Raw genomic sequence first — 95,000 nt, forward strand, 5'->3', positions numbered from 1 at the left:
TACTTATTATCAGAACGGATTTTCTAAAAAGCTAGAAAGTGGTCAGGTGATTACGATCGAACCTGGGCTTTATTTCGATCCTACCGATCTTGAAATTCCGGAAAAATTCCGAGGGATCGGAGTTCGAATCGAAGACGACGTTCTCGTACAAGGTTCTAATCCTTTAAACCTGACTTCGATGATTCCCAAGGAAATCGATGAGATAGAATCTAGAAAAAATTAACATCTCGCCGCTTTTCTTACGGATCGAATTTTTTTGTTATAAAACTATGGAAATCCAAATGTGCAATCGTATTCCGATCCCAAGTTAAATTCGATAGGTTATTTTATTATGCAATTCATATGTGCGGGAATATTCGCTTCTGAAATTATACCAAATCAATTCGTTTAACAATTAATAGACGAGGATTCCAAAGTCTCACAGGTATAACGAAAACAAGATGTTTAAGTTGTAGGAACTCCGACGAGAATTTAGCAACGAAAAATACTGTTTGAAAGCCCATAGGGATGTGATCTGCGGGTTTTATTTCTTCTTTCAAAAATAAATACACAAACTCTATTATAAATTTACAGACAGCCTGTAACCTACTCCTGGTTCGGTCAGCAATAGTTCCGGGTTGGAAGCATCCGTTTCTATTTTTTTTCTCAAACTAGCCACGTGAACTCTCAGAGGACCCGATTCGTTTTTTGCGAATGGTCCCCAGACGTGGCGTATGATCTGTTCCTGAGTCAAAACTTTTCCGGCGTGTCGGATTAAAAGGGACAGGAAAGAATATTCGATCGGAGTAAGATGCACCGTTTCTCCCGATACTTGCACGTTTCTACTCGATAGGTTCACGTATAAATTTCCTGAAATAAAAATCGGAGAACCGGGTTCCTGGGTTTTATTTCGAAGAGCCACTCGGATTCTCGCGAGTAACTCTCCCATACTAAACGGTTTTGTAATATAGTCGTCCGCCCCTCCGTCCAACAGGGAAATCTTTTCCGGGTCGGAAGATAAAACCGACAACACGATGACGGGCGTTTCACTCCAGGTTCTGATTTCTCTGAGCGCGGTAATTCCGTTTCCGTCGGGAAATTGCAGATCCAAAAGGATGACATCCGGAGATTCTTTCGCGGCTTTGAGTATGGTCTCTTGGATCGTCGCAGATTCGATCACATCATAATGAGAAGCGCTCAAACTGATTCTGATCATCTTACGGATCCGATCGTCGTCGTCCGCGATCAGAATTTTAGGATTCATGGTTCAACCCGGTTTTACCGGAATGTCGATACAAAACCTGGCCCCTCCTTCCTTGCGATTCTCCGCGATCAAAGTTCCTTTGTGGGTTTCCACGATGGACTTACTGATCGAAAGACCGAGTCCGCTTCCTATGTGACTTTGATTTTTACTTCGATAAAATTTCTCGAAGATTTTATCAAGTTCTTCTTCCGGAATTCCGGGGCCGCTGTCTTCCACAACGTATTTCATCTTATCCTTATCGGGAAGAAGTTCGATGACAACGGGAGATCCTTCCGGAGAAATCTGAACCGCGTTGAAAACTACGTTGAATAGAGCCTGCTCCATCAGAGTAAAATCCATCCAAGTGGGAATCGGATTTTCGGGAAGATGAATCACACAACTGCTGCTCTTAACGGTTTGTCTGAGTCTTCGTACTACTACGCGCACAAGATCGGAAGGGTCGTGCCAATCCATTCTCAATTTTAAAAAACCGGATTCGTAACGACTCATGTCCAGTAGATTGCCGAGAAGAAGATTCAGGATTATACTGCTTTCGTTGATTTCGTTTAACAATTCTATGCGCGCCGTCGATGATTTGTCTATTTCCGGTTCTAAAAGCGCCGTGACCGCGCCTCGTATCGCGGAGAGAGGAGTTTTCAGTTCGTGAGAAAGGGAATTGAAGATGATCGTATATAGACGTTCGGATTGATTTGCGAGATATCTGGTTCGTGTCTCTTCGGATAACAATTCTCGTTCCAAAGCGAGTGCGATTTGATTTCCCATCGTGAGCAGAAGATTTTCCTGATCAAGATTCAATTTTTCACTTAGAGCGATACCGATGACGCCGATGATTTTTCCGGGAGCGATCATCGGAAAATAAGTTCCCAAAGATAAGGAGAGCGTATCCGTAAATTTTCCCGCGGAGATTTTGTTCTTATATGTCCAGTTTGCGACCGCCGTTTCTTTCGCGTCCGGAAAAAAATTACCGGCCTTGGAAGAATTAGAATCTATGTTTCCCTGATTTTCGAAAAGAATCGCGACGTCCGTTTGAAAAATTTTTTTGAGATAGTCCGCGCCGATCTGCGCGATTTGACGGATATCTCTTGCGTGCCCCAGTTCTTTGGAAAGCTCGTATAACGTTGTCAGGCGTAACTCGCGATTGACCAACACTTTTTCCTTTTGTCTCAATCTGGAAGTTACGTTTCCGATGATGATCGAAATAAAAAGAAAGGAACCGAACATCAGAATGTCTTCCAGTTTTTCGATAAAGAAAGTGTATCGGGGAGGAATGAATAAAAAATCCCAAAAGATTCCGGACAACAGACCCGCCAAGATGGTTGGGCCTTTGGAGAAGACGGAGCCGATTCCCGATACGAAAAAAAGATATAAGAAGGAAATGCTCCAGTAACCCGTAAGAGGTTCCAAGAAAAGACTGATACACGTTGCCAACAAAATGAGCGCTAGGGAGGCGACGTATTGTTTTCCTCCCGACGAAGTTTTTAAGAATCTGCCCAGCGCGGATTCTTCTCCCGAAAAAGAAGTATGATCGTAAGGAACCAGACAGAGTTCGAAGTTCGACGTGATCCTTGCGAGTTTGGAAGAGGGGGAATTCCATTTCTTCCACCAAGACATCGGTGGTTTTCCCAATACGACGCGCGTTATGTTTTTTTGTTCGGCTATACGAAGGATTGCGTCCGCAGGATCTTCGTCGGCGGCGTATAGAATTTCGGAACCGAGTTCTCTCGCAAAGTTCAGATTCTTTTCAAGCTGACTGATATTCTCCTTGGAAAGATTTTCCCTTGTCTGATTGTAGATCGCGAACAATTCTCCATTTCTTTCGTAGGCGAGACGTTTCGCATAACGTAATAAGGAATAGGAGTTCGGACTCGCGCTGATCGCCACTAGAATTTTTTCCCTGAACTTCACGGAGTCGGGAGAAGTGGTTACGTGTCGTGCGGTGTAGTTGAGCGCGGTCTCTCGGAGAAAGGTAAGATTCTCCTGTTTAAAAAAATGATCCACCGCGATGTTCGCTTTTTCGGGAACGTAGACTTTTCCTTCCTGCAGACGTTTTCTGAGATCGTCCGGAGAAAGATCGATCAATAGGATTTCGTCCGCCACGTCCAGAACCGAATCCGGAATCGTTTCCCTGATTTTTACGGACGTGTTTTTTTCGACTGCCTCCACTTGACTTTCCAAATGTTGAACATTCAAAGTTGTGAATACGCTTATACTGTGATTTAAAATTTCGACGACGTCCTGATAACGCTTTACGTGTCTGCTTCCCGGTATGTTCGTATGCGCGAATTCGTCGATTAATACGACTTCGGGTTTTCGTTTGAGAATTGCGTCAATGTCCATCTCTTCGAATCGGATTCCTCTGTGTTCTATGTTTTTTCGAGGAAGAATTTCCAGTCCTTCCGACAATTCTTCCGTTTCCTTTCTTCCGTGGGTTTCGATGTAACCCACAACCACGTCCACTCCTTCTTTTTTAAGAGCGCGCGCTGCGTTTAACATCGCGTAGGTTTTGCCGACCCCGGCGACCATACCGAAAAAGATTTTCAATTTTCCCGAAATGGATTTCTTTTCTTCGGCTTGGATCTTGCGGAGAAGTTCGTCCGGATCCAATTTGGATTTTTCGCTCCAGTCGGTCATTCTTTGATTTTTCCGAATTCATCATCCAATTTCAAGTTCAATCGAAGTACGTTGACTCGTTTTTCTCCGATATAACCGAACGCCGGTCGTTCCGTCGATTGTTCTATGATTTTTTGAAATCGAAGGATCTGTTCCCGAGTCAATCTTCTCGCGGAGATGATTCGATTTGCCTGAAACTGAACGGATTCGGGACTGATATGGGGATCCAATCCGGAACCGGAGGCGAACAATAGATCGGGAGGAACGAACTTCTGATCCGGATGTTTTGTCAAAAGGAACTTTTTTCTTTCTTCGACTTTTGCCTTTAAGGATGCGTTAGTCGCACTTAAATTAGACGCGCTTGAAGCCACCGTCGCGTAATCTCCCGCAGAAGGTCTCGACCAGAAATATTCGTTTTTTGTAAACCGTTGACCGATCAATTCCGAGCCTACGATTTTGCCGTCGACTTGTATCAAACTTCCGTTTGCTAGGACAGGAAAAAAACGTTCTGAAAACCCTGTAATGACGATCGGATAAAAAATTCCGGTGATAAATGTAAGTGACAAAAGTGTTCTGATCGCTATCGATACTGTGTTTAACATGGAATTTTCCTCAATCGAATCCCAATAAGACTAAGATCATGTCGATACACTTGATTCCTATAAACGGGGTGATAATTCCGCCCAGACCGAAGATCAAAAGATTTCGCTTTAATATTTTGTTCGCTCCCAGAGGTTTATAAGCCACTCCTTTTAACGCTAATGGAATCAAAGCCGGTATGACCAACGCGTTAAAGATGATTGCACTTAACACCGCGCTCTTCTGAGAACTGAGGCGCGTTAGATTGAGAACGGACAACGGACCTTCGACCGCGTCCGCCGTCGCATAAAAAGCTCCGAACAACGCGGGAAGAATCGCGAAGTATTTTGCGACATCGTTTGCGATGCTGAATGTCGTCAGGGCTCCTCTCGTCATCAGAAGTTGTTTTCCGATTTCGACGATCTCTATGAGTTTGCTCGGATTGCTGTCTAGGTCGATCATGTTGCCCGCTTCTCTTGCGGTTTGAGTTCCGGTATTCATCGCAACGCCAACGTCGGATTGAGCGAGTGCGGGAGCGTCGTTGGTTCCGTCTCCTATCATCGCGACTAGATATCCCTTGCTTTGTTGTTCTCTTATTTTTTTCAGCTTGGTTGCCGGAGTCGCCTCGGCTAAAAAGTCGTCCACTCCCGCTTCCGCCGCGATCGCCGCCGCGGTGAGTTGATTGTCTCCCGTGATCATGACGGTTCTGATTCCCATCTTACGAAGACTCGCAAATCTTTCTTTCAATCCGCCTTTGACTATGTCCTTGAGTTCGATCACTCCCAGGAGTTTGTTGTCTTCCGCGACGAGAATCGGAGTACTTCCTTTTTGCGAAACTTTTAGGATGACTTCTTCCATTTCCGGAGAAATTTTTTGACTGAAGTTGTAAAGATAGGTTCTGATCGCGTCACCCGCGCCTTTGCGGATTCTTCGCGTCACCACTCCTTCTTTTTTCAGATCCAGTCCGCTCATTTTCGTGGAAGCGCTGAACGGAATGAATTCGGCTTCCATTTCGGCGAGATTTCTTTCCCTAATTCCGAATTTCTCTTTTGCTAATACGACAATGGATCTTCCTTCGGGGGTTTCGTCCGCAAGGGAGGAAAGTTGTGCGATATCCGCGAGATATTTTTCCCCCACTCCTTTTGCGGGAAAGAATGCCCTTGCCTCTCTGTTGCCTAACGTGATCGTTCCCGTTTTGTCCAAAAGAAGAATGTCTATATCTCCCGCGGCCTCGATGGCTTTTCCGCTTTTTGAGATCACGTTAAACCGAATCAGGCGTTCCATGCCGGAAATTCCGATCGCCGAAAGTAATCCCGCGATCGTAGTCGGGATAAGACAGACAAGAAGGGAGATCAAAACCGGAATCGAAAGATTCGCCTTTTGTCCTCCTTCTATTGCGACAAATTCCGCAAAGAAGGGAAGGCTGATGACCGCGATTAGAAATACGAAAGACAAACCCGATAGAAGCATCGTAAGAGCGATTTCGTTCGGAGTCTTTTGTCGTTTAGCGCCTTCCACAAGAGCGATCATCTTATCTAAGAAAGTATTTCCCTGTTCGGCGGTGATTTTGATCGTGATCTTGTCGCTTAACACTCTGGTCCCGCCCGTGACGGCGCTTCTATCGCCTCCGCTTTCTCTTACGACGGGAGCGGATTCTCCGGTGATCGCGGATTCGTCCACGCTCGCGATTCCTTCTATGATTTCTCCGTCTCCCGGAATCAGATCTCCCGGTTCGCATAACACGCCATCGCCGATCTTCAAGGAAGTTCCGGGAACGATAACGATCTTACCGCCTACTAGTTTTTTGGCGACGATATTGGATCTGGTTTTTTTGAGACTATCGGTTCTGGCCTTTCCTCTTCCTTCCGCGATCGCTTCCGCGAAATTGGCAAAAAGAACGGTAAACCACAACCACAAACCGATCTGAAGATTAAAGGCGGAATAAATTCCTTGATACAGATCCTTGGAGAAAATCCAGGTCGTGAAAATCGCCCCTAAAAGCACGATGAACATCACAGGGTTTTTAGCCTGAGAAATTGGATTCAATTTTTTGAATGTGTTTACGGTCGCTTCCTTAAAAACTCCCGATTCTAAAAAAGTTTTCGACTTACGGCTCATCCGATTCTCCTTAAAAAGTTCTGCCTTGCAGCATTAAAAAATGTTCAAGTATCGGGCCGATCGTCAAGACGGGAAAAAAAGTCAACGCGCCTACGATCACGATCATCGAAAGGAGCAAGACGTAGAACGTTCCTCCCTCCGTGGAAAAAGAACCTTCCGAAACGATCTCCGATCTTTTTTGAATCGCCGCACCTCCCGCGATCGCAAGGACGGGGAGAATGACTCCGAATCTTCCGATCAACATCGCGATTCCTATCATGGAATTGTAATATGGAGTGTTGACGTTCAAACCCGCAAATGCGCTTCCGTTGTTTCCGGCGCTGGACGAGAACGCGTAAAGAATTTCCGAAAGTCCGTGCGGACCTCGATTGGATGACGAGGATAACGCGGTCGGCAAACTCATCGAGATTGCGGTAAAAAGAAGAATGACGGTGGAGGGTAAAAGAATTCCCAAGATAGACATTTGGATTTCTCTCTTTTCTATTTTTTTACCGAGGTATTCGGGGCTACGACCCACCATGATGCCGCTCAAAAAAACGGTAAGAAGAATAAAAAGAACCATTCCGTACATCCCGGCTCCGACTCCGCCGAAGATCACTTCCCCCAATTGTATATTCAACATTCCTACTAAACCGCCGATCGGAGAAAAACTGTCGTGCATGGAGTTAACCGATCCGTTAGACGCTACCGTGGTTGCTACTTCCCATATCGCGCTGTTTAAAATTCCGAACCTGACTTCCTTTCCTTCCCAAAAACCATACGACCCGAAAATAGGATTGTAGGAAGACTCGGAGGACCAAACGACAATTACACCGAAGCAAAAAATCGTGAACATAACGCTGAAGATCACCCACGCGTGTCTGAGATTTCCGATCATTCTTCCGTATAAAAATACGCACGCTCCGGGAAGGATCAAAATGGAAAACATCTGAAGGAAATTGGAAAGAGGGGAGGGGTTTTCGAAAGGATGCGCGCTATTGACTCCGAAAAAACCTCCTCCGTTTGTTCCCAATTGTTTGATCGCGATCTGAGAAGCCGCGGGTCCCAACGGGATGATTTGTTGTGCGCCTTCCAAAGTGTTCGCGGATATATAACTCGAAAACGTCTGCACGACTCCGGTTGCGACTAACGCTAATGAGAGCGCGAATGCCAGAGGAAAAAGAACGTATAACGCTCCTCGAATCAAGTCCTTCCAAAAATTTCCGAGCGCGGATGCGTTTGAGTTTGCCGAAAGCCCTCTTGCGAGCGCGAGAAGAACACAAAGCCCGGTCGCCGCACTGAGGAAGTTTTGAACCGTCAATCCGACGGATTGTGAAAAATAACTCAAGGTCGATTCTCCGCTATAAGCCTGCCAGTTGGTGTTGGTCGTAAAACTCACTGCGGTGTTGAACGCGAGATGGATATCCAGTCCCGAAAAGTTGGAAGGATTGATAGGAAGACGATCTTGAAAAAATAAAATCAAAAATAGAAGAATGAAACCGAAAAGATTGAATATCAGAAGAGATATCGCGTATTCTTTCCAGTCCATGCTCCGTTTGTGATCGATCCCGCAAAGTTTGTATAAAAACAGTTCGAATTTTAATGTTTCCGACGAGGTGAATACCTTATAGAGCCAAAAACCGAATAGAGGGGAAAAGACCGCGATTGAAAAAAGAAAGATCGAAAGTTGAATCCATTCCGTAACCATAAAACCTCCTTAGAATTTCTCCGGTTTGAAAATAGAATACGCCAAATAGACAAGACAAAGCCCGCCCATGCCGAGGGCCAAGATTGTTTCCGGATTCATAATATATCGTTTCCTGAATGTGTCTGATGAGATGCGGGTTTAAGCGCGGGAGTTTGGAGATCGAAAATGAAAGTCAAATTCTTCATGTTATTTAGTAGACCACGAAGTCGTTTCCCGGTCAAGAGCGCTCGGGTTAAAGGGCGGAAAACGAAGTTAAGAAGTTGTTAGGATTCGGGGAAAACAGGCATGATTTGAAACCGGAAGCAAATTCGGTCTTAAACGGGGAAGTTCGCTCGGATGTATCGATAGAGCAACCGATCCAATTCAAGATAGAATATCAGATTTCCTTAAATCAATTATAAAATTCGGAGATTCCCGTTTTGTAAAGGAAGAGTATTTTTTAAAATCCATTTGAAAAAAACTTGATTTCTAAGGCGTTCTTAAAGATAAACATGTAAGCAATTGCTTACTATACAGAATGGGGAATGTTTCTTTCCCTGCCGGCTTATGATTCGAATCAAAAATAAAATTTCGTATCAAGATAAGATCGGTTTTATTTCAAGTAAGAACGGAGTATTGTTTGTTTTTTTTATTCAGGCAAAAATGGGATCATTTTTATTCTTTTGTTTCCGAGTCCGGATTCAGATTTTTTTTCATTTTTCTCGTTCCGTCTCTGATCCTATTTGCAGATCTCGGACTACGGTGGAAAGTTCTGAGTCAGATGGAGGTTTTACAGTGGTATTATTATCTCCTTTCTTTCTTTTATTCGGTTTTGATTTATTCTCTGTTGCTTTTTTCTCTCGCTTTTCTTTCGTCCGCGTCGAAGAGAAAAGCGTATTGGAGCATTCTGATATTTTCCGCCTTCGGTTATTCGAGTTGTATCATCGGTTCTTACGGATATTTTTTATATGCGGGAATCATGCCGAATTTCTTCGTTTTTTCTTATATTTTTCAAGAACCGTTTAATAGTTGGACCATCTTCAAGGGCGGACTTACGATTTCGAGTCTGATAGGTTTCTTACTTATTTTTATTTTGGTAATTGTTAGTTTGAGGATTGTGTCCGCGAATTTTAAACCGGTTCGATTTACGAGGAGTATCTATTCGGGTTTGTTTTTTGGGGTTCTTATTCTTACCGCTTTTTTTCACAACAATACGCGATTCAACGATCAGATTTACGTCTCGGATACGAATTCGATTTCGTTTATCAATCGGAACATTTACAATATTCTTACGGGAGATCGGCTCGGTTCCGCGGGACTGCAATCGAGAAATAAGCCGAAGTTGAACAAAAGTCCGAATCCGTTTCGAAAAAACGTCTTAATCATTCTTGGCGAGAGTCTTCGTAGAAAGAATATGGCTCTTTATGGTTACGGTAAGGACACCACTCCGTTTTTGAGTCGTTGGACTCAAAATGCTCAGAATGGATCCGTTGTGGTTTTTCAAAAGGTGTTTTCGAATGCAAGTTCTACTTTGATTTCGGTTCCGAGTTTGTTGTCGGGAGTGTCTCCGATTCAACCTGTTTCCATGACTCATAGTTTTCCTTTGTTTTGGGAATACGGAAAGGCTGCGGGACTTTCCACGTTTTACATTTCGAGTCATAGCTTCCGTTGGAATAATTTTTCAGGTTTTTTTAGAAACGCGGGAATCGATTTTTTATGGAATAAGGAAATCAGCGGACTCGGCGTTTTTAATGATATAGGGATCGATGATCGTAAAACGGTGACCGAATTTCAAAATCAGGTGAAACTTCTCAAAAGCAAAGGCCGCAACTTTGCCGGAGTTCTACATTTGAACACGAATCACTTTCCCTACATCGTTCCGGAAGAATTTGTTTATTTCCCGATCGGTAAGGATACTTTCGCACCCTACGATAATTCCGTCCGTTATTTGGATCATCTTTTGGAAAAAATATTCCATTTTTTGAATGAAGAAAAGCTGATGGAAAATACTCTTGTGATCTTCACTTCCGATCATGGAGAGGCGCTTTTCGAGCACAACTATATCGGTCATATAGAAAGCAATCATATCGAAACTTTGGCGGTTCCAATGGTATTTTTCCTGCCGAATTCCTTGGAAAAAAATCATTTTCGGGAGCGTTTAAAAAGGAATATTGATAAAAACGTTTCCAATACGGATTTAATACCGACTGTCGCGGAAATATTAGGCGTTTCTAATCAACCGGAGATAAAAAGTTATCTTTCGAAATTGGAAGGGGCTTCTCTGCTTTCGGATCTTCCGGAAGGTCGTCGTATTTTTATCGCGAATAATAACGAAACTTCTCTTTATAGAGTTGGAATGAGTTATATAAAAGGGAATTTACATTATATGCTTCGCCTCAATTCGTTTCCACCCGATGAAGAAGTTTATGATATTCAAACGGATCCGTATGAAAAAAAGAATCTCTGGCCCGGACTGAGTTTGGAAGAAAAACGAGAGATCCGTAGACAACTGGATGAATGCGGTTTATGCCATGATCTTTACGCCGTTTCCGGAATTAAACTTTGATCCTTACGGATAATTTTGTAATTTAACGTGAGTTCGGCGGTTGAAAGTGAGAAAGAATCTTCCTATATGTTGTTTACGGATTTGTTTTAGTAGAGATTACTTTTTGTAGTTCTGCTTCCGAAGGAAAAACGATATTTTGATTCAACAATTCGTAACTTAAGTTTAGATATGCCTTCGCCTTTTTGCTCATTTCGTCGCAGACTTTCGGATCCCGGTCGCAGAAATTGTTCTTTTCACGGGGCGGATTGATATTGTAGGAAAGATCCTCTTTCCCGTCGAAAAATCTCAAATAAAAAAGATCGTTTTCGATCCAGCCGAATAAATTTCCATAAGCAAAGTAGGCCGTTTGGGTCCTTCCCGGAGCTAAGAGATTTCTTCCCATAGAGGAAAAAAACGCCTTCTTACCGACAAGCCCCAAGATTGTCGGAATTACATCCAATTGGGAAGCAATGGTTTCGTCTAACGCAGGGGCGATTTTTCCCGGAGCATAGATCAGAAACGGAACGTTTCTATCCTCGTAATAATCCAGATATCTGTGATGCGTATGGTCGGCGACGAAAACGAAAATAGTGTTCTTGAAGTATTTCGATTTTTCGGCCTGAGTGATAAAATTATGAATCGCCCAATCTGCGTAATTGTAAACGTTCAAAAAATCGTAATCTCTTGTGGAAGGATTGAAAATTCTGAATTTTTCCGAAGGACTTCTGTAGGGGTAGTGGGTCGTCAGTGTCAGCGCAAGACCTAAAATCGGTTTTTTAGAAGCGGAAATACGTTCATGCAATAATTGTAATACGTCTGCGTCGTCGTACCCCCAGGCGCCTAGTTGAAATCTTCCTAACTTTGCGATTTCCTTTTCTCCTAGTACGGTATCAAAGCCCCAGTGAGGCATAAGAGTGCTTTTGTTGTCGAAACTTAAATCTCCGCCGGTCACGAAATAAGTATCGTAACCCATTCTTTTGAAAATATTACCGATACCCGAAAAGTTTCCGAGAACCTGATGTGTTCTCACTACGGTCAGACCCGGACGATCTGGAATTCCTGTGAGAATCGACATCATTCCATTTGTGGTTCTTCCGCCGGAGGCGATGAACCGATTGTAGAATCTACCTTTTTTTAAGAGTTGATTGAAATACGGTGTGACTTCCTTTCCTTCCACAAGCCCGTTTGAAATCGGTTTGATAAATTTTCCCGTCCAATTTTCAAGCATAATTAAGACTACGTTGGGAGGAGTTCCGGGATTGGTTTCCTGTTGAACGCGTAAGATCGGATATTTATCGCTGACAAATTCCGAGCCCGGATAGGAAATTTCTTTCCGTACGATCTTGATCGCTTCTTCCGTTTCCAATTTTAAGAATTTCGGGATGGATTGACTTTTTAAATCCATGATCGAAGTGAAAACTCCGTTGAGTGCGATATTGTTTACGAAGTTGTTTCCGGAAACGATCGCATTCGTAGCTCTTATGGGAGATTCTTGAATGCCTCCTCGGATTGCGATGGTCGTAACGATCAAAACGATCGGGATCTGAAGCAATGTGGATTTCCAGGATTCCTTCCGATATCGGTACGGATTGTATTTGAGAAATAACCATGTCGATAGTGGAAGAAAAAACAGTAGGAATGCGATTCCGATCAAAAACATAACCGTGTTTTGCTCCAACGCCGACTTAAGAATCACGCCTAAGTCTTTTCCGAGAAATACGAATCCTTCGTAACCGATATGTTTGTTTGCGTTTTCAAAATAAATGATGTCCGCGATCAGATGTGCGATCATCCAAATTCCCAAAAGGATCGGAGTATATCCCCAAAAAAAGCGATAGAGTTTGAATCGATTTAAATACGGCAATACGGAAAGAAGAGCGAACAATCCCAGGGTCATTCCGATCACGACGAGGTCGAAACGAAAACCTAAAAGAAACGCGAGTAAAACTTCTCCGAAAGGAACGCCTTGGAGTCGGTACCAATAGACCGAAAGAAACGCGATCTTGTATAGGAGGAGAATGAGAGCGAAGTAGAGAACATAACCTAAGACGAGTTTTAAGTGGGTGGGGATACGTTGAAACATTCTGACTCTTTTTGCGTATGAAATGGATTGAGAATTAAAAACCGGATTCTCAAAACGTATAGTTATAATAGGTTTGAGTGGAGGTAGGCGCTCAAGTCAAAAATATTTTTGCTCGAATACGATTCCTACTCATCTCTAGAATAAAGTGTCCAAAATTCTGCGTCTGAGCGCGGGATTTGTGCTCATATTCTATTTTATAAGATCGGTAAAAAATACATTTCTTGAGTTCTACCGCCACGAACGGATCAGAACGTTATTTCTATTGTCGTTACAAGTGTTTCTTTCCGGTGCAAAAATTGAGTTTCGAGTTTGTGAAATTAAAGTCGTGAAAAATCGGGAATTAAAAAGAATTTGAGCCTTGACAAATTTTATGTGTCTCAATAATAAGTGAGTAATCACTCACCATGAATTTGCAAGCACAAGCACAAGCACAAGAAGAAGAAGTGCAAAACAGTATCGAACTTGATCGGAATTGGCCGGAAGGACAAAAAAAAATCTTTTTGGCAGCGGTTGAGATATTTGCTCAAAAAGGTTTTTCTGCCGCAACTACGGGAGAGATCGCCAAAAAGGCCGGAGTCGCGGAAGGGTTGATCTTCAAATATTTTAAGAGTAAAAAGGAACTTCTTCTAAGTTTAGTATTGCCAATCCTGGAAGATTTTATTGCGCCGCTTTCGCTCAAAAGATTGCAGGCGATCTTTACTCAGGAGTTTTCGACTTTAGAAGAATTTCTTACGGCGATTTTCGAAGAAAGGGTAGCGTTCATCGTAAAAAATAGGCATTTATTTCGGATTATTTTTCAAGAAGCTTTTATCACGTTCGAGATTCAAGCCGTTTTGAAACAAGTTTTCAAAGAAAAATTGGCGCCTAAGCTTAAGGAATGTCTTAAAAACTTTCAAGAAAGAGGAATGATTGCGGAGCTGCCGATCGATTCCGTGTTTCGTTTTATTGCGTCCAATCTTGCCGGATACGTCTTATTTACGGAAATTCTCTACAGACCGGAGGCGGAAGAAGACTATCGGAGCGGGGAAGAGGAGTTGAAGAGAACAATCGAATTTATAGCAAGAGGACTTAGGCCTCAAACGAAAGAGGAACCGGCTTTGAAACCTCGAACCAAGAAGAAGTCATCTACTCCCGCGGCGACGAAAGTGAAGAAAAAAAAGAAGTCTTAGTGTTCTTATTAGGAATTTGTATGAATGTTTTAATCGATAAAATAAAATTTTGGTTTTCTGTATACCGATCCTTGCGTCTTCCGTTTCGAATTCTTTTGCCGCTTCTTCCCGTATTGTTTTTGTTTCTATTCTTAACTACGAAGGGAAAAAATAAGGCGGAAGACGTGGCCGTTCTCGGTCCGGTTGCGGAGAAGGTTTACGGGCTTGGGACCGTTCATTCTTTGAATACGTTTCGGTTCAGAGTCGGAGTTCCGACTCGAATTACGAAGGTTTTTGTTCTGGAAGGGGACGAAGTCGTACCCGGTCAAGCGTTGCTCCAACTCGAAGGAACGACCATTGTTCGTTCTCCGATTCGAGGGATCGTTTCCGATGTCGGTTATCACGAGGGGGAAGTGGCCTTTCAAAATCTTCTCGCGATCGAAGTTCTGGGAATGGAATCCAAATATCTTATCGTAGCGCTTGACGAACAGGTTCTACTTTCGGTTCGTAAGGGACAAAAGGCGTTGATTCGTTTTGAGGGAAAGCCGAACGAGGTCGCACAAGGACGTGTACAGGGAACATTTTCGCGAGCCGGTCAGTTCTTTGCAAGGATAGAAACGGCGTATTTTCCCGAAGGGGTTCTTCCCGGAATGAGTGCGGATGTCGCGATCGAAATCGGAAATAGGGAGAACGCGATTCTTGTTCCTAGAAAATACGAAAAGAAACGTAAAATTATAATATTCAGAAATGGTAAATCGAGAGAGATTCCTTTTACGCCTGGATTGAAATCGGAGCAGTTTATCGAAGTGAAAGAAGGGGATGTTCAAGCCGGAGATAAACTTTCAGAGGTACCGTAATGTTGTTTATCGCAATCAGGCAAATGCTCGTCAGAGGAAAACAAACCCTGACGACACTTTCGGGAATCGTTTTGGGCACGGCCGCTTTTATCATCATTTCCGGAGTTCTTCTCGGATTTAGAGGATATCTCGTCGATCAGCTGATCAACGCGGATTGTCATGTTCGAATAAGTCCTAGACAAGAAATCATTCAGGCGAATTCTATGGACGACTTGTTTCCCGGAGAAAACGTATTCTGGCTTTCCCCTCCTTCCGGAAAACGCGGTTCCACACATCTAAGCAAAGCGAGTCTCTGGTATGAAAGATTGGATCAGGATAAAGAGGTGCAGGCATATTCTCCGCAGGTAAGCGGGCGAGTGTTCCTTTTTTCCGGTTCCAACCAGGAAGCCGGAAAGATCATAGGAATCATTCCATCCAGACAGATTCAAGTCACACCTCTCGCCGATTATATTACGGAAGGAAGCGTGGAGTTCCTATCCGCGGGAAATAGAATCATCTTAGGAGACGGGCTTGCGAAACTTCTCGGACTCGGATTGAACAAAACGGTATGGATTTCTTCCGGTTATCAAGACAAAACTCCGTTTCGGATTGCCGGAATCTTTCGTTCCGGAAACAAGGCTCTCGATGATAGTATCGCCTATGGATTGTTATCCGAAGTTCAACTTTTGACGGCTCAGTCCGGAATGGTCACGGATATAGCCGTTCGTCTGAAGGACGTAAATCTTTCGCTTCAGAAAGCGGAAGAATGGAGAAATACGGGAGACGAAAAAGTTGTAAGCTGGCAGGAAGCGAATACGAGTTTTTTTGCCATCTTTAAACTTCAGGACGCGATTCGATATTCCATGACGGCCGCTATTTTAACGGTTGCCGGATTTGGAATATATAATATTCTGAATGTGATTATCAATCAGAAAAAAAGGGAAATTGCGATTCTCAGATCCATCGGTTACAGACCGAACGAGGTGTTGATGATTTTTCTGTTACAAGGACTGATTTTAGGACTTTCCGGAGGAATGATCGGACTGTTGATCGGATTTTTGGCTTGTGTCAGAATCGAAACGCTTCCGTTTACAAATCCGCTTTTTTCTGCAAAAGCTACAACGATGGTCGTTTCTTTTGCTCCCGCGATTTATCTGCAGGCGTTTGTACAATCGATGGTCGCCACTTTGATCGCGAGTTGGATTCCCGCAAGATCCGCCGGAAAACTATCACCGATCGAAATCATACGAGGAGAATAGGATGCAAACTGCAAGTCGCGCTGGAATCTCCGTAAATGATCTTAGAAAAACTTTCGGTAATTCGGAAATCATCAAAGGGGTCAGCTTGGATATAGAGGAAGGAGATTATGTTTCCCTAACGGGAAAGTCCGGTTCTGGAAAGAGCACGCTTTTGTATATGATTAGTTCCTTGGACCCTCCGAGTTCGGGAACGGTCGAGATCGATGGAAAGAATATCTATCGGATGGATGAGGAAGAAGTTCACGATTTTAGAAATAAAAGAATGGGTTTCATCTTTCAGTTTCATTACTTACTGCCCGAGTTCACCGCGATCGAAAACGTTTTGATGCCCGCAAGAAAAGCCGGACTTTTAAAGAAATGCCAAAGTTATGCGGAATATCTTTTGGAGGAATTCGATCTGAAGGATAGAATGGACTATCGAATCGGTCGTTTGTCCGGGGGGCAGGCGCAGAGAGTGGCGATCGCACGCGCGCTTGTGATGAATCCGAAATACATTTTTGCCGATGAACCTACTGGAGCCTTGGATTCGACGAACACAAAGACGGTTATGAACATACTCGAAAAGGTCAATCGGGAAACGAAAGCTACGATTCTTGTGGTCACTCACGATTCGGATTTTGCTTCGAAAACGAAAAGACAAATCCATCTTGTGGACGGTCAGGTCGTATCTCTGAAAGAATTCGAAACGCTCAAAAAAAACGGAAAAAAGGAACGTGCCTGAATACTTCTCAAGCGGGAAAAGTTTTCGGATAGGCATTCAAATCCCCATTTTTCATTCTGCGTTTTATGCGCTGGAAGTTTCCAAAGTTTAAATCGGGCCAGTTGAGAAGATGGGAGTATCTACTTCCGACCGGATCTTCCAAGGAAACCGAACGGATCGCGAAAAAGATCGTCTCGGATTCTTATCTTCCAAAAGCACAAACTCCGTTTTTAAAGATTTTGCCCGGAAAGATTTTGCTTGAGAATGCGAACTTTAGACAGGCGCTCGAATTATTAGTAAGAATTCCTTGGACAAGAGATTTTCGATTGAATTTGGGAATGGTTCCGTTCAAGCGGTCCTTTTCTTTTCTGGAATTCGAATCTTCATTAAGAAAATCTAAAGTTCTTCCGGAGAAATGGAATCTCAAATTTCGTCCCCAGGTTAAGGGACGGACCGAATGGACTCCTGAGGATTTGAGGATGCTTTGGGAAACCGGAGTTGCCGCAGATTCCGAAAATCATAGAACTACGGAACTCAGCGCGCTTCTGATGGAGGACGAAATCATTTTAAGCGTTAGTCTTTCCGGAGAACCTCTCAATCAAAGGGGAAATTTTCAATTTCTTTCCAAGTCCGCTCCGATTCGGGAAGATCTTGCGAGATATTTGGTCGAGAGAATGCACAAAATTTTTCCTAACCCGGACGCGGTTTTTGTTCCGTTTGCGGGAACGGGAACTTTTGTTCGAGAGGCTGTGGATTCTATTTTAGGAATTGGTTTTCCTCATTATGCAAGAAGTTATCTATTTCAGGATATGGAGGAGTTTCCGAAGGCAACTTGGGATTTTTTAAAAAAGAAGATTTTGAAAAATTCCTTCGAAAATCAAATTAATGTTTGGTGGAACGATTTGGAAAAAGAAACTTTTGAATATGCAAGAAATAGAATAAATCTATATCAAGATTTTTTAAACGACTTGGGATTTTCCGATTCTCTTAGTTTTATCCAGGATAAAGGCGATTTTTTTCATTTTTCTCCCGGAGAAATTTGGAACGCCTCCGGAAGGCGCAGACGAATCTGGATGTTACTCAATCCACCGTACGGACTTAGATTGGAAAGAGGTTCTTCGATCGGATTTTATAAAAAATTGGGGGAGAGACTCAAGCACTGGTGGGAACTTCCCTGCGAAATGAGCGGTTTGGTTCTTTGTCCGGATGAGAATTGTTGGTCTGTTCTGATTCGTAATATGGGAATTAAGACGGATACGATTCATGTAACTCATGGGGGTTTGGATCTTAGGGTCGTTTATTTTTGAAGGCCTTGATTTATTATAAAAAGAATTTCCAAGTAAATGAATAATATTCTTACTACTCATCTCTACATAATAGAGTGTCTAAAATTCTGCGTCTAAACATGGGATTTGTGCTCAAATTAAGGGTATTCTAGTAACGTAGACGATGCTATCAATTTATCCAAGAAAGTTAGAATATATTTTTGTAGTAAAAATTTTAAGAATCGGACGTATAAAAATAGCACTGAAAACTAACGGTTGATTTTACAAAGATGAGGAAGCCCTCAAAAATTGCGTCTAATTTTGATTGTTTCAAGTAGATTCCACGTTCTAACTTTTGAAACAAGATTGCTTGAAAGAAAATTAGAAACAATGAATATTCAAATTTATTGTAATTCTGCGGTTAGAAATATTTATCCTTCGAATATGCAGCGTTCGATGGGAACCGGAAGGAAGGGCTTATCAATTGTATTTGAGAGAACAGGCGAAATCAAAGGATGTAGTTGATATATTAGATATGACAATCTTTTGGAGTTTGTGACCTTGGATGAACAAGAAAAATTTTATAGAGATTGGATTTCTAGTTTAGCGTGAATTTATAAAAAATTAACGTTTTTTCGTTTTTGTACACAGAGATATTTCCGAAAATTTAAAATATCAAAGAAAAGATTCGGGTTAGAACTTTAAATTGTTGTGGAACCTTGATGCCTCTATTCAACATCTTAACGGATGGTCTGTTTAAATTTATATTTGAGAAAAGTGAAATATTTGAATATGGAGAATTGATTTTTTTGTGTGTAAATTAAAACAACGTTGGTTTTGGACGATTTAAATTGAGTTCATTTTGTGGCTACTCAGAATTACTACTCGGACGCATAAAAATAATACTAATGTTAAGCGACAGGAACCTCAAAAATAGATCTACCTTAACAAAATGCTTTAAATCCAGATTTTAAGGCATTTTAGAGAATTATTAAAATATTTCAATATTTTAAACAATCCGATTGAAGTATTCTACTCATGCGTCCGAGTACTTAGTCTAAACACGGAACTCTTACAAATCGCGAACTTGCAGTAAATCCGCTCATTATAAAATTTAAGCCTATTCCAAAACCTCAAAAGATATACGACTCGGACGTCTAAAAATGATACTCAAAAATAAGCGGTCGATTTGCAAAAGTGTGGCGGTTCTCAAAATCAAATCGGGAATCTCAGACTTTTAGAGGAAGATTAAAATATTATAATTTTAGAAATAAGTTTATCATAGTACTCTATTCGTGCGTTCGAGTAGTAGGTTCTTAATTTTATAGAAATGGGAAAAATCAATTCGAGTTGGAATATTCGGAAAAGATTGTGAATGGGGCCAGCTCCGATTCAAAAAAAATTCTGCTCAAAAAAGTAAAAAACAATCCGATCCCGAAATACAAACCCATAGGAATCGGGGCCTTGCGCAGACTTTTTCCTCTTTCTCGAAGAACGACCGTGAACAAAACTGCTGGAATGTAGGAGGCGTTTAAAAAGAACATCCACCAAGGATGACCTGCGATCAGTGCGTAAACGGGGGCGAACAAAACGTCCCCGAATCCGATTCCGCCCGGAAATAAAAAAAACAGAATCAAAAACACGATAAAAAAACCGCCCAAGACATAAAGTTCGTTTAAACCCGGCAATTTTCCGTTGAACAAAAAAACGGATGCGGTTCCGAAAAATAAAATCCAAGGAAGATTTTCGTAATCCAAGGAGAAGTGAAATGCGTCCGTAAGGCAGGAGATCAAAAGATGGCCGCAGAGAAACAAAAAGACAAAACTGAATGCAGGATTTTTGGTTAAGGAAAAGCAAAAAATAAAAACGCATACGAAGGAGAATTCTATCAAAGGAAAAAGAGGGCGAATTCTACCGTTGCAAAATTGACATTTGCCTTTTGAGATGAAAAAGCCAAAGATAGGCAACAATTTCGGATAACGTATCTTCGCTTTGCAGTGGTCGCAGGAACTTGGATGGGTAAAAATTCGTTTCCATTTTTCGAAAAACGAAAACGATTTTCTGTTTTTGCCGTAGTAATATTCTAAAATTCGAAAACTTAGGGTGACGTAAAAGCTTCCTAGGGAAGCCGCGCCGAAGCTTCCGAAACCTAAAACGATCCAAAAGTTCGAAGAATCAGGCAAGTTCGGCAAGTGCGGAGATTCCTCGCTTGAGATTTTCCCATTCGGAGGCGAAACTGATACGGATGTAATTTTTGGACTCGGTAAAGATATAACCCGGAACCAGGATCAATTCTTTCTCTTTCACAGCTCTAACGATAAAGTCGTCGTCTTTTTCTTTGATCTTAATGAAAAAATAAAACGCGCCTTCGCTCTTGTTAATTTCGTAGTGATCTTTTAAGGATTCGAATACGAAGTCTCTTTTTTCTTTGTAGTCCGCAATGTGAGAACTCATGTCGGTCTTTAGGGCTTCGAGACCCATCCACTGAGTTACGGAAGGGGCGCAGACTAAAGTGTATTGCTGCAAAGTAGTTAAGGTTTTTATAATGGGTTCCGGCGCGAGAATCGAAGACAATCGAAGACCCGTCATACTGTAGGTTTTGGAAAAACCGGAAAGTGTGATCGCCTTATCGTAAAAAGAACCGACGGAAATAAATTTTTTATCGTAGTCGAAAAGTTCGTAGATCTCGTCCGAGATTAGATAAGCCCCTGTTTTTTCCGCGAGATCGGCGAGAGCCTCCAGTTGTTTTCGCGAAAGAATTTTTCCCGTAGGATTGGACGGGGAAGAATAGATGATGATTTTCAGTTTCTTATTTGTAAATTCTTTCAGAGCTTCCGGTTCGAAGGATTCGTGGATCGAGTGCATTTTTCCCCCGTAGATTTTGATGTACGCGGGATACATCAAAAAGTGCGGAGTTACGACTAAACATTCGTCCACTTCGTTCAACAACGCGTTGAATAAAAGAAGAAACGCGGAGCTGATTCCGGAAGTGACGAGGATTCTTTCGGGGGTTGCGTAGGAAATTCCGTTTCCGTTTTTGTATTTTTCGGCCAGAGCGCTTCTAAGTTCTGGAATTCCTCCCGTAAGAGTATAAGCGGTTTTACCGTCTTTGAGAGCCTTACAGCCGGCGTCTATGATATTGGAAGGACAAGGGAAGTGAGGTTGACCGATGGAGAGATTGATTGGGTTTTTCAATGTACCCGCGAGTTCGAACGCTTTGCGGATGGCGGAAGTATCCAAACCTCGGATACGATTTGCTAAAACATATTCTAACGTACTCTGACTCATGCTAAATCCTTATCACAATTTCTATCTCGGAAAGCCACTGCAAAACTTCTTTCTAAAAAGAATCTTTTCGAAAACTTGATTGGTTCGTCAAACCATTCAAGTTACAGTTTGCCACAAAGCTTGATTTTCTTTTTGAAAATGATAGAAAGAAAAAAGAAGGTTATGCACTTTCAATCGATGTTCTTCTAAAATCGGGAATTGAGGTTGCCAGAGGATTCCAAAGGAGAAACTTTGAGTTATGGAAACTGTAAAAATCGCCGGTCTGAATGTTCCCGTTTCAAAATCCGGAATCAATCCAGGAAGTTTGGGGTCCGATCTTGTTGAGACGGATTCTACCGTTCGCAATCTATCCAATATTTTGTATCCTTTGCTCGAAGGAAAACCGGTGTTACTCGTCGGAGACGCAGGAGTCGGGAAGAATGCGCTTATCTATTACATCAATTATAAAAGAAAACATCCCACCGCAAGATTCAGTTTTAACGAGGACACTCTTCCAGAAGATCTAATCGGTTCGTATCGGATTTTGATGGACGGAAGAGGGTTTACTTGGTCGGACGGGCCTTTGACTTCTGCGATTCGTTCGGGTCATAGTTTTGTGGCGGACGAGATGAATCTTTGTCCTCCTCATATCATCAAACGATTTTCCACCGTATACGAGTCCGCCTATTTGGAGTTAATCGAAGGGGACAGTTCCAGAATTTATTGCGGAGAAGGTTTTAATTTTATCGGAACGCAGAACCCGGCGGAAGGTTTTGAAGGAAGGAAACCTCTTCCTTTCGACATCACCCGTTTTTTCTCCGTTGTTTTTATCGATCCTCATACTCCGGACGAGATCTTATATATTTTGAAAAAACTTTATCCCGCGTTAAGCGAATCTTTGCTTCAATCTTGTATTCGAATTTCTCTCGAAACGGAGAACCGGGTAGTGGTCGGCAAACTTGGAAAAGGGGATCTGGAAAAATACCACTTCAACATCCGAAACTTGAAAAAACTCTGCAATCGTCTTTTGGGTTTAAAAGCGGACACGAGCGAACTCCAATTCCGGGAATTCTGGAATTTTTACGTCGAACCTTTCCGTAAGAAAGAGGACAGGGATTTTCAAATCGAATTGTTGCTTGGCGAATCGGGTTTGAAGGTCGCGCCGGAACTTCCGGAACCGAGTTTTCAGGTTCACAAGGGATTCTTATACTGCAATGATAAGGAAATTCCGATCCGAGACGAAGACAAAGCCAAACGATTGTTAAGCGAAGTACCCTTGCCGCTCAAACTGAGAGAATTTTCCGAAAAGATTTTTACCGCGATTCAATTTCAGGAAAACGTTCTGATCGAATATTCGGAGGAACAGGATCCGCAGATTCTACTTCCTTTGTTCACCGAAATTTCTGGACTTCCGCTCGAAACGGTCAGTCTTTGTAAGGGAATTCATACTTCCGATATCATCGGAGCCTTAAAGCCGATCGACGGTTCCAAAGTGGATTGGGTGGACGGCCCTCTGACTCGGGGAATCCGAGAAGGCGGAAACATTCTCATTACAAACTTGGAAGCCGCAGGCGCGGAACTAGTAGAAAAATTGAATATGCTTACGGACGATGCGAGATCTTTGACTCTTCCTCCGGAGGCGGGAAGAAACGAGCCGATTCAACTCACCGAAGATTCCAGAATATTTGCGCTCAAACTCTTTCGTAAATCCAAATCCGTCGCGACGATTTCCAGAGCGTTCCGGAACCGTTTTACGAGCGTGCTTTTTCCGGATCTCGAAGACGAATCCACGTTAACCGAAATTATTTCCTTTTATCTTCCAGGCAACAGTCTGATCTTGAAGATGGTGAATTTTCACTTGAAGATCCGGGATCTCGCAAAAAAAAGAACGATCGGTTCCGCCAATCTTGTGCCGTATCTATTCGGGCTTTCGAATCTTCTCTTTTGGAAGGATCATATCCTGCGTTATGCGGATGAAAAAGCGGGACAAGCCGGTTTGAAAGAAACCGCGGTGCGAGGCGGCAAGATCGCATATACAAATCAGGTCGCCGATCCGAAAGAAAGAATGGAACTCGAAAAAATTCTGGACTTTCAAATGTCCGGCATCGAAGTCGAATCGGATTTCTTCAAAGTTCTTGAGGATAAGAAAAAAAAAACTCTGACAACCGCCACCGACATTGAAAAAAAAAGTTGGTGGAATCCGGAACTTCATAAAAGAGAAGCGTTAACCGGCAAGGCCAAACTTCTCAATTCGGGCAATCCTCTCAAACGAGGAATCGAAATCAATACTCCGGAAACGGGAGGTCAGTTGAAAGAAGGCGCGGACGCTTGGTACGGACAAGACACGCGCGGCAACAAGGGTCAAGGTGAACCTGCGGGCGGAGGCGGCGCTTGGGGTTATCGCACCGAAGAACTTTATAAACAATTTCTTGCCAAACGTAAGATTCTTTGGGAATATACGATCCAGGTTTCCTTGAAGGAATTTAAGGAAGTTTTCGGACAAAGTTTGGAGGACATCGAACTCAATCTAGATCGTCTTTTCGATCCTGAAATCGACATTACTAGAATGTATCGAATGGAAGGAAATCGGATCGATACTCGAAAATATATTTCCTTCCTATCCGGAAGAGGGGACTCGAAAGTTTTTGATCGAACCGTCATTGATAAGAACGAGGAAAAACTGAAAGGTGTGGAAGTTGCCTTTCTCGTTTCCAAATCCAGAAGGATTTTTAACTTCGAATACGCGGTCGCGGTGATTTCCGCGATGCTTTCTTCGGCTTATATTTTAAGGGAACACGAGGTGGATTTTTCGATCCATGCGTATTCGGACCGTAACAACAGAAAAGATAGAATCGATCTGATTCCGATCAAACGTCTGGAAGAAGAATATGACGAGGTTAAAGAGGAAGAGATGTTCAATTATCTACGGACCGACTGGCAGGGTGATTCCGTTGAGGAATATCAGCTTCTCGAAAAAGTAGAATCGTATTTTTCACCGGAGGCTCAGACGAAAATTGTGGTAATGATCTCCGATTTTCGGGGACAAAGAGGAAAAGCGGACGTTTCCGACGAAATCAATTCCAGAGACAACCGTAAACTACATGCGGAAATTCTAAAGAACCAAAATCGGAATTACGTTTTTTTGGGAGTCGGTCTCGGAAGGAGATACATTGCGGAACATCTGTTTCAGGATTCCATTCAGATTACTTCGGACAATTTTTACAATATGCCGAATCTGATCGGAACCGAATTAGGCAGGCTCATTCTTACCCATCATAGTATGAGAAATTAACCGGATGACTCTTCGCTCTTGTGAATCTTTTTAGGACCGATCGATTTTTTTCTGCATTGTAGGTTTTTTCTGTAACTCGAAAAAACCGATCTAGATATGGAGAAAATATTTTTCAACGCGGATCAAAAAATCCAATCGACATTGTTAGAATCTAAAACGGAAACCGAAACAATTCTGTTTCCAGAATCATATTTGAACACATTGACATTGGAACAGAGGAAAGCGCTTCCAAAAAGAATTCTTTCTCTTATGAAACGATATCAGAAATTCCTGGTTTCTAAGAGAAGAATGAATCGTAAGGCCGGAAAGACTTTGTATCAAAGAGATCGAGGGAAGATGATTCGAATGAACATGAGAATCGATTGTAAGACTTGGGCTCTTTTAGGTGTTATTTCCGCGTCTCATGGCGTTTCGAGATGTTTTATGGTGAATTATCTTTTGTGGTTGGATGATTTGAAGGTCGGGGATTCTATCGATCTAGCTTTGAATGTGGGATGTCCCTCCTTCCACAGTTCGTACAGTTATATCTGGCACCTCGATCTTACGAAAAACAAGATTAGTAAGAGATTGAAATTTGGTCCGAACCCACTTCTAACGGTTCCGAAGGATTCTATTCCATAAAAAAGATATCCTTTTTACAAGAGAATCGTTCCGCTTTCATTGGCAGCGAATTTAAAAGTATTCGCATCGATTCTTCGTATTCTTAACGTGAGTTCGGTGGTTGAAAGTTTGGGCGAATCGCTCGCAGATTTCATAGCGAAAATGGCTCGCGACCGCGCTTTTCGTTTCAATTCCTTCGGAATTTCCACTACAATCGCTTTCGCATTTTGTTACGTCGAACTCACGTTAAAAAGCGAGAGAAGCGTTCGTTATCTAACGAATGAGAAAAACATTCGGCTGAAATAAACGACAACGATTTTTATAAGTCGGAAAATCTTTAAATCGTTTCTCTTTGCGACAATACTAGACCACATGGGTCGCTTCCCTCAGTTCATTCGAAAATAAATTTACTAAAAATAACGAGAGTTTGGCGTAAGGAATCGTCCGTAAAAAGTTGGAATTTGAGCTTTGTAAATCTATTCTTAAAATGTAGGAACTACAACAGATCGCGATTTTACGAACAAATTCTAAAAGTAGGAACTCATACTTTTAGAAAATTCTTTCTCATTTTCTTATACCGAACTTACGTTAAAAATAAGAAAACACGAGTCAATAGAATAAAACTCAAGCACGTTGCTCCCGTATGGTGTCGCAACGAGAAACCCAACACTCTACTAGGCAAAAGTAACTGAAATCTGATCCCTAAAACCCTGGCATCTAAAACGTTTCCCACAAATTTTGTAGAAATCGCACTTGTCGTCCCGGATCGGCGCAAAAAAAGGATGCGATTGTGGGAGTTCCCACGTTTTAGTAGATACAGGCCTTTTTTTGACCTCAGTGAGCGGTTAAGAGGCCGAATATAAATAGAGCCCTAAATTTCATCGAGATTGTTAGACAAAGAGATTGAATTCAAAGGGACAATAAAAGGGATTTTAGATTTTAGGAGATTCTTACAAAGACGGTAGGATATCAAATGGGCTTTCGGAAAAAAAATTTCCTAAGATCGATTGAATCAAGCCGGATAAAGTCGGTTTAAAAAAGTAAGATGGCAAATAAAAAAGAAGAATCCGGACATTCTCCCCTGGTCAATAAAAAGGCCAAGTTCAACTTCGAGTTGATTTCGTTCCTCGAAGCGGGGATTGTTTTGTCCGGATCGGAAGTCAAAAGTCTCCGTGAAAAAAAGGGGAATCTGACCGACGCATTCGCCAAGATTAAAAACGGAGAGGTCTTTCTGGAAAACTTCTCCATCACTCCGTACAAAAACGGAGGTTACGCCAATCATCCCGAAATTCGTCCGAGAAAACTCCTCCTTCATAAGAAGGAAATCGAAAAATTGGAACGTCAGGTAAAAGAAAAGGGTTTGGTTCTTGTTGCTACTAAGGTTTATTTTAAGAACAATCTCCGGGTCAAAGTGGAGATTGCCGTCGCGAAACCGAAAAAGATCCACGATAAACGGGACGATATGCAGAAAAAAGACGCGCAACAGGAAATCGCTCGCGCGTTGAAATCATCCAACCGCTACGGATGATCGGCGACGAAAATCGGGGATAGAATGGTTAAAGCCGGAAAAAAAGAAATCATAGAGTCGGAAGAAGTTGTTCCGATCAAAGCTCCTCGTAAAGGGCCCGGAGAAAAAATCCCGATTGTTTCGATCGTGGGCAGACAAAACGTAGGAAAGTCCACTCTGTTTAATTCTCTTTTGAAGAAAAAACTCGCGATTACGGAGGATTATCCCGGTGTGACGCGTGACGTTCTTTCGGCGAGGATCTATCAGGAAGAAAAAGGTCTCGACTTTTATCTCTGCGACACTCCCGGGCTCGACATAGAAAATCCGGACTCTCTTTCCCAAACCATATTAGAAGCCGCTTATAGACAATTAAATGAGTCCGACGTGATCATCTTTTTATTGGATAAAAATCTGATTACCGCCGCCGATCATACGTTGCTCGATTATCTGAGAAAGGAATACGGGCCCGCGGACAAGCCGATCATCTATTGTGTCAACAAGGCGGACAAGGAACTCGACGAATTCGATCTGGAGGAATACTACAGAATGGGTCTTGCCGAAGTACTGCCGATTTCGGCAATCGGAAGAAAAAATCTGGGATTGTTGCTTGAGAAAATTAAATTTTTCTTAAGTGATAAACCGGGTAAGGTCTGGATCGAAAAGATTACCGCTTCTAAAAAAAAGGATCTACGACCTCTTCCTCTTGCGGAAGAGGACTACGAATTTCGTCTTGCGATCGTGGGAAAGCCGAATTCCGGAAAATCCAGTCTTTTGAACGCGATTTGCGGCTACGAACGAGCGGTTGTGAGCGAAGTGGCCGGAACCACAAGGGATTCCGTGGATACTTTATTGGAATTTGGCGATAGAAGACTTCTACTTACCGACACCGCCGGAATTCGTAGACATAGCAAGACCGCGGAAGCTCTGGAATTTTATTCGTATCAAAGAACTCTGAAGGCCATCGAATCGAGCGATCTTGTCATCCATCTTTTGGACGCAAAAAAAGGATTCGGAGATTTCGATAAAAAGATCACTTCTCTTCTACAGGAAAAGGGAAAACCGTTTTTGATCGCGGTCAACAAATGGGATTCCATCGAGGACAAGACCGACAAAACCTTTAAGGAATACAAGGAAAAACTTTACAGTCGCTTTCCGTTGTTAAACGAAGTGCCGATCATCACGATCAGCGCGACCGAAAGGCTGAGGGTCCAAAAACTCATCGATCTTTCCTTCGATCTCGCGACACGTTCTCATAGAAAGGTCAGCACATCCGAGCTTAATAAAAATTTAAAGAACTGGATGAGCCAGGCGGGAAGATCCTTTTCGGCGCATCAACCGCCTAAGATGCTCTATTGCACACAGGTTTCCACTTCTCCCTTTCACCTGATCTTGTTTGTAAATCATGTGGAATACTTTAAATCGAACTTAGTTTCGTTTTTGAAAAAGAAACTCACGGAAGCTTATGGTTTGCAGGGGATTCCGGTTCGATTGGAGTTTCGATCGGATCGAAAATGAACTTCGCGATTTTTGCACTTCTTAGTTTTATCGCGGGTTCGATTCCTTTCGGATATTGGATTGCTCTTCGATTCGCAAAGATGGATATCCGCAAATTCGGGAGCAAAAATATAGGAGCCACGAACGTGGGTCGTTCTATCGGTTGGAAGTTCGGTTTTCCGGTGTTGGTCTTGGATGTGGCTAAGGGAGTTTTTCCGGTTTATTTTTCCGGGATTTATGTTTCGGAAGGAGGGATTCCGTTTCAATTGGCCTGTGGAGTTCTCGCAGTTTTAGGACATATGTTCTCGCCTTTTTTAGGTTTCAAAGGAGGCAAGGGAGTTGCCACTACATTGGGCGTATTTTTGGTTTTGACTCCGCTTGCCTGTCTCGGGGCGATCTTTGTTTTTTTGGTGACTATTAAGTATTTTAAATTTGTATCTCTCGGATCAATTTTTGCTTCCCTTACTCTTCCGCTCGTTTATGCTTTTTCATCGGCTCTTCTTTTACACGAAGAGGTTTCGTATTGGATCTTAGGGACAATGGCGCTCATCTCCATCGGGATCATACTCACTCATAGGGAGAATATTTTTCGGATCTTAAATCGGTCCGAATTGTTCGCGGTCAAAAACGAAGACGAGGAACAAAACGGTGATTCAGAGAGAAATCGACGATAACAAAACCCGCGAAGAAAAGATAAAATTTTTAGAACAATATCTTCAGTATCATCCCGTATTCGAAGTCGTCGATTTATACAAATGGCTCTATTATGGAGAATTCGGCGAGGTTGAAAAACAGGAATTCTATTCGGATCAGGTCGAAGTTGTTCCCGAATTACAGTCCATACTGGACGATCTGAAAGCCGAGAAAGACAGGCCTTATCCGGAGGTGGTTTGGGAGCCGCTTGGGTTTTCTCAAAGATACCTTCTTGTTTATCTCACTCCCTATGTAAAACGCGATTACCCTCTCAAACGATTGGTCAATTTGATGCAGAGATCTTCCGCATTTCAGGGATATCGAATGAGATTTAAATTGGACTGGATCATTCTCAAGGATATCATCACGGAAAAAATGCCCGTGTTCACAAAACAGGAATTCAATGATTTTGAGGACCGAATCGGATTTCAACAATTGCCGGACGTGGAATTTTCGAATACTTATAAAAGTGCGTATCCCGCGAGCTTTCGAGTCGTGTCCGCAAAATTATTCTACGAATACTTTCCCGAGTTCGTAAAGGAGCCGCAAGGATTTTCTCTCTTGGTGGAAATAGGCGGTGAGCGGGAATCCGAATTGGAATTATCCAAACGAGAGGACGGATTCCAAGCGGACCCGGAATCTCAAGTAGCGCAAAGAAAGCACGCACGGGAAACAAAAAAGAAAACGGGGAACCAAGATTTTTCAACGGAATACGAAGAATCCTACGAAGAAAATCCGGAGAATTTCAATTTTGACGGTTTGTAAAAAAGCTTGAGAGGCCCCGCGGCTTTTACCCTACCGCAGATTCTGCTTTACAAGGTTATAAATTTTATGTTAGGTTGAATAAAAAAGGAAATTCGCAGTCATGCTCAAAGAAATTAATTTTGCACTTCAAAGCTCTACAGGAGCTAGGCAATTTTCCAAATCCGATCTTACTCTTCGTAATATGCCCGATCGTCTTCACCCGCTTTCCGAATTAGAAAACGTAAACTCGGGAGCGAGAAACATCGCAAAGGTAGGAGTTAATACGGATGACCAGGCTATTCGTCGCGGTTATCTGATCGATTTGAACGCGTAATTTGTTGTCGCTTTTACGAAGCGATCTTCTGAGACAAGAGCGTATCAATCAGAATTCGAATTTAAATAGAATCTTTGGTTTCTTGCGTTCGGTAACGATTCAAGCGACTTCTAAAAATTTCAAAGTCTGCAAGTTATCTGAATGGTCACCAAAACCTTGTAAATTCTTTTCACGTTTCTGTTCTTCGAATAAGAACGGAAATTTTTCATGATTTCACACTAAAACCTATTTCAAAAATATCTTATTTTTATTTAACGTTGAGTTTGAGCTAAGATCCGAGTTTCAAAACTTTTTGTACGTCGAGAGAGTAGTAATATGTTTGTGAAATGTACAAATATTATTCAACACACCTTTTTTCGTGAAACTTGAAAAGGATTGTTTGGAAATTCAAACATACGTTTTAAAACGAACGCATCGAATGGTTGTAACTGATTTCTTTTAAGGTTGTGGGACAGCCCCTTTATGTAAAAGCAATAACGAGGTGAAGAGTATAGCCATAAAAAGTATCGAGATGGAAAGCACCATTAACATTTTTTTCATTTTATCGAACCGAAGTTTTTTTCCGTAAAACAAAGAAGACACATTCTAAAAATAAAATATATCCCTTTGGAATGTTTTTTTTCGGGGGACAATATTTCATATAGATCGTTCATTTGAGCGCAAATATCGCGTTTAGACGTAGAATTTCGGACATTCTATTCTTTGGAGATAGCAGTAGCGGATAAGAAGCCGATTTGGTCAAACTTTTACGATTTTGGAACGATATTCGAATGATCCTAAAAAACGTAAAGTGATAAAAGAGAAACTAAAAACATACAATTTAAGAACAAGGCCTAAGGAAACCGTCCAAAACCCCAAAAAGAAAAGCGCGGAAGTTTCCCGCATTTTCGGAAACGAAAACAACACCACTCTTAAGTTTTATTCAATATCGGTGTCGTTAAAAACCGCCCACCCTCGATAATTTGTTTTGCAAACAGCCTCAGAATTTTTAAAAATTGTGATTGCATTGTATTGTCAAAATCACAAGATTCGTCCTTGTTAGAATCCGAAAACAGATTTAGGCGAGACGACGTATCCGGTTTCAATCAACCTAATCGACGTTAGAAATCGAATTTGCAACGGTTTTTGACCCCACTGACAATGATGTTCAACGGAATAAAACGATATAAGACTAAGACGCGTTTTGCGGGAGCGGTTTCCGTTTTTGGAATTGCCGCTTTTTTGATATTGTTTTGTTGGAAATCGAACTTTGGAAGCGCGCACAACCTATCTACGACAACATTAGATTCCGCTTTAGAATGGTCTTTTGAGCCGGAACGTAAATTAGAATCCGGTTCGTTTAGAATTCCAGAAAAGTCGAATGAGTTGTTTTTAGTAGATGATTTTCGAGAAAAATTGGAAAATTGGAAATCAGGATACGAAGACAAGCAACTAAGGAATGTTTTATCGGATTTTCTCAAAGAATCGGAATTTAAAAAAGAAAACAATACAACTCTCAATCCAGAAATAACAAAGATTAAAAAAACGAAGGAAGAATCAAAAGAATTCAAGAACTTAAAACCGGAAAAGCCGGCTTCTACAAATCCGTCGGAAGCCGCAGAAAACCCGGAACTCGTAACGAACTCAAACGACGACTCAAGCAACACAAAAATACAAGACATGTGGGAACTCCCACAGGAAGAAACGCATTCGACGAACGATTTGGAAATAACGGGAGCTTGGGAAGCGAGTGCGGAACTCTCTGTGGTAGAAGAAGCCGAAATCCGGAATCGGGAAAAAGTTACGAACTTAGAACGGGAAAGAGGATTCTCCGATTTACAAGTCAAGAGCGGATCGGAGAAGAACGATATTGAAACCGGAAACGAAAATGAAAAGAAATCCGCAATCAAACGACAAATCGAACCGAATCACCTTTTAAAATCGGACTTTTTAAACAGAAATCCAATTACAGTATCCGCCGATTTTTCGAATCAAAAGTCCGAGAAAGAAACGATAGATAGAGTTTCTCATCCAAACCCCGACGGAGTTCTAAAGACCAAAACCTCAAAGTCGAAACATCCCGACAAATTGACTCAACTGTATATTCAAGAAGTGGAACGTTATTTGAATCGAAACGAAGACGGATTGAGCGGCGGCGCAATAGCCCGAAAGAAAGATGTTTTGAATATCCCCGAGTTTTTTTCCGAAGAATATTCAAAAGTTGTTATTGATCCTTTAGAAAAAGTCGACTTGGAATCCGATCTGAGATCGAATTCTTTGGAAAGAATGGGAAGGCAAACAAAGCCGATTTCCAAAAGCCAACAAAACTCAATTTATGCGGCGATCAACGAAGAAAAAAGTAAACATTTGCAAGAGGTTGATTTTGCAAACTTAGACCGATCGAAAACAATCGATTTAGAAAACGGAACGAAGAAGGATGAAGAGAAATTTGTTCCCGGCGAACTTGTAAAATCAAACTTTTTAATAAGAACTCCAGAAGAAAAATTCAACTTGTCTTTTGTCTCCGAAGTTTCTCATCCAAACCCCGACGGAGTTCTAAAAAATCGAATTTCAACGTCGTTAAAATCAAAAGTAGACTTCGATTTCGTTTCCTGGGAAATGGAATCGGACACATTTGAGATTCATATTTTAGAAAATATCCATATAGAATCCTGGGCTTGGAATCACATCCGAGAGAAGTTAGACGAAATTAAAAACAAAACATTCAAAAGCAACGCGCCTTCCCTTTTTGCGAGCGGAAAGGAAATGCTTTTGTATTTCCCCAGACGGGACGAATCGCGTCGTAAGAGCCGACCCAATCCGAATAAACAGGAATTCGTTTTTGAGAATCCTGGAAATACTCGAAAAGATTCGAATTCTCTAATATTAATTCACTCCTTAGAAATTCCAAACATCAATCGAAAACAAATGCGTTATTACGCGATCCGAACCAACGGACCGCCGCCGACAGACCACAAACAGGTGTAAAAACATGAGAGACAAAAGACATTCAAAAACAGAGACCCACAACCTCGAAAGCGATCAAAGCGCGTTTCAATTATTTGGATTATGGAACTTGAATATTCCAAAAGTAAAATACAATAACCTGACCGAAGCAAGTACGCGTTTGCTAGTTTACTTTTTTCGTAAGAAAAAACAAGTAAGGGATCTGCTCCTTTCCCCTTCCCACCTGAAATCTAACCCCTATTCCCTGACCACTAAGATCGTGAGTTTGATCACAGTGATAACGTTTCATATATCCTTTGTCATACCGTTTGCGCTTTTTAGTCTTTTGTCTTCCGAATTCAGTCCTTTGAACGCGCAAAGCGTACCCACGTTAGGAAGTACCAAACAGTTTGCCAATGACGAACTCAAACCCTACGTGGACGCAGCCAAAGCGGGAGCGACGGACTCGGGAAGTTTTCTGAATACGGTGACAAACGGAGAACAAGTGTTGGAAGCCGCCTGGGAAACGGAAGTGAACGCGGAAATAGAATCGATCGTCGGAGGAGTAAATAACTCAGACGCGGTGAATAACGTGAACGTCTACAAAGATGCGGTGAGGGCTCAGTTAGAACTACAAAAACAACAGGCCAAAAGCCAATGGGTAGCGGACGCGGCGCAATACATACAAGCGGAACTGCAAGTATTTTTAGCGACATTGTCCCAAAACACAGGAAGCAACGTAACATCGACGAACACAAATTCGGTGAATACGATCAATCCGACAGTGCAAGCAGCGACAACCACACCGGTCTCCCAAAACACAAACCCGGCACAAGCGGCACAAAGTTATTACCAAGGAGTTCAAGTTTGGGATACAAAGTGGCAGGATCTGTTAACCAAACAAAACACTTGGGAACAGAATTCCTTGAACGCGATCCAGAACGGAATCTTGCAATGGAATCAATCGATTACAGGACTTGAGAATGACAAACTAACGTATCTGAATGGAATCGAACAAACCAAAGCACAATGGCTGGCGAACAAACAAATCATCACAAACGCACAGAATCAAATGAGAGGCGCGCTGCAATCTACAATTACCAACATCCGCTCTCAAGAGAATCAATTGAAAGCAAACGCATCCGGCGATGCGAGCTTGACATCTGTGTTTGGAGACATGGACGAATTGTTAGACGACTTGCAAGACGCATTGAATACAAACGCATCTTTGGGAACGTTAGCGCAAACATTGGGAAACTTTTTCCAAAGTCAGATCGCAAGCGCAACCGCAAAAGCGGATTACTGGAACGTAACCAAATGGCAAGAGACGTATGCGACGCAGACGGTTTCGTATTCTCAGATAGTTGGGAGTGCAAGCTTGAGTTGCAGCCATTCCGGAAGCGGATCCAATTGGTGTAACACTCTGGCGTCGGGAACTCAAACAGTGACGTATTCGTCCAATGGAAACGTTTACGGATGGGCAGCGACGAGCGGAGGATTTCAAAACGGAGTGTTGGTAAGTAATCCTGCGGTTTCCAATAACACGAGTGCGGGCACGAGCGACGGACACTATGTAATAGAATGTAACGGATGGGCAACCCCTTTTGGTTGTACCGGCGGAGAAGGTTATACGAGCGACGGAGAGTATTGCGGGGATGCGCCATGGAATTGCGGATACAATAAAAGATGGGAAACGGATAACACCTACTCTCTATCCGTAAACGAATCGTTTAACCAACAACAGATAACAAAGAACAACAATATTAGAAATGCAATATTCGGAAGTTACAATACGGCATTTGGACAATCCACTCAAGCAGGGAATGCGGTTTCCGGTTCGGGTGTTGCACTTAGCACCAAAGTGTATTTAGGAGGAACGGAGTTAAACTCGTCGAACTGGTTTGGTTCTTTGGGACTGACGAATCAAGTGCAGATTCAAACGAAATACAAATACATAGACAGCGCGATGCAGGCGAACCAAGACTTTTGGTCGGGACTTTCGAGCCAGTTTAGTAACATAGCGTCGACTTTCTTGTCGCTTGTAAATCCGTTGAAAGACTGGGAAGACAGATCGGAAGAATACGAAGACGAATACCAAGCTAAACTCTTAGAACTGGAACAAACGAAACAAAGTACAATCACCAACTACAACGACCAAATAGCGGCCATGAAAGCGGCGAGAGGGGCTTGGGTAACAGAAGTCTACGGCTATCAAATGGCTGGGATAGAAGGAAGCGCGGATAACGCGAATAGCCAATACAGAAACGGACAAGAGAACTGGGAAAATACAATCAATGTTTTCCAACAAGCGGAACTGAATTGGTATTTGTCAGCAAAGGACACATTACAACAAGCGGTAACAGCGCCTAACGGAGAAACCGAGTACCAAACAAACTCAATTCCGCAAGCAAACCAGATCCAAAACCAGATTACAAACTCGGAAACGAATACAACCGGGCTTTACAACGCAGCGACAGGATTGTACCAAACATACCAATATGCAGCTGCAGGAAATGTAATGCAGCAAGCGTTGACCAACCAACAAAATCAAACAAGCTGGAATCAGCAAGGAGCCGCGTTGTCTCAAAGTATAGCGGACTCTTTTGGAAGAAGTGAGGCATACAAAACAGCGGAACTCGGCGCAAGTAACAGAATCAACGCACTTGCCCAGACGATCTACGGAAACGGAGCGTATATCGTAGACAATACGGAAATCAATCAGATCCAAACTCAGATAACAACGAACGGACAAAACCAAAGCTTTTGGCAAAATGAGATTAGCGGAGCCAACGGAGGATTTAACTTTAACGGTCGCAACAACACAAGCCAAACCAAAGAAGCCCTGTATGGGGACATGATAGCAGACATTGCAGTCGCAACAACGTTACAAGCGGAAGTAGTCGATGAAGAGATCACATATTTAAAAACAGCAAACGAATTTTTTGAGAAATCCGAAAGATATCAAGAATTAGCGGAGAAGGCCAAGAGTGAAGCGAAGTTCGACGAAGCCGCGCTTTACACCGGATATGCGGTGAGAGAGAAAAACAACGCAGTCGGTTTCTTGAAAAAGAAATACTACAACTTGGGAGAAGAGATTACAAGTGAAGTGGATAACCGGGGGCTTACCTTTACGAAAAATTCTTTCTTGAGTTACAGAGATAATTTAATCAACAAGAACTTCCAGAATACGACGCAAATAGGCAAACAAATCCAAGAAGGAAAGAATCAAGTCGCGGGAATCATTGCGGAAGGAGAAAGTTACAATCAAATCCAAGGAATGATTCAGACTGCTTCTAACTTGAACAAACAAGGAGAAGAGAACAAAGAACGAGTGGAGAGACTCTTGGCGCAATCGAAAGAGCTAGCAGAGAAAAACATCGGTGAAGGACTGTTAGACGGATTGCAAGAAATGATTGCAAGCATCCAGAGCGCACTACCGCAAGAGATATCCAACAACGGAGTTGCTCAATACATCCAAGCACAAGAGAAAGAACTTGCAGAGAAACAAGAGAAAGTGAATGAATTACTTTCTCATATGAATTCGCTTGTAACGAATCAGAACGATCTTTCCAATTTGCAAACCCTACTCCAAGGAAGCAGCCAAGCGATCAACCTAGCGGCAAACAGCGCAGTGTCGAAGTATTTAGACGACTACGCGAAGAAACTCCAAAAAGACAACGAAGAAAGAAGTTCGAATCTACAGAAAACACTTTTAGAAGCCTTAAGCAACGGAGACCAATACAAGTATCTCCGAGAAGCGGGCTACGGATTTAGAACGGACGGAGAAGGAATTTCCGCCTACAGACAGATCTACAGCGGAGAAATCGAAATCGGCGGAAGTGCGATGAAGGAAACAAGCTATTCTCCGAATTTAGAATATCAATATATACGAATTGAAACGAAGTTTAATCCCGGAAACTTGAGCGTGGATCTGATGAACCCGAATTCCACAAGATTCAACGCGGAAATGGCGATCGGCGTAAAGAATTACATCGACAACCTTCAAAAGAACGTGGAACAAATGTTCGCGCAGTTTAGCGACAAGACAAACGAGATCAAAGAAGAATACGCACAAAATCAAGAGATCCAAGATTACAAGAAGGAACTCTACCAAGAGAGTAAGACGAACATATTAGCCTCCTTTCAAGCGTTGCCTGAAGATTTGAAGAAGGCATTTTCAGGAGAGATGGGAGGATTAAAGGGATACCACGAACAAGGATCCAAATACAACTTTAGCCAAGGAAGTTTCCAAGACCAAAGCGGAGAGATGAAGAAGATCGGGAAGTCGATGTACGAGGGAGCGAACATCGACGACACAGTGTTCGAAGGAAGTAGAGAACTGAAAGGCTCTGTGAGTGTCAAAGGAATACCCGTGGAAGTAAGCTACGGAATGCAGTATTTGATTGTCACATCCGGATTTAATATCTCGAACTTGGGATACAACTTCAACTTGAAGTTAGTGGGAAATCAAAACGCAGAAAGTCAGTTATCGACCGTAAACCAGAAGTATGAAATCTACAAAGAAGACATACAAGCTCGAATCGAGAAACAAGCCAAGGCAAATGACGCGGAAAAGGAAAGCAAGGGATTTCTATTTACAATCTTGAATGGAATGAACGGCGGGTCTGGAAGTATGGGCCAAAGATTTACGCAAGCGGTAAGATCGGAAGCACAAAGCCGCATAACGGGAGCGGTTGCGGAAGCGACGGGCTTACCCGCGTCACTCGTCGGAGCGCTCGTTGGCGGAAGTAGCATGAAAGACGCAGTGAAAGCGTATGTGAAAGACGAAACGGTAAACGCAATTTCGAAAGCGACTGGGATACCCGCTTGGATGATCTCGAATCAAATGGAGAAGATGAACAAGCCGAAGGAACAATGGTATCAAAGCCAAGAGTTCCAGATGGTGACAACAGTCGTAGCGGTAGCGGCCGCGCCCTTCACTGGTGGAGCAAGTTTAGCCGTCATGATGGCAGTGGGAGCGGGAATCGGAGCAGCCACGGGAGCCGCGAGCGGAGGACTCAAAGGAGCGTTAGTTGGTGCTGTAGGAGGAGCTGCGGGAGCCGCGGTAAAAAGTTTTACGGGTGGAGCGGTTAACGTAGGGCTTAGCTATTCGGCAGAGAACGGATTTGGAGCATCGGTAGGAGTGGGATATGGACCAGCGACAGTGAGCGTTGGAATCTCCGAAAGAGGCGGAACATCGGTTGACGTAGGATTTAACAAAGCAGGCTTCAACGCGGGACTGAGTTACAACTCCAAAACAGGAAGCGTGAGTGGAAGCGCTGGATTTACTTCCCAAAGTAGCGGAACCGGATTTGCACTCAGTTACAGTGAGGGAGACGGATTCGGTGCGAGCTTGAGTAAAAGTTTTGATAGCGGATTGAATGGCGGACTTAGTTGGAGTGAGAAAGGCGGTGTCGGAGGAAATATCGGATACGAAGCACCGGGTGACAAAGACAAACCGAAGAACTCACTCGCAAACCAAATGAAAGGCGCTGGTGGAACATTAAGTTTTTCTGAAAGAGATGGTTTGTCCGCTGCACTTAACGCGTCTGGCGGAGTGAACGCGGGGAACTGGAGTCAGTCGGGTGGCTTTCAAGCAAATTCTAATTTTCTAATGGATAGCTGGAAGGCGGACTTTGTTTCGAAACAAGGGGCGATTGAAGAACTTCAATCGAAAGGTTTGAGTAAGGAACAGGCGAATGCAATTCTGGATGCGCAAGCTCATGCGGAATCGAAGGCTGCTCAGGAAAAAAATAATCAGGAAAGCGGAAAATCGGTGTTAGACGGTGCAGCGATTTCGACACAGAGAAGAGAAGGAGAAGATGGAAGTCATGGAGTGATCGGGTTTGGCGATGATGATGGCCCGACTCCAGCTCACGGAGCGACCGGAGACAACAGTCCGCTTCAAAGCGGAAGTTCTTCCGGATCGTTTGGACCGGATGGAAAACCGGTGGTACATGGAGAACTCAACGGACCACTTGTAAACAAAGGAATCGACAAGATTTTGGATCAAGTGAACAGCTTTGACAAAACGAAATCCGGAAACGTGGAAGCGGCGTTGAAAGATTTTGCAAAGGCGAATAACTTGAGTGAAAGTTCGCCGGAATACAAGAAGTTGAAAGAACTGACTGCAGATATTGGAGGCAAGAACTCGAAAGGATTTAATGAATCTCGAAATGAATATTACGCACAGAACAAAGAGAGAATCCATACGGAAGCGTTAACTGCGATGTATGGGGACAAGATTCAATCGATCGACGGAAAGAAGGCCGTATTAAGGAACGGTGAAGGAGTGATCATCACCAACGGAAAGTATGACCTTCAGTTGGACAACAAGACGAGTGAGTATTTCAAGAGAGATCATGAGAATATTCTCGGAATGAAAGTTAATGATCCAGATTATCATCTAAGAAATTCAGCACAATGTTTTCCGACGACGAACGCGGTAATGGCGGATCATGCGGGAGCAACGCCTAGAGATCCATCCAAGCAAATGGTGGACGATATGCTTTCGACTGCGTTAGGAAAAGGGATTTTGAATCGTAATGATCATACCAGTGGTGGGACTGAGATGAAGACGTATGCCGGTGCCGAAAAGCTGAACAAAGAATATGGACTGACACAACACATGCTTCAATATCCAAATAAGGCAACTTTCGAAGACAAGAAAGTGGTAATTCAACAAGCGATTCGAAACGGAAATATTGTATCTGCAGGTGGAGCCTTCCCAGTTGGCGACCACCGAAATGCGATTGTGGGATATGACTCAAAAGGTTGGGTAGTGTTTGACCCGTACGGGAATGCAAATACAAAGGGATACAAAGGAAATGGAATGTTTGCCCATTACGAATATGGAAAGTTCAATTTGGGTGGAAACCAAGCCTACTACGTAACGAAGGACTAAGGAAGATATATGAAGAACCCAAAACGAATATTAGCAATATTGATATTAGGAGTAACGGTTATGTTACAAGCGGAAGGTGAGAAGACAAGAAAGGATTTGATTCCAATTTTCAAGAAATGTTATCGACCAGATGAACATTTGTCCTTGGTTGCAAGTTCCGTTTTGGCTGAAAAAGGGAAACCAAAAGATTTTTACGGACCTAATAATATTGATGATATTAATAAAGATACGGCTTGGGGTGTGAGTAAAAATCAAGGAATTGGGGAGTGGGTATACACGTACAATTTCGTAGATTCTAATACGAATCATTATCATCAACTGACGGGAAAAAGTCAGAAAAACTATTTCGGTTTTTTAAATGGATTGGCCAAGGATTCGACTTCTTTCGAAGAAAATGGAAGGATCAAAAAAGTAAGGATTGATGTGTATGAATTGGAGGGAACTGAAACCATGGCGAATTTAAAAGATCCTCTCATATATCACAATTATCCCATCGAAAATGATTCCTTTGAATTGGAACTGAAAGATACTCCGGAAGAACAAACCTTTGAAAGAGAGATTTTTACGAAGATAAAGCCGCAAGATGATTTCTACGCTCGTTACCTACTTTTCAAACTTACGATCTTGGAAACATATCCGGGAACCAAAAGTAAGAATGTGTTTTTGACTGAGTTTCACGCATATTCGGAAGATGCAAAAGTGAATTTCAGAATCACGCGGGAAAGGAAGTGATTTGAGAATTTCGGAATATACCGAATTCTTGAAGTTTAGAGAGATTGGGCTCCGGGGATGAAACACGAAGAAATAGCTGAGTCTCGCAAAAACTAAAATGACGGAAGTTGAATCCAAGATAGCAGACGCATGTGATAAAATGAAAGGATTTGAGAAAAAAGAGAGCTGAAACTGGAATAAAACAGATTCAAAATATGGAATATACGGAAAGAAGAGAGGAATTAAAGAAACAAATCAAACGGAAGACATGGGAATCTTTCTCCGAATAACGGCGCACAAAAGAAAACTAGAAACAAGTGTGGGTTAGGCAACGTCTTCGTAAGAATATATGTGGTAAAGACCTCCGAGAACGGGAGTGGAAACGAGTTTTACCGACCCATCGGAAGGACGTATTAAAACCGGAGAAGAAACGGGACTGTCTTTGTTCAAAGCTAAATGAGTGCGATGATGATTGTAAAAATGAATGAACTCTTCCAGTTTTTTTTCCAAATGATACTGATTGAGAGGAATGAAGAAATCCAAAAATTCATTTCTACATGTCTTTACCCAACGTTCCGCGTAACAGTTCTGCCAAGGAGAGCGAAGAGAGGTTTTTTTGTGTTTGATGCCGATTCTTTCCAAGTATTTGGTAAAGCGTTTCCCAAAAATGGAATCGTTGTCGGAAAGAAAATAATGAAAGGTTTTTCCTGCTTGAATTTGCTTACGAACGGCAAACTTCAAAACCTTTCGCATCCAATTTGTAGTCGGGTTTGTATGAATATCAAAATGAAGAATTTGTCTAGAGCCGACGTGAAGAAAAAAAACGACGCGAAAGATCTTTTTGAAATTGGAAGAGTAAACGGAAAGAGTATCGGAAACAACCATAGAATCGGCATGCAGAGAATAGAATTCTTTCCAAGAAAGACGTTTTTTAGGGCTATGAGGACGTTTTGGAATATACTTAGAAACAGTTCTTTCACAAATATCATGGTCGAGCTTTAGAAGAAGACCGTGTAGTTTTGTAGCTCCCCAGATTTTGTTTTCCTTAGCGACTCTTCGAATGAGTTTGATGACTTTCCAAGGAATGTTTGGTCTTCCTGTTTTCTTTCTACGGGAAAGAAGAGCCCAGAATGTTTTGAATTTTTTGTTTCTCCATTCAAGAAGAGTATGTGGAGAAACAAGAATTAGATTTTCGATCCAATTGGGATCGAGATAGGAAAGAAAGACGAGTTTCAATCTTTCGAAAGGTTTTGTATGGAATTTTTTTCGTTTTCGTTTGTAAGCTGAGAGTTGTGATTTTAGAAATAAGATTTGAATGGAATTTTTTGATTCTGCTCCAATTTTTTTGATAACATAAAGAATCAGCACCAGATTGAGCAGAATAGAGATTTCGTAAAACAACCATTAACCTCGATTAAATACGGATACCAGCGGAAATAGATGAAGTCGGACGTGGAATTATGTTGAGTCGCCCGCCTCCTGTGAATATATCGTTATATACACATCACAAATTGAATCTTTTTTGAATGATCGTCTAATTTTTGTTATTTATCAGTGATATAATAATTGACACAAATCACAAAGTTTTGCAATTTTGTTCGAGCAAATGACTCCCAGAGCCACCGAACTTTCCATGCGGATTCTAAAACGGAAATATACTATTTTCCTAAACTCAGTAAAACGCCCTAACGCAGAGAAGCTCTCCCTATGAGTCGGGAGAGAGAACTGAATCTTGCTTTCTACGGATCGCGAGATAGGGCTCCGGGCCTTGGAACAGAGAAGAAGTAGCCCGGCGAAGGGGAAGCGTAATACCGAGCTTGAATAAACGATTAAATATTTCTAAATTAGAGAAGCAGCAAGCTTGGTATGAAGCGAGGGGAAGGCTTTCCCCTTCCCGCCTGAAATCTGATCACTATTCACTGACATCTAAAACATGTATGAAGGAGCAAATATCGACGACACAGTGTTTGGCGGAAGCAGAGAACTGAAAGGCTCGGTGAGTGTGAAAGGGATACCGGTAGAAGTCAGCTACGGAATGCAGTATTTGATTGTCACATCCGGATTTAATATCTCGAACTTAGGATACAACTTCAACTTGAAGTTAGTGGGAAATCAAAACGCAGAGAGTCAGCTATCGAGCGTAAACCAGAAGTATGAAATCTACAAAGAAGACATACAAAACAGAATCGAGAAACAAGCAAAGGCGAATGACGCGGAAAAGGAAAGCAAGGGATTTATCTTTACAATCTTGAATGGAATGAACGGCGGTTCGGGAAGCATGGGCCAGAGATTTACGCAAGCAGTGAAGTCGGAAGTGCAAAGTCGCGTAACGGGAGCAGTAGCGGAAGCAACGGGCTTACCGGCAAGTTTGGTCGGAGCGCTCGTTGGCGGAAGTAGCATGAAAGACGCAGTGAAAGCGTATGTGAAAGACGAAACGGTAAACGCAATTTCGAAAGCGACCGGGATTCCCGCTTGGATGATCTCCAATCAAATGGAGAAGATGAACAAGCCGAAGGAACAATGGTATCAAAGCCAAGAGTTCCAGATGGTGACAACAGTCGTAGCTGTAGCGGCCGCGCCCTTCACCGGCGGAGCAAGTCTAATGGTCGCGATGGCCGTGGGCGCGGGAATCGGAGCAGCCACAGGAGCGGCAAGCGGAGGATTGAAAGGCGCGTTAGTTGGCGCTGTAGGAGGAGCCGCAGGAGCAGCGGTGAAAAGTTTTACCTGAGTCTCGCAAAAACTAAAATGACGGAAGTTGAATCCAAGATAGCAGACGCATGTGATAAAATGAAAGGATTTGAGAAAAAAGAGAGCTGAAACTGGAATAAAACAGATTCAAAATATGGAATATACGGAAAGAAGAGAGGAATTAAAGAAACAAATCAAACGGAAGACATGGGAATCTTTCTCCGAATAACGGCGCACAAAAGAAAACTAGAAACAAGTGTGGGTTAGGCAACGTCTTCGTAAGAATATATGTGGTAAAGACCTCCGAGAACGGGAGTGGAAACGAGTTTTACCGACCCATCGGAAGGACGTATTAAAACCGGAGAAGAAACGGGGCTGTCTTTGTTCAAAGCCAAATGAGTGCGATGATGATTGTAAAAATGAATGAACTCTTCCAGTTTTTTTTCCAAATGATACTGATTGAGAGGAATGAAGAAATCCAAAAATTCATTTCTACATGTCTTTACCCAACGTTCCGCGTAACAGTTCTGTCAAGGAGAGCGAAGAGAGGTTTTTTTGTGTTTGATGCCGATTCTTTCCAAGTATTTGGTAAAGCGTTTCCCAAAAATGGAATCGTTGTCGGAAAGAAAATAATGAAAGGTTTTTCCTGCTTGAATTTGCTTACGAACGGCAAACTTCAAAACCTTTCGCATCCAATTTGTAGTCGGGTTTGTATGAATATCAAAATGAAGAATTTGTCTAGAGCCGACGTGAAGAAAAAAAACGACGCGAAAGATCTTTTTGAAATTGGAAGAGTAAACGGAAAGAGTATCGGAAACAACCATAGAATCGGCATGCAGAGAATAGAATTCTTTCCAAGAAAGACGTTTTTTAGGGCTATGAGGACGTTTTGGAATATACTTAGAAACAGTTCTTTCACAAATATCATGGTCGAGCTTTAGAAGAAGACCGTGTAGTTTTGTAGCTCCCCAGATTTTGTTTTCCTTAGCAACTCTTCGAATGAGTTTGATGACTTTCCAAGGAATGTTTGGTCTTCCTGTTTTCTTTCTACGGGAAAGAAGAGCCCAGAATGTTTTGAATTTTTTGTTTCTCCATTCAAGAAGAGTATGTGGAGAAACAAGAATTAGATTTTCGATCCAATTGGGATCGAGATAGGAAAGAAAGACGAGTTTCAATCTTTCGAAAGGTTTTGTATGGAATTTTTTTCGTTTTCGTTTGTAAGCTGAGAGTTGTGATTTTAGAAATAAGATTTGAATGGAATTTTTTGATTCTGCTCCAATTTTTTTGATAACATAAAGAATCAGCACCAGATTGAGCAGAATAGAGATTTCGTAAAACAACCATTAACCTCGATTAAATACGGATACAGCGGAAATAGATGAAGTCGGATGTGGAATTATGTTGAGTCGCCCGCTCCTCCTGTGAATATATCGTTATATATACATCACAAATTGAATCTTTTTTGAATGATCGTCTAATTTTTGTTATTTATCAGTGATATAATAATTGACATAAATCACAAAGTTTTGCAATCTTGTTCGAGCAAATGAATGACTTTCGAGAACAAAGCGAACTTTCAATGCGAATTCTAAAACGGAAATATACTATTTTCCTAAACCCAGTAAAACGCCCTAACTCAGAGAAGCTCTCCCTATGAGTCGGGAGAGAAAGAACTCAATCTCACTCTCTACGGATCGCGAGATAGGGCTCCGGGGATGAAACACAAAGAAGTAGCCCGGCGAAGGGGTAGAGTAATACCGAGCTTGAATAAACGATTAGACATTTCTAAATTAGAGAAACAGCAAGCTCGGTATGAAGCGAGGGGAAGGCTTTCCCTTTCCCACCTGAAATCTAACCCCTATTCCCTGACCACTAAGATCGTGAGTTTGGTAACGATCATCGCGTTTCATATATCCTTTGTCATACCGTTTGCGCTTTTTAGTCTTGTGTCGTCCGAATTCAGTCCTTTGAACGCGCAAAGCGTACCCACGTTAGGAAGTACCAAACAATTCGCCAATGACGAACTCAAACCCTACGTGGACGCAGCCAAAGCGGGAGCGACGGACTCGGGAAGTTTTCTGAATACGGTGACAGGCGGAGAACAAGTGTTGGAAGCCGCCTGGGAAACGGAAGTGAACGCGGAAATAGAATCGATCGTCGGAGGAGTAAATAACTCAGACGCGGTGAATAACGTGAATGTCTACAAAGAGGCGGTGAGGGCTCAACTGGAATTGCAAAAACAACAGGCCAAAAGCCGATGGGTGGCGGATGCAAACGCATACATACAAGCGGAACTGCAAATCTTTTTAGCGACACTTTCCCAAAACACAGGAAACAACGTAACGTCGACGAACACGAATTCGGTGAATACGATTAATCCGACTGTGCAAGCAGCGACAACCACACCGGTCTCCCAAAACACAAACCCGGCACAAGCGGCACAAAGCTATTACCAAGGAGTTCAAGTTTGGGATACGAAATGGCAGGATCTGTTAAGCAAACAAAACACTTGGGAACAGAATTCCTTGAATGCGATCCAGAACGGAATCCTGCAATGGAATCAATCGATTACAGGACTTGAGAATGACAAACTAACGTATCTCAACGGAATCGAACAGACCAAAGCGCAATGGCTGGCGAACAAACAAATCATCACCAACGCACAGAATCAAATGAGAAGCGCGCTGCAATCTACGATTACGAATATCCGAGCGCAAGAAAACCAATTGAAAGCAAACGCATCCAGCGATCCGAGTTTGACATCCGTGTTTGGGGATATGGATGAATTGTTAGACGACTTGCAAGACGCATTGAATACAAACGCATCTTTGGGAACGTTAGCGCAAACATTGGGAAACTTTTTCCAAAGTCAGATCGCAAGCGCAACGGCCAAAGCGGACTACTGGAACATTACAAAATGGCAAGAGACGTATGCGACGCAAGTCTTAGAGTTTAAAAAAGAAGTGGCGACTGCAACTCTGAGCTGCAACAACACATACGGAGGCGGAGGCTGGTGCAACTACCAACCGACAGGATCGCAAGCGGTGACATACGGAAACGACGGGAACGTCTACGGATGGACCGCTGTAAACGGAGTCTTTCAAGGAACCGTTGTAAGCAGTTTTGATCCGTATACGGTAACGAATCCTGCTTACGCGGAACTGAATCAACAATACCAAAGTTGTCAGTCTCAGGCTTCGGGTTGGATGAGTTCATGGGTTTGGATGATGTCTCCGTGTTCCGATTTCGGACCTAACGGATCTAATGCGCCGATTCAATCATATACGGTAAACCCGAACAATAGCAGCGGATACTACAGCGAAGGTCATTACATAGCGACTTGTAACGGAACGGACCTCGGAGGAACTTGCATTGGAGGAACCGGCGCCTACGCCTTGAACTTGAATTATTGCGGAGGAGGTTTCATGTGCGGTTACAGTAGACAATGGATAACCGACCAAAGTTATTCCCTTTCGGTGACTGAAAACTTTAACCAAGCACAAAAAGACCAGATAGCGACGAACACAAAAATACGAAACGCAGTATTCGGAAATTACAACATAGCATTTGGACAATCCACTCAAGCGGGGAACGCGGTTTCCGGATCCAATGTCGCGTTAGAAACCAAAGTGTGGTTAGGCGGAACTGCGCTCAGTAGTTCGAATTGGTATAACTCTCTTGGGTTGATCGAACAAGTACAAGTCCAAACGAAATACAAATACATCGATATCGCAATGCAGGCGAATCAAAACTTTTGGACGAGTATGAAAACTCAGTTTAGTAGTATCGCATCTACGTTCTTGTCACTTGTGAATCCATTGAAAGACTGGGAAGAAAGATCAGCCGAGTACGAAGACGAATACCAAGCCAAACTGTTAGAACTGGAACAAATGAAACAAACCACGGTCGCCAACTACGACAACCAAATCAACCAGATGAAAGCGGCACGAGGAGCGTGGGTAACAGAAGTGTATGGCTACCAAATGGCAGGAATTGAAGGAAGCCAAGACAACGCGAACAGCCAATTTAGAACGGGACAAGAGAACTGGGAGAACACGAAATCCGTCTTCCAACAAGCGGAACTGAATTGGTATTTGTCAGCAAAGGATACACTGCAACAAGCGGTAACAGCGCCTAACGGAGAAACTCAATACCAAACAAACTCAATTCCGCAAGCAAACCAAATCCAAAACCAGATTACAAACTCGGAGACAAACACAAACCAGCTTTACAACGCAGCAACGGGATTGTATCAAACATACCAATATTCAGCTGCGGGAAACGTAATGCAACAAGCCATTACCAACTTGCAAAATCAAACAAGCTGGAATCAGCAAGGAGCGAATCTTTCAGCGAGCATAGCGGATTCTTTTGGAAGAAGCGAGGCTTACAAAACAGCGGAGCTAGGCGCAAGTAACAGAATTAATGCACTTGCCCAAACGATCTACGGAAACGGAGCGTATATCGTAGACAGTACGGAGTTGCAATCGTTACAGAATCAGATAACAACGAACGGACAAAACCAAAGCTTTTGGCAAAATGAAATCAATGGAACGAATGGAGGATTTAACTTCAACGGTCGCAACAACACAAGCCAAACCAAAGAAGCCCTGTATGGGGACATGATAGTAGACATTGCAGTCGCAACAACGTTACAAGCGGAAGTAGTCGATGAAGAGATCACATATTTAAAAACAGCAAACGAATACTTCGAAAAATCCGAAAGATATCAAGAGTTAGCGGAGAAGGCCAAGAGCGAAGCGAAGTTCGACGAAGCCGCGCTTTACACTGGTTACGCTGTGAGAGAAAAGAACAACGCAGTAGGATTCTTGAAAAAGAAATACTACAACTTGGGAGAAGAGATCACGAGTGAAGTGGATAACCGGGGGCTTACCTTTACGAAAAATTCTTTCTTGAGTTACAGAGATAATTTAATCAACAAAAACTTTCAGAATACGACGCAAATAGGCAAACAGATTCAAGAAGGAAAGAATCAAGTCGCGGGGATTATCGCGGAAGGAGAAAGCTACAATCAAATCCAAGGAATGATTCAGACGGCTTCTAACTTAAACAAACAAGGAGAAGAGAACAAAGAACGAGTGGAGAGACTACTACTCGAATCGAAAGAATTAGCAAACCGTGATGTTGGAGGCGGACTGTTAGACGGATTGCAAGAAATGATTGCAAGCATCCAGAGCGCACTTCCCCAAGAAGTAAGCAACAACGGAGTTGCTCAATACATCCAAGCACAAGAGAAAGAACTTGCAGAGAAACAAGAGAAAGTGAATGAATTACTTTCTCATATGAATTCGCTTGTGACAAATCAGAACGATCTTTCCAATTTGCAAACATTGTTACAAGGAAGCAGCCAAGCGATCAACCTAGCGGCAAACAGCGCAGTGTCGAAGTATTTAGACGACTACGCGAAGAAACTCCAAAAAGACAACGAAGAAAGAAGTTCGAATCTACAGAAAACACTTTTAGAAGCCTTAAGCAACGGAGACCAATACAAGTATCTCCGAGAAGCGGGCTACGGATTTAGAACGGACGGAGAAGGAATTTCCGCCTACAGACAGATCTACAGCGGGGAAATCGAAATCGGCGGAAGTGCGATGAAGAGCACGAGTTATTCTCCCGATTTAGAATATCAATATATACGAATTGAGACGAAGTTCAATCCCGGAAACTTGAGCGTGGATATGATGAATCCGAATTCCACAAGATTCAACGCGGAAATGGCGATTGGGATTAAAAATTACATCGACAATCTGCAGAAGAACGTGGAACAAATGTTCGCACAATTTAGCGACAAGACAAACGAGATCAAAGAAGAATACGCACAAAATCAAGAGATCCAAGATTACAAGAAGGAACTCTACCAAGAGAGTAAGACGAACATATTAGCATCCTTTCAAGCGTTGCCAAGCGACTTGAAAGGCATGTTCGAAGGAGAAATGGGAGGATTAAAAGGCTACCACGAACAAGGCTCGAAATACAACTTTAATCAAGGAAGTTTCCAAGATCAAAGCGGAGAGATGAAGAAGATCGGGAAGTCGATGTATGACGGGGCGAACATCGACGACACAGTGTTTGGCGGAAGTAGAGAACTGAAAGGCTCAGTGAGTGTGAAAGGGATACCGGTAGAAGTAAGCTACGGAATGCAGTATTTGATTGTCACATCCGGATTTAATATCTCGAACTTAGGATACAACTTCAACTTGAAGTTAGTGGGAAATCAAAACGCAGAGAGTCAGCTATCGAGCGTAAACCAGAAGTATGAGATCTACAAAGAAGACATACAAAACAGAATTGAGAAACAAGCCAAGGCGAATGACGCGGAGAAGGAAAGTAAGGGATTTATCTTTACAATCTTGAATGGGATGAACGGCGGAAGCGGAAGCATGGGCCAGAGATTTACGCAAGCAGTGAAGTCGGAAGTGCAAAGTCGCGTAACGGGTGCGGTAGCGGAAGCGACGGGCTTACCGGCAAGCCTTGTAGGAGCGTTAGTCGGTGGTTCGAGCATGAAAGACGCGGTGAAGGCGTATGTGAAAGACGAAACGGTAAACGCAATTTCGAAAGCGACCGGGATTCCCGCTTGGATGATCTCGAATCAAATGGAGAAGATGAATAAACCAAAGGAACAATGGTATCAAACCCAAGAGTTCCAGATGGTGACAACGGTAGTAGCGGTAGCGGCCGCGCCCTTCACTGGTGGAGCAAGTCTAATGGTCGCCATGGCCGTGGGTGCCGGAATCGGAGCTGCAACGGGAGCCGCAAGCGGAGGATTAAAGGGGGCGCTCGTTGGTGCTGTAGGAGGAGCCGCAGGAGCCGCGGTAAAAAGTTTTACGGGTGGAGCGGTTAACGTAGGGCTTAGCTACTCGGCAGAGAACGGATTTGGAGCATCAGTTGGAGTTGGATACGGACCTGCAACAGTGAGCGTAGGAATCTCCGAAAGAGGCGGAACATCGGTAGATGTAGGATTTAACAAAGCAGGCTTCAACGCGGGACTGAGTTACAATTCCAAAACGGGAAGTGTTAGCGGAAGCGCTGGATTTACTTCCCAAAGTAGTGGAACCGGATTTGCACTCAGTTACAGTGAGGGAGACGGCTTCGGTGCAAGCTTGAGTAAAAGTTTCAGCAACGGATTGAATGGGGGCTTAAGTTGGAGTGAGAAAGGCGGCGTGGGAGGAAACATCGGATACGAAGCCCCGGGTGACAAAGACAAACCGAAGAATTCTCTCGCAAACCAAATGAAAGGCGCTGGTGGAACATTAAGTTTTTCTCAAAGAGATGGTTTGTCCGCTGCACTTAACGCGTCTGGAGGAGTGAACGCGGGGAACTGGAGTCAGTCGGGTGGATTCCAAGCAAATTCTAATTTTCTAATGGATAGCTGGAAGGCGGATTTTGTTTCTAAGCAAGGGGCGATTGAAGAACTTCAATCGAAAGGTTTGAGTAAGGAACAGGCGACAGCGATTCTGGATGCGCAAGCTCATGCGGAATCGAAGGCTGCTCAGGAAAAAAATAATCAGGAAAGCGGAAAATCGGTGTTAGATGGATTTGGTTTTGCGAGCACGAGAAGAGAGGACGGGGAAGCTCATGTAATCGGCTTCGATGATGATGGCCCCACTCCGGCTCATGGAGCGACCGGCGACAACAGTCCGCTTCAGACTGGAAGTTCTTCCGGATCGTTTGGACCGGATGGAAAGCCGGTGGTACATGGAGAACTCAACGGACCACTTGTAAACAAAGGAATCGACAAGATCTTGGATCAAGTGAACAGCTTTGACAAAACGAAATCCGGGAATGTGGAAGCGGCGTTGAAAGATTTTGCAAAGGCGAATAACTTGAGTGAAAGTTCACCCGAATACAAGAAGTTGAAAGAACTGACTGCAGATATTGGAGGCAAGAACTCGAAAGGATTTAACGAAGCTCGAAATGAATATTACGCGCAGAACAAAGAGAGAATCCATACGGAAGCGTTAACCGCCATGTATGGGGACAAGATCCAGTCTATGGACGGCAAGATGTTAACGTTGAAGAACGGTGAAGGATATACGATCATGAATGGAAAGTATGACCTTCAGTTGGACAACAAGACGAATGAGAACTTTAAAAGATCGCATGAAAATATACTGGGTATGACTGTAAGTGATCCTGATTACAACATGAGACCTGGTAGGCAATGTTTTCCGACGACGAACGCGGTGATGGCGGATCACGTAGGGGCAACTCCGAGAGATCCATCCAAACAAATGGTGGATGATATGCTCTTTACTGCAAGAGGCAAAGGGATTTTAAACGAGAATGATCACAAAAACGGTGGGAAAGAATTACAAGACTATCCTGGTAACAAACTGCTGAACAAAGAATACGGACTTACACAACATTTGTTTAACGATGGAAGAAATTTGAGTTTCGATGACAAGAAAGCTGCGATTCAAGCAGCCATTCGAAACGGAAATATTGTATCGGCTGGTGGAAAGTTCAATGTAGCCGGTGTAACAGACCACCGAAACGCAATCGTAGGATACGACTCGAAAGGTTGGGTTGTGTTTGACCCGTATGGCAATGCGAATACAAAGGATTACAAAGGAAACGGAATGTTTGCCCATTACGAATATGGAAAGTTCAATTTGGGTGGGAACAAAGCCTACTACGTAACCAAGGACTAAGGAAGATATATGAAGAACCAAAAACGAATATTAGCGATATTGATATTAGCAGGAGTAACGGTTATGTTACAAGCGGAAGGTGAGAAAACACGAAAGGATCTGATTCCTATTTTCAAGAAATGTTATCGGCCGAATGAACACCTGTCCTTGCTTGCAAGCTCCACTTTGACTGAAAAAGGGAAACCAAAGACCTTTTACGGACCGAATAACATTGATGACCAATATATCGATACTGCTTGGGGAGTGAGTAAAAACCAAGGAATCGGAGAATGGATATATACTTACAATGACGTGAATTCAAATAAGAATTCGTATGAGGAACTCGCAGGGAAGAGTCAGAAAAACTATTTCAGTTTTTTGAATGGATTGGCTAAGGATGCGACTTCCTTTGCAGAAAACGGAAGGATCAAAAAAGTAAGGATCGATGTATATGAATTGGAAGGTGGGGAAACGATGGCGAATTTAGATGATCCTCTCATATATCACAATTATCCAATCGAAAATGATACTTTTGAATTGGAATTGAAAGACACTCCCGAGGAACAAACTTTTGAAAGAGAGATTTTTACGAAGATAAAACCGCAAAGTATAGCATATGATCGTTATCTACTTTTCAAGCTGACAATCCTAGAAATATACCCAGGAACTAAAAGTAAGAATGTGTTTCTGACGGAGTTTTTAGCATATTCAGAGGATCGAAAGGAAGGTTTCAAGATTACACGGGAAAGAAAGTAATTTGAGTATTTCGGAATATACTGAATTGATGAAGTTTAGAGAGATTGGGCTCCGGGGATGAAACACGAGGAAATAGCCCGGAGAGGGGGTATCAAAAGACGCGTTATGCGGCTTTTGATAGGGGGACCCTTCCCCCACCTGATATCTAAACCCTATCCACTGACATCTAGAAAGCGTATGTGAAAGACGAAACGGTAAACGCAATTTCGAAAGCGACCGGGATTCCCGCTTGGATGATCTCGAATCAAATGGAGAAGATGAATAAACCAAAGGAACAATGGTATCAAACCCAAGAGTTCCAGATGGTGACAACAGTCGTAGCGGTAGCGGCCGCGCCCTTCACTGGCGGAGCAAGTTTAGCCGTCATGATGGCCGTGGGCGCCGGAATCGGAGCCGCGACAGGAGCCGCGAGCGGAGGACTCAAAGGAGCGTTAGTTGGTGCTGTAGGAGGAGCTGCGGGAGCCGCGGTAAAAAGTTTTACGGGTGGAGCGGTTAACGTAGGGCTTAGCTATTCGGCAGAGAACGGATTTGGAGCATCGGTGGGAGTTGGATACGGACCCGCTACAGTGAGCGTTGGAATCTCCGAAAGAGGCGGAACATCGGTAGATGTAGGATTTAACAAAGCAGGCTTCAACGCGGGATTAAGCTACAACTCCAAAACAGGAAGCGTGAGCGGAAGTGCTGGATTTACTTCTCAAAGTAGCGGAACCGGATTTGCTTTGAGTTACAGTGAGGGAGACGGCTTCGGTGCGAGCTTGAGTAAAAGTTTCAGCAACGGATTGAATGGGGGCTTAAGTTGGAGTGAGAAAGGCGGCGTGGGAGGAAACATCGGATACGAAGCCCCGGGAGACAAAGACAAACCGAAGAACTCACTTGCAAACCAAATGAAGGGAGCTGGTGGAACATTAAGTTTTTCTGAAAGAGATGGTTTGTCCGCTGCACTTAACGCGTCTGGCGGTGTCAACGCGGGGAACTGGAGTCAGTCGGGTGGTTTTCAAGCAAACACAAACTTTTTGGCAGACAAATGGAAGGCGGATTTTGTTTCGAAACAAGGAGAGCTGGAAGAGCTTCAATCGAAAGGTTTGAGTAAGGAACAGGCGACAGCGATTCTGGATGCGCAAGCTCATGCGGAATCGAAGGCTGCTCAGGAAAAAAATAATCAAGAAAGCGGAAAATCGGTGTTAGACGGTGCAGGATATGCTGCGACCAGAAAAGAAGGAGAAGACTACTCTCAAAATCACGGTGATATAGACAACGACGGAAAAAATAAAGGATCTGGTATCGATCCGACCAAGTTAGAAGTAAACCAATACGAGCGTTTTCAAAACCGAGACGGCGCTGCGGAAAATTTAAAAAAGGTTGTTAATGAAACGGACCCAGGAATTGCAGGCCAATACAAAGACGGAAAGTTACACAAAGAGTTTACCGCGGAAATCGATTTGAGGAGAAGCCAGATTTCGGACAATGAGAAAAATATGAGTTTGGGGGACAAGATGAAGTTGGACAAACTCAAAGATCAAAAAGCGGCCTTAGATGCGGAATACAAAGCTATCAATTCGGGGGGAGGGAAAAACGCCAAATACAATGAAATACTTTTGTTAAAAATCGAAGCGGTAAATCATCAAATGAATGATATGAAGGCGGGAGACGCATTTAAATTCAAAGGAGAGAATGCGGATAATCGGACTCAGTTGATGGGAAGAATGATTGAGCTGAAAGAGAAAGCAGTGTATGGGACATTGACTCCTAATGAGAAAAAAGATCTTGCTAAGGTAACGGGCGGCCTTGAAGATTATCGCCGATATGGCCAAGTCCGGGATCTGGTATTAAACAACAAGATTTCGAGTTATGACTTAGGTTCGTCGACAACGGCAGCAATTTGTTATGTAAATGCTCATTCGAATTATGGTGGAGTAGATACAAAAACAAATTACTTTGCTCAAGCTCAGTTGGGTAATATTGGAATGACGAACAGTGATTACCGAGGAATGAAGGCTCCTTCTTTGGGTGTGGGAAGTCACTGGAGCGGTGACTTGAATACCTTGAAAAATCCTGTCAGCGGTGAAGTCCATGTGACGAGATCTCAGGTTGATACTTTGAACCGAAGTAAGGCGAACAATGCAATCGTGTTTACGGATACAACCGGTGATGGAAATCCAAACCACTGGCAGAATGTGGCGAGGGGTAAAGATGGTCAATGGTATGACGTCAATAATAACCGTAAGAAAATAGATAGTATCAAACCAATGGACTTTAGCAATGTATATCAAATCAAATACAACGACAATTGGTGAAACATGAAAAAGAAAATCGCGTTAGGATGTATGTTGTTCTTTGTCTTCTTCTGCAAGGAAGAAAACAAGGAAGCTCCCAAACAAGAGACCCCGGTCAAGGAAGAGAAGGTGCAGAATATGAACACTGAAAGAGTATTCAATGGTGTGTACTCAATGGATGATATACACCTCATGAAAGAAGTTTTTGGAATCCAATCGAAGTTTAAAGATTACTGCCTCCGAATCGATCAGAAGGCGAATGTCGTAGAACTTGGAATTGTGGAAGGAAAGGTCTACAAGGGGAAGATTGTAGAGAAAGATTCGGAAAGTGTTACGATTGAAATCAATGGCAAAAGCCAAAAGTATTTCATAGTAAAATATACATCAATCATTGGCAATGAAACATTCGCACTCATGACAGAAGGCTATTCCGAAAAAAAGTCTGACGGAAGCTGGAATATGGATAGTTCTGTAGGCGAAGTTGCATCCATGCAAACAATTTCGGAGTGTATTGCAATGATGAAAGATAGTCTTGAATTACAATATCACGAAGAAGATCACGGGGTTCCTAAAAAGAAGTAAAGGAAAGTCGTTTGACTCAAGCGAACGATTGAACAACGGAAAAATAAAGAGTAACAGAGTGAGTTTCCCAACTGGGGAAAGAATGGAATCAAAGAAAAGAACAAAAGGATACGCGTTAGGGGAAGCTGTGAGAGACAAAGTAACGGGTCAAAAGATGTATGTGGAAGTAACTTGGAACCCGGAAGTACGTTGCGTTTACTTTGACTCAGAGAAGGAAAGCCTTGTGAAGGTAGAGAAGTATCCTGAAGATTTGGAGCGGATCAAGGAATTACTGCCATATCTTCCGAAGTAAAACGCTGATTCAAAACAAATCGTCACATATCGAGAAAAACAAAAAAGCTCCCTTCGCACTAAAGACAAAGCGAAAGGGAGTAAGGAATGTCTAGAAGAATCGGAACCCAGGGAGTGAGTTTCCCAGCTGGGGGAAGAAATGGAAAACAAAAATAAACAAGTATATGTGTTAGGCGAAGCGGTGAGAGACAAGAGAAGCGGCCAAAAGATGTATGTGGACGCAACTTGGAGCCCTGAAATCAAATGCGTATATTACAATACATCGATGGACTCACTTGTCAAAGTAGAAGTGCCGTATGAGGACTTAGAGAAGGTAATAGATTTAGATTTCAAAGCGAGGTCTGAGTAAGACGCCGATCCGGTATTCAAAACGAATTCTGAGACGAAATTTCTTGGATCGTTTTTTCTAAATCGTTGTCTTTAAAAAATAGATTAGAAATCGTGAGCACATTCAACCAAAATCCAACAACTTGGCCGGTGTAATAGCCGGTTTTTTTTGTATTAGGGGTTCTAAGGATTGATAACTACGTATTCGGACGTTAGAAGGAGTTTCAATCCCATTCTTCTCTGTCTTTTTTAACTTTCTCTTGAAGAATCGCTGCTGATTTTTTGGAGAGAATGCCGTGAAAGTCTTTCATAGTGGCCGGGCTTTTGGGTTCGATGACTTCGACGAAATCAAGATAGCCGAGTAGCTCGATTAGAAAAGAGTATTTCTCTTCGGGCACGTTGATTACGATCCGTTTCATTGATTTTATTCTAATCCGTTATCAAGAATCATGTGAATGATTTTTTGCAGATTGCTTCTGTCGGTGGGAGACAGTTGACCGAGAACTTTAACAATTTGAATTTGCTCGATGGTAGCAATGAGCGGTTTGAAAACGGAAGGTTTTGCAAGTCCCGCTTTTTGCCAATCTTGAATGAGATTCTCTCCCATTGCGAGAGGTTGCCTAATTTGACTTGTGATAGCCATGAGAATCACATCGGGTCTTGTTTGTTGGTAAGCTTGATTACTGATGATAACGGCGGGACGTTTTTTAGAAGCTTGCAGATTGGTGAAAGGAAAATTCACCAAAACGACGTCGGCGAAATTAAAGATTGTCGTAAACTGCATCTTCGTCGTTGTCCCAGATTTTATCGAAAGCATTTTCCGAGGCTTGGGAATACGCGTGACGTAAGAGAGGGTCTTGATCTCTCTGCTGAATAAAGTCTATGAAATCGTCTACTTCTGCGAGACGCAGCGGAGAAAGGTGTTCGAGTTTTTGAACTACTTGTTGAATCTGAGGTTGCATTGAGAATTCTTCCTAAGATGATCGATGCCTATTATTTTTTCACAAGTACAATATCTTTACGGATTTTTTCACGAAATAAGTAGGCTTCAATCAGATCTTTGATAGATTTTTTTTTTTCTTCGGGGAGTTGTTGGACGCTTCGGAACATTTCAAGAAGTTCTTGGTCCTCTAAATTCACACGGGCTGCATTGTCCGAGTTTCCACTGAGTAAATAGTCGGTAGTTACACCGAGAGCTTCGGCAAGAGCTTTGAGCTTGTCAGCGGATGGTCTAGAATCACCTCTTTCGTAACGACCGATGTGATTGTAATTCAGGTCGGTCAATTGACCAAGTTCTTCCTGGGACATTTTTTTCATGACCCGTAATTGGCGAAGTCTCTCTGGGAACTCCTCTTTGTACTTGGCGTCGTTTTTCTTCTGTTTCTGTGCCATTTTCCTTCATATATCGCACAAAATTACTTTCTGTCGATCAAAAGTTCCTGTTTTCCGGTTGCATCTTGTTACATGAATGATTTACCTTGTCCTACGAAGATGACGGAAAATCCTGCATATATGTAGGATTACCGCATTACAAAATTTTTCCTGAGTCTCGCAAAAACTAAAATGACGGAAGTTGAATCCAAGATAGCAGACGCATGTGATAAAATGAAAGGATTTGAGAAAAAAGAGAGCTGAAACTGGAATAAAACAGATTCAAAATATGGAATATACGGAAAGAAGAGAGGAATTAAAGAAACAAATCAAACGGAAGACATGGGAATCTTTCTCCGAATAACGGCGCACAAAAGAAAACTAGAAACAAGTGTGGGTTAGGCAGCGTCTTCGTAAGAATATATGTGGTAAAGACCTCCGAGAACGGGAGTGGAAACGAGTTTTGCCGACCCATCGGAAGGACGTATTAAAACCGGAGAAGAAACGGGACTGTCTTTGTTCAAAGCCAAATGAGTGCGATGATGATTGTAAAAATGAATGAACTCTTCCAGTTTTTTTTCCAAATGATACTGATTGAGAGGAATGAAGAAATCCAAAAATTCATTTCTACATGTCTTTACCCAACGTTCCGCGTAACAGTTCTGCCAAGGAGAGCGAAGAGAGGTTTTTTTGTGTTTGATGCCGATTCTTTCCAAGTATTTGGTAAAGCGTTTCCCAAAAATGGAATCGTTGTCGGAAAGAAAATAATGAAAGGTTTTTCCTGCTTGAATTTGCTTACGAACGGCAAACTTCAAAACCTTTCGCATCCAATTTGTAGTCGGGTTTGTATGAATATCAAAATGAAGAATTTGTCTAGAGCCGACGTGAAGAAAAAAAACGACGCGAAAGATCTTTTTGAAATTGGAAGAGTAAACGGAAAGAGTATCGGAAACAACCATAGAATCGGCATGCAGAGAATAGAATTCTTTCCAAGAAAGACGTTTTTTAGGGCTATGAGGACGTTTTGGAATATACTTAGAAACAGTTCTTTCACAAATATCATGGTCGAGCTTTAGAAGAAGACCGTGTAGTTTTGTAGCTCCCCAGATTTTGTTTTCCTTAGCGACTCTTCGAATGAGTTTGATGACTTTCCAAGGAATGTTTGGTCTTCCTGTTTTCTTTCTACGGGAAAGAAGAGCCCAGAATGTTTTGAATTTTTTGTTTCTCCATTCAAGAAGAGTATGTGGAGAAACAAGAATTAGATTTTCGATCCAATTGGGATCGAGATAGGAAAGAAAGACGAGTTTCAATCTTTCGAAAGGTTTTGTATGGAATTTTTTTCGTTTTCGTTTGTAAGCTGAGAGTTGTGATTTTAGAAATAAGATTTGAATGGAATTTTTTGATTCTGCTCCAATTTTTTTGATAACATAAAGAATCAGCACCAGATTGAGCAGAATAGAGATTTCGTAAAACAACCATTAACCTCGATTAAATACGGATACCAGCGGAAATAGATGAAGTCGGACGTGGAATTATGTTGAGTCGCCCGCTCCTCCTGTGAATGTATCGTTATATATACATCACAAATTAAATCTTTTTTGAATGATCGTCTAATTTTTGTTATTTATCAGTGATATAATAATTGACACAAATCACAAAGTTTTGCAATCTTGTTCGAGCAAATGACTCCCAGAGCCACCGAACTTTCCATGCGGATTCTAAAACGGAAATATACTATTTTCCTAAACTCAGTAAAACGCCCTAACGCAGAGAAGCTCTCCCTATGAGTCGGGAGAGAAAGAACTCAATCTCACTCTCTACGGATCGCGAGATAGGGCTCCGGGGATGAAACACAAAGAAGTAGCCCGGCGAAGGGGAAGCGTAATACCGAGCTTGAATAAACGATTAGACATTTCTAAATTAGAGAAGCAGCAAGCTCGGTATGAAGCGAGGGGAAGGCTTTCCCCTTCCCGCCTGAAATCTGATCACTATCCACTAACATCTAAAACATGTACGAGGGAGCAAATATCGACGACACAGTGTTTGGCGGAAGCAGAGAGTTAAAAGGCTCGGTGAGTGTGAAAGGGATACCGGTAGAAGTCAGCTACGGAATGCAGTATTTGATTGTCACATCCGGATTTAATATCTCGAACTTAGGCTACAACTTCAACTTGAAGTTAGTGGGAAATCAAAACGCAGAGAGTCAGTTATCGAGCGTAAACCAGAAGTATGAAATCTACAAAGAAGATATCCAAAACAGAATCGAGAAACAAGCAAAGGCAAATGACGCGGAGAAGGAAAGTAAGGGATTTCTATTTACAATCTTGAATGGAATGAACGGCGGAAGCGGAAGCATGGGCCAGAGATTTACGCAAGCAGTGAAGTCGGAAGCACAAAGCCGCATAACGGGAGCAGTGGCGGAAGCAACGGGCTTACCGGCAAGCCTTGTAGGAGCGTTAGTCGGTGGTTCGAGCATGAAAGACGCGGTGAAGGCGTATGTGAAAGACGAAACGGTAAACGCAATTTCGAAGGCGACCGGGATTCCCGCTTGGATGATCTCGAATCAGATGGAGAAGATGAACAAACCAAAGGAACAATGGTATCAAAGCCAAGAGTTCCAGATGGTGACAACGGTGGTAGCAGTGGCGGCCGCGCCCTTCACCGGTGGAGCCTCTCTAATGGTCGCGATGGCAGTGGGCGCCGGAATCGGAGCTGCAACGGGAGCCGCAAGCGGAGGATTAAAGGGGGCGCTCGTTGGTGCTGTAGGAGGAGCTGCAGGAGCAGCGGTAAAAAGTTTTACGGGTGGAGCGGTTAACGTAGGACTTAGCTATTCCGCAGAAAACGGATTTGGAGCAAGTGTCGGAGTCGGATATGGACCAGCGACAGTGAGCGTAGGAATCTCCGAAAGAGGCGGAACATCGGTAGACGTAGGATTTAACAAAGCGGGCTTCAACGCGGGACTGAGTTACAATTCTAAGACGGGAAGTGTGAGCGGAAGCGCTGGATTTACTTCCCAAAGTAGCGGAACCGGTTTTGCTTTGAGTTACAGCGAAGGAGACGGATTCGGTGCGAGCTTGAGTAAAAGTTTTGATAGCGGATTGAATGGCGGACTTAGTTGGAGTGAGAAAGGCGGAGTCGGAGGAAATATCGGATACGAAGCACCGGGAGACAAAGACAAACCGAAGAACTCACTTGCAAACCAAATGAAAGGCGCTGGTGGAACATTAAGTTTTTCTCAAAGAGATGGTTTGTCCGCTGCACTTAACGCGTCTGGCGGTGTCAACGCGGGGAACTGGAGTCAGTCGGGTGGTTTTCAAGCAAACACAAACTTTTTGGCAGACAAATGGAAGGCGGACTTTGTTTCGAAACAAGGAGAGCTGGAAGAACTTCAATCGAAAGGTTTGAGTAAGGAACAGGCGACAGCGATTCTGGATGCGCAAGCTCATGCGGAATCGAAGGCTGCTCAGGAAAAAAATAATCAAGAAAGCGGAAAATCGGTGTTAGACGGTGCAGGATATGCTGCGACCAGAAAAGAAGGAGAAGACGGAAGTCATGGAGTAATCGGGTTTGGCGATGATGGTCCTACTCCCGCACATGGAGCGCCATCTTCACATGATCCGGGGCAGACGTTAGCGTCATCGGGTTCTTTTGATCCGGATGGAAAACCGACTGGTTCACAAAGACCAGGTGTTCAAGCGGACGGGTCTATCAATGTAGTTGGAAGTAGAACTCCAACACTGGGTGAAAGAGCCGCTTCTTTGTTCGGTTCGATTGCAGATGGAGCGAAAGGTCTATGGAATCGGGCGACGGGAGGAAATCAGCCAAATATTGATCCACATCAAATTGTTCGTATTGGGGAAAACGGTTTGGCCGAGTATGCCAATGGAGCAAGAACATCAATTGCATTTAATGAAAAAACAGATGGCCCTTTTTCACAACCTCGCACAAATACAATTCATGGAGCAGTGGATCTCATGACGCCCATTGGAACGAAAGTGTCCGCATTAGAGGACGGTGTTGTTACGATTGCAAGAAATAAACCCGATGATTATTTGCGCTATCCGGTGGAGCCAGGAAAAAATACAAAACTTGGCGGAGCGTCCATTTCAATACGTCATACCAACGCGAATGGTGAAACCGTTTTTTCTTACTATGCTCACAATTCTAAAGTATTAGTTCGCGATGGTGAGAAAGTTTTTAAAGGTCAGGTTATTGCTTTATCTGGTCAATCCGGTAACACTCCTGGCGGACCTCACATTCATCAAGAAGTGAATAAATACGTAGACGGCAAAAGAGTACAAATTGATCCTTTAAAGTTTTCATGGGAGAAGTTTAATGCAAATAAAAATGAGAATTAAATCACTGATAGTCATTTCAATATTGCTCGTAGCCTATTCGTGTAAAACTAAAGAGAGCCCGACTCTCAATGATATACCGGATGAAGTTCCTTTATATCAAGCTTTACAAGCAGATGCTCAGAGAATTGGAATTCTAAAACTCGGAGAAAAATATGAAATTCAAAAAGAAGAAAATATTGCATTTACCGATGAGATTGGGGGTTATTCAGAAAGTTTTAAATGGATACTTGTAAAAAAAACTTCAGGTGAAATTGGGTGGTCATTGAAAAACATTTTCAATCCTAACGGCAAATCAGGACAAGATGATCCTATCGGTAGGTGGGTTTCTTTAGGTACTAAGTTTCCACAAGATTTAGTTGGATTTCTCAATCTTGAAATAGAAAAATCTGAAGTTCTTGTCAACCCTTATGCTGGTGTAGGTTATCTGAAATATGAAAATCCAAAGTTTGCATGTTCTAACGGAATATGCTCGATCTTTGCACATGATCAATTGATTCTTAAATTTAGCTTTTTGAAACCAAATGTTATTAAAATTATTTTCTCCACTAAAGTCGTCGGGGATGGAGTTTTGCCTGATGCTCAAGTTAAAGAAAGTGATATGTATCATATTTTGGAAGAAGGTTCGATTCTTTACAGGTTATAGCCTAGGCTACGCTTTTCAGTTTATCTGTGAAACCTGAATACGACCAAAGGAATGTCTAGAAGAATCGGAACCCAGGGAGAGTTTCCCAACTGGCGGAAGGAATGGAAACAAACAAGAAAAAGAAAGGATACGCATTAGGCGAAGCGGTAAGAGACAAAAAGACGGGCCAAAAGATGTATGTGGAAGTAACTTGGACCCCGGAAGTACGTTGTGTTTACTTTGACGCAGAGAAGGAAAGCCTTGTGAAGGTAGAGAAATTACCGGAAGATTTGGAACGGATCAAGGGATTACTACCGTATCTTCCCAAGTAAAACGCTGATTCAAAAGAAATCATCACATATCGAGAAACAAACAAAAGAACTCCCTTCGTATTAAAGACAAAGCGAAAGGGAGTAAGGAATGTCTAGAAGAATCGGAACCCAGGGAGTGAGTTTCCCAGCTGGGGGAAGAAATGGAAAACAAAGACAAACAAGTATATGTATTAGGCGAAGCGGTAAGAGACAAAAGAACGGGCCAAAAGATGTATGTGGACGCGAGTTGGAGCCCTGAAATCAAGTGTATATATTACAATACCTTGATGGATGAGTTAATAAAAGTAGAAGTACCGTATGAGGACTTGGAGAAGGTAATAAATTTAGATTTCAAAGCGAAGCCTGAGTAAGACGCCGATCCGGTATTCAAAACGAATTCTGAGACGAAATTTCTTGGATCGTTTTTTCTAAATCGTTGTCTTTAAAAAATAGATTAGAAATCGTGAGCACATTCAACCAAAATCCAACAACTTGGCCGGTGGAGACGCCGGTTTTTTTTGTATTAGGGGTTCTAAGGATTGATAACTACGTATTCGGACGTTAGAAGGAGTTTCAATCCCATTCTTCTCTGTCTTTTTTAACTTTCTCTTGAAGAATCGCTGCTGATTTTTTGGAGAGAATGCCGTGAAAGTCTTTCATAGTGGCCGGGCTTTTGGGTTCGATGACTTCGACGAAATCAAGATAGCCGAGTAGCTCGATTAGAAAAGAGTATTTCTCTTCGGGCACGTTGATTACGATCCGTTTCATTGATTTTATTCTAATCCGTTATCAAGAATCATGTGAATGATTTTTTGCAGATTGCTTCTGTCGGTGGGAGACAGTTGACCGAGAACTTTAACAATTTGAATTTGCTCGATGGTAGCAATGAGCGGTTTGAAAACGGAAGGTTTTGCAAGTCCCGCTTTTTGCCAATCTTGAATGAGATTCTCTCCCATTGCGAGAGGTTGCCTAATTTGACTTGTGATAGCCATGAGAATCACATCGGGTCTTGTTTGTTGGTAAGCTTGATTACTGATGATAACGGCGGGACGTTTTTTAGAAGCTTGCAGATTGGTGAAAGGAAAATTCACCAAAACGACGTCGGCGAAATTAAAGATTGTCGTAAACTGCATCTTCGTCGTTGTCCCAGATTTTATCGAAAGCATTTTCCGAGGCTTGGGAATACGCGTGACGTAAGAGAGGGTCTTGATCTCTCTGCTGAATAAAGTCTATGAAATCGTCTACTTCTGCGAGACGCAGCGGAGAAAGGTGTTCGAGTTTTTGAACTACTTGTTGAATCTGAGGTTGCATTGAGAATTCTTCCTAAGATGATCGATGCCTATTATTTTTTCACAAGTACAATATCTTTACGGACTTTCTCACGAAACAAGTAGGCTTCAATCAGATCTTTGATAGATTTTTTTTTTTCTTCGGGGAGTTGTTGGACGCTTCGGAACATTTCAAGAAGTTCTTGGTCCTCTAAATTCACACGGGCTGCATTGTCCGAGTTTCCACTGAGTAAATAGTCGGTAGTTACACCGAGAGCTTCGGCAAGAGCTTTGAGCTTGTCAGCGGATGGTCTAGAATCACCTCTTTCGTAACGACCGATGTGATTGTAATTCAGGTCGGTCAATTGACCAAGTTCTTCCTGGGACATTTTTTTCATGACCCGTAATTGGCGAAGTCTCTCTGGGAACTCCTCTTTGTACTTGGCGTCATTTTTCTTCTGTTTCTGTGCCATTTTCCTTCATATATCGCACAAAATTACTTTCTGTCGATCAAAAGTTCCTGTTTTCCGGTTGCATCTTGTTACATGAATGATTTACCTTGTCCTACGAAGATGACGGAAAATCCTGCATATATGTAGGAGTACCGCATTACAAAAATTTTTCCCCTCACCAGGAGCCTTCCCCATGCCCTACATCCCGAAAGAAGAGATTACGCGGTTAAAAACCCAAACGGACCTGCTTGCGTTAGTCCGCAGCTACGGGATCGAACTCAAGAACCACGGGACGAACTGGGTGGCAAAATGCCCGTTCCATGACGACCGCACGCCCTCCTTTGTCGTAACGCCTGTAAAGAATCTGTGGCACTGTATGGGAGCTTGTAAGACAGGGGGAAGCGCGATCGACTTCGTAATGAAACGGGAAGGCTTGGGATTTAACGAAGCGGTAGATGTGTTACTAAAATTCAGACCGTCCACCGAGAGAGGAAAGGCAGTCGTCACGCCTGTAAGCTTGGAGAGTGCCCTAGGGGGGAGAAGGATCCCGACAACAGAGAAACTGAGTTCAGAAGAAAGAGCTGTGGTCTTTCAGGTATTAGAATACTACGAAACTAACTTGAGACAAACGAGAAGTGCACTTTCGTATTTACAAACGAGAAAGATTGGAAGCGAGGAATCGATATCCAAGTTTAGAATCGGCTACAGCGACGGAAGTTTAGGAAAGATATTGCCATCGAGACAAAGTATTGTGGGACAAAGAGCGAGAGATATTTTGAAGGAATTCGGGATATTTGGAGAGAACGGACAAGAGTATTTCCAAAAGAAAATAGTAATCCCGATTTTTAGGGACAAAGAGCTGTGCGGGATGTATGGAAGAAAAGTATTCGGGAGTAAAGACCCAAGAATACCCAATCACCGTTACTTACAAGGTAAACACTTAGGAATCTGGAACGAAGAAGACGCGTTTGAAAAGAAAGAGTTAGTACTTTGCGAATCGCTACTGGATGCGTTGACGTTTTGGGAGAATGGAATCAGGAACGTGACTTGCAGTTACGGAGTGGAAGGCTTCACGGAAGTGATTCAAGAAAGGATACTCGAAAAACAAATCAAGAAGATATATATCGCGTATGACGCAGATATGGCGGGAGACAAGGGAGCGGTTTCGGTATATCAGAAACTAAAAGACAAAGGGATTGAGATCTACCGAGTGCTTTTACCACTGGGAATGGATGTAAATGAGGTAGCAGTGAGAAGCGAAGAAGTACAAGACACACTGTTTGGCCTTTTAGAAGAGAGCGTAAGGCTTACCGAAGAAGAACTCACACCGCAATACAAAGAGATGTCCGCGCTTGAGACCAATGTACGACCGCAAGAACCACTTTTGACTTCGGAGGGACTTTCTACCTTAGTCGAACCTAGACCCCAAACCCAACCGGAAGTAAGAATCACGAAAGAAGAAGTGGAAGTAAACTTCCCCGAAAGAACGTATTTAGCAAAGGGCCTCTTTCGAAATTACCCAAGCCTTGAGACGTTGAAAGTGACGCTAAAGGTAAGCCAGGGAGAACGGTATCACGTAGACACAGTGGACTTACTCAGTTACAAAGGAAGGATGTCGTATATATCAACGGCCTCCCATGAGTTACGAGAAAAAGAAGAAATAATCAAGAAGGAACTGGGAAGACTTCTCAATATCTTGGAAGAGGCATTGAACGAAAGAGAGAAGGAGAGAAACGTAAAGACTGAAGTGGAGTTAACTCCGGAAGAAAGGGCCCAAGCGATCCGGTATTTGGAAGACCCGGAACTACTTTCGAATATACTCATGGACTTTGAAAGATGCGGACTTGTGGGAGAGAGAATCAATTCTTTAGTTGGATATCTTGCGAGCATTACAAGAAGGACAGAGAATCCATTGGCCGTGATTATACAAAGCTCATCGAGTGCGGGTAAGTCGACCCTAATGGACTCTATCCTTGATTTTGTACCGGAAGAAGAGAAAGAGAAGTATTCGGCAATGACGGGCCAAAGCCTTTTCTATATGTCCTCGAAGAATTTAAAGAACAAGGTATTAGCCATATCGGAGGAAGAAGGAGCGGAACGGGCCAAGTATGCGCTCAAGATCTTACAGAGTGAAAAGAAAATCAGTATTGCAAGCGCAATGAAAGACCCGGCGACAGGAAGGACGGTAACGGAAGAATACAGCGTGGAAGGCCCGGTGGTAATCTTCCTTACGACCACAAACTTAGAGATTGATGAGGAACTTGAAAACCGGTGTTTGATTCTCACCGTAAACGAAGGAAGGGAACAGACAAGAACGATCCTTGAGATTCAAAGAGAACTGGAGACGTTAGAAGGAATCGTAAAAAAGCGAGACAAAGACAAGATCGTAACGCTTCACAAGAATCTACAAAGGATCCTTCGGCCTTTAGTTGTCGTGAATCCGTATGCGAAGGAAATGAAGTTTCCGGATACAAAACTGAGAATGCGCCGGGATCAAAAGAAATATCTTACCCTCATCAAATCGATCGCACTTTTACACCAATACCAAAGAGAAAAGAAGATCGGTAAGGATGAAAACGGAGAGAGCTTCGAATACATAGAGGTGACTACTTCAGACATGGAGCTTGGTAGTTTACTTGCTTCTAAGATATTAGGAAGGACGCTTGAAGAGTTAACCCCCCAGACAAAGGAAGTATTGTTTTCTCTTCATGAGATGGTAGAAAAGGAAATCGAAGAACAAAAGCTTTCAAAGAGTGCAGTGAGATTCACGAGACGTCAAGCGAGAGAAAGACTTGGAATGAGTGATACAAGACTTAGAGTTCATTTGAGACGACTGGAGGAGTTGGAGTATTTGGTGGTACGAAGTCGCGGTCAAGGACAGTTAGTGGAATACGAGCTATTGTATGACGGAGAAGGAAAGGAAGGAGAAGAGTTTACATTAGGGTTATCTTTCTTGGAAGAAGGGAATTCGGTTTTTTCTTGGAAAGAAATATTTGGGTTTGAAAGAAAAGAGGAAGTGAGTGAGAATGTATGAAAGAATCTGAATATTTTGAGTTTCTTGTATGGCCTTATGTATATTTTTGTTCTGGACATTTAGGGAAATTTCTCATGTGGATACATTCAGTTTGTATCCAGATCAACAAGGCTCGGGAAAGCCTGCGTTTTGCCACAGGTTTGCTGCAAACTTCGCCTAGCAAAAAGGGCACTTCGCTCCCCCTTCGCCTGGGGGTAGCCTGGCCTTCGCCTAGGGGTAGCCGCCCCCTCATTCTCTTATTCTGTAGGGGTTTAGAGTGTGTTTCAAAGCAAAATACGAGTTTTACGCTTAAACAATGTATTCTAGGGAGAAAAAAGTTTCCCCGAAGCTTGTCCTTGTTGTTGCTGGTTGGTTTTGAATCCAAATGAAGTGGCAAGAAAAGTTAGATACTTTGCGGAATTCTCCCGTTGGAAGTTTCGAGAATTACTGTTACAACTATTTAGAATGGAATCGAACTGCGAAGTCTCACAGCCAAAATACATTAAAGAATGCGCATATATGTTTGATGAATTTTTTTGATTGGTGTGCTTTGCGTGAAGTCCGTTATCCGAAGGAGGTAACACTTTCGGTCTTAGAAAGATACCGAGCGCATGTATCTGGGTTAAAAAACAAGTATAACGGGAAAGAGCTATCGAGCGCGAGGAAACACAAGAAACTTTCCTCGGTGAAAGACTATTTTGGTTGGCTTGTAAAAAAGCGTGTGTTGCTTTTAAATCCGAGTTTGGATTTAGAGCTTCCGAAGTATGTCAAAAAAAATATCCCTCACAACGTGCTTAGTGTAGAGGAAGCGGAAAAGATATTGTCGGTGCCGGACGTGACGAATGTTTTTGGGCTTCGAGACAGGGCAATGCTTGAGGTAATCTATTCGACCGGAATCCGTAGAATGGAACTCGGGAATCTGTTTTTAAGCGACCTTGACTTTGAGGAAAAAACGCTCCTTGTGAGAGAAGGTAAGGGCAAGAAAATGAGACTGATTCCAATCAGTGAAAGGGCCCTTGAATGGGTAAGGAAATATTTGGAAAGGTCGCGAGTCGTATTTCTTAAAAATGCAAAAGAGCCCTATTTATTCCTTAATCAAAGAGGTAAGAAGATGAATCCTGTGAGCATCACCTTGAATTTTACAAAATTCAGAGACACAGCTGGAGTTAAAAAACGACAAGCGGTTCATATCTTCCGACATACGACGGCAACGGGGATGCTTGACAACGGAGCGGACATACGGCACGTACAAGAAATGCTTGGACACGCGTATTTAAGCACGACTCAAATCTACACGCACGTAGCGATCCGCAAGCTGAAAGAGGTATATGACAAGACGCATCCGTCACTGCATACTCCGGATTCAAGTTCACTTGTGGGAGGGGCTTCTCCTCAAAAAGAAGAACTTGAAGCAAAGGACAAGACTCAAAACTCAAGAAGAACCGAATACGAGTTAGTGTCTAGGAATCAGTGATTAGGTGTTAGGGATCAGTAATTAGGTTCTTGTAACATTCCATATCTCTAAACAAGCAAACGAAAAGGACCGGTTAGAGAGGACTTCCCTCTTTAGCGGTTTCTAAAGTTCCAACTAAAACAAGATTTTCAAAAAGCCTAAACCACTTAGGAGGCCGAAGGCTTATTAGGGATCAGAAGTCAGAAATTAGGGATCAGGAAATTTACAGAAGGAGGGAAATCAACCTTTGTTAAAGCGAAATTGCACTATTAGGGAAAAATAACTGAACTCTGAAATCTAACATCTGAGTTCTAGAACGGGAGTGTATTAGAATGAATATTATCACGCTTGCGAATTTGAAAGGCGGGGTTGCAAAGACAACGACCGCGATTAATCTTTCCATCCAGTTACGGGAGAAGAGAAAGAGAGTCCTTTGTATGGACTTGGATTTGAACAACAACCTAACTGACTTTTTTCTTCGTGGAGTGAGAGAGGAGGAATTGGACGAAAGGAACATATATCACGCGCTACTCGAACAAAAAGAAATCGAGGCTTGTGTGTATGAGACCCGATTTCCGGGGATTGAAGTACTACCGGCGACAATATCTTTAGGGAAGATCACGGAGGACTTAGGAAGTGACCCGAGAGTGTTGGGATCATTTGCGAAGAAGTTAAAGAAACTTGAATATGATTTTGTAATCATTGATACGCCGGTGTATTTGAGTTTGGAACTGAGATTTGCGCTTTTTGTAGCGGATATGGTATTGTATCCGGTGAGGCCTTCAAGGTGGAACTTTCAAGGAACCAAGACACTTTTGGGGGAAATAGAAAGTATATACGAAGAGTATCGGGAAGCGGAAGGAAAAAGCAAGGGAGTAAAGACCTTACTTGTCCCCTCGATTGCGAGTAAGGGAAAGAAGGAAACGGAGAGGATCTTGAGCTTGAGAAAGAAATACGAAGTATCCAATACAGTGATATGGAAGTTGTCAGCGATTGAGACGGCCACAGAGACGGGGAAAGCGTTGAAAGAGAATACAAAGGGATACGAGTTATTTGAAGAACTGACAAACGAAGTATTAAGAAGCTTAAAAGGGGGAAGGAAATGAAAGTAGAAAGGAACACAAAAGAAACAAAGAAAGAAACTACTTCCAAAGTTTCCTTAGAAGAGAAAGCCAAAGAGTGGATGGAAACACAAGAGTCCACTCCCCGACCCGGATCCACATTTGGGAAACAGTATATACCGAAGGGGATTACTCTCAATCCGATCGTGAAGATGGTGAAGCCTGAGAGTTTGAAGCCAAATCCGAGAAACGACTTTGACCACTTAAGTGAAGAAGAATATGCAAATCTCAAAGAGAACATTGCACTGAACGGAATCTTAGACGCACTCACAGCCAAAAAGGACGGGACACTTGTCACGGGAGAGAACCGATACCGGATAGCTTTAGAGTTAAAGGAGCACGAAGACGAGAACGTGCGGCGTCGAGTCGAGAACATACCCGTTCGATATTATATGAACGAACTCACCCTTGAGGAGGAATACGATATACTCGAAGGAGACAATTTATTTCGAAGACATTTAACAGCGGAACAAAGAAAGGAGCGGTTAAAGAGAAGAATCCTTCGCAAATACAAGGATGAACTTGTCCAAGACAATCGAGGCGGAAACAGAAAGAACGAGTCGTCTAAAATACTCAGTGAAGAAGAAACAAACGAAGAAAGATTCAAACAAGAATTGTCTTCTTCTCTTGAAAAACAAACGGATGGAATGTCCGGAAGTGAGCTTGGGCTATTCTTCGGTGAAGTTGGCACCTTAGAGAAGCAAGCGAAAGAAACAAGACAAGAGAATGAGGGTTTGAAAGAAGGATCAAAAATTCAGGGTGAATCTTTGATTTTTTCTAAAAAGGAACGATCAGAAAACTTAGCAGTTAAGATTTCTAAAAATGAGAATATACCAAGAGGAACAGCACAGAGATACATAGCCGAATTAAAGAAGGAACTAAAGATCAAAGATCCAAAGCAAACTGCCAAGAAAGAGGAAGGCAAAAAGAGCCAAAGACAAATCGAGCAAGCGAAGGTGAAGGAGTTTCAAAAGAAGTATGGGAAGCTGAGCGTATCGGGCAAGAAAACGGAAGTGAGCCGCTTGGTAGGAAGGCTCATACAGCTTCGAAAGAAGAAAGAGAAGTTGGACGTAGAAATAGCGGCTTACCATCGGGGCTATTCGGAGATTGTAGAAAAGCTCACAGCAGTCGGAGAAAAGAAGCGAGTTTGGGAGGTGTCTAAATGAAAAGCAAAAACGAGACAAAACGAGCCTTAAATGGAATTGATCCGAAAGCGGTGGAGAAAGAAGCTTCCCTCCAAAACAGAATGGAATCGTATGGGAAGAGATATGACAAAATGAGTTCGGCAAAGAAGAGAGAGGAAGTAAAAAGTCTATTACAGAAATGGAAAGTATATCGCAAGAAGATTCAAGAGTTGATTCTTCAATTAACAAAGACAGCGGAGAAGGAAATCGAGATTGAGAGAAAACTGAGAGTGATCGGAGAAAGGTCGATCCGTTAAGAAAATTGGAAGAAATTGGGCTGAAAAAGTGAGGAAAAAAACAGCCGATTTTATCCCTCAAATTTCCTACATTTTCCTCACTCTTAATTTATCAGAAATTAACTGAAATTAGAAAGTTGAAAAAGAGTTGGACAATACACAGAATCAAGGTCGAAATCAAAGAAGGCAAAGAAATGGTAAAGACTTTAACATTAGAGTTACCGGTTGCAACTGGAGAAGCGTTAGAGAAATTGAATTTAGCGGGAATCTGGAAAGACAGAGAAATTGGCGACAGTACAGTTAAGAAAGAAGTTAGCGAGCTGTCGGATTAAGAAGCGATTCACCAAGTAAAATGTAACGTAGATAATGAATCAACTGGAAGATGTATTTAAAAGAAAGATCCGATTTACCGAAGAAAGAAGGAAACACATTGAGGGGGATCATCCGGAGATGTTAGGACAAGAAGAGAGGATTGTAGAGTGTTTATTGTCTCCGGAGCAAGTGAGACAGTCCAGAACGGATGAGAGGGTGGAATTATTTTACAAGTATTTTACGGGCACTTTAGTGGGTGACAAATATCTGTGTGTAGTCATCAAGAATGGAGTGGACGATTTATTTCTTGTCACAGCGTATTTTACGGACAAGGTAAAGGAAGGAAAGGTATTATATGGATAGAGAGATCAAGATATATTTCGACAAAGAGTCTGACTACTTAGAAGTTCTCTTTGAAAAGAAAGAAGGTATTTTTAAAGAAACGGAAAACGATGCTGTAATGGAAAAAGTGGATACTTTGGGTAATGTAATCGGTTTTTCGATTCTCCAGGTAAGTTCCTTCCAGAAGGAACCAGTATCCGTTTTCCTTCGTAGCGGTGCGGCCTAATTCGGCGTTGTAGAGGAAAACTTCCCTCTTTAGCCGTGATTGTTTGGCATATCCAAATCGCAAAGAGATTTCGGGTTCAAGGGGAAGAGGAAACGAAAGCCCGTATTCAAGAGATATCGGCACAAAAATGCACTATCTTAGAATTGATTTCACGGAACAAAAATTCCGCAATAACGGTTTGAAGGATTTCGGTTTAACGAGAAGGATCTTGTTTCTATTTTAAAAAACCGGGAAAAGAGAGTGATTTAGAACTTTTGCCAAAGAAGAAGAAAAAAATACGGAAAATGGAACTTGTGTGAGTCCTAAAATGCCTCCTTCCGAAAAAACGAGTTGCCGAAGATTGTAGCGAGAAAGAGACTAACCTCCACAATCGCTTTCTTGAAACCAAGAAAGAAAGCCTCGAACCAACCCGCCCTAATACATTGCGCTCAAGAACGCGGAGCCTCTAAACTTAAAACCCCGATCTTTGGAATCTTTTCTAAAGACGACTCCAGCGGAAACGCTGGGGCGGAGGGGGATAGTAACTACCCCGGTGCAAATCACATTCATTTTAAAATCAAGACTTCACGATATTGGATATTTCTAGAAGGAAAACCTTACTTTTCTCTCGTTTTCGAGAAAACTCTCGATGAAACCTAGTTCGTTTAAGGAATTCTTGAGCTTATCTTAGTCTGAAAAAATGTGGAAGGCTTAAAAATGAAATCGCGGATTCGGGAAAACACTAGCATTTACTAACATCTATCAAAATTTCACCGGAAAGGAACCAAGTTTCACGGCTAAAGACGAAAGCGGCCGCTTGATTTTTGTATTATCGCATTTCAAACGGGCTCTGTTCGAGTCCTATACCTTTCCAAACGAGTCTTGTTCGGGCTTTATTCAAGCTCTGTTCGAGCCCTATCACATTTCAAACGGGTTCTATTCGAGTTCTGTTCGGGTCTTGTTCGAGCCCTATGAGGCTTTTTAATCCGGCAGAAAGCAAGAATACGCGTAGGAATTCGGTGAATCCTTGCAAGATACGAATTGGGACCGGGAAACGAGCAAGACTCTTGCCTGTATTCTTGAAAAACGTGAAGAAATCCGAAGTTTTCCGCAATTTCGGAGTTTGGCAAATTGAAACGTTGAACTGAGAAATTAAAACTCCAACATTTCCGGAATTTAGAATGAAAACCTAAAAAATGTTTCGTTTATTTCCGTTTTTTTCGGAAATCACATGAAGGAATTTGAATATTTCCAAAGTGTTCTTAGGGAAATTTTCTTGTGTATTTTCAAAAACAGTCTAAGGGGATTTTTTTTCGGTGCGAGAGTTTGCTAAGGACTAAAACGCTTTAAAACGGGGAACGCTCTTGGAATTTTGCAACTCCAGCAGTTTCAGGGTTAGGGCAATTGAGATGACGCGGCGCAATATATCCAAGCGGAACTGCAAGTATTTTTAGCGACACTTTCCCAAAACACAGGAAGCAACGTAACATCGACGAACACGAATTCGGTGCAAACGATCAACCCGACTGTGCAAAACGTAACAACAACCCCCGTTTCCCAAAATACAAACCCGGCACAAGCGGCACAAAGCTATTACCAAGGAGTTCAAGTTTGGGATACAAAGTGGCAGGATCTGTTAACCAAACAAAACACTTGGGAACAGAATTCCTTAAATGCGATCCAGAACGGAATCTTACAATGGAATCAATCGATTACAGGACTTGAGAATGACAAACTAACGTATCTCAACGGAATCGAACAAACCAAAGCGCAGTGGCTGGCCAACAAACAAATCATCACCAACGCACAGAATCAAATGAGAAGCGCGCTGCAATCTACGATTACGAATATCCGAGCGCAAGAAAACCAATTGAAAGCAAACGCATCCGGCGATGCGAGCTTGACATCTGTGTTTGGAGATATGGACGAATTGTTAGACGACTTGCAAGACGCATTGAATACAAACGCATCTTTGGGAACGTTAGCGCAAACATTGGGAAGCTTTTTCCAAAGTCAGATCGCAAGCGCAACCGCAAAAGCGGACTACTGGAACATTACAAAATGGCAAGAGACGTATGCGACGCAAACGGTTTCGTATTCTCAGATAGTTGGGAGTGCAAGCTTGAGTTGCAGCCATTCCGGAAGCGGATCCAATTGGTGTAACACTCTGGCGTCGGGAACTCAAACAGTGACGTATTCGTCCAATGGGAATGTATACGGATGGGCAGCGACGAGCGGAGGATTTCAAAACGGAGTGTTGGTAAGTAATCCTGCGGTTTCCAATAACACGAGTGCGAGTAATAGCGACGGACACTATGTAATAGAATGTAACGGATGGGCAACCCCTTTTGGTTGTACCGGCGGAGAAGGTTATACGAGCGACGGAGAGTATTGCGGGGATGCGCCATGGAATTGCGGATACAATAAAAGATGGGAAACGGATAACACCTACTCTCTATCCGTAAACGAATCGTTTAACCAACAACAGATAACAAAGAATAACAATATTAGAAATGCAATATTCGGAAGTTATAATACGGCATTTGGACAATCCACTCAAGCAGGGAACGCGGTTTCAAATTCAAGCGTAGCGTTGGGAACAAAAGTATATTTGGGAGGAACAGAGTTAAATTCTTCGAACTGGTATGGTTTGCTGGGACTGAACAATCAGGTTCAAATTCAAACGAAATACAAATACATAGACACAGCAATGCAGGCGAATCAAAACTTCTGGTCGGGATTGGCAGGACAATTTAGTAGTATCGCATCCACTTTCTTGTCACTTGTGAATCCATTGAAAGACTGGGAAGAAAGATCGCAAACATACAATGATGAATACGAAATCAAACTGGCGGAACTGGAACAAACGAAACAAAGTACAATTGCCAACTATGATAGCCAAATAGCAGCGATGAAAACGGCACGAGGAGCCTGGGTAACCGAAGTCTACGGATACCAAATGGCAGGAATTGAAGGAAGCCAAGACAACGCGAATAGCCAATACAGAACCGGACAAGAGAACTGGGAGAATACAATCAATGTTTTCCAACAAGCGGAGCTAAATTGGTATTTGTCAGCAAAGGACACATTACAACAAGCGGTAACAGCGCCTAACGGAGAAGCCGAGTATCAAACAAACGCAATTCCGCAAGCAAACCAGATCCAAAACCAGATTACAAACTCGGAGACAAACACAAACCAGCTTTACAACGCAGCGACAGGATTGTACCAAACGTATCAATATGCAGCTGCAGGAAATGTAATGCAACAAGCATTGGTGAATCAACAAAATCAAACGAGTTGGAATCAGCAAGGAGCCGCGTTGTCTCAAACGATCGCAGATTCTTTTGGAAGAAGTGAGGCTTACAAAAGTGCGGAACTAAACGCAAGTAACAGAATCAATGCACTTGCCCAAACGATCTACGGAAACGGAGCATATATCGTAGACAATACGGAAATCAACCAGATCCAAACTCAGATAACAACGAACGGACAAAACCAAAGCTTTTGGCAAAATGAAATCAATGGAGTCAACGGAGGGTTTAACTTTAACGGTCGCAACAACACAAGCCAAACCAAAGAAGCCCTGTATGGGGACATGATAGCAGACATTGCAGTCGCAACAACGTTACAAGCGGAAGTAGTCGATGAAGAGATCACATATTTAAAAACAGCAAACGAATTTTTTGAGAAATCCGAAAGATATCAAGAGTTAGCGGAGAAGGCCAAGAGTGAAGCGAAGTTCGACGAAGCGGCGCTTTACACTGGTTACGCTGTGAGAGAAAAGAACAATGCAGTCGGTTTCTTGAAAAAGAAATACTACAACTTGGGAGAAGAGATTACAAGTGAAGTGGATAACCGAGGGCTTACCTTTACGAAAAATTCGTTCTTGAGTTACAGAGATACACTGCTCAACAAGAACTTTCAGAATACGACGCAAATAGGCAAACAAATTCAAGAAGGAAAGAATCAAGTCGCGGGAATCATTGCGGAAGGAGAAAGCTACAATCAAATCCAAGGAATGATCCAGACTGCTGCAAACTTAAACAAACAAGGAGAAGAGAACAAAGAACGGGTGGAGAGACTCTTGGCGCAATCGAAAGAGCTAGCAGAGAAAAACATCGGTGAAGGACTGTTAGACGGATTGCAAGAAATGATCGCAAGCATCCAAAGTAGTTTACCCCAAGAGATATCGAACAACGGAGTTGCTCAATACATCCAAAATCAAGAGAAAGAACTTGCAGAGAAGCAAGAGAAAGTGAATGAATTACTTTCTCATATGAATTCGCTTGTAACGAATCAGAACGATCTTTCCAATTTGCAAACCCTACTCCAAGGAAGCAGCCAAGCGATCAACGTAGCGGCAAACAGCGCAGTGTCGAAGTATTTAGACGACTACGCGAAGAAACTCCAAAAAGACAACGAAGAAAGAAGCGAGAGTTTGCAAAAGACACTTCTCGAAGCCCTAACCAACGGAGACCAATACAAGTATCTCCGAGAAGCGGGCTACGGATTTAGAACGGACGGAGAAGGAATCAGCGCCTACAGACAGATCTACAGCGGGGAAATCGAAATCGGCGGAAGTGCGATGAAGGAAACAAGTTATTCTCCCGATTTAGAATATCAATATATACGAATTGAGACGAAGTTTAATCCGGGAAACTTGAGCGTGGATATGATGAACCCGAATTCCACAAGATTTAACGCGGAAATGGCGATCGGCGTAAAGAATTATATCGACAATCTTCAAAAGAACGTGGAACAAATGTTCGCACAATTTAGCGACAAGACAAACGAGATCAAAGAAGAATACGCACAAAATCAAGAGATCCAAGATTACAAGAAGGAACTCTACAAAGAGAGTAAGACGAACATATTAGCCTCCTTTCAAGCGTTGCCAAGCGACTTGAAAGGCATGTTTGAAGGAGAAATGGGAGGATTAAAGGGATACCACGAACAAGGATCCAAATACAACTTTAATCAAGAAAGTTTCCAAGACCAAAGCGGAGAGATGAAGAAGATCGGGAAGTCGATGTACGAGGGAGCAAATATCGACGACACAGTGTTTGGCGGAAGCAGAGAGTTAAAAGGCTCGGTGAGTGTGAAAGGGATACCGGTAGAAGTCAGCTACGGAATGCAGTATTTGATTGTCACATCCGGATTTAATATCTCGAACTTAGGCTACAACTTCAACTTGAAGTTAGTGGGAAATCAAAACGCAGAGAGTCAGTTAGCAACCGTAAACCAGAAGTATGAAATCTACAAAGAAGATATCCAAAACAGAATCGAGAAACAGGCAAAGGCGAATGACGCGGAAAAGGAAAGCAAGGGATTTCTATTTACAATCTTGAATGGAATGAACGGCGGAAGCGGAAGCATGGGCCAGAGATTTACGCAAGCAGTGAAGTCGGAAGCACAAAGCCGCATAACGGGAGCAGTGGCGGAAGCAACGGGCTTACCGGCAAGCCTTGTAGGAGCGTTAGTCGGTGGTTCGAGCATGAAAGACGCGGTGAAAGCGTATGTGAAAGACGAAACGGTAAACGCAATTTCGAAAGCGACTGGAATTCCCGCTTGGATGATCTCGAATCAGATGGAGAAGATGAACAAGCCGAAGGAACAATGGTATCAAAGCCAAGAGTTCCAGATGGTGACAACAGTCGTAGCGGTAGCGGCCGCGCCCTTCACCGGCGGAGCAAGTCTAATGGTCGCGATGGCAGTGGGTGCCGGAATCGGAGCCGCTACGGGAGCCGCAAGCGGAGGACTGAAAGGCGCACTCGTGGGCGCTGTAGGAGGAGCTGCAGGAGCCGCGGTGAAAAGTTTTACGGGTGGAGCGGTTAACGTAGGACTTAGCTACTCGGCTGAGAACGGATTTGGAGCATCAGTTGGAGTTGGATACGGACCTGCGACAGTGAGCGTAGGAATCTCCGAGAGAGGCGGAACATCGGTAGATGTAGGATTTAACAAAGCGGGCTTCAACGCGGGACTGAGTTACAACTCCAAAACAGGAAGCGTGAGTGGAAGCGCTGGATTTACTTCCCAAAGTAGCGGAACCGGATTTGCTTTGAGTTACAGTGAGGGAGACGGATTCGGTGCGAGCTTGAGTAAAAGTTTCAGCAACGGATTGAATGGGGGCTTAAGTTGGAGTGAGAAAGGCGGAGTCGGAGGAAACATCGGATACGAAGCTCCGGGTGACAAAGACAAACCGAAGAACTCACTCGCAAACCAAATGAAGGGAGCTGGTGGTACTGTAAGTTTTTCTCAAAGAGACGGAGTATCAGCGGCGCTTAACGCGTCTGGCGGAGTGAACGCGGGGAACTGGAGTCAGTCCGGTGGTTTTCAAGCAAACACGAATTATTTGATGGATAGCTGGAAGGCGGACTTTGTTTCGAAACAAGGGGAGCTGGAAGAACTTCAATCGAAAGGTTTGAGTAAGGAACAGGCGACAGCGATTCTGGATGCGCAAGCTCATGCGGAATCGAAGGCTGCTCAGGAAAAAAATAATCAAGAAAGCGGAAAATCGGTGTTAGACGGTGCAGGATATGCTGCGACCAGACGGGAGGGTGAAGATGTCTCTTTTGAGCACTTGAGTGATGTTGATCAGAAGAATTTGAATAAAGAAATCGATCATTTGCAAAGCCAATATGACAAACTTCAAGGAGTGGAGTTGGCGGGGCTCAAAGAATCCGGGCTTCCCGAAAAAGCAGCCCTTACCAAGTTAACGAGAATTGGTAATGAAGTGTCTGCATATCTTGATTTTAAAGAAGGAAAGATTTCAAAAGCCGAATTCGACAAAAGAGTCGGAGACGCTAAATCAACATATGCAAACAATACACAAGGAGAGAGGGACAAAATCCCTCTCAACACCCAGAAAGATCCAGGAAAATATACCGACGTTTCCAAGGAGCACTTACAAAAATTAACCCATCTGGAAGATTCCAAAGGAGTGATTGGTCGAATTGTGAAAGACGGAGACGGGAACATGTATTTCAGAACGGAAGCCCAAGGAAAAGATTCGAAATCAATTCCGATGGAACCGACGAAAATAACGGAGAAGCCTTGGACGGCAATTGATCCGCACAATCAGAGTAAAGATCCCGGTGCGGTGGATTTGCATGCGCCGTATGGAAGTCCGATGACTGTGATGCGATCCGATGATGGTAAGTTTGAAGTTTGGAAATTAGACAAAATGTCCGAGGGTGGAAATTCTCTTACAGTTAAGTACAAGCTTGGCGGGGTTACGCGTGAAGTAGATTTTCGTCATGCTCAGAATCAATTTCCAAGTTATGTAATTGATGCTTTGAAAGCAAATTCGAATAAACCACTTACATTTGATACGGGAACCGTAGTTGGTTGGACAGGGGTAACGGGACAACATGGAATTGGGAATGATGGAAAGATCAAATGGGATCCAACGGATCATTCTCATTTAAAATTTCGGAATTCAAATGCTACAGATTGGAAAGATTGGGGACTGAAAGGAATGGGATTTTGAAAATGGAAAAGAGAGGTGAAGTATGAAAGTTCAGAAAGTAACGTATATTTTGATATTTCTAATATTGGTGAACTGTGTGAAAGGAAAAACAAAAGAGAATGATCCAACAGAAGAGGCTTTGGCTTATTTGAATTCATTGTATCCAAAAAGCGAGCCACTTACCAAAAAAGAATTGAGTCAACTGACGGGATTTAAACTTGATGGCACAACAATTACTGACGAAAAGCTGAAGTATATATTAATTCTAAATAATATATCTGCTTTGAGTTTGACTAAGACTCGAATTACCGAAGTTGGCCTTGAGTCGATCAAGGAGAATAAAATAGAACATTTGGATATTGACGGAACTTTGATTACAAACAAATCGATTAAAGTTTTGCGAGATTGGAAACATTTAAAAATTCTAAATATTTCATATACCAGTATCGACGATGGAGCTGTGGAAGATCTTTTGAAGTTAAACGTTGATCTTCGAGCGGCTGGCACAAAGCTTTCCGAGAAAGCAATTGAAAGGCTTCGCAAGAAAATGCCGGTAGAAACTGAGGATTACGAGCTTTAGGGTGCAGCTTCTCCGTGAAACAAGCAAATGTCCGGAGTTTTGAGGTTCATCTTGTTTTTAGGACATGCTTAGAAAAGATTCAAAAATATGAATGTAAACGAGTGAGTTTCCCAACTGGGGAAAGGGAATGGAAACAAACAAGAAAAAGAAAGGATACGCGTTAGGGGAAGCTGTAAGAGACAAAGTAACGGGTCAAAAGATGTATGTGGAAGTAACTTGGACCCCGGAAGTACGTTGCGTTTATTTTGACTCAGAGAAGGAAAGCCTTGTGAAGGTAGAGAAATTACCGGAAGATTTGGAGCGGATCAAGGGATTACTGCCATATCTACCGAAGTAAAACGCTGACAGAAAGAAATCGTCACATATCGAGAAAAACAAAAAGCTCCCTTCGTATTAAAGACAAAGCGAAAGGGAGTAAGGAATGTCTAGAAGAATCGGAACCCAGGGAGTGAGTTTCCCAACTGGGGGAAGAAATGGAAAACAAAGACAAACAAATATATGTGTTAGGCGAAGCGGTAAGAGACAAGAGAACGGGCCAGAAGATGTATGTGGACGCGAGTTGGAGCCCTGAAATCAAGTGTATATATTACAATACCTTGATGGACGAGTTAATAAAAGTAGAAGTACCGTATGAGGACTTGGAGAAAGTAATAGATTTGGATTTCAACGCGAAGCCTGAGTAAGACTGCCGATCCGGTATTCAAAACGAATTCTGAGACGAAATTTCTTGGATCGTTTTTTCTAAATCGTTGTCTTTAAAAAATAGATTAGAAATCGTGAGCACATTCAACCAAAATCCAACAACTTGGCCGGTGGAGACGCCGGTTTTTTTTGTATTAGGTGATTGTAGATCAAAAAAGATACATTAGAAAAGTAGAGAAAAAGAAGGCGTAAAAATTAGGCGGTTTGAGGCAGTTGTAGAGTAACAATTGACCTTACATTTTTTTCAAAGAGGAATGTTTATTTCTTTCAAAAGTTCTTCGATTTCGGCGTTAGAGACGTTTTCTTGTTCGGCCTTGTCGTAGATGAGCATGAGAAAGACGGCAGTGTCTTTCACGAGAAAGTGAGTGATGACTCTTGCACCGCCGGATTTTCCTTTACCTTTTGAGGCGATTGAGAGACGGATCTTGTAACAGTCTAAAGCGATTTTAGTGCCTTGGATCGGATTTGTTTTCAGAGACTCGATGAGTCCGGAGATTTCTTTTTTGAGGGAAGGAAACTTTTTAATGAGCCTTTTTGCTTGCTTGTCGAATTTAGGCAGAGTAAAAACTTTAAAGTTCATCGAGTAAATCTTGAGCGGGTCTAGCTTTAAGTTTACCGGCCTTAACGAGTTTCATTTCCTCGACGGCCTCTTTAACGTCTTCTATGAATTTCGCTTTGGGAGAAGTGAGAGTTGTTGTCTTCACAAAAGAGAGGCCCTTTAGGATTTCCAAGAGGGAATGTGCTTTACTATCTTTAATATCGAGAAGGACTTTCATGGTTGCTTGATCCGGTTATCTTCCGACCATTTGTTTCATTTTTCGTTTCATGAGGAATGCGTCGAGAAAGTCGCTGACCTTTTCTTTATCCTCACTGGACAACTTTTCAACTTCACTAAAAAGATTCAAAAGGTCTCTGTCTCCTATCTGAATTTTAGCCTGATCTTGTGTTGTGTTTCCTAGTAAAACGTCTCCGGATACACCAAGTGTATCCGCGAGTTTTCTGATCTTGTCGGCAGTGGGTTGAGAATCTCCACGCTCATACCGTCCGATATGATTTTTGTGAAGACCTACCATTTTCGCAAGATCTTCCTGAGAGAATCCTTTTTGAATTCTTAACTCTTTGAGCCGTGTAGGGAATTCGTTTGTTTGGGTAGCGCGGGACTTCTTTTTCATTTCCACTTAAAACATATACGTTATCTAAAGTGACCTGTCTATCAATAACCGCCCTCTTTTATGATACATTGGGAAACAAAAAGGGTTGACCTATTGAAACATTGATAGTTCCTTTGGAACCATATATGTTGCTTATCCGAGCTTCATATTTTACAAAAAAAATTTTCCCCACCAGGAGCCTCCGATGCCGCCCTACATGCCAAAAGAAGAGATTACCCGCCTAAAAACGGAAACGGACCTGCTTGCGTTGATACGCGGATATGGAATCGAGCTAAAAAAACACGGGCTGAACTGGCTGGGAAGATGCCCGTTCCACGAAGACAAAACGCCTTCGTTTGTCGTAACCCCTACAAAGAACTTGTGGCACTGCATGGGAGCCTGCCAGACGGGAGGAAGCGCGATCGATTTTCTCATGAAGAAAGAGGGAATCGGCTTTAACGAAGCGGCCCAAGTGCTGAAAGAGAATCTCACGAAAAGTACGGGACTTGGGAACAAGAAACCAGCCCCGCCGCTTGCGTTGTCAAGGGAACTGGGAAGAAAGATCCCGACGACGGAAGGACTGGGAGAAGAAGAACGGGAAATCATCTTCAACGCATTGAGTTACTACCAAAGTACGCTAAGAGAAAGTAGAATCGCGCTTTCGTATCTGAATACAAGGAAAGTGGGAAGCGAGGAATCGATCACCAAATTCAAGTTAGGCTACTGTGACGGAAGAATGGGAAGAACGTTACCGGTAAGACAAAGCGGAATCGGAGTCAAGGTGAGAGACGTGTTGAAGGACTTTGGAATCTTGAGCGAGAACGGACAAGAGTATTTCCGGGGAAGAATCGTAATCCCGATCTTTACGCGCACGGGGGAAGTGTGCGGGATGTATGGAAGAAGAATCATCCCGAGTAAATCGGGCTCCCCGGATCATTTGTATATCCCTGGAAGACATTTGGGAATCTGGAATGAAGAAGACGCGTTTGCAAAGAATGAGCTAGTACTTTGCGAATCGCTACTCGACGCGTTGACGTATTGGGAGAACGGAATCCGAAACGTGACTTGCAGTTACGGAGTGGAAGGATATACCCAAGAACTGCACGAAAGGATTTTAGAGAAAGGGATAGAGAAGATATATATTTCGTATGACGGGGACGGCGCGGGAGACAAGGGAGCAAAGAATGTCCACCTCAAATTAAAGAGTGAGGGAATCACAACGTATCGAGTATTGTTCCCGCTGGGAATGGATGTAAATGAAGTGGCGGTGCGAAGTGAAGAGCCTCAAGACAAGTTGTTACGACTGTTGGAAGAAAGTCCGTTGTATGGAGAAGAGGACTTCGAGACAAGACAACAAAAACCGGAAAGGGCAATCGATGCGGCCGCCGAAGGGATTTCCTTAAAGGAAAATGGAGAAGAGAATACCCCGCCATACCCAACAAAACAAGAAGACCAACCGGAAATAAAGATCACAAAGGAAGAAGTGGAAGTAAACTTTGGAGAGAGAAAGTATTTAGCAAAAGGCCTCTTTCGCAATACATTAGAAACATTGAAAGTGACGCTCAAGGTGAGCCAAAAAGAAAGATACCACGTAGACACAGTGGACTTACTCAGTTACAAAGGCAGAACGGCATATATATCAACTGCTTCGAATGAGTTAAACCAAAAAGAGGAAACGATCAAGAGAGAAATCGGAAGACTCATCAATATCTTGGAAGAGGTATTGAACGAGAAAGAAAAGGAAAGAAACGTAAAGACGGAAGTGGAGTTAACTCCGGAAGAAAGGGCCCAAGCGATCCGGTATTTGGAAGACGAGAAACTGCTAACCAATATCATCCTGGACTTTGAAAGATGCGGACTTGTGGGAGAGAGAATCAATTCTTTAGTTGGATATCTCGCGAGTATTACAAGAAGAACGGAGAACCCGCTTGCCATTATTATACAAAGCTCCTCGAGTGCGGGTAAGTCGACCCTAATGGACTCTATCCTTGATTTTGTACCGGAAGAAGAGAAAGAGAAGTATTCGGCGATGACCGGCCAAAGCCTTTTCTATATGTCCTCGAAGAATTTAAAGAACAAGGTGTTAGCGATATCGGAAGAAGAAGGAGCGGAACGGGCGAAATACGCGTTAAAGATACTCCAGAGTGAAAAGAAAATCAGCATTGCGAGTGCCATGAAAGACCCGACGACGGGAAGAACGGTGACGGAAGAATACAGCGTGGAAGGCCCAGTCGTGATCTTTCTCACAACCACAAACTTAGAGATTGATGAGGAGTTAGAAAACAGATGCCTCATCTTGACGGTAAACGAAGGAAGAGAACAGACAAGAACGATACTCGAAATCCAAAGAGAGCAAGAGACCTTAGAGGGAATCGTAAAGAAACGAGACACAGACAAGATACTAACGCTTCACAAGAATCTACAAAGGATCCTTCGTCCTTTAGTGGTTGTGAATCCGTATGCAAAAGAGTTAAAGTTTCCGGATACGAAACTCCGGATGCGCCGGGATCAAAGAAAGGTTCTCACGCTCATCAAATCGATCGCACTTCTTCATCAATACCAAAGAGAGAAAAAGATCGGAACCGACGAGAAGGGAGAGAGATTCGAATACATCGAGGTGGAAAGAAAAGACATGGAGCTTGGAAGTATTCTCGCCTCGAAGATCTTGGGAAGGACGCTCGAAGAGTTAACGCCGCAGACCAAGGAAGTATTGTATTCACTTCACGCAATGGTTACAAAAGAAAGTGAGGAACAAAAGCTTACCAAGAGTGAAGTGAGATTCACAAGACGTCAAGCGAGAGAGAGACTCGGAATGAGCGATACGAGACTTAGAGTCCACTTGAGGCGACTGGAGGAATTGGAATACTTGATCGTACGAAGCGGACGACAGGGCCAAATAGCGGAATATGAACTTTTGTATGAAGGAGAAGGAAAGGAGGGAGAAGAATTTGCCCTTGGGCTATCTTTCCCCGAAGAAAGAGAAACGGGAGGATACCGCAGTCAAGTGATGAGTTTAAAGAACAAGAATGACGGAAAGGATATCGCTCACAATCAGAAGCACAAGAGACTTGCGGTAGTGAAGGACTATTTTACGTGGCTTGTAAAAAAGCGAGAGTTGCTTGTGAATCCTTCCCTTGACTGGGAAATTCCTAAGTTTGTGAAAAGTAGCATACCGCACAACGTGCTGAGTGTGGAAGAAGCGGAGAGAATCTTGTCATTACCGGATGTAAGCGACGTATTTGGGCTAAGAGACAGAGCGATGCTTGAGGTGATCTATTCGACCGGAATCCGCAGGATGGAACTTGGGAATCTTTCTTTAAGCGATATTGACTTTGCAACCAATACGCTGCTTGTGAGGGAGGGCAAGGGCAAGAAGAGCCGACTGATTCCGATCAGTGACCGTGCACTAAGTTGGGTGAAGAAGTATTTAGAGAAGGGCCGCCCCGTGTTATCACACAATGAGGAAGAGAAGAGTCTGTATTTAAACAAGTATGGCTTCAAGATGGATGTAAATAATATTACGAGTTTATTTTCCGGGTATCGCAAAGCGGCGGGAGTGGAAAAGAGACAGTCGGTACATATCTTCCGGCATACGACAGCAACCGGGATGCTTGACAACGGGGCGGACATACGACATGTACAAGAAATGCTTGGGCACGCGAATTTGAGCACGACTCAAATCTACACGCACGTAGCGATCCGCAAGCTGAAAGAGGTATATGACAAGACTCATCCGTCACTGCATACTCCGGATTCAAGTTCACTTGTGGGAGGGGCTTCTCCTCAAAAAGAAGAACTTGAAGCAAAGGACAAGACCAAAACTCAAGAAGAACCGAATACGAGTTAGTGTCTAGGAATCAGTAATTAGGTGTTAGGGATCAGTAATTAGGTTCTTGTAACATTCCATATCTCTAAACAAGCAAACGAAAAGGACCGGTTAAAGAGAGGACTTCCCTCTTTAGCCGTTCTTTATTTCAAAAAATTAACAGAATTCAAAAAGCCTAAACCACTTAGGAGGCCGAAGGCTTATTAGGGATCAGAAGTCAGAAATCAGGGATCAGGAAATTTACAGAAGGAGGGAAATCAACCTTTGTTAAAGCGAAATTGCACTATTAGGGAAAAATAACTGAACTCTGAAATCTAACATCTGAGTTCTAAAACGGAGTGTATTAGAATGAATATTATCACGCTTGCGAATTTGAAAGGCGGGGTTGCAAAGACAACGACCGCGATTAATCTATCCATCCAGTTACGGGAGAAGAGAAAGAGAGTCCTTTGTATGGACTTGGATTTGAACAACAACCTAACTGACTTTTTTCTTCGTGGAGTGAGAGAGGAGGAATTGGACGAAAGGAACATATATCACGCGCTACTCGAACAAAAAGAAATCGAGGCTTGTGTGTATGAGACCCGATTTCCGGGGATTGAAGTACTACCGGCGACAATATCTTTAGGGAAGATCACGGAGGACTTAGGAAGTGACCCGAGAGTGTTGGGATCATTTGCGGAGAAGTTAAAGAAACTTGAATATGATTTTGTAATCATCGATACGCCGGTGTATTTGAGTTTGGAGCTGAGATTTGCGCTTTGGATAGCGGATATGGTATTGTATCCGGTGAGGCCTTCCCGGTGGAACTTTCAAGGAACAAAGACGTTACTGGGGGAAATAGAAAGTATATACGAAGAGTATCGGGAAGCGGAAGAAAAAAGCAAGGGAGTAAAGACCTTACTTGTCCCCTCGATTGCGAGTAAGGGAAAGAAGGAAACGGAGAGGATCTTGAGCTTGAGAAAGAAATACGAAGTATCCAATACAGTGATATGGAAGTTGTCTGCAATTGAAGCGGCCACAGAGACGGGAAAGGCTTTAAAGGAAAACACAAAGGGATACGAGTTATTTGAGGAGTTAACGAACGAAGTATTAAGAAACTTAAAAGGGGGTAAAAGATGAAAGCGGAAGAGAAAGCAAAAGGAACAAAGAAAGAGACCTCCTCCAAAGTTTCCTTAGAAGAGAAGGCGAAAGAGTGGATGGAAGCGCAAGAGTCCACTCCCCGGCCCGGATCCACATTTGGGAAACAGTATATACCGAAGGGGATTACTCTCAATCCGATCGTGAAGATGGTGAAGCCTGAGAGTTTGAAGCCAAATCCGAGAAACGACTTTGACCACTTAAGTGAGGAAGAATATGCAAATCTCAAAGAGAACATTGCGCTAAATGGAATCTTGGATGCGTTAACCGCAAGAAAGGACGGGACACTTGTCACGGGAGAGAACCGATACCGGATAGCTTTAGAGTTAAAGGAGCACGAAGACGAGAACGTGCGGCGTCGAATCGAGAACATACCGGTTCGATATTATATGAACGAGTTAACGCTTGAGGAGGAATACGACATACTCGAAGGAGACAATTTATTTCGAAGACATTTAACCAGTGAGCAGAGAAAGGAGCGGCTAAAGAGAAGAATCCTTCGCAAATACAAAGATGAACTTGTACAAGACAACCGAGGTGGGGACAGAAAGAGCGAGTCGTCTAAAAAAGAAGGAGAGAATTTCAAGGTAGAAGAAACAAAACAAGAGAGGGTTTTAGATTCAGAAATATTAAGCGAAGAGAAGTTAGGAAGTTTATTCAAAGAAACGGATGGAATGTCCGGAAGTGAGCTTGGGTTATTCTTCGGTGAAGTTGGCGCCTTAGAGGAGCAAGCGAAAGAATCAAAAGTTCACCCCGATCTTTTGATCGGTAATTCTGGAAAGGATTTGGGAAAGAAGGAATCTTCTCTTGCTGGAAGCGGTTCTGGAAAATCAAACTATGAGGGTCATAGTTTGATCGAGAAGCCTAAAAAAGAGTTAGCTAAAAAGATATCGGAAGAAGAGAGAATTCCACTTGGAACCGCAAGGAATTATGTTTCCGAATTAAAGAAAGAGTTAAAAACCAAAGACCCGAAGCAAACCACAAAGAAAGAGAAACCGGCCAAGAAGGATGAAGGCAAGAAGAGTCCGAGACAAATCGAGCAAGCGAAGGTGAAGGAGTTTCAAAAGAAGTATGGGAAGATGAGCGCATCGGGCAAGAAAACGGAAGTGAGCCGCTTGGTAGGAAGGCTCATACAGCTTCGAAAGAAGAAAGAGAAGTTGGACGTAGAAATAGCGGCTTACCATCGGGGCTATTCGGAGATTGTAGAAAAGCTCACAGCAGTCGGAGAAAAGAAGCGGGTTTGGGAGGTGTCTAAATGAAAAGCAAAAACGAGACAAAACGAGCCTTAAATGGAATTGATCCGAAAGCGGTGGAGAAAGAAGCTTCCCTCCAAAACAGAATGGAATCGTATGGGAAGAGATATGACAAAATGAGTTCGGCAAAGAAGAGAGAGGAAGTAAAAAGTCTATTACAGAAATGGAAAGTATATCGCAAGAAGATTCAAGAGTTGATTCTTCAATTAACAAAGACAGCGGAGAAGGAAATCGAGATTGAGAGAAAACTGAGAGTGATCGGAAGAAGGTCGATCCAGTAGAAGAAATGAGTCTAAAAAGTGAGAAAAAAACAGCTGATTTTATCCCTCAAATTTCCTACATTTTCCTCACTTTGAAAACTTCCCTTTAGCAGATATGAGAGAGAAAAAGGATTGGACAAAGGAGAAATTGGGAGACTTCAATATTCAAGATGAGACAATTAAAAGTAATCATTGAGAAACATCCAGACGGATATGTATCGTATCCGCTTGGACTCAAAGGTGTGGTAGTGGGACAGGGAGACAGTTACGAAGAAGCTCTAAACGATGTAAAGTCAGCGATTCGATTTCATATTGAAACGTTTGGAGAAGAAGTATTTGAAGAAGAATCTCCCGTGATGGAAGCCTTTATTGCGGAAGCGGTAGCGGTGGATTGATTGCCTCAGAAATTTCCTGTAGATGCTCCCAAAGCGCGAGTAATCAAAGCCCTGAAATTCCTGGGTTTTGAAATTATTAGAGAAAGAGAACACATATCGATGAGTCGTGAAAATCCGGATGGAACTAAAACACCTTTAACGATTCCGAACCATTCCAAGATTAAAGGATCTACGTTACGTACAATCTGTTCTCAATCCGGGATTTCCAGAGACGATTTTTTAGATGCTTTTGAAGAATTTTAGAGCTGTCACAGCAGTTGATTTTTCAAGATACGATCCACAACGGCTTTTTTGATCTTAGGTTTTAAAGAATGAGAATAACACACTATCCTGAAACTGATTCAATCTATATTGATTTGTCGAACCGCCCTTCTTTCGAGACGAAAGAGATTAATTCAGACCTAAACGTAGACTTGGATGAAAACGGTAGACCCGTAGGGATTGATATTCATGGACATGCTTCCAAATACGTTGATATATCCTCGATCCTTTTTGAGACTGCAAAACCGTAGTTTTCAAGTTAGGATCTTCTTTCCTTAACAAGGATGTAGAAGAAAACTTCCCTCTTTAGCCGTGATTGTTTGGCATATCCAAATCGCGAAGAGATATCGGAGTTCAAGGGGAAGAGGAAAGGAAAGCCCGTATTCAAGAGATATCGGCACAAAAATGTACAATAACGGTTTGAAGGATTTCGGTTTAACGAGAAGGATCTTGTTTCTATTTTAAAAAACCGGGAAAGAAACCGGGAAAAGAGAGTAATTTAGAACTTTTACCGAAGAAGAAAAAAAGTACGGAAAACGAGTCCTGTTCGGGTCCTAAAATGCCTCCTTCCGAAAAAACGAGTTGCCTAAATTTGTGATACCAAAGAGAGTTAAATAGCACGATTTCCCTTAACTCGAAAAGGAAATCCTCGAAAACCCCCGCCCTAATACATTGCGCTCCTTTCCTTGGGGCCTCTAAACTTAAAAACCCGATCTTTGGAATCTTTTCTAAAGACGACTCCGACGGAAACGTCGGGGCGGAGGGGGGATAGTAACACCCCCCTGCTAATGTTGAAAATTCAAAAAGTCCCTAGTGTACAAAGGGAGAAATCGGCTTGTATGGGACTTAAATACTATTGGGAACAAACAATCTCTGTGCCGGAAGAACTCAAGAAACCGTTTGTAGACTGGCTGTCGTTCACGGTGGAATATACGGACGAAAGCTGGGACTGGCTAGAATCGGTCTTTGGAGAGCTAAGAACCGAAGAGAAAGGCTTTTCGGGATATACGAAAACCTTTCGCACAAGTGGCGAAGTGTTTGGAGCGTATTCACCGGAGAGAAGAAACCAAAAGGTCTATGTATCCCTTTCGTCGAAGGCACTGTATCATTTTGGATTAGGTGCAACGAGTTTAGCGGGACTCATCCAAGGAGCGATTGAGAGAAAGGGAAAATTCACCCGGATTGATCTTGCCCAAGACGACTACGAAGGACTCTTAGATTTACCTTTGATCTATGAGAAGTTAAAGAGAAAGGAAATCTCGACACGGTTTCGAGGATATACGAAATATGAATCACCGGTGACATTAATAGAGAGGGGAAGTTTATTTAAAGACCACAAGATTGGGCAACACGGCTATACAATCTATATCGGAGCGTATCGAGGAAGTAATTGTTTTGTTCGAATCTATGACAAGATGCTGCAAGTGGGAGAAGAGAATTGTAATTGGCCGGTATGGAACCGGGTCGAGTTTCAATTGAGCCAGGAAGCGGCGGACCAGTATTGCAATCCTACTTGGAACGTGAATCCTGAAACCGGTGAGATTGTGAAGGGTAAGAATCGCTTTCCGGATCCGAGACGGGCAACGTTTGCGGATCGTAGCTTTCCCAAGACAGCGTATTACTATTTGAAGTTTTTAGATCCGTATTACAAACAGAAAGAGGATAGCATGGGTTTTGGATACTTAGTAGAAACCCACAAGCGGCATTGGCCTGATTGTAGTTGGTGGACAAAATTCTTGAAAGTATCGGAAGGTCAATCGATCGGTCTACCAAAGAACGAAACGGGACTAGAGGAAATCGACAACTGGTTAAAAACGCAAGCTTCGAGTTCACTCAAACTTCTAACAGAAGCGTATGGAGAAGAATATCTACTTGAAGTATTGAAAATCGGACAAGAGAAGATGGAAAGAAATCCGAAATATCAAAATTTATTAAAATCTCATCGAGAAAAAGGTAAAAAGACTTTTGAAATTCCCATTCATGAGATTCCTTTTTGAAAAAAGTGAAACTTTAAAATTGAAAACGAAACCTAATTCGTTTGAAGAATCCTGGAAAGTTCGTTTTTAGTTCGAAACCGAATCAAAAATGAAAAAAGGCTTCAATTTTTGAATCAGACCCGAGAGAAACTTGAACAAAACCTTCTAAAATCGTTCTTGCTGAATCACTTTTTCAAAAAAAGCGAAACTTTACTGGAACCTTACTGAAACAATAACGGAACTTTAGAGAGACTTTAAAAAACAAAGACTCGCTAATTACGTAAGAATTTTTGAATGAATCGCGGATTCGGGAAAACACTAGCATTTACTAACATCTATCAAAATTTCATCGGAAAGGAACCAAGTTTTACGGCTAAAGACGGAAGCGGCCGCTTGATTTTTGTATTATTACATTTCAAACGGGACTTGTTCGGAACATATGATTTCCCAAAGTGAACTTGTTCGATACTTGTGTGGAACTTGTTCGGAACATATCGTATTTCAAAATGAACTTATTCGACACTTGTTCGGTATCTGTGTGAGACTTGTATGGAATCTAAAGGATGAAAAGGGAGCGAGAACGAACGCGAAACGGCTTTGATTTGCGTTTTATCGCATTTCAAACGGGTTTTGTTCAAGCTCTGTTCGGGTTCTGTTCGAGCCCTATCATATTTTAAACTGGTTCTATTCGAGTTCTGTTCGGGTCTTGTCCGAGCCCTATGAGGCTTTTTAATCCGGCAGAAAGCAAGAATACGGTCTTGAATCGGTGAATCCTTGCAGAATACGAATTGGGACCGGGAAACGAGCAAGACTCTTGCCTGTATTCTTGAAAAACCTGAAGAAATCCGAAGTTTTCCGCAATTTCAGAGTTTGAAAGGTTGAACTTGGAAATTGGATCTCCAATATTTCCGGAATTTAGAATGAAAACCTAAAAAATGTTTCGTTTATTTCCGTTTTTTTCGGAAATCACATGAAGGAATTTGAATATTTCCAAAGTGTTCTTAGGGAAATTTTCTTGTGTATTTTCAAAAACGGTCTAAGGGGATTTTTTTTCGGAGGCGTCAACGATTAGGAGCTAAAACGGTTCGGATCGGGGAACGCTCTTGGAATTTTGCGACTTTGACGGGAAAAGGCTTAGGGCACGCTAGTCACGATCCATCCAAATTCTTCGTCTTCGATCCACTCGCTGTAACTGAACAGCAAGGTTCCCTTGGGGATGGTCTTCGTTGCGAAGGTTCCGTTTTCCCCGAATTTGTTGATTCGTTTTTCGATCATGCAGAAAGATCCCTGCGTTTATTGCCAATGGCAAAATTTTTATCTATCAAGAATGGTATAAAAAAAACTTCAATTAAAATACTTAATCCGAGTAATATTTAGTGCAAGTTCTTGCCGACTTGTCTCGTAAGGAAAACCCATTCTAAAAACATAAATAAATTTTCCAAGATCAACTTTCGAGGGGCTAAAGGCTTCAAGAAAGTCTTTCCTTCTTCTGTTTGAGACGAACCCATTCGTAAAATCTTGAAATTATTTTCGTTAATTTCTAGAACAAGAGGAACTTGCGAAAGAGCCGATTCCAATGTTTGGATTTTTCTAGTTTCGACCGGGACTTTGCCTGTCTCTAAAAAACGAATCGTCGAAAATCGATCTTTGATTTTTCCTTGGATAAGTTTCGCTTGTTCTTCGAAGTTCGTTCTCTCTTTGGAAAAAGAACCAAAGTCCGTAAAGATCGAAAAATTTTTTACGACATCGGAAGTTTTTCCGAATGGTCGACTAAAATCGGATAAACTTTTTTACCGTCGAATCTTTCGAAACAGCAAATTGCTCCTTGTTTCATCGGATCTAAAAGTGTGATAATTGATAGGACCGAATTCGATTTTTTTAGCGGGCTTGGAGACCGATTTGAAAATACCGATCGATCGGGCTAAATATATGTATAGCCGTTCATTAATGCGACATGAACTTGCGTTGAAATTTTACAAAAAAATTCTTCCAAAGATCAGAACTAGAAACTTCGTAGAATGATTCAAATCGCCGATTCGATCCAAAATTTCGATCGTTTCCCTTTAGGAAATTTTTTTGAATGAGACTTTTTAGAAAAATAAGACCGGAAGAAACTCCGGATACTCTCACTCATCTTTATCTCAATCCGGAAAATTCTTCCTGGGCAAATCTGGGTTACTGGAAAGACACGACGGATTATCCGACTGCCTGTAAGGCGTTGGCTCGACTTTTAGGTGAAAGAGCGGATCTCAAACGGGGACTCAAGGTATTGGACTTAGGTTTCGGATGCGGGGATCAGTTCTTTGTCTGGAAGGAGGAATTTTTCCTAGACTTTGCCGATCTTATCGGAGTCAACGGTTCCTCGGTGCAAGTGGGGTTTGTAAAAAATCTGTTCGAGTCTCGATCGGATATTTTACCTGGACTGATTTGTTCTCCCGTCGAAGCGGCGATCGTTTCTTTTCCGCATCGCTTCTTCGATCGAATCCTTTGTTTGGACAGCGCTTCTTTTTTCTCCGATCGAAAAGAATTTTGCAGACAAGTCTTTCGTGTATTAAAACCCGGAGGTAGGTTCGTTTCCGCGGAGTTGGTCTTAAAAAATTCTAGATTGGGAATTCTAGACTCTCGGCTGAGAGATCTAGTTTGTACATTGAGTTCTATTCCTAAAAATAATCGAGTCACACCCGATTCCCTTTCCCAACTTTTAAAGTCTTCCGGATTCGTATCGGATGGTTTCGATTTTTTAGAAGAAGATGTCTTCGGAGGATTCTCGAGTTTTCTCAAAAAGAAAATGAAAGAGCCCCGCATCCCGCAAAGAATCGCTCGTAAGTATTCCCGTTTTGCGGAATTTCTAGGCGGGGAAAGAATGAAAAGATACTTTCAATTTGTTCTTTACGCGGCCGTGAAACCGGATTAAGAACGCATCGAATTCTCAACCCAACGTCTTACGTCCAAGGAAGTGGACACTCCCGCTTCTAAAAGAGGAATTCCGTACCTCGCATAAGAGCCGCAAAACCAGATTTTTCTTCCCGGTTGTTCCTGAAGGGTCTTCAATTCTTCGGTGGTCTTTCGATTTTTCAGATCGATGATCGGTCTCTCAAATCGGGAACGGGAAATCAGTGTGCCTTGCTTAGGTTCTTCCAAAGGATTCCAGGTTTGAAAAATTTCGATCTTTCCGATTTCGGGAAGCACTTTGTTCAATCGAATCGTAGCCGAAGGTTTATCCGTTTCCGGCGAAAGAGTGAAACAAAGAGGAGCCCAATGTCTTTTTTTATTGGGCATAAAAGAGGAGTCGGTGTGCATCAAAACTTCCGATTCTTCGTAACGGAATGAGGAAAGAAGTTTTTTCTCCTGAGTCATATCGTCCGGAAGAAGCGGAATTGCCTGATTTGCTGGAGTAGCGACCACGACCCGATCGAATTCCTCCTTTCCGTCATCGAAAGAAACAAAAACTTTTTTACCGTTCTGTTCGATCCTTTGGGGATTGGACCTTAGTCTAAGCTCCTTCGCTCCGATCGAAAGTTTTTTCGTGATGTCCCTGGTTCCCCGGCTGGCGGTTAGAAATCGCAGAAATTTCAATCCGTTCGAGTGATATCGAATCACCGCTTCCGCCGGATAATTTTTCGCGCTTTTGAGCGTGCAGGTGTTG

The 95,000-nt window shown here is 42.7% G+C and carries 72 protein-coding genes and 5 pseudogenes (2 of these 77 cut by a window edge); 52 read left to right on the top strand and 25 right to left on the bottom strand.

From position 1 onward, the window contains the following. Positions 1-223 carry the 3' portion of an aminopeptidase P N-terminal domain-containing protein gene (locus tag FHG67_RS06310; RefSeq protein ID WP_061230914.1) on the top strand. The gene continues 1,067 nt to the left of window position 1, outside the view, so only the last 223 of its 1,290 coding nucleotides appear in the window; the start codon falls outside the window, past its left edge; it ends in the stop codon at positions 221-223. A 336-nt stretch (positions 224-559) separates the two neighbouring features. On the opposite strand, the gene FHG67_RS06315 is transcribed toward FHG67_RS06310, so the two are convergent. The 6 genes from FHG67_RS06315 to FHG67_RS06340 are packed head-to-tail and all read right to left on the bottom strand — an operon-like array spanning position 560 to position 8,336. After that, positions 560-1,243: a response regulator gene (locus FHG67_RS06315; protein ID WP_016760958.1), complete on the bottom strand. Its 684-nt coding sequence runs from the start codon at positions 1,241-1,243 to the stop codon at positions 560-562. A gap of 3 nt (positions 1,244-1,246) precedes the next feature. Beyond that, positions 1,247-3,874, bottom strand: coding sequence for a sensor histidine kinase (locus FHG67_RS06320; protein ID WP_004502182.1), 2,628 nt, complete (start codon positions 3,872-3,874; stop codon positions 1,247-1,249). Further along, positions 3,871-4,455 (bottom strand): potassium-transporting ATPase subunit KdpC, encoded by a 585-nt coding sequence (gene kdpC / locus FHG67_RS06325; protein ID WP_004500773.1) that lies wholly within the window; start codon positions 4,453-4,455, stop codon positions 3,871-3,873. Before kdpC ends, FHG67_RS06320 begins: the two co-directional genes overlap by 4 nt. Positions 4,456-4,465: 10 nt before the next feature. Then, entirely contained in the window at positions 4,466-6,550 is a 2,085-nt protein-coding gene (gene kdpB / locus FHG67_RS06330) for a potassium-transporting ATPase subunit KdpB (RefSeq protein ID WP_004500790.1), read from the bottom strand. Positions 6,551-6,560: 10 nt separating this feature from the next. Next, positions 6,561-8,237 carry a potassium-transporting ATPase subunit KdpA gene (gene kdpA, locus FHG67_RS06335; RefSeq protein ID WP_142499692.1) on the bottom strand — a complete coding sequence of 559 codons (1,677 nt, stop codon included), beginning with the start codon at positions 8,235-8,237 and terminating at the stop codon, positions 6,561-6,563. 9 nt (positions 8,238-8,246) lie between these two features. Then, a complete protein-coding gene (locus FHG67_RS06340) occupies positions 8,247-8,336 on the bottom strand; it encodes a potassium-transporting ATPase subunit F (protein ID WP_016759222.1) in 90 nt (29 codons plus the stop codon). 520 nt (positions 8,337-8,856) lie between these two features. On the opposite strand from FHG67_RS06340, the gene FHG67_RS06345 reads away from it, so the two are divergent. Further along, on the top strand, positions 8,857-10,782 hold the full coding sequence (locus tag FHG67_RS06345; RefSeq protein WP_061230915.1) for a phosphoethanolamine transferase family protein: 1,926 nt from the start codon (positions 8,857-8,859) through the stop codon (positions 10,780-10,782). 73 nt (positions 10,783-10,855) lie between these two features. On the opposite strand, the gene FHG67_RS06350 is transcribed toward FHG67_RS06345, so the two are convergent. Continuing rightward, entirely contained in the window at positions 10,856-12,844 is a 1,989-nt protein-coding gene (locus FHG67_RS06350; protein WP_004502228.1) for an LTA synthase family protein, read from the bottom strand. 404 nt (positions 12,845-13,248) lie between these two features. Here FHG67_RS06350 and FHG67_RS06360 point away from each other — a divergent pair, with 404 nt between their 5' ends. The 6 genes and pseudogenes from FHG67_RS06360 to FHG67_RS22000 form a co-directional block, all read left to right on the top strand. Continuing rightward, complete coding sequence (locus FHG67_RS06360) at positions 13,249-14,013, top strand: TetR/AcrR family transcriptional regulator (protein WP_142499693.1); 765 nt, start codon at positions 13,249-13,251, stop codon at positions 14,011-14,013. A 20-nt stretch (positions 14,014-14,033) separates the two neighbouring features. After that, complete coding sequence (locus tag FHG67_RS06365; RefSeq protein ID WP_002621763.1) at positions 14,034-14,849, top strand: efflux RND transporter periplasmic adaptor subunit; 816 nt, start codon at positions 14,034-14,036, stop codon at positions 14,847-14,849. Then, positions 14,849-16,087, top strand: coding sequence for an ABC transporter permease (locus FHG67_RS06370; RefSeq protein ID WP_061218946.1), 1,239 nt, complete (start codon positions 14,849-14,851; stop codon positions 16,085-16,087). The genes FHG67_RS06365 and FHG67_RS06370 overlap by 1 nt, the downstream gene beginning before the upstream one ends. Before the next feature lies 1 nt (position 16,088). Continuing rightward, a complete protein-coding gene (locus FHG67_RS06375) occupies positions 16,089-16,808 on the top strand; it encodes an ABC transporter ATP-binding protein (protein ID WP_004500775.1) in 720 nt (239 codons plus the stop codon). A gap of 65 nt (positions 16,809-16,873) precedes the next feature. Continuing rightward, positions 16,874-18,094, top strand: coding sequence for a hypothetical protein (locus tag FHG67_RS06380; protein WP_142499694.1), 1,221 nt, complete (start codon positions 16,874-16,876; stop codon positions 18,092-18,094). Between the two features lie 327 nt (positions 18,095-18,421). Next, positions 18,422-18,664 (top strand): annotated as a pseudogene (locus FHG67_RS22000) (hypothetical protein); the annotation flags it as partial. A 728-nt stretch (positions 18,665-19,392) separates the two neighbouring features. On the opposite strand, the gene FHG67_RS06385 reads toward FHG67_RS22000, so the two are convergent. Together FHG67_RS06385 and FHG67_RS06390 are read right to left on the bottom strand one after the other, a co-directional pair. Then, positions 19,393-20,244, bottom strand: a complete 852-nt coding sequence (locus FHG67_RS06385; protein WP_004500710.1) for a prepilin peptidase — start codon at positions 20,242-20,244, stop codon at positions 19,393-19,395. After that, positions 20,228-21,340, bottom strand: coding sequence for a pyridoxal phosphate-dependent aminotransferase (locus tag FHG67_RS06390; RefSeq protein ID WP_061218240.1), 1,113 nt, complete (start codon positions 21,338-21,340; stop codon positions 20,228-20,230). Before FHG67_RS06390 ends, FHG67_RS06385 begins: the two co-directional genes overlap by 17 nt. Between FHG67_RS06390 and FHG67_RS22655 the strand changes: the two are divergent. The 12 genes and pseudogenes from FHG67_RS22655 (at position 21,332) to FHG67_RS06460 (ending at position 40,544) form a co-directional block, all read left to right on the top strand. After that, a pseudogene (locus FHG67_RS22655) lies at positions 21,332-21,591 on the top strand (hypothetical protein). The gene FHG67_RS06390 and the pseudogene FHG67_RS22655 overlap by 9 nt on opposite strands. Continuing rightward, complete coding sequence (locus FHG67_RS06400; RefSeq protein ID WP_142499695.1) at positions 21,579-24,611, top strand: AAA family ATPase; 3,033 nt, start codon at positions 21,579-21,581, stop codon at positions 24,609-24,611. The pseudogene FHG67_RS22655 and the gene FHG67_RS06400 overlap by 13 nt, the downstream one beginning before the upstream one ends. A gap of 96 nt (positions 24,612-24,707) precedes the next feature. Continuing rightward, the gene (locus FHG67_RS06405) at positions 24,708-25,232 is read left to right on the top strand and encodes a DUF1564 domain-containing protein (protein ID WP_002630666.1); all 525 of its coding nucleotides are present in this window, start codon (positions 24,708-24,710) and stop codon (positions 25,230-25,232) included. 39 nt (positions 25,233-25,271) lie between these two features. Next, a complete protein-coding gene (locus FHG67_RS06410) occupies positions 25,272-25,517 on the top strand; it encodes a hypothetical protein (protein ID WP_004499009.1) in 246 nt (81 codons plus the stop codon). Between the two features lie 739 nt (positions 25,518-26,256). After that, positions 26,257-26,739 (top strand): SsrA-binding protein, encoded by a 483-nt coding sequence (smpB, locus tag FHG67_RS06415; protein WP_002630683.1) that lies wholly within the window; start codon positions 26,257-26,259, stop codon positions 26,737-26,739. A gap of 24 nt (positions 26,740-26,763) precedes the next feature. Further along, positions 26,764-28,233, top strand: coding sequence for a ribosome biogenesis GTPase Der (der, locus tag FHG67_RS06420; RefSeq protein WP_004499011.1), 1,470 nt, complete (start codon positions 26,764-26,766; stop codon positions 28,231-28,233). Continuing rightward, positions 28,230-28,886, top strand: coding sequence for a glycerol-3-phosphate 1-O-acyltransferase PlsY (gene plsY / locus FHG67_RS06425; RefSeq protein WP_004502236.1), 657 nt, complete (start codon positions 28,230-28,232; stop codon positions 28,884-28,886). The genes der and plsY overlap by 4 nt, the downstream gene beginning before the upstream one ends. Next, on the top strand, positions 28,861-29,670 hold the full coding sequence (locus FHG67_RS06430) for a hypothetical protein (protein WP_142499696.1): 810 nt from the start codon (positions 28,861-28,863) through the stop codon (positions 29,668-29,670). The genes plsY and FHG67_RS06430 overlap by 26 nt, the downstream gene beginning before the upstream one ends. 100 nt (positions 29,671-29,770) lie before the next feature. Continuing rightward, the gene (locus FHG67_RS06435; protein ID WP_002630681.1) at positions 29,771-29,983 is read left to right on the top strand and encodes a hypothetical protein; all 213 of its coding nucleotides are present in this window, start codon (positions 29,771-29,773) and stop codon (positions 29,981-29,983) included. 1,143 nt (positions 29,984-31,126) lie between these two features. Next, the gene (locus FHG67_RS06450) at positions 31,127-32,950 is read left to right on the top strand and encodes a hypothetical protein (RefSeq protein WP_142499904.1); all 1,824 of its coding nucleotides are present in this window, start codon (positions 31,127-31,129) and stop codon (positions 32,948-32,950) included. A 4-nt stretch (positions 32,951-32,954) separates the two neighbouring features. Beyond that, on the top strand, positions 32,955-39,812 hold the full coding sequence (locus FHG67_RS06455; RefSeq protein ID WP_244947479.1) for a TIGR04388 family protein: 6,858 nt from the start codon (positions 32,955-32,957) through the stop codon (positions 39,810-39,812). 9 nt (positions 39,813-39,821) lie between these two features. After that, positions 39,822-40,544 carry an NADase-type glycan-binding domain-containing protein gene (locus tag FHG67_RS06460; RefSeq protein ID WP_415857780.1) on the top strand — a complete coding sequence of 241 codons (723 nt, stop codon included), beginning with the start codon at positions 39,822-39,824 and terminating at the stop codon, positions 40,542-40,544. 303 nt (positions 40,545-40,847) lie between these two features. On the opposite strand, the gene FHG67_RS06470 is transcribed toward FHG67_RS06460, so the two are convergent. Next, positions 40,848-41,924 (bottom strand): integrase core domain-containing protein, encoded by a 1,077-nt coding sequence (locus FHG67_RS06470; RefSeq protein WP_016758384.1) that lies wholly within the window; start codon positions 41,922-41,924, stop codon positions 40,848-40,850. Positions 41,925-42,486: 562 nt separating this feature from the next. On the opposite strand from FHG67_RS06470, the pseudogene FHG67_RS06475 reads away from it, so the two are divergent. After that, positions 42,487-43,248: pseudogene (locus FHG67_RS06475) on the top strand (hypothetical protein); the annotation flags it as partial. A 226-nt stretch (positions 43,249-43,474) separates the two neighbouring features. Here the strand turns inward: FHG67_RS06475 and FHG67_RS06485 are convergent. Further along, positions 43,475-44,551 (bottom strand): annotated as a pseudogene (locus FHG67_RS06485) (transposase). A 423-nt stretch (positions 44,552-44,974) separates the two neighbouring features. Between FHG67_RS06485 and FHG67_RS22270 the strand changes: the two are divergent. The 6 genes from FHG67_RS22270 (at position 44,975) to FHG67_RS06520 (ending at position 56,113) form a co-directional block, all read left to right on the top strand. Beyond that, a complete protein-coding gene (locus FHG67_RS22270) occupies positions 44,975-51,883 on the top strand; it encodes a peptidase M23 (protein ID WP_476738485.1) in 6,909 nt (2,302 codons plus the stop codon). 9 nt (positions 51,884-51,892) lie between these two features. Then, entirely contained in the window at positions 51,893-52,618 is a 726-nt protein-coding gene (locus tag FHG67_RS06500) for an NADase-type glycan-binding domain-containing protein (protein ID WP_415857832.1), read from the top strand. Between the two features lie 179 nt (positions 52,619-52,797). Then, complete coding sequence (locus FHG67_RS06505) at positions 52,798-54,912, top strand: serine-rich family protein (protein ID WP_142499697.1); 2,115 nt, start codon at positions 52,798-52,800, stop codon at positions 54,910-54,912. A gap of 3 nt (positions 54,913-54,915) precedes the next feature. Beyond that, the gene (locus FHG67_RS06510) at positions 54,916-55,473 is read left to right on the top strand and encodes a hypothetical protein (protein ID WP_004497459.1); all 558 of its coding nucleotides are present in this window, start codon (positions 54,916-54,918) and stop codon (positions 55,471-55,473) included. Positions 55,474-55,555: 82 nt separating this feature from the next. Next, positions 55,556-55,765 (top strand): hypothetical protein, encoded by a 210-nt coding sequence (locus FHG67_RS06515; protein ID WP_004497465.1) that lies wholly within the window; start codon positions 55,556-55,558, stop codon positions 55,763-55,765. A 138-nt stretch (positions 55,766-55,903) separates the two neighbouring features. Beyond that, positions 55,904-56,113: a hypothetical protein gene (locus tag FHG67_RS06520; protein ID WP_004497462.1), complete on the top strand. Its 210-nt coding sequence runs from the start codon at positions 55,904-55,906 to the stop codon at positions 56,111-56,113. A 202-nt stretch (positions 56,114-56,315) separates the two neighbouring features. Here the strand turns inward: FHG67_RS06520 and FHG67_RS06525 are convergent, their stop codons facing one another. The 5 genes from FHG67_RS06525 to FHG67_RS06550 form a co-directional block, all read right to left on the bottom strand. Then, entirely contained in the window at positions 56,316-56,510 is a 195-nt protein-coding gene (locus tag FHG67_RS06525; protein WP_004497460.1) for a hypothetical protein, read from the bottom strand. A gap of 5 nt (positions 56,511-56,515) precedes the next feature. After that, the gene (locus FHG67_RS06530) at positions 56,516-56,875 is read right to left on the bottom strand and encodes a type II toxin-antitoxin system PemK/MazF family toxin (protein ID WP_004497469.1); all 360 of its coding nucleotides are present in this window, start codon (positions 56,873-56,875) and stop codon (positions 56,516-56,518) included. Further along, the gene (locus tag FHG67_RS06535; RefSeq protein WP_004497461.1) at positions 56,853-57,053 is read right to left on the bottom strand and encodes a hypothetical protein; all 201 of its coding nucleotides are present in this window, start codon (positions 57,051-57,053) and stop codon (positions 56,853-56,855) included. The genes FHG67_RS06530 and FHG67_RS06535 overlap by 23 nt, the downstream gene beginning before the upstream one ends. A 31-nt stretch (positions 57,054-57,084) precedes the next feature. Beyond that, on the bottom strand, positions 57,085-57,483 hold the full coding sequence (locus FHG67_RS06540) for a helix-turn-helix domain-containing protein (RefSeq protein ID WP_016758737.1): 399 nt from the start codon (positions 57,481-57,483) through the stop codon (positions 57,085-57,087). Positions 57,484-57,860: 377 nt separating this feature from the next. Continuing rightward, positions 57,861-58,937, bottom strand: coding sequence for an integrase core domain-containing protein (locus FHG67_RS06550; RefSeq protein WP_016761322.1), 1,077 nt, complete (start codon positions 58,935-58,937; stop codon positions 57,861-57,863). Positions 58,938-60,038: 1,101 nt separating this feature from the next. On the opposite strand from FHG67_RS06550, the gene FHG67_RS06560 reads away from it, so the two are divergent. From FHG67_RS06560 to FHG67_RS06575, 4 genes are all read left to right on the top strand, one after another. Beyond that, the gene (locus FHG67_RS06560; protein ID WP_244947491.1) at positions 60,039-61,820 is read left to right on the top strand and encodes a M23 family metallopeptidase; all 1,782 of its coding nucleotides are present in this window, start codon (positions 60,039-60,041) and stop codon (positions 61,818-61,820) included. Further along, positions 61,798-62,463: a hypothetical protein gene (locus FHG67_RS06565; protein ID WP_004495043.1), complete on the top strand. Its 666-nt coding sequence runs from the start codon at positions 61,798-61,800 to the stop codon at positions 62,461-62,463. The genes FHG67_RS06560 and FHG67_RS06565 overlap by 23 nt, the downstream gene beginning before the upstream one ends. 101 nt (positions 62,464-62,564) lie before the next feature. Beyond that, entirely contained in the window at positions 62,565-62,774 is a 210-nt protein-coding gene (locus FHG67_RS06570; RefSeq protein WP_142499698.1) for a hypothetical protein, read from the top strand. Positions 62,775-62,914: 140 nt separating this feature from the next. After that, the gene (locus FHG67_RS06575) at positions 62,915-63,124 is read left to right on the top strand and encodes a hypothetical protein (protein ID WP_036075960.1); all 210 of its coding nucleotides are present in this window, start codon (positions 62,915-62,917) and stop codon (positions 63,122-63,124) included. 202 nt (positions 63,125-63,326) lie between these two features. On the opposite strand, the gene FHG67_RS06580 is transcribed toward FHG67_RS06575, so the two are convergent. Genes FHG67_RS06580 through FHG67_RS06595 form a run of 4 tightly spaced genes read right to left on the bottom strand, consistent with a single transcriptional unit; the run spans position 63,327 to position 64,494 of the window. Next, positions 63,327-63,521, bottom strand: coding sequence for a hypothetical protein (locus FHG67_RS06580; RefSeq protein WP_004497460.1), 195 nt, complete (start codon positions 63,519-63,521; stop codon positions 63,327-63,329). A gap of 5 nt (positions 63,522-63,526) precedes the next feature. Next, a complete protein-coding gene (locus FHG67_RS06585) occupies positions 63,527-63,886 on the bottom strand; it encodes a type II toxin-antitoxin system PemK/MazF family toxin (RefSeq protein WP_004497469.1) in 360 nt (119 codons plus the stop codon). After that, positions 63,864-64,064, bottom strand: coding sequence for a hypothetical protein (locus FHG67_RS06590; RefSeq protein WP_004497461.1), 201 nt, complete (start codon positions 64,062-64,064; stop codon positions 63,864-63,866). The genes FHG67_RS06585 and FHG67_RS06590 overlap by 23 nt, the downstream gene beginning before the upstream one ends. 31 nt (positions 64,065-64,095) lie before the next feature. Continuing rightward, entirely contained in the window at positions 64,096-64,494 is a 399-nt protein-coding gene (locus FHG67_RS06595) for a helix-turn-helix domain-containing protein (protein WP_036075202.1), read from the bottom strand. 172 nt (positions 64,495-64,666) lie between these two features. Between FHG67_RS06595 and FHG67_RS06600 the strand changes: the two genes are divergently transcribed. The 12 genes from FHG67_RS06600 to FHG67_RS06675 all read left to right on the top strand — a co-directional run bounded on the left by FHG67_RS06600 (position 64,667) and on the right by FHG67_RS06675 (position 81,073). Further along, a complete protein-coding gene (locus FHG67_RS06600) occupies positions 64,667-67,507 on the top strand; it encodes a CHC2 zinc finger domain-containing protein (protein WP_142499699.1) in 2,841 nt (946 codons plus the stop codon). 364 nt (positions 67,508-67,871) lie between these two features. Further along, positions 67,872-68,960 (top strand): tyrosine-type recombinase/integrase, encoded by a 1,089-nt coding sequence (locus tag FHG67_RS06610; protein ID WP_142499700.1) that lies wholly within the window; start codon positions 67,872-67,874, stop codon positions 68,958-68,960. 311 nt (positions 68,961-69,271) lie between these two features. Then, complete coding sequence (locus tag FHG67_RS06615) at positions 69,272-70,045, top strand: ParA family protein (RefSeq protein WP_004501299.1); 774 nt, start codon at positions 69,272-69,274, stop codon at positions 70,043-70,045. Next, positions 70,042-71,226: a ParB N-terminal domain-containing protein gene (locus tag FHG67_RS06620; protein ID WP_142499701.1), complete on the top strand. Its 1,185-nt coding sequence runs from the start codon at positions 70,042-70,044 to the stop codon at positions 71,224-71,226. The genes FHG67_RS06615 and FHG67_RS06620 overlap by 4 nt, the downstream gene beginning before the upstream one ends. Beyond that, positions 71,223-71,501 (top strand): hypothetical protein, encoded by a 279-nt coding sequence (locus FHG67_RS06625; RefSeq protein ID WP_004495525.1) that lies wholly within the window; start codon positions 71,223-71,225, stop codon positions 71,499-71,501. Before FHG67_RS06620 ends, FHG67_RS06625 begins: the two co-directional genes overlap by 4 nt. Positions 71,502-71,617: 116 nt before the next feature. Continuing rightward, positions 71,618-71,812, top strand: coding sequence for a hypothetical protein (locus FHG67_RS06630; protein WP_016758894.1), 195 nt, complete (start codon positions 71,618-71,620; stop codon positions 71,810-71,812). A gap of 34 nt (positions 71,813-71,846) precedes the next feature. Beyond that, positions 71,847-72,155 carry a DUF4258 domain-containing protein gene (locus FHG67_RS06635; protein WP_004495523.1) on the top strand — a complete coding sequence of 103 codons (309 nt, stop codon included), beginning with the start codon at positions 71,847-71,849 and terminating at the stop codon, positions 72,153-72,155. Further along, positions 72,148-72,360 (top strand): DUF2283 domain-containing protein, encoded by a 213-nt coding sequence (locus tag FHG67_RS06640; protein ID WP_016760629.1) that lies wholly within the window; start codon positions 72,148-72,150, stop codon positions 72,358-72,360. Before FHG67_RS06635 ends, FHG67_RS06640 begins: the two co-directional genes overlap by 8 nt. A gap of 1,486 nt (positions 72,361-73,846) precedes the next feature. Further along, positions 73,847-79,831 carry a hypothetical protein gene (locus FHG67_RS22275; RefSeq protein WP_244947481.1) on the top strand — a complete coding sequence of 1,995 codons (5,985 nt, stop codon included), beginning with the start codon at positions 73,847-73,849 and terminating at the stop codon, positions 79,829-79,831. A gap of 22 nt (positions 79,832-79,853) precedes the next feature. Beyond that, positions 79,854-80,390 (top strand): leucine-rich repeat domain-containing protein, encoded by a 537-nt coding sequence (locus FHG67_RS06665; protein ID WP_004502136.1) that lies wholly within the window; start codon positions 79,854-79,856, stop codon positions 80,388-80,390. Between the two features lie 127 nt (positions 80,391-80,517). Further along, positions 80,518-80,727, top strand: coding sequence for a hypothetical protein (locus FHG67_RS06670; protein WP_004502134.1), 210 nt, complete (start codon positions 80,518-80,520; stop codon positions 80,725-80,727). A 136-nt stretch (positions 80,728-80,863) separates the two neighbouring features. Then, positions 80,864-81,073: a hypothetical protein gene (locus FHG67_RS06675; protein ID WP_142499702.1), complete on the top strand. Its 210-nt coding sequence runs from the start codon at positions 80,864-80,866 to the stop codon at positions 81,071-81,073. Between the two features lie 263 nt (positions 81,074-81,336). On the opposite strand, the gene FHG67_RS06680 is transcribed toward FHG67_RS06675, so the two are convergent. From FHG67_RS06680 to FHG67_RS06690, 3 genes are read right to left on the bottom strand one after another with little or no spacing between them, the layout of a single operon-like run. Continuing rightward, the gene (locus tag FHG67_RS06680; protein ID WP_004501434.1) at positions 81,337-81,672 is read right to left on the bottom strand and encodes a type II toxin-antitoxin system RelE/ParE family toxin; all 336 of its coding nucleotides are present in this window, start codon (positions 81,670-81,672) and stop codon (positions 81,337-81,339) included. Beyond that, the gene (locus tag FHG67_RS06685; protein ID WP_004495222.1) at positions 81,662-81,868 is read right to left on the bottom strand and encodes a hypothetical protein; all 207 of its coding nucleotides are present in this window, start codon (positions 81,866-81,868) and stop codon (positions 81,662-81,664) included. The genes FHG67_RS06680 and FHG67_RS06685 overlap by 11 nt, the downstream gene beginning before the upstream one ends. Before the next feature lie 15 nt (positions 81,869-81,883). Continuing rightward, complete coding sequence (locus tag FHG67_RS06690) at positions 81,884-82,264, bottom strand: helix-turn-helix domain-containing protein (protein WP_016758334.1); 381 nt, start codon at positions 82,262-82,264, stop codon at positions 81,884-81,886. 184 nt (positions 82,265-82,448) lie between these two features. Between FHG67_RS06690 and FHG67_RS06695 the strand changes: the two genes are divergently transcribed. The 8 genes from FHG67_RS06695 to FHG67_RS06735 all read left to right on the top strand — a co-directional run bounded on the left by FHG67_RS06695 (position 82,449) and on the right by FHG67_RS06735 (position 91,375). Further along, positions 82,449-86,090, top strand: coding sequence for a tyrosine-type recombinase/integrase (locus FHG67_RS06695; protein WP_142499703.1), 3,642 nt, complete (start codon positions 82,449-82,451; stop codon positions 86,088-86,090). A 327-nt stretch (positions 86,091-86,417) separates the two neighbouring features. Further along, positions 86,418-87,191 carry a ParA family protein gene (locus FHG67_RS06700; RefSeq protein WP_142499704.1) on the top strand — a complete coding sequence of 258 codons (774 nt, stop codon included), beginning with the start codon at positions 86,418-86,420 and terminating at the stop codon, positions 87,189-87,191. Beyond that, complete coding sequence (locus tag FHG67_RS06705; RefSeq protein WP_142499705.1) at positions 87,188-88,468, top strand: ParB N-terminal domain-containing protein; 1,281 nt, start codon at positions 87,188-87,190, stop codon at positions 88,466-88,468. The genes FHG67_RS06700 and FHG67_RS06705 overlap by 4 nt, the downstream gene beginning before the upstream one ends. Continuing rightward, positions 88,465-88,743 carry a hypothetical protein gene (locus FHG67_RS06710; RefSeq protein WP_004503304.1) on the top strand — a complete coding sequence of 93 codons (279 nt, stop codon included), beginning with the start codon at positions 88,465-88,467 and terminating at the stop codon, positions 88,741-88,743. Before FHG67_RS06705 ends, FHG67_RS06710 begins: the two co-directional genes overlap by 4 nt. Before the next feature lie 149 nt (positions 88,744-88,892). Beyond that, entirely contained in the window at positions 88,893-89,117 is a 225-nt protein-coding gene (locus FHG67_RS06715; protein WP_004501435.1) for a type II toxin-antitoxin system HicB family antitoxin, read from the top strand. Continuing rightward, complete coding sequence (locus FHG67_RS06720; RefSeq protein WP_004501442.1) at positions 89,118-89,360, top strand: type II toxin-antitoxin system HicA family toxin; 243 nt, start codon at positions 89,118-89,120, stop codon at positions 89,358-89,360. Between the two features lie 68 nt (positions 89,361-89,428). Beyond that, the gene (locus FHG67_RS06725; RefSeq protein WP_010579166.1) at positions 89,429-89,629 is read left to right on the top strand and encodes a DUF2283 domain-containing protein; all 201 of its coding nucleotides are present in this window, start codon (positions 89,429-89,431) and stop codon (positions 89,627-89,629) included. Positions 89,630-90,217: 588 nt separating this feature from the next. Continuing rightward, a complete protein-coding gene (locus tag FHG67_RS06735) occupies positions 90,218-91,375 on the top strand; it encodes a replication initiation factor domain-containing protein (protein ID WP_004502119.1) in 1,158 nt (385 codons plus the stop codon). Positions 91,376-92,494: 1,119 nt separating this feature from the next. On the opposite strand, the pseudogene FHG67_RS06740 reads toward FHG67_RS06735, so the two are convergent. Then, positions 92,495-92,629 (bottom strand): annotated as a pseudogene (locus FHG67_RS06740) (SET domain-containing protein-lysine N-methyltransferase); the annotation flags it as partial. 805 nt (positions 92,630-93,434) lie between these two features. Here FHG67_RS06740 and FHG67_RS06750 point away from each other — a divergent pair. After that, the gene (locus tag FHG67_RS06750) at positions 93,435-94,268 is read left to right on the top strand and encodes a class I SAM-dependent methyltransferase (protein ID WP_142499706.1); all 834 of its coding nucleotides are present in this window, start codon (positions 93,435-93,437) and stop codon (positions 94,266-94,268) included. Here the strand turns inward: FHG67_RS06750 and FHG67_RS06755 are convergent. Further along, positions 94,265-95,000: the 3' portion of an NAD(P)-binding protein gene (locus FHG67_RS06755; protein ID WP_004496372.1), read on the bottom strand. 521 nt of this gene lie beyond the right edge of the window; the window shows 736 of its 1,257 coding nt (coding positions 522-1,257); its start codon lies beyond the right edge, outside the window — the gene reads right to left on this strand; it ends in the stop codon at positions 94,265-94,267. The genes FHG67_RS06750 and FHG67_RS06755 overlap by 4 nt on opposite strands.

Source organism: Leptospira weilii, from assembly GCF_006874765.1.
In the GTDB taxonomy this organism is placed as follows: domain Bacteria; phylum Spirochaetota; class Leptospiria; order Leptospirales; family Leptospiraceae; genus Leptospira; species Leptospira weilii.

Coding starts and splice junctions, on each gene's coding strand:
- FHG67_RS06315 (WP_016760958.1), bottom strand. CDS start 1,243: ATGAATCCTAAAATTCTGATCGCGGACGACGACGATCGGATCCGTAAG.
- FHG67_RS06320 (WP_004502182.1), bottom strand. CDS start 3,874: ATGACCGACTGGAGCGAAAAATCCAAATTGGATCCGGACGAACTTCTC.
- kdpC (WP_004500773.1), bottom strand. CDS start 4,455: ATGTTAAACACAGTATCGATAGCGATCAGAACACTTTTGTCACTTACA.
- kdpB (WP_004500790.1), bottom strand. CDS start 6,550: ATGAGCCGTAAGTCGAAAACTTTTTTAGAATCGGGAGTTTTTAAGGAA.
- kdpA (WP_142499692.1), bottom strand. CDS start 8,237: ATGGTTACGGAATGGATTCAACTTTCGATCTTTCTTTTTTCAATCGCG.
- FHG67_RS06340 (WP_016759222.1), bottom strand. CDS start 8,336: ATGAATCCGGAAACAATCTTGGCCCTCGGCATGGGCGGGCTTTGTCTT.
- FHG67_RS06350 (WP_004502228.1), bottom strand. CDS start 12,844: ATGTTTCAACGTATCCCCACCCACTTAAAACTCGTCTTAGGTTATGTT.
- FHG67_RS06360 (WP_142499693.1), top strand. CDS start 13,249: ATGAATTTGCAAGCACAAGCACAAGCACAAGAAGAAGAAGTGCAAAAC.
- FHG67_RS06365 (WP_002621763.1), top strand. CDS start 14,034: ATGAATGTTTTAATCGATAAAATAAAATTTTGGTTTTCTGTATACCGA.
- FHG67_RS06370 (WP_061218946.1), top strand. CDS start 14,849: ATGTTGTTTATCGCAATCAGGCAAATGCTCGTCAGAGGAAAACAAACC.
- FHG67_RS06375 (WP_004500775.1), top strand. CDS start 16,089: ATGCAAACTGCAAGTCGCGCTGGAATCTCCGTAAATGATCTTAGAAAA.
- FHG67_RS06380 (WP_142499694.1), top strand. CDS start 16,874: ATGCGCTGGAAGTTTCCAAAGTTTAAATCGGGCCAGTTGAGAAGATGG.
- FHG67_RS06390 (WP_061218240.1), bottom strand. CDS start 21,340: ATGAGTCAGAGTACGTTAGAATATGTTTTAGCAAATCGTATCCGAGGT.
- FHG67_RS06400 (WP_142499695.1), top strand. CDS start 21,579: ATGGAAACTGTAAAAATCGCCGGTCTGAATGTTCCCGTTTCAAAATCC.
- FHG67_RS06405 (WP_002630666.1), top strand. CDS start 24,708: ATGGAGAAAATATTTTTCAACGCGGATCAAAAAATCCAATCGACATTG.
- smpB (WP_002630683.1), top strand. CDS start 26,257: ATGGCAAATAAAAAAGAAGAATCCGGACATTCTCCCCTGGTCAATAAA.
- der (WP_004499011.1), top strand. CDS start 26,764: ATGGTTAAAGCCGGAAAAAAAGAAATCATAGAGTCGGAAGAAGTTGTT.
- plsY (WP_004502236.1), top strand. CDS start 28,230: ATGAACTTCGCGATTTTTGCACTTCTTAGTTTTATCGCGGGTTCGATT.
- FHG67_RS06435 (WP_002630681.1), top strand. CDS start 29,771: ATGCTCAAAGAAATTAATTTTGCACTTCAAAGCTCTACAGGAGCTAGG.
- FHG67_RS06450 (WP_142499904.1), top strand. CDS start 31,127: ATGTTCAACGGAATAAAACGATATAAGACTAAGACGCGTTTTGCGGGA.
- FHG67_RS06455 (WP_244947479.1), top strand. CDS start 32,955: ATGAGAGACAAAAGACATTCAAAAACAGAGACCCACAACCTCGAAAGC.
- FHG67_RS06460 (WP_415857780.1), top strand. CDS start 39,822: ATGAAGAACCCAAAACGAATATTAGCAATATTGATATTAGGAGTAACG.
- FHG67_RS06500 (WP_415857832.1), top strand. CDS start 51,893: ATGAAGAACCAAAAACGAATATTAGCGATATTGATATTAGCAGGAGTA.
- FHG67_RS06510 (WP_004497459.1), top strand. CDS start 54,916: ATGAAAAAGAAAATCGCGTTAGGATGTATGTTGTTCTTTGTCTTCTTC.
- FHG67_RS06515 (WP_004497465.1), top strand. CDS start 55,556: ATGGAATCAAAGAAAAGAACAAAAGGATACGCGTTAGGGGAAGCTGTG.
- FHG67_RS06520 (WP_004497462.1), top strand. CDS start 55,904: ATGGAAAACAAAAATAAACAAGTATATGTGTTAGGCGAAGCGGTGAGA.
- FHG67_RS06525 (WP_004497460.1), bottom strand. CDS start 56,510: ATGAAACGGATCGTAATCAACGTGCCCGAAGAGAAATACTCTTTTCTA.
- FHG67_RS06530 (WP_004497469.1), bottom strand. CDS start 56,875: ATGCAGTTTACGACAATCTTTAATTTCGCCGACGTCGTTTTGGTGAAT.
- FHG67_RS06535 (WP_004497461.1), bottom strand. CDS start 57,053: ATGCAACCTCAGATTCAACAAGTAGTTCAAAAACTCGAACACCTTTCT.
- FHG67_RS06540 (WP_016758737.1), bottom strand. CDS start 57,483: ATGGCACAGAAACAGAAGAAAAACGACGCCAAGTACAAAGAGGAGTTC.
- FHG67_RS06560 (WP_244947491.1), top strand. CDS start 60,039: ATGAACAAACCAAAGGAACAATGGTATCAAAGCCAAGAGTTCCAGATG.
- FHG67_RS06565 (WP_004495043.1), top strand. CDS start 61,798: ATGCAAATAAAAATGAGAATTAAATCACTGATAGTCATTTCAATATTG.
- FHG67_RS06570 (WP_142499698.1), top strand. CDS start 62,565: ATGGAAACAAACAAGAAAAAGAAAGGATACGCATTAGGCGAAGCGGTA.
- FHG67_RS06575 (WP_036075960.1), top strand. CDS start 62,915: ATGGAAAACAAAGACAAACAAGTATATGTATTAGGCGAAGCGGTAAGA.
- FHG67_RS06580 (WP_004497460.1), bottom strand. CDS start 63,521: ATGAAACGGATCGTAATCAACGTGCCCGAAGAGAAATACTCTTTTCTA.
- FHG67_RS06585 (WP_004497469.1), bottom strand. CDS start 63,886: ATGCAGTTTACGACAATCTTTAATTTCGCCGACGTCGTTTTGGTGAAT.
- FHG67_RS06590 (WP_004497461.1), bottom strand. CDS start 64,064: ATGCAACCTCAGATTCAACAAGTAGTTCAAAAACTCGAACACCTTTCT.
- FHG67_RS06595 (WP_036075202.1), bottom strand. CDS start 64,494: ATGGCACAGAAACAGAAGAAAAATGACGCCAAGTACAAAGAGGAGTTC.
- FHG67_RS06600 (WP_142499699.1), top strand. CDS start 64,667: ATGCCCTACATCCCGAAAGAAGAGATTACGCGGTTAAAAACCCAAACG.
- FHG67_RS06610 (WP_142499700.1), top strand. CDS start 67,872: ATGAAGTGGCAAGAAAAGTTAGATACTTTGCGGAATTCTCCCGTTGGA.
- FHG67_RS06615 (WP_004501299.1), top strand. CDS start 69,272: ATGAATATTATCACGCTTGCGAATTTGAAAGGCGGGGTTGCAAAGACA.
- FHG67_RS06620 (WP_142499701.1), top strand. CDS start 70,042: ATGAAAGTAGAAAGGAACACAAAAGAAACAAAGAAAGAAACTACTTCC.
- FHG67_RS06625 (WP_004495525.1), top strand. CDS start 71,223: ATGAAAAGCAAAAACGAGACAAAACGAGCCTTAAATGGAATTGATCCG.
- FHG67_RS06635 (WP_004495523.1), top strand. CDS start 71,847: ATGAATCAACTGGAAGATGTATTTAAAAGAAAGATCCGATTTACCGAA.
- FHG67_RS06640 (WP_016760629.1), top strand. CDS start 72,148: ATGGATAGAGAGATCAAGATATATTTCGACAAAGAGTCTGACTACTTA.
- FHG67_RS06665 (WP_004502136.1), top strand. CDS start 79,854: ATGAAAGTTCAGAAAGTAACGTATATTTTGATATTTCTAATATTGGTG.
- FHG67_RS06670 (WP_004502134.1), top strand. CDS start 80,518: ATGGAAACAAACAAGAAAAAGAAAGGATACGCGTTAGGGGAAGCTGTA.
- FHG67_RS06675 (WP_142499702.1), top strand. CDS start 80,864: ATGGAAAACAAAGACAAACAAATATATGTGTTAGGCGAAGCGGTAAGA.
- FHG67_RS06680 (WP_004501434.1), bottom strand. CDS start 81,672: ATGAACTTTAAAGTTTTTACTCTGCCTAAATTCGACAAGCAAGCAAAA.
- FHG67_RS06685 (WP_004495222.1), bottom strand. CDS start 81,868: ATGAAAGTCCTTCTCGATATTAAAGATAGTAAAGCACATTCCCTCTTG.
- FHG67_RS06690 (WP_016758334.1), bottom strand. CDS start 82,264: ATGAAAAAGAAGTCCCGCGCTACCCAAACAAACGAATTCCCTACACGG.
- FHG67_RS06695 (WP_142499703.1), top strand. CDS start 82,449: ATGCCGCCCTACATGCCAAAAGAAGAGATTACCCGCCTAAAAACGGAA.
- FHG67_RS06700 (WP_142499704.1), top strand. CDS start 86,418: ATGAATATTATCACGCTTGCGAATTTGAAAGGCGGGGTTGCAAAGACA.
- FHG67_RS06705 (WP_142499705.1), top strand. CDS start 87,188: ATGAAAGCGGAAGAGAAAGCAAAAGGAACAAAGAAAGAGACCTCCTCC.
- FHG67_RS06710 (WP_004503304.1), top strand. CDS start 88,465: ATGAAAAGCAAAAACGAGACAAAACGAGCCTTAAATGGAATTGATCCG.
- FHG67_RS06715 (WP_004501435.1), top strand. CDS start 88,893: ATGAGACAATTAAAAGTAATCATTGAGAAACATCCAGACGGATATGTA.
- FHG67_RS06725 (WP_010579166.1), top strand. CDS start 89,429: ATGAGAATAACACACTATCCTGAAACTGATTCAATCTATATTGATTTG.
- FHG67_RS06735 (WP_004502119.1), top strand. CDS start 90,218: ATGGGACTTAAATACTATTGGGAACAAACAATCTCTGTGCCGGAAGAA.
- FHG67_RS06750 (WP_142499706.1), top strand. CDS start 93,435: ATGAGACTTTTTAGAAAAATAAGACCGGAAGAAACTCCGGATACTCTC.